Annotated in this window: 88 protein-coding genes, 1 tRNA gene and 1 pseudogene (1 of these 90 cut by a window edge); 39 read left to right on the forward strand and 51 right to left on the reverse strand. The window is 46.0% G+C overall.

Annotation, left to right across the window (positions count from 1 at the left end; translation table 11 throughout):
- Positions 1-18: transfer RNA gene (locus B2U97_RS10970), tRNA-Met, on the reverse strand; it reaches 175 nt to the left of the window's first position.
- 202 nt (positions 19-220) lie between these two features.
- Between B2U97_RS10970 and rlmKL the strand changes: the two genes are divergently transcribed.
- The 5 genes from rlmKL to rmf all read left to right on the forward strand — a co-directional run bounded on the left by rlmKL (position 221) and on the right by rmf (position 6,621).
- On the forward strand, positions 221-2,335 hold the full coding sequence (gene rlmKL / locus B2U97_RS10975) for a bifunctional 23S rRNA (guanine(2069)-N(7))-methyltransferase RlmK/23S rRNA (guanine(2445)-N(2))-methyltransferase RlmL (RefSeq protein WP_114981325.1): 2,115 nt from the start codon (positions 221-223) through the stop codon (positions 2,333-2,335).
- Positions 2,336-2,338: 3 nt separating this feature from the next.
- Complete coding sequence (locus tag B2U97_RS10980; protein WP_011234529.1) at positions 2,339-2,578, forward strand: glutaredoxin family protein; 240 nt, start codon at positions 2,339-2,341, stop codon at positions 2,576-2,578.
- Positions 2,575-4,521 (forward strand): ATP-binding cassette ATPase Uup, encoded by a 1,947-nt coding sequence (locus B2U97_RS10985; RefSeq protein ID WP_286823308.1) that lies wholly within the window; start codon positions 2,575-2,577, stop codon positions 4,519-4,521. Before B2U97_RS10980 ends, B2U97_RS10985 begins: the two co-directional genes overlap by 4 nt.
- Positions 4,522-4,524: 3 nt before the next feature.
- On the forward strand, positions 4,525-6,270 hold the full coding sequence (locus tag B2U97_RS10990; protein ID WP_114981324.1) for a DUF3466 family protein: 1,746 nt from the start codon (positions 4,525-4,527) through the stop codon (positions 6,268-6,270).
- Between the two features lie 174 nt (positions 6,271-6,444).
- Positions 6,445-6,621 carry a ribosome modulation factor gene (gene rmf, locus B2U97_RS10995; RefSeq protein ID WP_011234532.1) on the forward strand — a complete coding sequence of 59 codons (177 nt, stop codon included), beginning with the start codon at positions 6,445-6,447 and terminating at the stop codon, positions 6,619-6,621.
- A 73-nt stretch (positions 6,622-6,694) separates the two neighbouring features.
- Here the strand turns inward: rmf and fabA are convergent, their stop codons facing one another.
- From fabA to B2U97_RS11020, 5 genes are all read right to left on the reverse strand, one after another.
- Complete coding sequence (gene fabA / locus B2U97_RS11000) at positions 6,695-7,207, reverse strand: 3-hydroxyacyl-[acyl-carrier-protein] dehydratase FabA (RefSeq protein ID WP_114981323.1); 513 nt, start codon at positions 7,205-7,207, stop codon at positions 6,695-6,697.
- Between the two features lie 83 nt (positions 7,208-7,290).
- On the reverse strand, positions 7,291-9,207 hold the full coding sequence (locus B2U97_RS11005; protein ID WP_272989483.1) for a Lon protease family protein: 1,917 nt from the start codon (positions 9,205-9,207) through the stop codon (positions 7,291-7,293).
- A gap of 392 nt (positions 9,208-9,599) precedes the next feature.
- Positions 9,600-9,893 (reverse strand): type II toxin-antitoxin system RelE/ParE family toxin, encoded by a 294-nt coding sequence (locus tag B2U97_RS11010; RefSeq protein ID WP_011234535.1) that lies wholly within the window; start codon positions 9,891-9,893, stop codon positions 9,600-9,602.
- Positions 9,881-10,153, reverse strand: coding sequence for a CopG family ribbon-helix-helix protein (locus B2U97_RS11015; RefSeq protein WP_011234536.1), 273 nt, complete (start codon positions 10,151-10,153; stop codon positions 9,881-9,883). Before B2U97_RS11015 ends, B2U97_RS11010 begins: the two co-directional genes overlap by 13 nt.
- Positions 10,154-10,651: 498 nt before the next feature.
- A complete protein-coding gene (locus tag B2U97_RS11020; protein WP_153849110.1) occupies positions 10,652-11,563 on the reverse strand; it encodes a LysR family transcriptional regulator in 912 nt (303 codons plus the stop codon).
- 115 nt (positions 11,564-11,678) lie between these two features.
- Here B2U97_RS11020 and B2U97_RS11025 point away from each other — a divergent pair, with 115 nt between their 5' ends.
- A complete protein-coding gene (locus B2U97_RS11025) occupies positions 11,679-12,239 on the forward strand; it encodes an FMN-dependent NADH-azoreductase (protein WP_286823310.1) in 561 nt (186 codons plus the stop codon).
- A 17-nt stretch (positions 12,240-12,256) separates the two neighbouring features.
- Here B2U97_RS11025 and B2U97_RS11030 read toward each other — a convergent pair whose 3' ends face one another.
- Positions 12,257-12,448, reverse strand: a complete 192-nt coding sequence (locus B2U97_RS11030) for a CPXCG motif-containing cysteine-rich protein (protein ID WP_011234539.1) — start codon at positions 12,446-12,448, stop codon at positions 12,257-12,259.
- A 102-nt stretch (positions 12,449-12,550) separates the two neighbouring features.
- Here B2U97_RS11030 and B2U97_RS11035 point away from each other — a divergent pair, with 102 nt between their 5' ends.
- The 13 genes and pseudogenes from B2U97_RS11035 (at position 12,551) to ttcA (ending at position 27,533) form a co-directional block, all read left to right on the forward strand.
- The gene (locus B2U97_RS11035; protein WP_286823311.1) at positions 12,551-13,630 is read left to right on the forward strand and encodes an efflux RND transporter periplasmic adaptor subunit; all 1,080 of its coding nucleotides are present in this window, start codon (positions 12,551-12,553) and stop codon (positions 13,628-13,630) included.
- Positions 13,623-16,734, forward strand: a pseudogene (locus tag B2U97_RS11040) (efflux RND transporter permease subunit). The gene B2U97_RS11035 and the pseudogene B2U97_RS11040 overlap by 8 nt, the downstream one beginning before the upstream one ends.
- Before the next feature lie 99 nt (positions 16,735-16,833).
- The gene (locus B2U97_RS11045; RefSeq protein ID WP_114981317.1) at positions 16,834-18,474 is read left to right on the forward strand and encodes a methyl-accepting chemotaxis protein; all 1,641 of its coding nucleotides are present in this window, start codon (positions 16,834-16,836) and stop codon (positions 18,472-18,474) included.
- 142 nt (positions 18,475-18,616) lie between these two features.
- Positions 18,617-20,053 carry a cytochrome-c oxidase, cbb3-type subunit I gene (gene ccoN, locus B2U97_RS11050; RefSeq protein WP_011234543.1) on the forward strand — a complete coding sequence of 479 codons (1,437 nt, stop codon included), beginning with the start codon at positions 18,617-18,619 and terminating at the stop codon, positions 20,051-20,053.
- A gap of 11 nt (positions 20,054-20,064) precedes the next feature.
- The gene (ccoO, locus tag B2U97_RS11055; protein ID WP_011234544.1) at positions 20,065-20,685 is read left to right on the forward strand and encodes a cytochrome-c oxidase, cbb3-type subunit II; all 621 of its coding nucleotides are present in this window, start codon (positions 20,065-20,067) and stop codon (positions 20,683-20,685) included.
- Positions 20,685-20,867 (forward strand): cbb3-type cytochrome oxidase subunit 3, encoded by a 183-nt coding sequence (locus tag B2U97_RS11060; protein WP_011234545.1) that lies wholly within the window; start codon positions 20,685-20,687, stop codon positions 20,865-20,867. Before ccoO ends, B2U97_RS11060 begins: the two co-directional genes overlap by 1 nt.
- Positions 20,860-21,813 (forward strand): cytochrome-c oxidase, cbb3-type subunit III, encoded by a 954-nt coding sequence (gene ccoP, locus B2U97_RS11065; RefSeq protein WP_011234546.1) that lies wholly within the window; start codon positions 20,860-20,862, stop codon positions 21,811-21,813. The genes B2U97_RS11060 and ccoP overlap by 8 nt, the downstream gene beginning before the upstream one ends.
- A 53-nt stretch (positions 21,814-21,866) precedes the next feature.
- Positions 21,867-22,364: a FixH family protein gene (locus tag B2U97_RS11070; RefSeq protein WP_011234547.1), complete on the forward strand. Its 498-nt coding sequence runs from the start codon at positions 21,867-21,869 to the stop codon at positions 22,362-22,364.
- Between the two features lie 4 nt (positions 22,365-22,368).
- Positions 22,369-24,747 carry a heavy metal translocating P-type ATPase gene (locus B2U97_RS11075; protein ID WP_286823312.1) on the forward strand — a complete coding sequence of 793 codons (2,379 nt, stop codon included), beginning with the start codon at positions 22,369-22,371 and terminating at the stop codon, positions 24,745-24,747.
- Positions 24,744-24,929 (forward strand): cbb3-type cytochrome oxidase assembly protein CcoS, encoded by a 186-nt coding sequence (gene ccoS, locus B2U97_RS11080; protein ID WP_011234549.1) that lies wholly within the window; start codon positions 24,744-24,746, stop codon positions 24,927-24,929. The genes B2U97_RS11075 and ccoS overlap by 4 nt, the downstream gene beginning before the upstream one ends.
- The gene (locus tag B2U97_RS11085) at positions 24,901-25,569 is read left to right on the forward strand and encodes a sulfite exporter TauE/SafE family protein (protein ID WP_286823313.1); all 669 of its coding nucleotides are present in this window, start codon (positions 24,901-24,903) and stop codon (positions 25,567-25,569) included. The genes ccoS and B2U97_RS11085 overlap by 29 nt, the downstream gene beginning before the upstream one ends.
- A 68-nt stretch (positions 25,570-25,637) precedes the next feature.
- The gene (uspE, locus tag B2U97_RS11090; protein WP_011234551.1) at positions 25,638-26,564 is read left to right on the forward strand and encodes a universal stress protein UspE; all 927 of its coding nucleotides are present in this window, start codon (positions 25,638-25,640) and stop codon (positions 26,562-26,564) included.
- Between the two features lie 66 nt (positions 26,565-26,630).
- Positions 26,631-27,533: a tRNA 2-thiocytidine(32) synthetase TtcA gene (ttcA, locus tag B2U97_RS11095; protein WP_110013130.1), complete on the forward strand. Its 903-nt coding sequence runs from the start codon at positions 26,631-26,633 to the stop codon at positions 27,531-27,533.
- A 69-nt stretch (positions 27,534-27,602) separates the two neighbouring features.
- Here the strand turns inward: ttcA and B2U97_RS11100 are convergent, their stop codons facing one another.
- Positions 27,603-28,448, reverse strand: coding sequence for a glucosaminidase domain-containing protein (locus tag B2U97_RS11100; RefSeq protein WP_272990939.1), 846 nt, complete (start codon positions 28,446-28,448; stop codon positions 27,603-27,605).
- Between the two features lie 7 nt (positions 28,449-28,455).
- Positions 28,456-29,211, reverse strand: a complete 756-nt coding sequence (locus B2U97_RS11105) for a hypothetical protein (protein WP_110013131.1) — start codon at positions 29,209-29,211, stop codon at positions 28,456-28,458.
- Positions 29,212-29,317: 106 nt separating this feature from the next.
- Here B2U97_RS11105 and B2U97_RS11110 point away from each other — a divergent pair, with 106 nt between their 5' ends.
- From B2U97_RS11110 to B2U97_RS11135, 6 genes are all read left to right on the forward strand, one after another.
- The gene (locus B2U97_RS11110; protein ID WP_110013132.1) at positions 29,318-29,893 is read left to right on the forward strand and encodes a pseudouridine synthase; all 576 of its coding nucleotides are present in this window, start codon (positions 29,318-29,320) and stop codon (positions 29,891-29,893) included.
- A gap of 80 nt (positions 29,894-29,973) precedes the next feature.
- Positions 29,974-31,089 carry a tRNA 2-thiouridine(34) synthase MnmA gene (gene mnmA / locus B2U97_RS11115; RefSeq protein WP_110013133.1) on the forward strand — a complete coding sequence of 372 codons (1,116 nt, stop codon included), beginning with the start codon at positions 29,974-29,976 and terminating at the stop codon, positions 31,087-31,089.
- Positions 31,086-31,706: a high frequency lysogenization protein HflD gene (gene hflD, locus B2U97_RS11120; RefSeq protein ID WP_011234557.1), complete on the forward strand. Its 621-nt coding sequence runs from the start codon at positions 31,086-31,088 to the stop codon at positions 31,704-31,706. The genes mnmA and hflD overlap by 4 nt, the downstream gene beginning before the upstream one ends.
- 54 nt (positions 31,707-31,760) lie before the next feature.
- Positions 31,761-33,131 (forward strand): adenylosuccinate lyase, encoded by a 1,371-nt coding sequence (purB, locus tag B2U97_RS11125; RefSeq protein ID WP_286823321.1) that lies wholly within the window; start codon positions 31,761-31,763, stop codon positions 33,129-33,131.
- A complete protein-coding gene (locus B2U97_RS11130; protein WP_286823314.1) occupies positions 33,128-34,270 on the forward strand; it encodes a cupin domain-containing protein in 1,143 nt (380 codons plus the stop codon). Before purB ends, B2U97_RS11130 begins: the two co-directional genes overlap by 4 nt.
- 132 nt (positions 34,271-34,402) lie before the next feature.
- Positions 34,403-35,440: a Glu/Leu/Phe/Val dehydrogenase dimerization domain-containing protein gene (locus tag B2U97_RS11135; RefSeq protein ID WP_011234560.1), complete on the forward strand. Its 1,038-nt coding sequence runs from the start codon at positions 34,403-34,405 to the stop codon at positions 35,438-35,440.
- Between the two features lie 26 nt (positions 35,441-35,466).
- Here the strand turns inward: B2U97_RS11135 and ydiJ are convergent, their stop codons facing one another.
- Entirely contained in the window at positions 35,467-38,496 is a 3,030-nt protein-coding gene (gene ydiJ / locus B2U97_RS11140; protein WP_011234561.1) for a D-2-hydroxyglutarate dehydrogenase YdiJ, read from the reverse strand.
- Between the two features lie 2 nt (positions 38,497-38,498).
- Complete coding sequence (gene ppsA / locus B2U97_RS11145) at positions 38,499-40,865, reverse strand: phosphoenolpyruvate synthase (RefSeq protein WP_110013138.1); 2,367 nt, start codon at positions 40,863-40,865, stop codon at positions 38,499-38,501.
- Positions 40,866-40,972: 107 nt separating this feature from the next.
- Between ppsA and ppsR the strand changes: the two genes are divergently transcribed.
- A complete protein-coding gene (gene ppsR, locus B2U97_RS11150) occupies positions 40,973-41,782 on the forward strand; it encodes a posphoenolpyruvate synthetase regulatory kinase/phosphorylase PpsR (protein WP_011234563.1) in 810 nt (269 codons plus the stop codon).
- A 30-nt stretch (positions 41,783-41,812) separates the two neighbouring features.
- On the opposite strand, the gene B2U97_RS11155 is transcribed toward ppsR, so the two are convergent.
- From B2U97_RS11155 to bioB, 7 genes are all read right to left on the reverse strand, one after another.
- Entirely contained in the window at positions 41,813-42,610 is a 798-nt protein-coding gene (locus B2U97_RS11155) for a DUF1338 domain-containing protein (protein ID WP_286823315.1), read from the reverse strand.
- Positions 42,611-42,650: 40 nt separating this feature from the next.
- Positions 42,651-44,009, reverse strand: a complete 1,359-nt coding sequence (locus B2U97_RS11160; protein ID WP_110013140.1) for a class II 3-deoxy-7-phosphoheptulonate synthase — start codon at positions 44,007-44,009, stop codon at positions 42,651-42,653.
- Positions 44,010-44,081: 72 nt separating this feature from the next.
- A complete protein-coding gene (gene htpX / locus B2U97_RS11165) occupies positions 44,082-44,945 on the reverse strand; it encodes a protease HtpX (RefSeq protein ID WP_034823144.1) in 864 nt (287 codons plus the stop codon).
- A gap of 63 nt (positions 44,946-45,008) precedes the next feature.
- Entirely contained in the window at positions 45,009-45,677 is a 669-nt protein-coding gene (gene bioD, locus B2U97_RS11170) for a dethiobiotin synthase (RefSeq protein WP_286823316.1), read from the reverse strand.
- Between the two features lie 18 nt (positions 45,678-45,695).
- Entirely contained in the window at positions 45,696-46,463 is a 768-nt protein-coding gene (locus tag B2U97_RS11175; protein WP_286823317.1) for a methyltransferase domain-containing protein, read from the reverse strand.
- A gap of 38 nt (positions 46,464-46,501) precedes the next feature.
- The gene (locus tag B2U97_RS11180) at positions 46,502-47,632 is read right to left on the reverse strand and encodes an aminotransferase class I/II-fold pyridoxal phosphate-dependent enzyme (RefSeq protein ID WP_243734856.1); all 1,131 of its coding nucleotides are present in this window, start codon (positions 47,630-47,632) and stop codon (positions 46,502-46,504) included.
- Between the two features lie 24 nt (positions 47,633-47,656).
- The gene (gene bioB / locus B2U97_RS11185) at positions 47,657-48,694 is read right to left on the reverse strand and encodes a biotin synthase BioB (protein WP_011234570.1); all 1,038 of its coding nucleotides are present in this window, start codon (positions 48,692-48,694) and stop codon (positions 47,657-47,659) included.
- 101 nt (positions 48,695-48,795) lie between these two features.
- Between bioB and bioA the strand changes: the two genes are divergently transcribed.
- The gene (gene bioA, locus B2U97_RS11190) at positions 48,796-50,091 is read left to right on the forward strand and encodes an adenosylmethionine--8-amino-7-oxononanoate transaminase (protein WP_011234571.1); all 1,296 of its coding nucleotides are present in this window, start codon (positions 48,796-48,798) and stop codon (positions 50,089-50,091) included.
- Here the strand turns inward: bioA and B2U97_RS11195 are convergent.
- Positions 50,088-50,447: a hypothetical protein gene (locus tag B2U97_RS11195; RefSeq protein WP_011234572.1), complete on the reverse strand. Its 360-nt coding sequence runs from the start codon at positions 50,445-50,447 to the stop codon at positions 50,088-50,090. The two genes, bioA and B2U97_RS11195, sit on opposite strands and share 4 nt — an antisense overlap.
- A 107-nt stretch (positions 50,448-50,554) precedes the next feature.
- Between B2U97_RS11195 and asnS the strand changes: the two genes are divergently transcribed.
- A complete protein-coding gene (gene asnS / locus B2U97_RS11200; RefSeq protein WP_011234573.1) occupies positions 50,555-51,955 on the forward strand; it encodes an asparagine--tRNA ligase in 1,401 nt (466 codons plus the stop codon).
- On the opposite strand, the gene B2U97_RS11205 is transcribed toward asnS, so the two are convergent.
- On the reverse strand, positions 51,952-52,518 hold the full coding sequence (locus B2U97_RS11205) for a nitroreductase family protein (RefSeq protein ID WP_286823318.1): 567 nt from the start codon (positions 52,516-52,518) through the stop codon (positions 51,952-51,954). The genes asnS and B2U97_RS11205 overlap by 4 nt on opposite strands.
- Positions 52,519-52,626: 108 nt before the next feature.
- Here B2U97_RS11205 and sppA point away from each other — a divergent pair, with 108 nt between their 5' ends.
- The 3 genes from sppA to B2U97_RS11220 are packed head-to-tail and all read left to right on the forward strand — an operon-like array spanning position 52,627 to position 56,906.
- Positions 52,627-54,477 (forward strand): signal peptide peptidase SppA, encoded by a 1,851-nt coding sequence (gene sppA / locus B2U97_RS11210; RefSeq protein WP_272988889.1) that lies wholly within the window; start codon positions 52,627-52,629, stop codon positions 54,475-54,477.
- 38 nt (positions 54,478-54,515) lie between these two features.
- Positions 54,516-55,529, forward strand: a complete 1,014-nt coding sequence (gene ansA / locus B2U97_RS11215) for an asparaginase (protein ID WP_153849130.1) — start codon at positions 54,516-54,518, stop codon at positions 55,527-55,529.
- Between the two features lie 33 nt (positions 55,530-55,562).
- Positions 55,563-56,906, forward strand: coding sequence for a sodium-dependent transporter (locus B2U97_RS11220; protein WP_272988891.1), 1,344 nt, complete (start codon positions 55,563-55,565; stop codon positions 56,904-56,906).
- A gap of 54 nt (positions 56,907-56,960) precedes the next feature.
- On the opposite strand, the gene B2U97_RS11225 is transcribed toward B2U97_RS11220, so the two are convergent.
- The 17 genes from B2U97_RS11225 to rluC form a co-directional block, all read right to left on the reverse strand.
- Complete coding sequence (locus B2U97_RS11225) at positions 56,961-58,445, reverse strand: bifunctional 2-methylcitrate dehydratase/aconitate hydratase (protein ID WP_272988893.1); 1,485 nt, start codon at positions 58,443-58,445, stop codon at positions 56,961-56,963.
- A gap of 342 nt (positions 58,446-58,787) precedes the next feature.
- Entirely contained in the window at positions 58,788-59,576 is a 789-nt protein-coding gene (locus B2U97_RS11230; protein WP_272988895.1) for a TatD family hydrolase, read from the reverse strand.
- A 12-nt stretch (positions 59,577-59,588) separates the two neighbouring features.
- Positions 59,589-59,945, reverse strand: a complete 357-nt coding sequence (locus B2U97_RS11235; protein ID WP_114981297.1) for a hypothetical protein — start codon at positions 59,943-59,945, stop codon at positions 59,589-59,591.
- A gap of 23 nt (positions 59,946-59,968) precedes the next feature.
- The gene (locus B2U97_RS11240; RefSeq protein ID WP_272988898.1) at positions 59,969-60,829 is read right to left on the reverse strand and encodes a DNA polymerase III subunit delta'; all 861 of its coding nucleotides are present in this window, start codon (positions 60,827-60,829) and stop codon (positions 59,969-59,971) included.
- Positions 60,829-61,446 (reverse strand): dTMP kinase, encoded by a 618-nt coding sequence (gene tmk, locus B2U97_RS11245; RefSeq protein WP_272988900.1) that lies wholly within the window; start codon positions 61,444-61,446, stop codon positions 60,829-60,831. Before tmk ends, B2U97_RS11240 begins: the two co-directional genes overlap by 1 nt.
- A 2-nt stretch (positions 61,447-61,448) precedes the next feature.
- Complete coding sequence (mltG, locus tag B2U97_RS11250; RefSeq protein WP_272988901.1) at positions 61,449-62,453, reverse strand: endolytic transglycosylase MltG; 1,005 nt, start codon at positions 62,451-62,453, stop codon at positions 61,449-61,451.
- Entirely contained in the window at positions 62,450-63,238 is a 789-nt protein-coding gene (pabC, locus tag B2U97_RS11255) for an aminodeoxychorismate lyase (RefSeq protein WP_081423218.1), read from the reverse strand. The genes mltG and pabC overlap by 4 nt, the downstream gene beginning before the upstream one ends.
- Before the next feature lie 54 nt (positions 63,239-63,292).
- A complete protein-coding gene (acpP, locus tag B2U97_RS11260; protein ID WP_011234585.1) occupies positions 63,293-63,532 on the reverse strand; it encodes an acyl carrier protein in 240 nt (79 codons plus the stop codon).
- A 118-nt stretch (positions 63,533-63,650) separates the two neighbouring features.
- Positions 63,651-64,388: a 3-oxoacyl-ACP reductase FabG gene (gene fabG, locus B2U97_RS11265; RefSeq protein ID WP_011234586.1), complete on the reverse strand. Its 738-nt coding sequence runs from the start codon at positions 64,386-64,388 to the stop codon at positions 63,651-63,653.
- A gap of 16 nt (positions 64,389-64,404) precedes the next feature.
- Positions 64,405-65,325, reverse strand: a complete 921-nt coding sequence (fabD, locus tag B2U97_RS11270; protein WP_114981293.1) for an ACP S-malonyltransferase — start codon at positions 65,323-65,325, stop codon at positions 64,405-64,407.
- Between the two features lie 10 nt (positions 65,326-65,335).
- Positions 65,336-66,298, reverse strand: a complete 963-nt coding sequence (locus B2U97_RS11275; protein WP_114981292.1) for a beta-ketoacyl-ACP synthase III — start codon at positions 66,296-66,298, stop codon at positions 65,336-65,338.
- Between the two features lie 16 nt (positions 66,299-66,314).
- The gene (plsX, locus tag B2U97_RS11280) at positions 66,315-67,340 is read right to left on the reverse strand and encodes a phosphate acyltransferase PlsX (protein WP_011234589.1); all 1,026 of its coding nucleotides are present in this window, start codon (positions 67,338-67,340) and stop codon (positions 66,315-66,317) included.
- 8 nt (positions 67,341-67,348) lie between these two features.
- Entirely contained in the window at positions 67,349-67,519 is a 171-nt protein-coding gene (gene rpmF / locus B2U97_RS11285; protein WP_011234590.1) for a 50S ribosomal protein L32, read from the reverse strand.
- Between the two features lie 16 nt (positions 67,520-67,535).
- Positions 67,536-68,063: a 23S rRNA accumulation protein YceD gene (yceD, locus tag B2U97_RS11290; RefSeq protein ID WP_011234591.1), complete on the reverse strand. Its 528-nt coding sequence runs from the start codon at positions 68,061-68,063 to the stop codon at positions 67,536-67,538.
- 51 nt (positions 68,064-68,114) lie between these two features.
- Positions 68,115-68,711: a Maf family protein gene (locus B2U97_RS11295; protein WP_034823118.1), complete on the reverse strand. Its 597-nt coding sequence runs from the start codon at positions 68,709-68,711 to the stop codon at positions 68,115-68,117.
- Entirely contained in the window at positions 68,708-69,370 is a 663-nt protein-coding gene (locus B2U97_RS11300; RefSeq protein WP_114981291.1) for an HAD-IA family hydrolase, read from the reverse strand. The genes B2U97_RS11295 and B2U97_RS11300 overlap by 4 nt, the downstream gene beginning before the upstream one ends.
- A 15-nt stretch (positions 69,371-69,385) precedes the next feature.
- A complete protein-coding gene (rluC, locus tag B2U97_RS11305; protein ID WP_114981290.1) occupies positions 69,386-70,333 on the reverse strand; it encodes a 23S rRNA pseudouridine(955/2504/2580) synthase RluC in 948 nt (315 codons plus the stop codon).
- 452 nt (positions 70,334-70,785) lie between these two features.
- On the opposite strand from rluC, the gene rne reads away from it, so the two are divergent.
- Positions 70,786-73,743: a ribonuclease E gene (gene rne / locus B2U97_RS11310; RefSeq protein WP_114981289.1), complete on the forward strand. Its 2,958-nt coding sequence runs from the start codon at positions 70,786-70,788 to the stop codon at positions 73,741-73,743.
- A gap of 89 nt (positions 73,744-73,832) precedes the next feature.
- Here the strand turns inward: rne and B2U97_RS11315 are convergent, their stop codons facing one another.
- The 11 genes from B2U97_RS11315 to gyrA form a co-directional block, all read right to left on the reverse strand.
- Entirely contained in the window at positions 73,833-74,153 is a 321-nt protein-coding gene (locus B2U97_RS11315; protein ID WP_034823110.1) for a ComEA family DNA-binding protein, read from the reverse strand.
- Positions 74,154-74,259: 106 nt separating this feature from the next.
- Entirely contained in the window at positions 74,260-74,955 is a 696-nt protein-coding gene (gene pyrF, locus B2U97_RS11320; RefSeq protein WP_034823158.1) for an orotidine-5'-phosphate decarboxylase, read from the reverse strand.
- 4 nt (positions 74,956-74,959) lie between these two features.
- Positions 74,960-76,117: a lipopolysaccharide assembly protein LapB gene (lapB, locus tag B2U97_RS11325; protein WP_286822667.1), complete on the reverse strand. Its 1,158-nt coding sequence runs from the start codon at positions 76,115-76,117 to the stop codon at positions 74,960-74,962.
- Positions 76,118-76,123: 6 nt separating this feature from the next.
- Positions 76,124-76,384: a lipopolysaccharide assembly protein LapA domain-containing protein gene (locus B2U97_RS11330; RefSeq protein ID WP_011234599.1), complete on the reverse strand. Its 261-nt coding sequence runs from the start codon at positions 76,382-76,384 to the stop codon at positions 76,124-76,126.
- 74 nt (positions 76,385-76,458) lie between these two features.
- Positions 76,459-76,740: an integration host factor subunit beta gene (gene ihfB / locus B2U97_RS11335; protein WP_011234600.1), complete on the reverse strand. Its 282-nt coding sequence runs from the start codon at positions 76,738-76,740 to the stop codon at positions 76,459-76,461.
- 38 nt (positions 76,741-76,778) lie between these two features.
- A complete protein-coding gene (gene rpsA / locus B2U97_RS11340) occupies positions 76,779-78,461 on the reverse strand; it encodes a 30S ribosomal protein S1 (protein ID WP_011234601.1) in 1,683 nt (560 codons plus the stop codon).
- A 114-nt stretch (positions 78,462-78,575) separates the two neighbouring features.
- Entirely contained in the window at positions 78,576-79,268 is a 693-nt protein-coding gene (cmk, locus tag B2U97_RS11345; protein ID WP_016341331.1) for a (d)CMP kinase, read from the reverse strand.
- Positions 79,269-79,365: 97 nt separating this feature from the next.
- Positions 79,366-80,655 carry a 3-phosphoshikimate 1-carboxyvinyltransferase gene (gene aroA / locus B2U97_RS11350; protein ID WP_286822665.1) on the reverse strand — a complete coding sequence of 430 codons (1,290 nt, stop codon included), beginning with the start codon at positions 80,653-80,655 and terminating at the stop codon, positions 79,366-79,368.
- The gene (gene hisC, locus B2U97_RS11355; RefSeq protein ID WP_286822664.1) at positions 80,648-81,751 is read right to left on the reverse strand and encodes a histidinol-phosphate transaminase; all 1,104 of its coding nucleotides are present in this window, start codon (positions 81,749-81,751) and stop codon (positions 80,648-80,650) included. Before hisC ends, aroA begins: the two co-directional genes overlap by 8 nt.
- Positions 81,752-81,782: 31 nt before the next feature.
- Positions 81,783-82,868: a 3-phosphoserine/phosphohydroxythreonine transaminase gene (serC, locus tag B2U97_RS11360; RefSeq protein WP_286822663.1), complete on the reverse strand. Its 1,086-nt coding sequence runs from the start codon at positions 82,866-82,868 to the stop codon at positions 81,783-81,785.
- Positions 82,865-85,504: a DNA gyrase subunit A gene (gene gyrA, locus B2U97_RS11365; RefSeq protein WP_286822662.1), complete on the reverse strand. Its 2,640-nt coding sequence runs from the start codon at positions 85,502-85,504 to the stop codon at positions 82,865-82,867. Before gyrA ends, serC begins: the two co-directional genes overlap by 4 nt.
- A gap of 149 nt (positions 85,505-85,653) precedes the next feature.
- On the opposite strand from gyrA, the gene ubiG reads away from it, so the two are divergent.
- The 6 genes from ubiG to B2U97_RS11395 all read left to right on the forward strand — a co-directional run bounded on the left by ubiG (position 85,654) and on the right by B2U97_RS11395 (position 91,457).
- Entirely contained in the window at positions 85,654-86,385 is a 732-nt protein-coding gene (gene ubiG, locus B2U97_RS11370) for a bifunctional 2-polyprenyl-6-hydroxyphenol methylase/3-demethylubiquinol 3-O-methyltransferase UbiG (RefSeq protein ID WP_286822661.1), read from the forward strand.
- Positions 86,386-87,069: an HAD family hydrolase gene (locus tag B2U97_RS11375; RefSeq protein ID WP_011234608.1), complete on the forward strand. Its 684-nt coding sequence runs from the start codon at positions 86,386-86,388 to the stop codon at positions 87,067-87,069. It abuts the gene before it with no gap.
- Between the two features lie 272 nt (positions 87,070-87,341).
- The gene (gene nrdA, locus B2U97_RS11380; protein ID WP_011234609.1) at positions 87,342-89,672 is read left to right on the forward strand and encodes a class 1a ribonucleoside-diphosphate reductase subunit alpha; all 2,331 of its coding nucleotides are present in this window, start codon (positions 87,342-87,344) and stop codon (positions 89,670-89,672) included.
- 18 nt (positions 89,673-89,690) lie between these two features.
- On the forward strand, positions 89,691-90,824 hold the full coding sequence (gene nrdB, locus B2U97_RS11385) for a class Ia ribonucleoside-diphosphate reductase subunit beta (RefSeq protein ID WP_011234610.1): 1,134 nt from the start codon (positions 89,691-89,693) through the stop codon (positions 90,822-90,824).
- A 3-nt stretch (positions 90,825-90,827) separates the two neighbouring features.
- Positions 90,828-91,088 (forward strand): class I ribonucleotide reductase maintenance protein YfaE, encoded by a 261-nt coding sequence (gene yfaE, locus B2U97_RS11390; protein WP_011234611.1) that lies wholly within the window; start codon positions 90,828-90,830, stop codon positions 91,086-91,088.
- Positions 91,089-91,190: 102 nt separating this feature from the next.
- Positions 91,191-91,457 carry a GrxA family glutaredoxin gene (locus tag B2U97_RS11395; RefSeq protein ID WP_011234612.1) on the forward strand — a complete coding sequence of 89 codons (267 nt, stop codon included), beginning with the start codon at positions 91,191-91,193 and terminating at the stop codon, positions 91,455-91,457.
- 36 nt (positions 91,458-91,493) lie between these two features.
- On the opposite strand, the gene hrpA is transcribed toward B2U97_RS11395, so the two are convergent.
- Together hrpA and B2U97_RS11405 are read right to left on the reverse strand one after the other, a co-directional pair.
- Positions 91,494-95,423, reverse strand: coding sequence for an ATP-dependent RNA helicase HrpA (gene hrpA, locus B2U97_RS11400; RefSeq protein ID WP_286822660.1), 3,930 nt, complete (start codon positions 95,421-95,423; stop codon positions 91,494-91,496).
- 11 nt (positions 95,424-95,434) lie between these two features.
- Positions 95,435-96,472 carry an isoaspartyl peptidase/L-asparaginase family protein gene (locus tag B2U97_RS11405; protein WP_286822659.1) on the reverse strand — a complete coding sequence of 346 codons (1,038 nt, stop codon included), beginning with the start codon at positions 96,470-96,472 and terminating at the stop codon, positions 95,435-95,437.
- 89 nt (positions 96,473-96,561) lie between these two features.
- Between B2U97_RS11405 and B2U97_RS11410 the strand changes: the two genes are divergently transcribed.
- Positions 96,562-96,798 carry a hypothetical protein gene (locus B2U97_RS11410; RefSeq protein ID WP_034821012.1) on the forward strand — a complete coding sequence of 79 codons (237 nt, stop codon included), beginning with the start codon at positions 96,562-96,564 and terminating at the stop codon, positions 96,796-96,798.
- A 236-nt stretch (positions 96,799-97,034) separates the two neighbouring features.
- Here the strand turns inward: B2U97_RS11410 and B2U97_RS11415 are convergent, their stop codons facing one another.
- The gene (locus B2U97_RS11415) at positions 97,035-97,745 is read right to left on the reverse strand and encodes a hypothetical protein (RefSeq protein WP_286822658.1); all 711 of its coding nucleotides are present in this window, start codon (positions 97,743-97,745) and stop codon (positions 97,035-97,037) included.
- Positions 97,746-97,874 lie beyond the last annotated feature (129 nt).

The following is a 97,874-nucleotide window of genomic DNA, read 5'->3' on the forward strand; positions in this document are numbered from 1 at the left end:
AGACTGCTCCACCCCGCGTCCGATTGAGAGCGCATAGTATAGTCATAATTCGTGCCGCGCAAGCTTTATTTAAACCAACTGCATAGTATTTATACAAATACGGTTTAACTGCTGTTTTATTAGTCATTCTCTATGTAATTCCCTTATTTCAGCTGGAATTACAGACAGCCACTGAGCTCTCCGTTATAATTGTCCCCTTAATTTTTTAGGCGAAGTTTCTATGTATCGTTTTTTTATTGCGTGCTCCAAAGGCCTTGAAGGGCTTTTGTTTGATGAGTTGCAAGAGTTCAATTTAAGTCACGTTAAGCAAACCCTTGCGGGCTGCTATATCGAGGCTGATTTGCAGCAAGCGTATACCGTGGCTATGTGGTCCAGGTTAGCAAGCCGTATGCTATTACAACTGGGTGAAAAGGAAGTTTCCAGCCTGGATGAGATTAAACTGGCATTGACTCAATTCTCGTGGAGCAAGGTTTTCGATGCGAACAGAACCTTTGTAGTTGATTTCTCTGGCGGTAACGACGACATTCGCCACACTCAGTTTGGCGCACAGTTAGTAAAAGACTGTATTGTCGATAACTTTCGTAATAGCGGATTTGAACGCCCCAGTATCGATAAGCAGGACCCGGACATTCGTATTGCCGTGCGAGTACATAAAGACAAGCTCACCTGGTCTTTAGACTTTACCGGTGACGGCATGCACAAAAGGGGATATCGCCTGCAGCAGGGTGAAGCACCGCTGCGGGAAACCTTAGCTGCCGCTATATTAGTCCGCGCCGGCATCAAAAACGAATTGGAAAAAGACGAGCCCGTTATTTTTGACCCCTTTTGTGGCTCGGGTACCTTAGTCATTGAAGCCGCCATGATGGCAATGGACCACGCACCAGGTTTGAGCCGCGCGCATTGGGGCTTCTTGTTTTGGCATGAACATTCGCCGCAACTGTGGCACGACGTGCTAGAGCAGGCTGAGCAGCGCTTTAAAGAAGGTAAGAAGAACTTTAAAGGCCATTTAAAAGGCTCTGACAACAACCCTCATTTGGTCGCTAAAGCTAAAGATAACGCCAAGCGTGTGCTATTGCATGAAGTGATAGAGTTTGAAGTTGCGGATGCAACAAACTGTGAAGCACCGGCAGAAAGTGGCCTGTTAGTCTGTAATCCTCCCTACGGTGAACGTCTGGGTGAGGCCGTTGAAACCTTACTGTTGTACCGCCGTTTTGGCCGTCAACTAAAAGACACTTTCCAGAATTGGCATATAGCGGTACTGGCAGGAGACGAACAGTTACTTAAACGTCTGAAACTGCGCAGCCATAAGAAATACCCGCTATTAAACGGTGCAATTCCGGTTAATTTGGCTCTTTACGACTTAACTAAAGAGCAACCTGACTTCGCAGAGAGTCAAGCTGACGACCTGGTTAATCGGGTTAAGAAGAACCATGCAAAATTAAGCAAGTGGGCTGACAAGGAAGGACTGGATTGCTGGCGTGTTTATGATGCCGACATTCCTGAGTACAACGCCGCTATCGATATTTATCAGGATTACGTGGTTGTACAGGAATACGCAGCTCCAAAAGACATTCCTGAAGGAGTGGCGAATGACCGCTTGTGGTTCATGCTCGAGTCCTTGAGTTCAGCTCTGCCGGTATCTGAAGATAAAATTATTCTAAAACGCCGCCAGCGCCAAAGCGGTAAGCAGCAATACGAAAAACAATCGCAGGACAGCACGGTGTTAACGGTTAATGAATACGGCGCCAAATTTGAGGTGAATTTAACCGATTACCTTGATACCGGCTTATTTATGGACCATAGACTGGTGCGTAAGGAATTGCTGGATAAGTGCGAAGAATTGGATGTACTGAATTTATTCGCCTATACCTGCACCGCATCTGTACAGGCCGCCAGAGCCGGAGCCGCACGCGTGGTTTCCGTCGATATGTCGAAAACTTACCTGAAGTGGGGCGAGCGTAACTTTGCCTTAAACCGCTTACGAGGCGACTACCAGTTTATTCAGGCTGACTGCTTTAGCTGGATGCGGGAACAACGTGGCAAGCAACTGTTTGACGTTATTTTCCTTGATCCGCCTACCTTTAGTAACTCAAAACGGATGAGCGGAACCTTAGACATACAGCGTGACCACGTCGGTTTGATAAAAACCGCCACGGGAATGTTGAAAGAGGATGGCGTGATTCTATTCTCTAACAATAGAAAGAAATTCCGCATCGACACCGAAGGCCTGGATAAAGCCGGTCTTGAAGTAAATGATCAGACCCAGGCTTCAATACCCGAGGACTTCAAACGCCATAAAGGTATTCATCATTATTATATTATTTCACGGGCTTAATTAATGTCTGCGTTTTATTTGCTTACGAAACCAAACTGTCCGCTTTGTACTCAGGCTATTCAGTTACTGCACTCGCTTGACCTGGAAGAGCCGGTTGAACTTGGAGTAGTCGACATTGCCGAACAGCAGGAGCTGCAAGAAGAGTATGGCTGGTTAGTACCAGTATTTATTCGGGGAAAAGACGACGCAGAGTTGCGTTGGCCTTTCGATGCTAATCAATTGCTGGAGTTTGTAGAGCAATGAGTTTATTACGTGTACAGGATGCGCACCTGGCCTTTGGCGCTGATGCCATTTTAGACGGTGTTGATTTTACCATTGAAGCCGGTGAACGAGTTTGTTTGGTTGGCCGTAACGGCGCCGGTAAATCCACTTTCTTAAAAGCGATAGATAACGAAGTGGTCTTAGATTCAGGGCAAATACAGTGGGTGGGCGATACTAAAGTGACCCGTTTGCCGCAAGACCCGCCTCAGCAATCTGAACAGCGGGTGTTTGACTACGTAGCAGAAGCTCTTGCTGAATCGGGCAAGGCGTTGGCTCGTTATCATGAATTGTCTGCCAGTCTTACCGACTCGCCCAGCAGCGCAACGCTTGATGAAATGGACAAACTGCAGAATCAACTGGATGCCATTAACGGCTGGCAAGTGAATACCCGTATTGAGCAGGTTTTAACTCAGCTGCAATTACCTGCAGATGAAACCATGGCTGCACTTTCCGGCGGTTGGTTACGTCGCGTGGCGCTTGCCCGTGCTCTGGTTGTTGATCCGGACATTTTACTGTTAGACGAACCGACCAACCACTTGGATATTGAAATGGTGCGTTGGCTGGAAGAGCAAATCGTTAACTTTTCCGGCGCCGTGTTATTTATTAGTCACGACAGGGCATTCATCCGCCGTTTGGCCACACGAATTATCGATTTAGACCGCGGACATTTAACCAGTTACCCGGGCAGCTACGATACCTACCTACAGAAAAAGCAGGAAGCACTGGAAGTTGAAGCAAGCCACAACGCTGAGTTTGATAAAAAGCTGGCAGCTGAAGAGACCTGGATACGCCAGGGCGTTAAAGCGCGCCGCACTCGTAACGAAGGGCGGGTACGTGCACTTCAGGACTTACGGAAGCAACGTCAGCAAAGACGCGAGCTTCAGGGTAAGGCAAATCTGGCAGTGAACGAGTCCTCGCGTTCTGGTAAGAAAGTCTTTGAAGGCGAAAATATGGCTTTGCGCTTTGGCGACAAGCCCATTATCAATGACCTCGATCTTTTGTTGATGCGCGGCGACAAAGTAGCCTTTGTCGGGCCTAATGGTTGCGGTAAAAGTACGCTGATTAAAGTAATTTTAGGCATGCAGGAAGTGGACAGCGGTAAGGTTCAGCTGGGAACTAATCTGGAAGTTGCTTACTTTGATCAACACCGGGCGCAGCTTGACCCTGAACAAACCGTTATGGACAACGTTGGTGACGGCAAGCAGGACATAGAGTTTCAGGGCCGCAGCCGACATATTTTAAGTTACCTGCAGGATTTTCTCTTTTCACCGAAACAGTCACGAACCCCTGTTCGGGCGCTTTCCGGTGGAGAAAGGAACCGGGCGTTGTTAGCGAAAATACTGCTGAAACCCAGTAATATTCTAGTACTCGATGAGCCGACTAACGACCTGGATATTGAAACCTTAGAACTGCTCGAGCAAATTGTTGCGAATTATCAGGGTACGGTTCTGCTGGTCAGTCACGACAGGGAATTTGTAGACAACACAGCAACCAGCGTGCTGTATTTTGAAGGTGAGGGCGTTATTACTGAAATTATTGGTGGTTTTACCGAACTAAACCACTATTTAGCGGCAAAAGCTGAAAATTCATTTCATAGCAACGGAACCAAAGCGGCAGCTAAAGAGTCTGACAGCAACAAAAGTTCGCAAAGTAAGGGAAAAACCGCAGACAAAGGTTCAGACAAGCCGCGGAAGAAGTTATCCTATAAATTGCAACGCGAATTAGAGCAGTTACCCAAAGTTATTGCAGAAAAAGAAGCAAAACTTGAAGAATTACAACAGTTAATGAATGAACCGGGGTTCTTCGAACAGCCATTAGAAAAAACCGAACCAGTCATGACTCAAATTGCCGAAATTGAAGGGCAGTTGATGCAGGATCTGGAGCGCTGGGAAGAACTGGAAAACTTATCAGAACAGAGTAGTTAGTTAATGAAATCATTTACGTTGAAGTCACTTACCGTAGCAATTGTTTCAACAGTCTCTTTTGCATCTGCAGCAGACACTTATAATATTGAAACAATTGAAACTTTGAATAATTATCGAAGCAGTATCCCGCAAAGTATTAACGCAAGTGGGCAAATTGTTGGTGTTGCACGTTTTCCCGAAAATGTCGAAATTGATTTTTCTAAAGTTCCTTCGCGACTACTCGCGCAGATAGGTTTTGATCCCGAAGAAGATGAAGAACTGACTATTGCTCAGTATCAGGCAATTGTAGAAAACCTGGGAAACTATGCAAATAGCAGCCTTCAGACTCAGCGTATTGGATTGAACCAGGCTTTTATTTATAACGGGACTAGCAGTGAAGTTAACGCGGTATCAGCAACTGCGGATCAACTCGCTAATAGCGTCGACAGCTTCTTATACTCTATCAATAATGCCAATACAGCGGTTGGTGTTACTAGTGCACCGTTTGAGCTTATTGAACATCAATATACCAATGCCGACGACGAAACTGAGACTGCAGAGTACTTCGTATCAGACTTTCTAAGTCGCGGAATGTGGTACAACAACGGCGAATCCAGTGTCGTTGAACCTCAAGCTCAGGATTACCTGGGGGGCGAAAGTGCCATTTTTGATATCAACGATAGTGGACTTGCTGCCGGTTATGAAAGCATTGGTTTAAGTCCTGCTGCGACGACTCGAATTGAAGAGAGCTGCGAAGACCCTGAAGTTGCCAGTGCATCACAGCCCCTGGAGGTTTGTGTATGGGGCATTTGGAGAGGCTTGCAAAATGCCGATGCGTCGAATATCGCGGCCTTTAATAATAGCCGTTATCGCTATAGTCGTCCGCGTTCAGGTTATAATGCGGGTCGTTCTATCTATGACATTCGCGGAAAGTTATGGCAGTTTGACGCTAGTGGTGAGGTCATTGACGCAGTTGAATTACCAACTCTGGTAGAAAGAAGAAGTGACGATGAAAATGACTTTTCAAGCTACGCTTACGCCGTTAATAACAACGACATCGCAGTAGGGCAAAGCTGGACTTATCATCCTGATCGCGGTGCTATTCGCATGCCGGCAATTTTCCAGAATCAAGAAGCGCTGCCTGTAACTGAAGACCCGGTTTATTTGTGGGGCTCAGCAACAGACATCAATGACTCGAATATTGCTGTAGGCCATTTAACCAAACGTCCCGCAGGAACGTTGCGAAGCTACGGCTTCTATTACGATGTTGATGCGAGTGAATTGACGATTCTTGACAGTTTCTTTAATGGCGCATCGACTGTCATCCGCAGTATCAATGATAACGGCGAAATGGTCGGTACAGCAGAGGTTGACCCTACATTGTCTCAGGTTCGTGCTCGTGCTGGTTTCTACTATGATATGAGTGCAGAAGCCCCACAAATTATCAACCTGAACAATACCATTAGCTGTGACAGTGAATACAATATTGTTGATGCCAATGATATTACCGAAAACGGTGAGATTATTGCTACAGCGCTCAAAACTGAAGAGTATACAGACGAAGAAGGGGAAACCCGGACCCGTGAAATTCTTGTCAATATAAAGCTCGATCCTATTGAAGGCGAACTTAATAACTGTACTGACAATGAAGAACCTGTAGAGCGTCAGGGCGCAGCTGTCGGGCTTGGCTCGCTGCTTGGGTTTGGCGTCTTAGGTTTGCTTATTACCGGAATAAGAAGAAGAACCTTCCTTAAGACCAAAAAATCATAATAGGTCTTAAAATAAAAAGTAGCACAGTTTCAATCCGTTAAAAAAAGTCAATGGATACTGTGCTGCTTTTACAATTGAACTCTCACCAAATAAGTCTATCAATAGTAATGAGGCAGCAAAAAAGTCTCAACTCTCTAAATAATAATCTGTGAATAACAGGCGAGGGATAGATTTATGAAAAGACAAAAGCGCGATCGCTTTGAAAGAGCACATACTCAAGGCTTTAAAGCTGGTTTGCATGGTCGCTCAAAAGACAACTGTCCTTATCAAACCCAGGATGATTTTCGTTCCCACTGGCTGGGAGGTTGGCGAGATGCAATGGAAGCCCGAAATACCGGCTTATTCCGCTGATTGTCAGAGACATTGAAGGTTAGACGAAACGCCGATAGCGAAAGCATCGGCGTTTTTTTAATTCAAAAAGGGGCTAAAAGGTAGAAGTGTCGGTAAACAAGCCAACTTTTAAGTCTTTGGCTGTGTAAATTTCGCGACCATCAACTTCAACACGACCATTACCAACGCCCATAAATAGTTTACGTTTAATAACTCGTGTCATATCAATAAAGTAACTGACTTTTTTGTGTTCCGGCAGAATTTGTCCGGTGAATTTAACTTCACCAACACCTAACGCACGACCGCGCCCAGGGCCACCAGACCATGCCAGGTGAAAGCCAAGCAGCTGCCACATAGCATCAAGACCCAAACAGCCAGGCATTACCGGGTCACCTTTAAAGTGACAGTCAAAGAACCAAAGATCTGGGTTAATATCGAGCTCGGCATGGATAAAACCTTTTCCGGCCGATCCGCCGTCTTCGCTAATTTCAATGATGCGATCCATCATTAACATATTAGGTGCAGGCAACTTACTGTTACCGGGACCAAACATTTCCCCGCGACTGCAGGCGAGAAGTTCTTCGCGAGTAAAGCTCGATTGATTCATAAATACCCTAATTAATTGTTCGAAAAAACTAGGCAGCAGTCTAGCGTACAACTGTACGCTAGACAAATCCGACAAGTGACTTCTCAGCTAAAAAGGCGCCGCCAGAAACCCCGGGGTTGATCATTATCAGAACTATCCAGTGTTCGTTCCCGAACTTTCTGGAAAAGTTCTTTAACCGGCGTGTCTGTCAGTAATTCTAATGCTTCCTCAACATGCTCTACCGTGTACACATGAAATTTACCGGCTTTAACCGCGTCAATGATATCGTCATTGAGGTTAAGCTGATGTCTATTCGACTGAGGAATAATAACGCCTTGCTCGCCATTTAAGCCCCTGTGAGCACAAAGCGCATAATAACCTTCAATTTTTTCATTCACTGCACCAATAGACTGAACGTTACCAAACTGATCTATCGCACCAGTAATAGCCAGTGACTGTTTTAACGGCTGCTCAGCCAGAGCTGAAATCAAGCAGCAAAGCTCGCCAAGTGATGCGCTGTCGCCATCTACCTCATAGTAAGACTGCTCGAATACCACAGTTGCTGATACTGATAGCGGTTCGTGGCGGGCAAATTGGTTGGCCAAATAGGCGCTTAAAATCATAACCCCTTTCGTGTGAATATTGCCGGAGAGGTCTGATTTACGTTCAATATCAATAATATCGCCATCACCATAGTGAATGGTCGCAGTAATTCGGGAAGGCTCACCGAACTCACTGCCGCCCATAGTCACTACCGTCAGACCATTTAACTGGCCAACCGCGGAGCCATGAGTGTCTATTCGAACTTGCTGTTCCAGTATGCTACGGCGGCTCAGTTCAGCCAGATTACCTTCACGATCCCGTTGTTGCTGCAGCGCTAAATCTATTGCGGCTTTATCTATCTTCGCGTGTTGATTCTGCAGCGCACAGTCGTTGGCTTCGCGAAGCAATTGCAGTAACTGTATTGTGTTTAACGTGAGCTCCTGCTGATAATCCGTGTATCGGGCACAAACTCGTAGTAAGGCTGAGTAACCATCTGTACTTAGCGGCAGCACATCGGCTAGTTGCCACACATACTGTAAGTAATTGAAGTAGGGCGCTACCGGCTCATTCTGAGTTGCATAATGACCATGAAAGTCAGCCAAAAACGGGAAGAAGTTATCAAAGTCTTCGTCGTACTCGCGCAGCTGTGCGTATTCGTTACGTGAACCCAGTAAAATAATCTTAATATTAATGGGCACAGACTCGGGTCGGTAAAAGAAAGCTGCACCTGAAGTCGGCGACTGACGCGGCCACTCAAATTCTCCACCTTCGATAACATCTTTCAGGCGCTTCCAGAGCGTGATGTTTTCGAGCAACTGAGCAACCTCAATAGCAAGAATGCCCCCGTTTGCTTTATGCAAAAGGCCGGCCTCAATCAAATGCAGCTCTGAACTGACCGTTCCTTCAACCGATTGCACACCAACGTGACCAAAGAGACGTTCCTCAGTAACACGGTCGCAATAGTAGTAAGGGGCAGGGTGCTGATGTCCCACTAAAACAGAAGCCAGGCTCTCTCCCTGGATGTCCTCAGCCTTCTTGTCCCGTATTTGTTGCATGTAGTCACGCAGCTTGTGCGTGTCGAATTGCTCAATAATTGTATTGTAAGCTTCTTCGCGCTGATCTAGCGGTCGCTGCAGAAAGCCCCATATCGCTTTAATTGCTGCGTCAGCTGTTCCTGACGGCAAATTGACACACAGAGGACGCAGAGGATCGGACGGATTCGCCAGATACAGCCAGTCATACCAATTAGTGAACTCCCAACGACTATCTGTAAAGTAGGCATCCAGGATGTCCCGTTTTAAAAGGCCACCAGGAAATAAAGCATAAATATTAGAGTATGTACCATGCTGACGTAACGCGTTTTTTAAGGCTGTAACAGCACGTTTTTGCCCAACTAAGGCATCTTCTTTAAGTTCCGCAGGCAGCTCTTTGAGCCACTCGCCGGTTTGTGGCTGTAGCGCCAGACAGTCTAATTTCATTAAATTGTTCTTCTCTTAACTAGCAATAACGACATGATAACAGAAATGCTGAATTGAGAGAGTTTTGCTGTGGGAAATAACGACGGCCTGAGGTAGCTTTGCCATTTTGTCACTGGAGAGAAATTTCCGTTTTGCTTCAGTTTCGGTATTTAGTTTCCATCGTTTGAAGCTGAATCTCGGTAATCAGAGGCCTAAAGGGGATGCTGGTGGTAAGGATTTAAATTTAAGCCTGTTTTGAGGGAATGCCGAAATACCGTTCTTTTTCTAACTAAATCAACTGGTAAGTTCAACTAGACTGCACACATTAATCGTTTTGATGATTACATACTGGATATGAACCGGCAAGCTCTGCGCCCGGATTATCGTATTGAGGTACTGAGTAAGCCAAACGATCACGAATAGCCAACTTCCTTTTGGTGTCGCACCGCAAGGATGATCGTTTCAAAGCCATCGTAACGGTAGAGAGCAACATAACCGCTCTGGCCAAAATCAATGAGCCACTCTCTAAATTCAATGGGCATATCATCCAGCGGGCGGCCAATCTCGGGTTGGCCAGCCAAAATAAGGACGTTTTGGCGAATGCTTTTGACGGCCTTACGGGCCACTATCGGGTCTTTATCTCGTAAAAAATCATGCAGACGTTTCACGTCCGCTAAAGCGGCCGGGGACCAAATTACTTGTGACACGTCGGCAGCTCAGCATCGTCACCCGATTCAAGTTTGGCTAACCATTCATCAGCTTCCTCTGCCGTCAAATGCAAACCATTATGCTGATAATCCTCCCAGGCGCGAAGTGCGTCCTGTTTAAACGCTTCCCGTTTTTCTTCACGTTCAACATAATCCTGGATCGCCTGACGCATGATCCAGTGTGAGGAACGGTGCCGGACGTTCGCCAGATTTTGCACGCGTTTTTTCATGTCGTCATTCAGTTTTACGGATGTTGCCATTTCTGACCTCCCGAAGTAATAAGGGGTAATACCTTTTAATACTATATTAAAAATATCGGACTAGCCAGTGATTTTGAGCAGTAACAAATCCATTTGCTTGTGTCACTAAAGTACCGTAGAAATAATGTCAGGAGAATAAAGCGGGCCAGTATCTGGGGCTTTTAAGTTTTTCCGAGAAAGGACGCATCTTGAGCCGTTTTTAGATGGTTGTTTGTATTGTAATACGCCGGAGTATTACCGAAGAACGGCTGAAAGAAGCCCATAAACCAACTGAAGATGAGTTTTGCTCGTCTTCGGGTTTTACGCCTAAATCCTTTGTTTAAAGTCGGAATGTGGCGACCAAGCCCTGAGAATTTGCCAGAATTTTCGGGGCTTTTTTTATGGTCATTTCACAGGTCTGAAAAGCACCTGAAATTCGATACTACTTGATTGCGTATAATGTATATTATGTTAAATCATAACTATATCAGTATAACGCTAGTACGAAGCACTTACTTTTTAAAACTGCTGCTGTGCAAGATGCGGAAGCTTTTCAGCGAGGAAATCGATAAGGACACGCACTGCCGGCAATATTCCGCGTCGGTGCGAGTACGTTATATGCATAATTCCGATGGGTAGATGCCAGTCGGTTAAAACGGGGACGAGTTCCCCGCTATTCACTGCATCGTTACAGAGGTAATTTGGCAAAGCGACAATACCAAGTTTTTTTATTGCAGCTTCTCGTAAGACAATCATGTCGTCGGTGATAAGCCGGGGTTTTATTCTAATATTTTTTTGCTGCCCTGAACTATGGATCAATTCATAACCATATCGTCCGTTGGTGTAATGCATACTCAAATGTTCGAACGTTAATAAGTCCTCAGGCTCAGTTATTGAGTTCTGATTTATTAAATCGGGAGAGATATAAAGGGTTTGAGGAGCCTGACTTATGGGTCTGGCTATTAAACTTGAGTCTTCTATATTTTTTCGTACGCGCAAAGCAATGTCGATGCCCTCTTCTATTAAGTTAACTGGCCGGTTTGTCACAACAAGCTGAATTTCAACTTCCGGATACAAGCTCATAAATTCAGGTAACACCTGTACTAACAAGCTTTGACTTAAAGCATAGGGCGCGCTTATTTCAACTTTCCCCCGGGGTTTATCGAGTAAACGTTGTGTCACTTGCTGAGCCGATTCAGCCGCGCTGACAAGTCGCTCGCAGTGCACCAGAAACTCACGTCCAACGTCGGTTAGTTTAAGTCCTGATCGGCTTCTGTGAAACAGCCGGGTGCCCTGCTCTTGTTCAAGTAAAGCCATTTTTCGGCTTATGGTGGATTTGGGCAAGCCGAGCTCCCGTGAGGCTGCGCTGATACTGCCGCAGGCCATAACCTGAGCGAATAGGTAGTAGTTTGTGACATCAGGAAAGGACATTGAGAAAACCTCTACGGTTCCGAATTTGGAACGATAGTTTCCATTTTAACCACTTATTAGTTTAATTGGAACGAATTATACTCCTTGCATCAATTAAAAAAACGAAGAGGTTTCTATGAAAGTTTTACATTTGGATTCAGGTATCTTTTTAGAACAATCTGTTAGCCGTCAGGTTAGTCAGAACATTGTTAATAAACTTAAAGAAAAACAAGATATTACCCTTGTTCACCGAGACCTGGTTGCCAACCCTGTTCCTCACCTGGCAGCTGATGAGTTATTAGCCGAAGAAAAGCCGCTAATTGATGAATTGGTTAAAGAGCTGCTCGATGCAGATACCATTGTCATTGGTGCGCCAATGTATAACTTTACTATTCCAACCCAGCTAAAAGCCTGGTTTGATCGCGTATTGCAAGCTGGCGTCACCTTTAAATATACAGAGCAAGGCCCTCAGGGCCTGGTAAATGACAAAAAAGTTTATATCGCGTCTGGTCGCGGTGGCATCTATTCTCAAGGTGAAGCCCAGGCTATGGATCATCAGGAAAGCTACTTAAAACAGGTACTTGCTTTTATCGGTATTACCGACGTGACCATCATCCGCGCCGAGGGCATGAACATGGGTGATGAACCACGCCAACAAGGCTTCAAAGAAGCTGAACAGGAAATTGAAACAATATAACTTTTTAAAAGCGCACCTTATTCATCATCACGGTGCGCTTTAATCTGCACATCGTCCCCGAGTTGCAGAATTTCGATCTCTATTGGCTGACAACAGATCTGACAATCGACAATCTGATGTTGGCCAATATCATTTATCCAATCAATTTCAATGTCATTTATTGCCATACAATAAGGACATTCGAATGTTTTCGGATCCGTTAAGCTCATACAAGCCCCTTAATTGTCTCTGTAATCTACAATAGTAATCGAATCTGACTCAATTTGCGTAACATACAGACAACTTCCTTTTAACAAAATAGCTGAGTACGAATGATGGCATCATGGTTCAGGCAGTCTGTTTTTTTAATTCCGTTACTATTAATGCTGGCAGTATTTAGCAACGCGGCCTGGGCCCAGGCTCCCGTTGAGTATGTTAAAGCTAAAAAGCAGCCGATAATTAATAGCGTTGATTTACCGACCACCCTATCCGCTTTGAATAACTCTAAACTCAGTTTTGCTGTCGAAGGAAAGTTATTGAGCCTGAACAAGGATATAGGTGACAGAGTGAGCAAAGGAGATTTGCTTGCACGGTTAGACGCGCGTCAAATTAATTCGACTATAGAATCTTTACAGGCTCAGGTCGACAGCGCTAAAGCCAGTCTTGCCGACGAAAAACAGCAGCTAAGAGAACTGGAAGAGTTAGCTGAGACCGATTTTGTTCCCGCTAGCGATTTAAGGCGCTCACGTACCCGGGTTAAGGTTGCACAGGCACAGCTTGCAGAAACAAAAGCATTGCTAAACGAAACCGAAGTTAACCAAAATTATCATCAACTTACAGCACCTTTCGACGGCATCATTGCTAGTCGCACTGCGGATTTAGGCGAATGGCTAAGTGCCGATCAGATCGTTTTTCAGTTGGTCGGCAGTGACAATCAGCATGCTGATGTGTTTCTTTCGCAGTCTTACTACCCCTCTATAAATTCTGATACTCAAGCTTCGCTTAGCTACAAAGATACAACTATTGATGCTCGTTTAAGTCGCATAGTGCCTTTTGTGGATGGAAATGATCGCTCTTTTCAGGTTCGCCTGACGGGGGATTACCCGGAGAACTGGGTTGTCGGAATACCTCTGAGTGCCTCGTTTGAGATTGATACCGGACGAATTCAGACTTCAGTACCTCAGGATGCGGTTGTTCGCTACAGTGATGGCAGAACCTCTGTCTGGATAGCGGTGAACGAAAATGGTGAATGGCAAGCGAAGGAACTGTCCGTTAAGCTCGGCTTACGCTTTAATGGCTATGTCGAAGTGGAAAGCGTTGTAAGTGAAGGCGAGAGAGTCATAGTACGCGGTAATGAAGCTCTGACTGATGGTCAGGTACTAAAGCTTACGGAGTCTGCTGACTATGATTGAAGCCGTAATAAAGCATAAACATGTCACCATCGTCGCCATTTTAATACTTTGTTTACTGGGTATAACGGCAGCATTGCGTATTCCGGTACAAATGATCCCTGATTTAGAAGTCAGAACGATTTCTGTACAGACTCAATGGCCGGGTGCCACACCGCAGGATATCGAAAAAGAGATACTAATTGAACAGGAAGAGTTTCTTCGCACTGTCCCCAACTTACAACGTATGGAAAGCAGTGCCAGTAATGGCGAAGCAAGCATAGAACTGGACTTTCCTTTTGGAGTTGACGTTACTTAAACATTAATTCTGGTTAACAATGCGTTAAGTCAGGTTCCGGATTACCCTGAGAACGTCGATGAGCCTCGTATTTTCTCCGCTTCTTTTTCCAGTAATGCGTTTATGTACTTTCGGGTAGCACCAATTGAGGATAACCCTAAAAATATCAACATGATCATGATGCGCGATTACATTGAAGACAACGTTCGCCCAAGAATGTCTTCAGTTGCTGGCGTCTCGCAAGTGAATGTTAGTGGCGGAGCGCAAAGGCAAGTTCGTATCCTTATGGATAAAGATGCACTGATTCAATACAACGTATCGGTTGATGATGTCAGAACCGCAATAAGCGGACGTAATCGCGATACCTCGGCCGGAGAACTGGAACAAGGTAAACGTCGGTTCCTGCTGCGCACTGTCGGTCGTTTTGATTCGCTTGAAGAAATAGAAAATACCATTATCCGCAGAACCGGTGACAGTCTGGTTCGGTTAAAAGATGTCGCCGAGATCGACTTTAATCACTTTGAACTGAACAGTGAGTCTTGGTTTAAAGGCCAGCAGGTGCTAAGCCTTCAAGTTCAGCGTGAGCTGGGCTCAAATGTTATCGATATAAAATACGCCGTGCTGGACGAAGTTGAGCGCATTAACGAGGAGTTGCTGCGACCGGCCGGTATGGAAATTACACTAAACTCTGATGATGTTCGTTATGTGGAAAGCTCGGTTCAGAATGTTTTAGTGAATTTACTGTTAGGCGCCCTATTCGCAACTCTGGTTATGTATGGTTTGATGCGTTCCGCTCGCGCCACTTTAATTGCGGTTATCGGTATTCCAATTTGTACTCTGGCCGGCTTTCTGGGGCTGTTGCTGCTGGACAGAACCATCAACGTCATTTCATTAGCTGGTATTGCATTTGCTATTGGCATGACGCTGGACAACACCATTGTGGTGTTAGAAAGTATCGAGCTGGAACGACGTAAAGGACTGAACCCTAAAGAAGCAGCAATTGAAGGTGTGAAACGAGTCTGGACCGCGGTACTTACCTCTACCCTGACTACTGTCATGGTTTTCCTGCCAATTCTCTTTATTGTTCAGGAAGCCGGACAATTGTACTCCGATATTGCTATTGCCATTTCGGCATCCATTATTGCTTCGATGTTTGTTTCTGTGACTTTAGTGCCCTTACTCGCCGCTTATTTTCCTGCGCAGGCAAAAACCAAAGTAACAGACAAACTGACCAACCGAATCGAAGCTATCAGTAGTCGGCTTTTACGTTCTAAAAAATCAAAACTCAGTACTGTTGGAGTGACCTTTGTTGCAGTGGTGGCCATTTGGTGGTTTCTGATGCCCCCTGCGGAATATTTGCCTGAGGGGGAAGAAGCTAAAACTTTTGCCACTATGAGCGCCCCACCCGGCTATAACTTGCAAACTATGTCTGCGATTGGAGACGAAATACGTGACATTTTCGACCCGGCATTAACGACGGAAGATAATGAGGTTACTCGCTCGGGAGTCACTATTCCTGCGCTAAAAACAATGAGCTTAAGCGTCGCTCCGTCGAATATTCGAATTATTGCCGAAACCCGGGATAAAAGCCGAATTGATGAGCTAATGGAAGTCATTACTCAAGTTTACGAGCGCTATCCCGGCATGCGTGCCTTTGCAGCTAAAGGCTCTATTATCAGCAGTAACGATGGTGGCACCCGTAGTATCAATGTCGACGTTGGCGGACAAGAGCTCAACGAAGTTTATGCGGCCGCACGAGCTATATATGATCGCTCGCAAAAGGTTTTCGATGACCCCAGAATTCAATCCACACCGAACTCTCTTACTCTTGCCCAACCTTTATTAGAGGTTCGCCCTGACTGGGAACGGATGAGTGAATTAGGTCTGGACGCAGACAGTTTTGGTTACGCTGTTTCCGCATTAACTGACGGGGCTTTTGTCGGTGAATACTTCCAGGGTGACGACAAAATTGATATGTATCTGTATAGCAACAAAGGTACGGAAGTAACGCCGGAAATGCTAGATGACTTGCCGCTACTTAATGTCAACGGCCGGTCAGTGGCACTAAATGCAATTAGTGAGGTGCGCGAAATTGTCGCGTCGCGTCGACAGCAGGCGCACGGTAACCTTAAATATAATACCTCCAGAGTCAGTTGCGCTTGAGTCCGGTGTTGAGATGGTTCGTTCAGAAGTTTTAAAGCACTTACGGGATCAAGGTGTTATAGCAGCAGATATTTCGACTCAGTTATCCGGTGCCGCTGACCAACTAGCAGAAACCCAGGCCGCACTAAGTGAAAACTATGTTATTTCCATAGCCATTATTTACCTACTGATGGTCGCCATTTTTGCGCACTGGGGGGATCCGCTACTGATAATGGCAACCATACCAATGGGAATAAGTGCGGGTATTGCTGGGTTGGCTCTTATGAACGGTGTTGGCCAGCTTTTACCCGTTGTTGGGTTACAGCCACTGAGTCAGCCTTTTGACATGATTACCATGCTCGGCTTTCTCATTCTTATGGGAACCGTCATTAACAACCCTATTCTGGTCATTGAGCGGGCAATTTATCTTCGCGATAAAGAGAACTACTCACTTAAAGAGGCGGTTCAGGAAGGTTTGCTGTCGCGCGTCCGCCCGATAACCATTACCACCTTAACCACGCTATGCGGTATTGCGCCTCTGGTTTTTATACCCGGAGCCGGCACGGAATTGTACCGGGGCGTTGGTGCTATTGTGATGTTTGGTTTAATCGGCGCAGCATTAGTTACTGTGTTTACCTTGCCAGCTTTATCGGCGTTGGTACTTAAAGGGAGAAAGATCAATTCCTAGAAAAATAAACATTATTAAGCTACTTTTCTGCTGTAAAGATTTTGTAAACTGCCGATAGCCTATTACGAAAGCTTTCCGACGATTGAGTAAGGAATATTAATGAAAATCGTACAGCAGTTAAGTATCACACAGAGACTTATATCATTATTGGGTATCGCCGCTCTGGGGACTGCCCTGATGGTAGCCTTTATGATGTTCTTACTGAATAACCTGTTGGTCAAGGAAGAGAAACGTAAGCTCGATTCCGTTCTTGATACTGCTCACAGTGTGGTCAGTCATTACCACCAGCAATACCTAAACGGTAATTTGACTGAGGAAGAAGCAAAAACTAAAGCTTATACCAGTCTCGACGAGATTAGATACGAAGGCAGCGAATACATTTTCACACTGAATCGTGATGGAATTCTGGTTCAGCATCCTTTTACTAAACAATTAGTTGGTAAGGATGTAATGAGCTATGAGGATCCTGAAGGAACACGTCTTTTCCAGGAAATGGTTCGCAAAGCACGTTCGGCCAACGAAGCTACAGTAGAATACGTTTGGCAAAAAGGCAGTGATGCCAATAACCTCGTCGCGAAAGTCAGCCGGATACGAGTTTTTGAACCATGGAATATTATCCTTGGTACAGGACAGTACAGCGACAACATTACCGCTATTCTATGGCAGGAGTTTTTTAAATTAGCTGGTTTAGCCGTTGTTTTATCCGTGCCCCTGCTTTTGTTATTTGTTGTCATCATACGCAGTATCACCAGCCCTTTAAAAACCATTAATAGTGCTATGTTCGACATCGCCGAAGGCGAAGGCGATTTGACTAGACGACTGAATGAATCGGGTTCTGATGAGCTTGCCCGACTAGCAAAATCATTCAACACCTTTGTTCATAAAATTCAGCAACTTGTTCAAAGTGTGCAGGAAAGTGCCAAAAATGAGAGCGAAGCTGCAAGTCAACTGACTGAGTTATCGGGTACCAGCAGCCGTCAAAGTGATGAACTTAGCTCGCAAACAAGTTCTGTTGCGACAGCCATCACCGAACTGTCGTCCTCCGCTGCAGAAGTTGCTGATCACGCTCGTCAGGCTGCCGACTCGGCTAATACGGCAGACGAAGAAGCTGGGCGCTCAGCTATTATCGTACGAGAATCCGTTAATAATATTGAAGCACTAACCTCTGAGCTGGGTAAAGCAGGCGAAAAAGCCCGCTTACTGCAAGACGGCTCTGACAAAATAGGAAACATACTCGGCGTCATTGTTGCTATAGCAGAACAAACCAACTTACTGGCGTTAAATGCGGCTATTGAGGCTGCTCGCGCTGGCGATGCCGGACGAGGGTTTGCGGTCGTTGCCGATGAAGTTCGAACGCTGGCAACCAGAACTCAGCATTCAACGGATGAAATTTCTTCAATTGTGGAAAGTATCCAGGGTGCGATTAAAGATGTGAGCCAGATCATCAGCGATGTTGAACGTCGCTCGTCCTCTACAAACGAGGAGGCTCTGAAAGCCGAGCAAGCGATAAGTCAGATTCAGGAAGCCGTTGCGAATATATCGAGCATGAATATACAAATTGCTTCTGCGACCGACGAGCAGAGTCGGGTAACTAAAGATCTGAACGAGAATATCACTGGCATTTCCGACCTTTCTCAAGCCAATCAGGACGCTAATACACGCGTTGCTGAAGTCAGTCGGGATTTGAGTAAAAACAGTATTGATTTGAGTCAACTTGTCAGTCGGTTTAAGACAAAATAACCTTAAAAATACAGGGGATACTGGTAATCTCCCCTGTACCTTTCAACTCACAAGACGTAAAATAAATGCACTTTTACATGGATTGTGTCTGTCTGGTAAAAGTCACCTTTTTCCTGATCTTACATCACTGCGGATTTAAAAGATGAGTCAAACAATTCCACAACAACCGATCGAATATAATATGAAAGTCGTCCGGCAGTTTACTGTCATGACGATTATTTGGGGTATCGTCGGTATGTCTGTAGGCGTATTGATAGCTGCCCAGCTTGTCTGGCCAGAGCTTAACTTCAATACTCCCTGGCTAACCTACTCCCGTCTTCGCCCGCTACATACAAACGCTGTTATTTTCGCGTTTGGTACCAGCGCTCTTTTTGCCACTTCTTACTATGTTGTTCAGAAAACGTGTAGAGTGAGCTTGTTCTCAGACAAGTTGGCAGCTTTCACTTTCTGGGGGTGGCAGGCCGTTATAGTGGCAGCAGTTATTACTCTGCCTATGGGTCTTACCAGCACGAAAGAATACGCTGAGCTTGAGTGGCCTATCGACATTTTAATTACTGTCGTTTGGGTGGCTTACTTAATCGTCTTCTTCGGCACACTGGCTATTCGTAAAACATCACACATTTATGTGGCTAACTGGTTCTACGGTGGTTTCATTATCGTTATCGCCATGCTGCATATTGTGAATAGCTTCGCTTTACCAGTGTCGTTTATGAAGTCTTATTCAATCTATTCAGGTGCTGTCGATGCCATGGTTCAATGGTGGTACGGGCATAACGCGGTAGGTTTCCTACTGACCGCTGGCTTCCTGGGTATGATGTATTACTTTGTACCGAAGCAAGCTGAGCGCCCTGTTTACTCTTACCGCTTGTCGGTTGTTCACTTCTGGGCACTTATTTCCTTATACATATGGGCCGGACCTCACCATTTACACTATACCGCGTTACCAGACTGGACTCAGTCGGTCGGTATGGTCATGTCTGTTATCCTGTTCGTGCCTTCATGGGGCGGCATGATTAACGGTATCATGACATTATCTGGTGCATGGCATAAGCTACGAACCGACCCAATTTTGCGTTTCTTAATTGTTTCTCTGTCATTCTACGGCATGTCGACTTTCGAAGGCCCGATGATGGCAATCAAATCAGTGAACGCACTTTCTCACTATACTGACTGGACTGTGGGTCACGTACACTCAGGTGCTTTAGGCTGGGTTGCTATGATCACTATCGGTTCCATGTACTACCTGGTACCTCGCCTGTTTAACCAGAAAGAAATTCACAGCATTAAGCTGGTGAACGTTCATTTCTGGCTGCACACTATTGGCGTTGTTTTCTACATCGTCTCAATGTGGATTTCAGGTGTGATGCAAGGTCTTATGTGGCGTGCGACAAACTCTGACGGAACCTTAACTTACAGTTTCGTAGAGAGTGTTCAGGCATCATACCCATTCTGGACAGGCCGTTTTATCGGTGGTGTTTTCATTGTAATTGGTATGTTGCTGATGGCTTATAACTGTTATCAGACAATTCGTGCCGGCCGTCGTGAGACAGCTGCAGGCAACGTCGTACAAACTGCCTGAGGGAGAGAATAATGAGTCGTTTTAAACACGAATTTGTTGAAAAGAACTTAGGTTGGTTGTCAATTTTAATGATCATTGCGGTTTCAATCGGTGGGTTAGTAGAAATTACTCCCCTACTGTTTCAAAACCAGACCAATGAACCCATAAAAGGTTTGCAGCCATACACCGCGTTAGAGCTTGAAGGTCGCGATATTTATATGCGCGAAGGTTGTAACAACTGCCACAGCCAGATGATTCGTCCTTTCCGTGCAGAAACGGAGCGTTACGGACACTATTCATTAGCTGGTGAGCACGTTTGGGAATTCCCTCACCTTTGGGGTTCTAAGCGCACGGGTCCAGATTTGGCTCGTGTGGGTGACCGTTACAGCGATGAATGGCATCACGTTCATTTAATGAACCCTCGTAATGTGGTTCCTGAATCTAATATGCCAGCGTTCCCTTGGCTTGCAGAAAACAAGCTAACGGGTGAATACACAGCTAAGAAGATGGAAGTTATGCGGACATTGGGCGTTCCTTACGAAGACAAGGACATCGCCGGTGCAAAAGAAGCCGTTCAGGGTAAGACTGAAATGGAGGCGCTTATCGCTTACTTACAATCTCTTGGCACAACGCTACAGCAGGCTGATAAGTAATGGATTACGGAACTTGGCGCGGCGTGTTCAGCCTGATCATACTGGCAATTTTTATTGCCATCGTGGCCTGGGCGTTCAGTCGCCGTACAAAAAAACAATTTGATGATGCGGCTAATTCTATATTTGAGGACGAATCATCAATAGATAACAGCGACAAACCGGAGTCGAAGAAAGATGAGTAGCTTCTGGAGTGCATGGATAATTGTTTTAACGCTGGCCACCTTAGTGGTATTAATTTGGCTACTGCGCTGGAACATGAAAAATTACACTCACATCGAAGAAGGTCAGGAAATGGACCACGAATTCGATGGGATTGTAGAGTTAAACAACCCTCTTCCTAAATGGTGGACCTATTTGTTCTGGGCCTGCTTTGTATGGGGCTTTATATATCTGGCTCTATACCCCGGGCTTGGGAACTTCAACGGCTTGCTAGACTGGAAAAGCTCAAACCAGGATGTTCAATCCTTAGAAGAGTCTCGCCAGGCAATGGAAGAAGCCCATGAAAAAGGGATGATTGTTGAGTATGACCGTGCCGTTCGTGCGGCGGAAGAAAAGTATGGCCCTATTTTTGCCGCATTTGCAGAGCAGCCAATTGAAGAGCTGGCTAAAAATGAAGATGCGCTAGATGTTGGTCAACGTTTGTTCCTGCAAAACTGTGCGCAGTGTCATGGCTCGAACGCGATGGGTGGTCAAGGTTTCCCTAACCTGACTGACGACGACTGGCTATATGGTGGTGAACCAAGCAATATAAAAACCACCTTGCGTGAAGGACGCCAGGGCAATATGCCGGCATTTGGTGAGCAGTTCAGCGATAAAGAAATTAATGAACTAGCAAACTATGTCGCCAGCTTAAGTGGTCGTGAACGTGATGCCGATTTAGTCGAAGCCGGCAAAGCAAACTTCGCAGTTTGTAGTGCGTGTCACGGAGCGGATGGTAAAGGTAACCAGCAGCTTGGCGCGCCAAACTTAACTGACGATGTCTGGCTTTACGGTGGTTCAATTAATAAAATTGAAGAAACTCTGAAGCATGGTCGTAACGGTGTTATGCCCAAGTGGAAAAACATTCTGGGTGAAGATAAAATTCACGTTATTTCAGCTTATGTCTACAGCTTATCTAACGACGAATAAAACCTAGTAAACACAGCCCCGCTACGGCGGGGCTTTTTGTATGAGGTCTCATTATGATTCAACCCTGGTATAAGCAGTTCTGGCCATGGTTTCTTATTTCCCTCCCCGTTACTGTCATGATCGTCTGTGGCGTTATTATTTATCTGTCCGTATCTCAGGGCGGCGTTTCCATGGTGGTTGATGACTACTACAAACGCGGCAAAACCATCAACGCAATTATCGAGCATGTTGAAGAAGCACAACGCCGTAATATCTCTTTTGAGTTTACTGCTGATAAAGGCCTGTTTACTCTTAAATATGCTTCTGGCCAGCCGGAAGAACTGTCTGCTCTACGAGTGTTTTTTATTCACGCTACACAAGATGAAAAAGACTTTACCCGCATGTTGACGGTTGCTTCAGATGGTACCTATCGAGCAGATATTCCTGAAGAGATAGAGGGCAAATGGACCATAACCGTTGAGCCTTTTAATGAAGTCTGGAAAGTAAGCGAAAAATATCAACTACCAAAATCCGAGTTGACTAAACTTCGTCCGTTATTATACGGAGTTTGATTGAATGGAATGTTTTCATTGCCTGCAGCCGGTTCCCAAAGGGGTTAATCTTGCTGTTGAGTACAAAGGTTCTGAGAAACCGGTCTGTTGTGCTGGATGTCAAGCTGTGGCACAAACCATCATTCAGCACAACCTGCACGCTTATTACGAACACAGAGACACATCTCAATTACAGGACTCTCCCGTTCTTCCTGAAGAATTAAATGATTTAAATCTCTACGACAACCCTGACTTACAAAAAGAGTTTGTAAGGCATGAGGGAGCCGACACCGAGCTGGCAACTCTCACCGTAGAGAACATTACCTGTGGCGCCTGTGGCTGGCTAATTGAACGTGAGCTATTGCGCCTTAAAGGTATACAAAAAGCGGTGGTTAATGTTACCAGCCGCCGGGTTCAGGTTAGCTGGTCTCCTGCTCAATTAAAACTAAGCGATATTTTAAGAGTTTTAGCCAATATTGGATACAAGGCTCTGCCATTCCAGCCCAATGAAGCCGAGCAACAATATGCAAGGCAGCGAAAGAGTTATATCCGTCGATTAGGCGTAGCGGGCATTGCTACTATGCAGGTTATGATGATTGCCTTTGGGCTGTATTTCGGCGTTGTCAGCGACTTATCACCTGACTTACAACGCTTTCTCTGGAGCGTCAGTCTGGTTTTCGCGACCCCTGTTATTCTTTATAGCGCACAACCTTTTTATGCAGGTGCCCTAAGAGCTTTACAGGCATCGCGTTTGAACATGGATATTCCCGTCAGTATCGCCTTATTAGGCGCCTACAGTGCCAGTGTGTACGCGACAATAACCAATACGGGTGAGGTTTATTTCGAATCCATATCCATGTTTACTTTCTTCTTGTTGACAGGCCGTTTTTTGGAGTTACTGGCAAAAGAACGAGCATTGAAATTTGCCACTAACCGTCTGACCTTACTGCCTAAGCTGGCTAACCGTGAAACTCCCGAAGGCTATGAATCCGTTGCTATTAAATTGCTGGAAACCGGTGACATTATTCGTGTGAAAGCTGGTGAGACTATTCCTGCAGACGGTGAATTACTGAATAAACAAGCTCAGGTTGATGAAAGCTTGTTGACCGGAGAAAGCCTGCCCAGATCAAAAAAACTTGGAGACGCGGTTATTGCCGGCAGTATTAATCAACACTCTCCAATACGGATAAAAGTAACAGCAACTGCTCAGCAAACAGTTTTGGCCGGCATTATCGCAATGCAGGATTCTGCTTTAGCGGTTAAACCCAAGGCACAGCAAGTTATCGATAAACTGGCGGGCTATTTCATTGCTGCAATTTTAACCGTTGCAGTTATTACCTATTTTAGCTGGTGGTGGATCCAGCCAGATCATGCTTTGTGGGTTACTTTGGCTGTTTTAGTTGCCACCTGCCCTTGCGCTTTGTCTCTCGCGGCACCGACAGCATTAACTGGCATCATTCATCGACTAAACAGAGATGGTATTTTATTAAAAGGCTCGGATGTCCTTGAGTCCGTTAAACAACTGAATAAAGTGTGTCTGGATAAAACCGGTACCCTAACGGAGGGAAAGTTTCGGCTGGTTGAGCGAAATGACTACATAGACTCTAACACCGTTGATGAACTGATTAGCGGACTGGAGCTTTTTTCCGAACACCCTCTTTCGGTTCCTTTAAGCCAGCTGTCGGACACCCCGGCGTCATTTCAGGATGTCACTAACGAGATGGGTTTTGGCCTGCAAGGAGAATTCAACGGTCAGTCATATCGCGCAGGTAGTGAAACTTACATTCAGCAGTGGCATCCGGAGTTTAAATCGACTAACAAGCACCAGGTCGTCATTGCGAGTAAAGAACGCATCCTGGCCGAGTTCAGAGTGGAAGATCAAATAAGAGAAGATGCTGCTAAAACCATTAACTGGTTAAAAGACAACGGTTATCAACCCATTATTCTAAGCGGAGATAGCGAATCAAGAGTTCAGTCTCTGGCTCATGAACTGGGTATACCTGAATATCACAGTGCCTTGAAACCAGCAGAAAAGCTTGCTTTTGTCACAGCTCAACAAGAAGCTGGGCATACGGTCTGGATGGTTGGCGACGGCATTAATGACAGCCCGGTTCTGGCAAAAGCCGACCTTTCAATGACGTTTTCTCAAGCATCTGATTTAGCGCAAACGGCAGCCGATGTTGTGTTGATGTCTGAATCCCTGAATCAAATTAAAGTGGTAATAGAAAGCGCTCTCAAAACACGCCAGATTATGAAACAGAATTTCATTTGGGCATTGGTGTATAATGTTTCTGTATTACCTGTAGCTGCTATCGGTATGATTGCTCCCTGGGCAGCAGCACTTGGTATGTCGCTTAGTTCTCTTCTGGTAATAGGAAACTCTCTAAGGTTGTATCGAAAATGAGTGTAATTTACGCATTAATTCCCATCGCTATAATTTTCGTTATTATCGCTGTTGCGGTCTTTTTCTGGGCGGTACGTTCCGACCAGTTTGAGGACATTGAACGTCAGGGACTCAATATTCTGATGGACGACGAAGATAACACCAATAACGCTGATGATGAATCCGATAAATCCAAGCGCTGATTTAGTTACAGCCTTGCTGATGGGGCTGGCCGGTGCCGGGCATTGCTTAATGATGTGCGGGGGCATTGCCAGTGCCATGGGCATTAATACCCGCCCCTACCATGTCTGGCTGTATAACTTAGGCCGGGTTTGTTCTTACATGCTTATTGGAGCTTTGGTCGGGGGAGCTATTGGCTTGTTTGCTCCGGAAGGTGGTTATACAACAATCATTCTTCGCTGGTTAGCTGTTGCTTTTCTCCTCTTGCTCGGACTGTATTTTACCGGATGGTTTTCAGGATTGGTGTATCTGGAAAAGTCAGCACGTCCAATTTGGCAGAAAATACAGCCTCTGGCCGCAAAACTCAGAAACAAGCCTGGTATTTTTGCCACCTTCTTTGCCGGGACTTTATGGGGCTGGTTACCCTGCGGCATGGTCTATAGTGCCCTCAGCTGGGCAGCTTTAAGTGGCTCAGCTAGCGGTGGAGCGCTAACCATGGCTGCTTTTGGTCTGGGAACCTTGCCGGCGATGATAGCCGCCGGACATTTCAGTCAATTCCTGCACCGCTTTTTACGCGCCCAGGGCGTGCGTACAGCTATGGGTGTTTTGCTAATAATCTATGCTTTATGGAGCATGTTGACCTTAATCAAACCTTTTTTCTAATAAAGCCTGCAAAGCGTTCTGCTTTCGTCTAATCTTAACAATGAACATAGATTAACTACGAGGTCAGTATGGACGCATTCCGTCATATTTTAGTTGTTATAGACGCTGCAGATGAGCAGCACAAAGCATTAAAACGCGCTTTACATATGGCTAGATTGAGCGATGCCAGATTAACGCTGTTTTTGTCTATTTATGACTTTTCTTACGAAATGACAACCATGCTATCCAGTGAGGAACGCGACGTTATGCGTTCAAATCTTATAGCGGACAGAAGAGCCTGGTTAACCGACGTATTGAGCGAATTTGATACCGATTCGGTTCGCATTGATATTGATGTGGTCTGGCATAACCGACCTTTTGAAGCCATTATTAAAGAAGCAATAAAACACAAGCACGACCTTATAATAAAAGGTACTCAGGTCAGTGCCAGCTTCCAGAATTTAATTTTCACACCAACTGACTGGCACTTGTTACGAAAAGCCCCCTGCCCGGTTTTGCTGGTTAAAGAACATGAGTGGCCAAGCCACGGGCAGATCATTGCTGCCGTTCATACCGGTTCTGAAGAAGAACATCACCAACAGTTAAATAAACGTATTATTGAACACGCGCAGTCCATGAGCAAAGTACTGAATGCAAGTGTGCACCTGGTCAATGCTTACCCCAGCGCTCCGGTTAACGTAGCGGTGGAGATTCCTGAATTTGATGTCAGCGAATACAGCGATGCACTCGAGCAGCACCACGTGAACCGTATGGCCGCGCTGGGACGTGATTACGGCATTTCCAGCCACTACCAGCATTTGTCGCAAGGTTTGCCGGAACAGGTTATTCCCGAAGCAGCAAAACAACTCGATGCGGAATTGGTGGTATTAGGCACCATTGGCCGCACGGGGTTAAGCGCCGCCTTATTAGGTAACACAGCTGAACACGTACTGGACCAGTTAAATTGTGACGTGCTGGCAATTAAACCAGAAGACTTTGTCAGTCCCCTCGCTTGAGTTTAATGCCTCAGGTATAATCCGGCTCCTCAGAACTTCCAGATGACACAGGTTGCAGGAGCCACTATGGCCAGTGAAAATAAATACAGTTTCAACAAGCTACAGAAACGTATTCGTCGCGATGCGGGAAAAGCCATACAAGATTTCGGCATGATTGAAGACGGCGATCATATTATGGTGTGTCTGTCAGGCGGCAAAGACAGTTACACTTTGCTGGACACCCTTCTCTATCTGCAAAAAGTTGCTCCTGTTCGCTTTTCTCTGGTTGCGGTCAACCTGGATCAAAAGCAACCCGGGTTTCCGGAGCATGTGCTTCCGGCCTATCTGGATAAGCTTGGTGTTGACTACAAAATTGTTGAAGAAGACACCTACAGCATCGTAAAAGACAAAATTCCCGAAGGAAAAACAACCTGTTCGTTATGTTCCCGTCTTAGACGAGGCATTTTGTATCGCACAGCGAAAGAGTTAAAAGCGACTAAAATAGCTCTTGGCCATCATCGCGATGACATGATTGAAACCCTTTTTCTGAATATGTTTCACGGTGGCAAGTTAAAGTCTATGCCGCCAAAATTGGCCAGTGACAATGGTGAGCATGTAGTTATTCGCCCTTTGGCTTATGCCCGTGAAAAGGATATAGAACAATACTCAGCTGCAATGGAGTTTCCTATTATCCCTTGTAACTTATGCGGCTCTCAGGAAAACCTGCAAAGAAAACAAATAAAGCAAATGCTTAACGGGTGGGACAAACAATTTCCGGGCAGAATTGAAAGCTTATTTACGGCAATGCAAAACGTTGTACCCTCACATTTGGCCGACAGTGCCCTGTTTGATTTTAAGGCCGTTACCGCAGACGGCGTTGCTGATGAAAATGGCGATAAAGCTTTTGATACTGACAGCTTTACTTCAAACTTTGAAACTGAAGAGAGTCCTGTTTTTGCCAGCAATATTCCCATCAAACATTTGGCCTAAACCAGATACAAAAAGAGGCTCTGAATTGAGCCTCTCTTATGTTTATGCCAATATAATTTCGCTTAAACTTTACTCTGGTTGCGGAACTTCCGGCGTATTCAATTCCTCGCTGACTCGTTTCACAATGGGTCGATTGATACGAATCATCGCGCGGAGTTCATCAATATACTCTTCTCCTCGTTCAGAGTAGCTTGATAAGCCGGTAATTAAATCTCTTGCCAGTATGTCCTCGTTATCCAGGCGTTTTTGCTCTCGCAGCAAACGTAAATCGAGATAAGCGCCATGAGTATTAATATTGCGCATATAGCTTTTTACGGAAGCGTTAACAGAATCAAACTGCGCAACTTCATGGCGCCCATCGTCATCTCTTTGGTTAGGAACTAAGCCGCAACCTTTGGAGTAACACCATTGGCCAAATAAGTTCAGACCTTGACGTGAGAATCTGGAAGTTCCCCAGCCTGACTCATTTGCAGCCTGAACCAGCACCATCATTTCTGGAATAATATCAATACGGCGCTTCAACAAACCAAATAAATTTTCATCAATCGCAATATCGTCTTCCAGTCGATAATACTCTATCCAATCTGCTATTCGTTTTTTATCCGCTTCGGTCAGTTCATTGCTTTTAAATCGTTCGTGAATTGCCTTGAGGTATGCTCTGTCATGCAATATTCGTATATTTTCGGCCTCCACCAAAGGCAGTAAAAAGCGAAAGAATTCTTCTTTCTTTTCTGTAACATCGGTCATCGACATAAAATCTGGTAAGTCTCTTTGAACCGGCACTTCAGGAATTGCCGGTAAATGAGCCGTGACTGACTGTTCAGGTGTTTCTACCTCGGTATCTTTAATAAGCCAGGGTAAAAGTAATGCCGCTACGCTCAGTATAATAAATAGTAATATGGTTAATAATCGCATGTAGTCCTCAAGCCGAAATATTCTCAGACGAACTGTCTTTTTTGGGTTTCTCAATAACTGTTACGCCAATGACTTCTCTATAGACCACTCCAATAAGGTTATAAATCATTGGTAACATCCAGATAAGTCCTAGCCCGAAGGGGATAATGGCCAGAAGTAACAAGCCCGCAAGAATCAAAAATAACAAGATAAATTTAGGCAGCTTGAAATGGATAATTTTTATTGAATAGTACAAGGCGTTTAACGGGCCAACTCCTCGCTCAATAACTAATGGCATGGCGAGGGTCAAAATAACCGTAATATAAAGTTGCGCCAAAATAGAAATATTTGGATGAATCAACCCAAATAATTGACTGGCTACAATGCTTAACAAAGTACTTATTAGAGCGACAGCAATTAAAGGGAACATCACATTGAAACCGTTAAAAACATCTGCGCTTTTTGTGCCAATACCGACGCTGTGCTTGATACCCATTAACATCAAGCCACCTAATAAAGGAGCGCTGATTACAGCTTGTATAATGCTGGAAAAGTACTGAAGTTTTATTGATGTTTGCAGGCTCTCAATCGAAAACACGTTCATCAAAATGAGTACCATTACCACATTAATACCCAGTAAAACCAAAAAGCCACCAATTAACGGGGTCAAGTTTGATTTGGTAATGTTAAAAGCCTGTTCAAAAACTTGCCGCAACGACAGCTGATAGTTTCCTTTAAGCGATTCAACTAATGAACCACCAATTATTACTTTGTTATCATCCACAGAAATTCCCACACTTTTTTGATCAGTAAGATAAACTAGCGCCCGATATACTAGAGTATCCTCTGGTACGATCCAATTTAAATCGACAGAACAATCTGAGGCAGTCATGAAATCGCAGACAAAACGACCGGCAAACCCCAAGTTGGTTTTACTAAACAAGCCTTACGGCGTTTTATCTCAGTTTACCGGAGAAGAAGGCGACCAGACTTTAAAGCCGTTCATTCCCCATAACGACGTATACCCCGCCGGACGTCTTGATAAAGACAGCGAAGGGTTGTTGTTGCTAACCAATGACGGCGTTTATCAGGCTCGCCTTGCTAACCCTAAGTACAAAGTCTGGAAAACCTATTGGGTGCAGGTAGAGGGTAACCCAAGCGAAGAGCAGTTAGAGCAATTAAGGAACGGTGTCGAGTTAAACGACGGAATGACCCGCCCAGCTGAAGCCTTCGTTATGCCTGAACCAATGAATTTATGGCCACGAAACCCTCCCGTTCGTGAGCGCAAAAGCGTTCCTGACAGCTGGCTTTGCCTTAAAATTCGCGAAGGCAAAAACCGCCAGGTTCGCCGTATGACAGCGCATGTTGGGTTACCTACCCTTCGCCTGATACGGGCCGCTGTGGGTCCTTTTCAGTTAAAAACAATGCAGCCCGGCGAATGGCGTTCAGAACCACCAGTTTGGTAACTTCCTGAGCTACCCTCGTGCGCGCTAAAATGATAGAATGCGCAGCCAATTCAGGAGCTATAGTCAGTTAGGGTCAACCTATGTCAAATGCCAGTAAAAAAGTCATTGTCGGAATGTCCGGGGGCGTCGACTCCTCGGTTTCAGCTTACCTTCTTATGCAACAGGGCTATCAGGTAGAAGGCCTGTTTATGAAGAACTGGGAAGAAGACGATACTGACGAATACTGCGCTGCTTCCGACGATTTAGCTGACGCTGAAAAAGTGTGTGAAACGCTGGGTATTGAGCTGCACACAATCAATTTCGCTGCAGAATATTGGGACAATGTATTCGAGTATTTTCTGGAAGAATACAAGGCGGGTCGCACGCCTAATCCCGATATTATGTGCAACAAAGAGATTAAATTTAAGGCCTTTCTTGAGTTTGCCGCTGAAGCATTAGATGCCGATTATATTGCGACCGGACATTATGTGCGTCGTCAACAGCGTGATGGCAAATGGGAAATGCTGCGCGGCTTAGACAGTAATAAAGATCAAAGCTACTTTTTGTATACCTTGAGCCACGAGCACATTGCACAAACTCTGTTCCCGGTCGGAGAACTGGAGAAACCAGAAGTTCGTCGAATTGCTGAAGAACAAGGTCTGGTAACGGCCGACAAAAAAGACTCAACCGGCATTTGCTTTATTGGCGAGCGCAAGTTTAAGGACTTTTTGCAGCAGTACCTGCCTGCTAAACCCGGGCCCATTGAGTCGGTTGAAGGTGAAGCCTTAGGCGAACACGAAGGCCTGATGTACCACACGTTGGGTCAGCGTAAAGGTCTGCATATAGGTGGCATGGCCGATAATTCTGGCGAACCCTGGTATGTTGTCGACAAAGATGTCGAACGTAACGTTTTAATTGTAGCGCAGGGGAAGAAACATCCGCGTCTATACTCTCAAGGCCTTATTGCCGGACAACTGCACTGGGTTAGTCGAAGCGCCCCATCGGAGGCCTTCGATTGCACGGTGAAAACGCGCTACCGCCAGCAGGACATTCCCTGCCGGGTTACGCCGCTTAGTAACGGTGACTTTCAGGTTCAATTTAAAGAACCGGTCGCAGCAGTTACTCCGGGACAGTCTGCGGTATTCTACAGCGATGATGTTTGTTTAGGTGGCGGCATTATTGAACAACGCATTACAGACTTTGAGGTCAAGCTATGAACGAATGGCAGCAACGGGTAATTGCCTTAGCTGGCATGTCGTTAAGTGCTATGGCTGTGCAGAAGCTGGCTCGCAGCGGAGAGCTTTACCCGGAATCTATTAGCAATACCTTAGTGCACAGCCTTTTACAGCAAAACCCGGACAATATCGAAGATATTTACGGCGGACTGGACAACATTAAACCCGGTATCCAGGCGTTTATTCGCCAGGCCGGCAGCAATAAAAATAAGGACATTGAGGTTACCCGCTATCTGATAGGCCTCATTCATTTATCCAGAAGGCTCTTAAAGCAACCAGATATACTCAATTTACTGGGCGAGCGTATTACCCAGGTAAAACGTCAAAAAGAAGAGTTTGAGTTTGAAAACTACCGCATTCAGCAAAGTTTGGCTGGAATTTATCGCGAACTGATAAGTCCCCTGGGACAACCCATTCGCATTAATGGTAACCCGGAGTTTTTAAAACGCGACTCAAATCAACACCATATTAGAACCTTGTTGCTAGCTGGCATTCGCAGTGCCGTGCTTTGGCAGCAAGTAGGCGGCAAGCGTCGTCATTTCGTGTTTTCTAGAAAGAAAATGTTAGATACAGCGCAGCAACTGCTGCATGTCGCATAACCAGTAACAAGTAACAATTAACGATTTAATTAACCCTCGGAGAGCCAGTTTATGTTGCCCTTTTCCTCCTTGACGGCGGTGTCACCTGTTGACGGACGATACGCCTCAAAAGCAGAAATGTTACGTCCTATTTTTAGTGAGTACGGACTGATTAAATTTCGAGTGACTGTTGAGGTTCGTTGGTTACAATTATTAGCCGACGTTGACGGTATTAAAGAAGTACCTGCGCTAAGTAAAGAAGCAACACAGATACTGAACTCTATTGTTGAGAATTTCTCGGTCGACGACGCTGAACGCATAAAAACTATTGAACGTACCACCAACCACGACGTGAAAGCGGTTGAGTACTTTCTGAAAGAGAAAGTGGCAGATAACGAAGAGCTGAATAAAGTTTCCGAGTTCATTCACTTTGCCTGTACGTCCGAAGACATCAACAACCTTTCTCACGGTTTAATGTTGAACACGGCTCGCGATGAAGTACTACTGCCTATGATGCAGGAGTTGGTCGACCGGGTTAAAGAACTGGCGAAAGAACACAAAACCGTTCCTATGATGGCCCGTACACACGGGCAACCGGCAACGCCAACCACAATGGGCAAAGAATTTGCAAACGTTGCCGTGCGTTTACAACGTCAGCTGGAACAGCTTAAAGCTGTAGACGTTATGGGTAAAATAAATGGTGCTGTCGGTAACTACAACGCGCACCTGGCGGCCTACCCTAACGTTGACTGGCACTACATTTCAGAGCAATTTGTTACTTCATTAGGGTTGAGCTGGAACGCTTACACAACGCAAATTGAGCCGCATGACTATGTTGCTGAATACTTTGATGCATTAGCTCGTTTTAATACCGTACTCATTGATTTTGATCGTGACGTATGGGGCTATATTGCATTGAACCACTTCAAACAGCGTACTGTTGAAGGCGAAGTTGGCTCATCAACCATGCCTCATAAAGTAAACCCTATCGACTTTGAAAACTCCGAAGGTAACCTGGGTATTGCAAACGCTGTTATGCAGCATTTAGCTCAGAAATTGCCTATTTCACGCTGGCAGCGCGACCTGACTGACTCAACCGTTTTACGTAATTTAGGCGTGGGTGTTGCCCATACTGTTATCGCATTCCAGGCTACCTTAAAAGGTTTGAGTAAACTGGAAGTGAACGAAGCCCGTTTAGCGGCTGAGCTGGATGAAAATTGGGAATTAATGGCAGAGCCGGTGCAAACCGTTATGCGCCGCTACGGTGTTGAAAAGCCATACGAGAAGCTAAAGACCCTAACTCGTGGTAAGCGCATTACCAGCGATGATCTGGCGAAATTTATTGACTCTTTAGACGTACCTAACGCAGCTAAAGACGAAATGAAAGCACTGACTCCGGCTAATTATATTGGCCGTGCTACTCAATTTGTTGATGATCTTGTATGAAATTAGCTTTTGATAAAGACGACTTCTTAGCAAATTACTGGCAGAAAAAGCCTTGTCTTATCCGACAGGGCTTTGCTGATTTTACCGACCCTGTCAGCCCTGAAATTCTGGCTGGACTGGCGATGGAAGAAGGCGCTGACTCGCGGGTTATTGAATCTCGGGCGGACACTGAGTCGGGTTGGTTAGTGACTCACGGTCCATTTGAGGACTACGAAAAGTTCGGAGAAACCGACTGGACTTTATTGGTGCAGTCAGTAAACGAGTGGCTACCGGACGTAGGTGAATTGATAACACCTTTCCGCTTTCTGCCCGACTGGCGCATTGATGACGTTATGGTCAGTTTTTCCTGTGAAAACGGCGGTGTCGGCCCTCATCTGGATCAGTACGATGTTTTTATTGTTCAGGGCGCAGGCTCCCGGCATTGGCGGGTTGGCGACCGACAAGCAATGCAGGAACATCAGCCTGCGGAAGATCTCTGTCAGATAAAAGGTGAATTCGAAGCGGTTATCGATGAGCATCTGACTGCCGGCGACGTTTTATATATTCCTGCTGGGTGTCCTCATGACGGAGTTTCGCTGGAGCCATCTTTAAACTACTCTGTTGGCTTTCGTGCTCCATCGAAAGCCGAGCTACTGTTGCAGTTAGGTGATATTGCGATGCAACAGGAGTTAATGCAGGAGCGTTATCAGGACCCAACTCTTAGCAGCAAAGACGTTTCATGGATTATTGAGGAAAAACAGCTAAGTGCATTAAAGCAGTTTCTAAAAGATGCTTTGGCAAGCGAAGGCACTGATGCATTACTAGCAAAAATCATTTCCCAGTCTAAACGCCCTCTTCCCGAACCAGAGTTGCCGACCACCGCTGAGCAAATTCCGACTCTGCTCGCGCAACAAAATGCGTTTATTGAAAAAGCTTCGGGTGCCCGTTTCTTAAAACTTAGCGATACGCAGTTTTACGGCAATGGTGAAGCTTTTCACGTTTCACAAGAAGCTTTAACTACAGCGGAATGGCTGGCGCAATTGCAAGGCTCTGAAACTCTTGAAGAACTAGCTAAGCTGGCGAAATCACCAGCCGAGTATGAGCTCATTGCCGAAACAATTAACCAGGGAATCATCTACTTATACATTGATGAATCTTAAGTGATTCTGTGTAAACAAGAGTTGATAAACGCCCGTTTAAATACCTAAATTTATTCACATCTTAAAGTAGCGCGAGCCTTATCTAAATGGTAATGTTCGCGCAATTTTTGAAGCAATGAGGAAGTGAAACTCATGTCTCTATACGAGCATCCCGAATTTGATCACCACGAGCAAGTGGTGTTTTGTCATGATCAGGAATCAGGCTTAAAAGCCATTATTGCCATCCACGATACAACCTTAGGTCCAAGCCTTGGTGGTACTCGTTTATGGAATTACGCTTCTTCTGCCGAAGCGGTCACCGATGTACTGCGTTTGTCTCGTGGTATGACTTATAAAAGTGCAATGGCAGGTCTGCCTTTAGGTGGCGGTAAAGCGGTTATCATCGGCGACGCGAAAAAAATCAAAAGCGAAGAACTCTTCCGCGCTTATGGTCGCTTCATCGAGTCTTTAAGTGGTCGTTACATTACCGCTGAAGACGTCAACATTCGTACTGAAGACATCGGTATGGTCGCAAAAGAGACCAGCTACGTTGCAGGCACGGCCGATAAAGCCGGCGACCCTTCACCTCATACAGCACTGGGTACTTACCTTGGTCTTAAAGCGGCAGCAAAACACAAATTAGGTAGCGAAGATCTTAAAGGTGTTAAAATTGCCATTCAGGGTCTGGGTGCTGTTGGCTACGATTTCGCCAAGTACTGCGCAGAAGACGGTGCTGAACTTATTGTTACCGATATTAACGAAGAAGCCATCGAGCGTGCCGTTAAAGAACTGGGCGCGAAAGCTGTTGGTCTGGATGAAATTTATGGCGTAGACGCTGACGTGTACGCACCATGCGCTTTAGGTGCCACCATCAATGATGAGACTTTGAAGCAACTTAAAGTCAAAATTATCGCCGGCAGCGCGAATAACCAGTTAGCTAACCCTAAACATGATAAAGCCGTTAAAGATATGGGTATTTTATACGCTCCGGACTACGTGATTAATGCCGGTGGCGTTATTCATATCTGTTCAGAAGCCGCCAACTTTACTGTGGAAGAAACAGAAAAACGTGTGCGCGGTATATACGATACCTTAGATCAGCTTTTTGCCCGGGCACAGGACGAAGACCGCCCTACCGGAACAGTCGCTGATGAAATGGCTCGCGAAATTATCGCCAAAGGTAAGCAGTAAACGTCACTGCAAATAAAAAGCCTGAGTTAACTCAGGCTTTGTAAGATTATCTCAAGCGGGTGTCTCACCCGCTTTTTTTCTATCCGTTTTATTTGTGAGCGACACGAGAATCCAGTAACCAGTACTCCACTGCTTCCATACTCCTGAACCGCTTGTTGCCAGCCCATTTGATAAAGTCCCCGGCTGTCTTCCTGGTTCTGTTTCTCATGACCAAATGTACCGGCCATGCCGCAACAGCCCACATTAACAATATTCAGCTTCAGCCCCAGATTTTGAAATAAGGCTTGCCACTGTTTAGCTGACTCAGGTACGAAACTCTGTTCGGTACAGTGCAGCATTAGACCGTAGCGGCTGGTACTGAATGAACTGATATCATCAAAGTTCAAGGTATTAAGCCATTCTACAATCGTCATTACGTTAACTTCTGGTAGTTGACCATCGCTCGCCTTGCGATACTCGTCCCGGAATATCAATGCTGTAGAGCTGTCGGGCCCAATTAATGGAATACCAGCATCAGAAATAGGTTTTAACTGCTCGGTCACCTTTTCGGCTGTTTTCTCAAAGTCGCTGATAAAGCCTTTTACGTGCTGCGCTTTACCATGTCCTAAGAACGGCAGTAAAATCGGTGTGTAACCTAACTTTTTGATAAGCAGACCCAGTTTTAGAACCAAATCGGCCTCGTAGAAGGTTGTGAACGGGTCCTGCGCAATAACCACCGAGTTTGACTTCTCATCCTCGGTCAAACTCATTATCTGCTCTGTGGTTAACTCAATAAACCCGTTTCGACGCCAGGCGGTTCTTAAGTTGGGCGTTGAGAATAACGGCGTATCGACATAGCCAATACCATATTTGAGCACAAACCGGCTTAACGGATTATTAATCAGTAAATTGCTCAACCGGGGAAACTTACTCGCTATCGGCGCGGTCTTTTCAATACCTTTGACCAGATAGTCCTTTAACGGACGAGCGTATTTACTGTAGTAATGATCATAAAAACGAGCACGGAACGTCGGCACATCGACACTGACTGGGCATTGGTTGGTACACGCCTTACAAGCCAGGCATTTGTCCATGGACTCTTTCACTTCGTGGCTGAAGTCATTTTTTCCGGTAAACCGGTTAAGCTGGCGTTTGGCAAAGCCCAATGATTCTGGCTTTTCAGCCGCGTTATAGCCGGCGTTGTGAGTTAACCGCAACCATTCACGCAAAAGCCCTGCCCGCCCTTTAGGAGAATAACGACGGTCCCGCGTTATCTTATAAGAGGGGCACATAGCGGACTTAGGATCGTAATTAAAGCACAAGCCATTACCGTTACAGTCCATCGCATTTTTATAGCTGTCGCGTGTAGCCACCGGTATTTGACGATCAAAGAAGCCGCGCTTAACGGCATCGACAGAAATAAGCTCGGCATTGGTGTTAAACGGCGTACAGATTTTCCCCGGGTTTAGCTGGTTAAAGGGGTCAAAGCTGGCCTTAATTTTTTGCAATTCGGTATAGAGATGCTCACCAAAAAATGCCGGTACGTACTCTGAGCGATACCCTTTACCGTGTTCGCCCCACATGAGTCCACCGTACTTTTGTGTCAGCTCGGCAACTTTATCACTGATTTGTCTGAGCATGACTTCATCTTCAGGCTCACACAAATCCAGTGCCGGGCGCACATGCAAAACTCCGGCATCTGCGTGCCCAAACATGCCGTAATGCAGGCCGTTAGCGTCTAAAAGAGCACGAAACTCGTTAATAAAATCAGCCAGTTTCTCCGGCGGTACAGCGGTGTCTTCAGCAAAAGCTACGGGTTTACGGCGTCCTTTAGTTGCGCCCAGCAAGCCTACCGATTTTTTCCGCATCGCATAAATAAGCTGGATACTGGGTAAATCATCACAGACTTGATAGCCAATCACACCTTTGCTGTCTTTGCTTTTAATCAGCTTGTCCAGGCGTTGGGTTAAAGAGTTAACTTTGCTGTCTATTTCTTCCTGATTTAACCCCGTGAACTCAACCATGTTGATGCCATCCATTCGCTGACCTTCAACATCAGACAATAGTGGTTCAACTGACTTCCAGATTATATCCTGACGTGCAAGATTCAGTACGGTACTGTCAACTGTCTCTACTGAGGTTGCTTTGGCATCAACTAAAAAAGGCGAGTTCTCTAAAGCAGCCTGGAAATTTGAATACTTTACGTTCACTAACACCCGGTGTTTGGGAATAGGAGTAATATTCAGCCGGGCTTCACTGACAAACCCTAAGGTTCCTTCTGAGCCCGCAATTATTCGCGAAACATCTATCTTTTGCTGCTCGGCGTTATAGGCATGTTTCAAGTCATAACCGGTTAAAAACCGATTCAGCGGCGGAAATTTATCACGAATACTCTCAGCTTCACCGACACAGGTATCAATAATCTGTCTGTAAATTCGGGCAATGCGATTATCCTGCTGTGCAACAGTTTCGGCCTGTTCAAGCGAAACCGGTCCGCTATCAAGTACAGAACCGTCAAGCAGCACAGTCTTTAAACCAAGAATATGATCGCTGGTTTTACCATAAACTAAGGAGCCCTGACCGGATGCGTCGGTATTGATCATCCCGCCAAGAGTCGCACGGTTGCTGGTCGATAAGTCAGGTGAAAAGAAATAGCCATGAGGGCGCAAAATATCGTTTAGCTGATCTTTTACCACCCCGGCCTGCACTCGCACCCAGCCCTCTTTAGGGTTAACTTCCAGCACTTTATTCATGTGGCGACTTAAGTCCACCACAATACCAGAAGTTAAAGACTGGCCATTGGTACCGGTGCCACCTCCACGGGGAGAGAACTGCACACTGCTATTGTTTTCCTGACCTGCCAGCTTCATCAGCAATACAAGGTCGGTTTGATTAAGAGGATACAAAACGGCCTGAGGCAGGTTTTGGTAAACGCTGTTATCCGTGGCCGCGATTAAACGGCCCGAATAACTCACGTCAATTTCACCTGCAAACTCTGAGCTTCTTACCTGCTCAATAAAGTGCCGGTAGTCATCTGGTAACGCATTCTCAGCAGCAATCTCAGGTAATACAGTCATACTTATAGGTTTTCCGCCAGGTACATCCAGGTTTCAATAACGGTGTCCGGGTTCAGCGATACCGAATCAATGCCCTGATCAACCAACCAGGCTGCAAAATCAGGATGATCCGACGGGCCCTGACCACAAATACCAACGTACTTACCGCGTTTCTTCGCCGTTTGAATGGCCATTGCCAGCAGTTTCTTCACAGCTTCGTCACGCTCATCAAATAAGTGCGCGATAACACCGGAATCACGATCCAAACCTAAAGTTAACTGGGTTAAATCATTAGAGCCAATAGAGAAACCGTCGAAGATATCGAGGAATTCATCGGCCAGCAGAGCATTAGAAGGCAGTTCACACATCATAATAACGCGCAGGCCATTTTCGCCCTGAACCAGCCCCTGCTCGGCCAGAAGTTCAATTACTTTACGCCCTTCTTCAAGAGTTCTGACAAACGGGATCATGATTTCGATATTGGTCAGACCCATATCGTTACGAACGCGTTTAATTGCTTCACACTCTAATGCAAAGCAGTCCCGGAACTCTTCTGAGATATAACGCGACGCGCCCCGGAAGCCCAGCATAGGGTTCTCTTCACCCGGCTCATACTGTTTTCCGCCAATAAGATTCGCGTATTCGTTCGACTTAAAGTCAGACATGCGCACAATGACGCGTTCTGGAGAGAATGCGGCTCCCAAGGTAGAAATTCCTTCGGCTAAACGCGCTACGTAATATTCGCGAGGGCTGCTGTAGCCGGCCATCATGCTATCAATCGTCTGCTTCAATTCGTCGCTTTGCTGGTCGTAATTAAGCAAGGCTTTAGGGTGAACCCCTATCATCCGGTTGATAATAAACTCCAGACGAGCCAGACCAATACCGGCATGAGGTAAGCTGGCGAAATCGAAGGCTCGGTCCGGGTTACCCACGTTCATCATAATTTTTAACGGTAGATCCGGCATGGCATCAATTTGTGATTCGGTAATATCAAAGTCCAGTTCACCCTGGTAGATATAACCGGTGTCGCCTTCGGCACAAGAAACCGTAACGGCCTGACCATTACTGATATGGTCAGTTGCGTCACCGCAACCAACAACCGCCGGAATGCCCAGTTCGCGTGCAATAATCGCTGCGTGGCAAGTACGACCACCGCGGTTAGTAACAATGGCCGCCGCACGTTTCATAATTGGTTCCCAGTCAGGGTCGGTCATGTCGGTAACTAATACATCGCCCGGCTGCACTTTATCCATTTCGCTAATGTCATTCAGAACACGAGCAACACCACGACCAATACGCTGGCCAATAGCGCGCCCTGTGCAGACAACGTCGCTTTTAGTTTTTAACGCAAAACGCTCAATGGCTTGCCCTTTTTGGTTTGACTGAACCGTTTCAGGACGTGCCTGGACAATATACAGCTTGCCGTCGACGCCATCTTTTGCCCACTCAATGTCCATTGGACGACCATAATGCTCTTCAATGATAAGAGCTTGCTTAGCCAGTGTTTCGACTTCTTCGTCAGTTACCGAGAAGGTCAGGCTCTTCGACTTTTCTATGTCTTCTATTAATGTCTGTTTTCCATGTTCTCTGTCGTCAGAGAAAATCATTTGAATTTTCTTGCTGCCCAGAGTTCTGCGCAATACTGAAGGGCGCCCTGCTTTTAAGGTTGGTTTATGTACGTAGAATTCATCTGGGTTAACCGCCCCCTGCACGACCATCTCACCAAGACCGTAAGATGAGGTAATGAAAACCACGTCATCAAAACCTGACTCTGTATCAATGCTGAACATAACCCCGGAAGAGGCAATGTCACTACGTACCATACGTTGTATACCAGCCGACAACGCAACACCGCGGTGGTCGTAGCCCTGGTGAACGCGATAGGAAATAGCGCGGTCGTTAAATAATGAAGCAAACACGTGTTTAATGGCTTCCATTACACTACTTAAGCCACGTACATTCAGGAAGGTTTCCTGCTGGCCGGCAAATGAAGCATCCGGCATATCTTCTGCCGTCGCTGAACTGCGTACCGCAAAGCTAAATTCGTCGTTGTTTTCACTTAACTCAGCAAAAGCGTCTTTAATAGCTGCTTCAAATTCTGGTTGAAAAGGCGTATCAATAATCCATTGGCGGATTTTTTTGCCAGCCTGAGCCAAGGCCTGTACGTCGTCAACATCAAGCGTGTCGAGCAAATCGTGAATACGATCGTTTAAACCACTTTGCTCCAGAAACTGGTTATAGGCATCAGCCGTTGTTGCAAAACCACCGGGCACTTCAACTCCTGCTCCGGCTAAGTTACTGATCATCTCACCCAGCGAGGCATTTTTGCCACCCACTCGGTTTACGTCCTGCATTCCCAGATGTTGGTACCAAACTACGTATTCTTGCACGTCACAATCCTTAATTGATTTTTCGGCATGGAAGTGGCATCTATTTTACACGCTGTGGCCCAACAAGTTAATATCGAACCTACAATCGGTTAAAAAGAGATTTGCCAGTGCGCTATGCATTTTACATTTCAGATGGTACAGCATTAACCGCCGAGGCCTTTGGCCACGCGCTTTTGTCCATGTTCCCGGTCAATTTTGAGCACAAAACATTACCTTTTATCGATAATCAGGAAAAAGCAAATGAGGTGTGTAAAACAATAAAAAAAGCCGTTTCCGACAGTGGTGAGCCGCCTTTAATCTTCCATACTTTCGTTAACGAGAAGCTAAAAGCAAAAATTACCGACTGTGGAGGCATTTGTTACGACTTTTTAGACCACTTTATTGCTCCGGTGGAAAAAGAGCTGGGTGTTAAGGCGGAACCGAAAACACACCGTACTCATGGTGTACATAAAAACTACAACTTTCGAATAGATGCGATTAATTATGCTCTGGATAACGATGACGGGAAGCGCCTGAATCAACTGGATAAAGCTGACCTGATTTTAATTGGAGTGTCGCGTACAGGGAAAACGCCGACCAGCTTATACCTGGCCATGCAATACGGAATTAAAGTTGCCAACTACCCTCTGACCGACGATGACGACTTTGAACGATTGCAATTGCCTAAAGAACTTAAGCAATATCGTCATAAGCTATTTGGATTGACCTTGTCGTCACAGCGTTTACATGAAATTAGAAGTCAAAGACGGGAAGGCAGCCAATACGCTTCTATGGCGCAGTGTCGGTTTGAGCTAGCGGAAGTTGAAAGGCTCTATAGCCGGGAGGCAGTACCTTTTATCAACTCAACCCATTATTCAGTAGAAGAAATAGCCGCAAAAATTTTGGCTAAAACAAACTTAGAGCGGCACCGTTATTAATGCCGCCCTAATATTCTGAGAAGCTACACTTTACTTCGCGTTGGTGCTTTCAAAAATTTTGTCCGCCGACGCTGCAACAAAGCCAGTATACAGTTTGCCGTCTTCAATTTCGTAGCGCTTAGCAAACTCATAGAAGCAACTGGGGATCTCAACAGTCTTATCAGAAAACTCAACTGGGTGACGGTCAGCCATAGTTGATGATTGTTCCAGATAAACGTCCGGAGACCCTTTGATTTCGCCGCCAGACGTATTCAGTTTGAAACCATTGTCTTTTAACTTCTGGTTTACCTGCTCAAGCGTTTTATAGCCCGGTAACTGGTTAACGCTGACCGTAAAGTGGTTAGCGCAATAGCCAAATGCAGCCATCCACGCAGCGTACTCACTTTCTTCGAGCAATGACTGGTAATCGGCATAACTGACTTTCCAGTGCGTACCCGAATAAAGAAAGTCCGGCTTTTTAGTGTCTTCAGCCGAAATCTGAGCCACCATCTCTTTGACTTTGCTCTGCAGTTCATCAGAAAATTCAGCCGTCATTAATTCGCTGATAAATACTTTTGGCAATTCAGGGTCTTCATGCTCAAAATGTTTTGCACGCAGTTTTTTCGCTTCAAAGTGGTAGTCACCACCCTCTTTGTAACCTAAGTCCAGAAAATGTTGTGCCAGTACTTCCAGACCAACAGGACTGATATCAAAAGTCCGAAAAGCAACATGATCATTAACGATCGGATGCCCTTCGCCTAAAATTTGATGCACCTTTTTTGCTGAAGGTGTACGCGATAAATAATCTTGCCACAAGTTTTCAAATAACACTTCTACCTGTTGCGACATATAAAAAATTACCTCTTAAATATTCGGTTAAAGGGGATGATCAACCCGCGCCGTTGCGAGCTGCTTTTAATGATTCTGCGACTAAAAACGCTAATTCTAGCACTTGATCGGCATTCAGTCGTGGATCGCATTGAGTCCGGTAACGACTGGACAAATCTGCTTCACTTATACGGTAGGCACCGCCGGTACATTCTGTAACATCTTCACCTGTCATTTCCAGATGGATGCCCCCAGGGTAAGTGCCTTCAGCTTGATGGATCGCAAAGAAATGTCTTAATTCTTTATGTATGGCGTCAAAATTCCGGGTTTTCAAGCCATTATCAGCCTTAATCGTATTGCCATGCATGGGGTCACTTGACCAGACCACGTTGCGACCTTCCTGTTTTACACGGCGCACTAACTCGGGCAATTTATTAGCCAGATTATCGGCGCCCATACGAGTAATTAATGTTAAACGTCCGGGTTCGTTGTCAGGGTTCAATGCGTCAATTAACTGAATGAGCTCATCCCCTGGCATGGTTGGGCCCACTTTTACTCCAACTGGGTTATGAATGCCGCGCATAAACTCGACATGAGCTTGATCTAACTTACGAGTACGTTCACCAATCCAGACCATATGCGCTGAGCAGTCATACGGCAAACCGGTTAATGTGTCAGTGCGGGTTAAAGCTTGTTCATAAGGCAATAACAATGCCTCATGCGAGGTGAATAGCGAAGTCTCGTGAATGGCCGCGTTATTCTCTGAGTTAATGCCCAATACTTCCATAAAGCGCAGCGCCGACTGAATTTCTTCAGCTATTTTCTGGTAACGCTCTTTTAACGGATTAGAGGCAATAAAACTTAAGTTCCATTTATGCACCTTGTGCAAGTTGGCCAGACCGCCCTGCGCAAATGCTCGCAACAAGTTCATGGTCGCTGCGGAGTGATGATAAGCTTTAATCATGCGTTCAGGGTCAGGTTGACGAGCCATTTCCTCAAACTCTGAGCCATTAATGATGTCGCCACGGTAACTGGGCAGACTGAGGTCGCCAATGGTTTCAAAGTCACTAGAGCGCGGCTTCGCATACTGCCCGGCCATGCGTGCAACTTTTGTCACCGGACAGGAGCCTGCAAACGTCATGACAATGGCCATCTGCAGAATGACCTTAAAAGTGTCACGAATTTTCGGTGCGTTGAAGTCACTAAACGACTCTGCACAATCGCCGCCCTGCAGCAGGAAACCCTCTCCTACGCAGACATTCTTTAACTGGTTTCTTAACGCTCGTATCTCTTCTGCGAACACCAGTGGCGGGAACTGACTCAGTTGCTGTTCTACTGCCTGCAACTGCGACGGATCGGAATACTTCGGTTGTTGTTCTATTGGCTTATCGCGCCAACTGCGCGCACTCCATTGGGCCATAACAAAAATTTATCCGCTTTATCGGTGAGTAAGAGTTAAGAATGTACCTCTGTATCCCTTGAAAAGCAACGACTAACGCCGTTGCTCAAGAGCATGAATTCGTTCTTCTAAAGGCGGGTGACTCATAAACAATTTCGACATAGTTGAGCGTTTTCCTTTAATACCAAACGCCAGCATAGTGCCATCGAGTTCCGACTCTTTGCCTTGCTGTAAGCGACGTAAAGCAGCAATCATTTTTTGTTTACCAACTAAATCTGCGGACCCGGCATCTGCTCTGAACTCACGCTGACGAGAGAACCACATGACAATGGTACTGGCTAAGACGCCAAATACGATTTCCAGCAACATCACGACACCATAATAGGCGAACCCACCGCCCCGCTGGTTATCACCGCCCCGCATTATCGCGCTGGCAATGATCCGCGCAAAAAACATGACAAACGTATTTATCACGCCCTGGATTAAGGTCAGCGTCACCATATCGCCATTAGCAATATGACTCATTTCATGTGCAAGAACCGCCTCAACTTCGTCAGCATTCATGCTTTGTAATAGTCCGGTACTGACCGCAACCAATGAAGCATTTTTACTGCGCCCGGTAGCAAAAGCGTTAGGCTCCGGCGATTGATAAACCGCGACCTGAGGCATAGGAACCCCTGCTTTTTGCGCCTGTTGCTGAACGGTACGGAACAACCATTCTTCAGACTGGTTCTGTGGTTTTTCTATGACTCTGGCTCCGGTTGAACGAATTGCCATCCAGCGTGATATCCAGAGCGATACAAACGCACCACCAAAACCAAACAGCGCACAGAACACCAGTAAACCCACTGACCCTTGTGCATCAATGCCGGTTACCGCCATCACAATATTAAAGACCACGCTAACAACCAGCAGAATGGCCATGTTAGTCGCTAAAAACAGCAAAATTCTCTTCATTGCTCGTACTCCGGGGAACTTAGTCTGCTAAGTTATGTGGGGGTATTTAGTCGTATTTCAATCTTACTTATGGAAATAAATGCTCAAATCTTCCTCTGTCCAGCCTGGCAAATAAGGAATACTAGCGAGCTCTTTTTCGCCCATCAACTCACGTAGCGACTCCAGATTCTCGGCCTGTCGCGGCATCGGCTCCGGCCCCGTTTGCACGGCAATCCAACCTGCAACATCGCAACCTTCCTGCTTTATTGATTGCAGGCTAAGCAACGCATGGTTCAGGCAACCCAGTTTTAACCCGACCACCAGCACAACTTTCGCATTAACCTCCTTTACCACTTGCGGCATACGCAGTCCGGAAGCCAGAGGTAACTGCCAGCCACCGGCACCTTCAATCACTAAACTGTCTATTGGCCGCTCATGAAACCAGTCTACCGCTTTCAACAGGCGTTCTTTGTCTATGACCACGCCACTGTCTGCTGCCGCAATATGAGGCGCAATTGCGGCTTCAAAGGTATAAGGATTAACTCTATCGTAATCAAAGGAAGTATTAGACTGACGCATTAAATTCAGTGCATCTTCATTCACCAACTGCCCGTTTTGCCAATGACAACCGGATGCAACTGGCTTCATTACCGCAACTTGTTGCGACTGCTTTACTAAGTATTGAACAAAAGCACATGCTGCAACGGTTTTTCCTGCATCAGTGTCCGTTCCGGTAATAAAATAAGTGTTCATATCAACTTAAACTCAATGCTACTTAACTAATTTAATATTAAGAATTGACCATTCAAGTGGCAATCCCTGCAAAGTTCTATGATTTTCGAAGGCATTTTCCAACTGCTGTAAGCGGTTGCGCGTCATCAGTCCGGCGTTATCAGTTCGCCTCACATAGTTGGCACCAACTCCCTTAATACTGCCTATAAGTTCACGGACACTGGCAAAATACTGGGTGTATTCTTCTGTCACGAATTCTGAATGACGCCAGTTAACTGAGTCGACTTCATTCTGCACCCTCTCTGCAGATTTAAAGCGGTGCGTATGTTGCAAATCGTCCACTGCATTCCAGCTTTTTGTGAAAGAGTTGAAAGTGCCCTCAATAACGGTATTAACGGTTACAACCCCACCCGGCTTTAAAACTCGATAAGCTTCACTCATCGCATTTTGCAAATTATCGACCCATTGCATAGACAAATTAGCGAAAAGCCAGTCGACTGAATTATCAGCTACTGGCAAAGCTTCCCACTCGCCATTAAGCCAACTCAGTTCCGGATAATCAGCGGCAGCTTTAGACAACATAGCCGGAGCAATATCAACACCAAGATAATGATTTGCCCGGAGTAAGAGGTCTGCTGTCGTTGACGCGGGACCACAGCCAACGTCAAGCACCTGATTCACATTAGCCGGCCCGAGGCTTAATAGCCGGCTGGCTGTTAAGCGCTGAATACTCGCGTGCTGGTGGTAGTATTTCGCCGCCTTATTGAACTGCCGCGCAACAGCCTGTTGAAAATTCATTATTTTCATAACGGAGGTTTCATAACTTAGATTTCATAACGGAGACTTCATAACTGGCTAAGAATCCTATCTACCCGACTCCAAAATTGAGCAAGTTCGGGCGTCGACATTTCTGACGTTAAACTAAAACGGATACGGGAGCTTCCCGCAGGTACTGTTGGCGGACGAATAACGCTGCATAAATACCCCTGAGCCTGTAGTTCTGTTGCCATGTTTAGCGCGTCATCATCGGAGTTAAATAACCATGTTTGTATGGCCGAGTTTGATTCTATCGTTTTTAAACCGCGCTGTTTCAGCTGTTCCCGAAAATACTGAATGCGCTCAGCAAGTCTTCCGCGGCGGTCATCGCCTTCTGCGCTGCGTACAATTTCTACAGAGGCTTTTATTGCAGCGGCCTGAGCCGGCGGCATCGCAGTGGAATAAATATAATCACGGCAAAACTGAATTAAACTTTCAATTTCATCATCATCGGCACAAACAAAGGCTCCACCGACGCCCAACGCTTTACCAAAGGTGCCGGTTATCACATCGGCAACAGCGGAGTCCGCAACTAATGAGCCTTTCCCCTCAGCGCCATACGCGGCTATTCCATGCGCATCGTCAAGCATAATTTTCAGATCATACTTGCGCTTTAAATAAGCCAACAGGTTTAAATCACAGGCGTCTCCGTCCATGCTAAAAACACCTTCGGTCACCAGCCAGTCGCACGGACTGGCTTTGCTAACAACTGGTTCAGGTTGGTTATGTGGAAACCGCTTAAAACGCCCTTCACCGTGCTGCATACCGTCAATAATTGAGGCATGAACCAATTTGTCGGCGAACAGCTTTTGTTGTTTATCGATCAGGGTTGTCAGCACACCGTGGTTTGCTGCGAAACCTGAATTAAACAGCAAAGCCCTGGGTTTATTCATCCACTCGGCCAGCAACTCTTCCAGTTCCTGATGAACTTTACTGTAACCGCTGAGTAACGGTGAGCCAGTACTGCCAACACCCCAGATATCAATAGCTTGCTTAAATGCACGCTTTATATCCGGATGCTGGCTTAAGCCGAGGTAATCATTGGTACTGAAATCCAATTGCCAATGAGCGTCGGAGCTACGTACCTTTCGCGAGCGAAACAGCGAAGAGTCTTTACGCTCATTAAGCCGCTGCTCATACCCCAACACGATTTTCTCCACTCTCTATTCTCTGCCTATTCTCTACTAAGACGCGTCGTAGTATCGAACAGGGTTTTGCTGTTCTTTAATCGCATCTTCAATAACCGCGGTGTGAACTTCATCATCATAGCCGTCGCGCTGTTCAGGCTTAATGCCCAGACGCTCGAATAAACGTAAATCGGCATCTGCTTCAGGGTTCGCTGTGGTCAGCAGTTTTTCACCATAGAAGATTGAGTTAGCACCGGCGAGAAAGCACAACGCCTGCATTTCATCGTTCATGTCTTCACGGCCGGCGGACAAACGTACATGCGAAGCTGGCATTAAAATACGGGCTACGGCAACGGTACGCACAAATTCAAAGTTATCTAAGTCTTCCAGTTTGGCAAAAGGCGTGCCTTCTACTTTAACCAGCATATTAATCGGTACGCTTTCCGGGTGCTTAGGCAAATTCGCCAACTGCACTAATAAAGAGGCTCGGTCGGTGACGCTCTCGCCCATACCAACAATGCCTCCGGCACAGACTTTCATACCTGCGTCTCGCACATTATTCAGCGTATTAAGGCGATCCTGATAAGTTCGGGTGGTAATGATGTCACCATAGAACTCCGGAGAGGTATCGAGGTTGTGGTTGTAATAATCAAGACCGGCCTGCTGCAGCATTTTTGCCTGTTCATTACTTAACATGCCAAGTGTCATACAGCTTTCCAAACCCAATGCTTTCACGCCTTTGATCATTTCAATGACGTAAGGCATATCGCGGTCTTTCGGATTACGCCAGGCGGCGCCCATGCAAAAACGGCTCGCGCCCTTCTCTTTCGCTGCCTGTGCTTCAGCCAGCACACTTTCAACTGCCATCAGGCGCTCGCGATCCAACCCGGTGTGATAATGGGCGCTCTGCGGGCAATACTTACAGTCTTCGGGGCAGGCACCGGTTTTAATCGACAACAAGGTACTGACCTGAACTTCGTTCGGGTTAAAGTGCTGGCGATGCACTGTTTGTGCTTCGAAAACTAAATCGTTCAACGGCATCTGCAAAAGATTCTGAACTTCTTCAATGGTCCAGTCGTTACGAATTTGTGGCATGGTAAATCTCGTGTGCTTGGCAAATTATGGTCGACTAGAATAATCCAGCTCGATACACTGTCAATATACTTTCAGTTTAATACTTTACAATAGTTTAATTTATGAGCAAAAGCGATATTGAGTTTGATCGACAGCACATTTGGCACCCATATACCTCTATGCTGAACCCATTACCTGCTTATAAAGTTGAGTCAGCAAAAGGTTGCAGATTAACTCTGGATACCGGCCATGAGGTGGTTGATGGCATGTCTTCCTGGTGGGCTGTTATTCACGGATACCGCAATCCACGCTTAGATGCCGTTGCTCACCGTCAGATAGATAAAATGAGCCACGTTATGTTTGGCGGTATCACGCATCAACCCGCGATTGATCTTGCTCGACGTCTTATTGAACTGACTCCTGAGCCTCTACAACGAGTATTTATTGCCGATTCAGGCTCTGTCAGCGTTGAAGTTGCCATAAAAATGGCCTTGCAGTTCTGGCTGGCGCAAGAACGTCCGGAGAAGCACCGACTACTAACCATAAAAGGCGGCTACCACGGCGATACGTTTAAAGCGATGTCGGTTTGCGACCCGGTCAACGGCATGCACCATCTTTTTAACAGAGCTATTAACTCCCAGCTTTTTGCTGAAGCCCCCAGGCTAACCCCTGACGATGACTGGGCAGAGACTGCTGGTGACGAACTCAGACACTGGTTCGAGCAACACCACCATGAGTTGGCGGCGGTTATTCTTGAACCTGTTGTTCAGGGAGCCGGTGGTATGCGTTTTTATCACCCTGAATACCTAAGGCTAATACGCCAGCTTTGCGACGATTTTGACGTATTACTGATAGCGGATGAAATTGCAACAGGGTTTGGTCGTACCGGCAAGTTATTCGCCTGTGAACACGCTGGAATTACGCCTGATGTTCTCTGCGTTGGTAAAGCTCTGACCGGTGGTTACATGACGCTGGCAGCCACGCTAACCACGAAACAGGTAGCAGAAACCATTGGTCACGGCCCCGGCGGAGGCGCATTAATGCACGGCCCTACTTTTATGGGGAATCCTTTAGCCTGCGCGGTTGCAGCTGAGTCACTGGCGATTATTGCTGAGGGTAAGTGGCAGCAACAGGTTGCTGAAATTGAAGCTCAGTTAAAGCAGCAACTTCTTCCCCTGGCTGAATGTGATGCAGTAAAAGACGCACGAGTTTTTGGGGCTATTGGCGTATTAGAAATGCACCACCCCATTGATGTTGCCATTGCGCAGAAGCGTTTTGTTGAATTAGGGGTATGGATACGCCCGTTCGGACGCTTACTTTATATTATGCCGCCTTATGTTATTTCTACGAACGAGCTCAGCCGTTTAACCGTTGCCATGAAAGACTACGTTGAAACTCAGAGCTCTATTAAGGCTTAATAACCAAAGAAATAAACCGACAAGCCACCCAAACAACTCATGATCAGTATCAGGATATTGATCCACAAATGCTGTTTGTCCTTGCGGAAAAGAACATAATTAAGAACAAAGCTGAGCAGACTCACACAAAGGCCAATAACTAAAAGAATAACGAATAAGTCACCTAATGTGATGAGCCAGTCTTCGCGAACAGGAATACCAAAAATTTCAGTCAAAATGGTATCGCGCTCAGGTTTTGCATAATTGAAAACGATAGCGGCAACGACAAAGATAAACCAGCCGAAAATAGACAGCCATCCCAGAACACGGGACCAAAATGGTACCTGCTTTAAATCCGCTAAGGATCCCCTTTTCATAATTTTTCTCTCGGTTATCAGGGGTTATACTTGAGTCTGCGCCAAAGCGCGGTAACATAGCAACCTTTCTATAGCAAAATAGTGTAAATTTCGGAGAAAACCAACTCATGTCGTATGCTTCTGTAGTGGATGTTCTGACGGGAAAAGTCGCTGTCGATGAGACCGTCACAGTCCGGGGCTGGGTACGCACCCGCCGTGACTCGAAAGCCGGTATTTCATTTATTAACTTGCACGATGGCTCATGCTTTGATGCCATTCAGGCCGTGGTTCCGGCAGAACTTCCCAATTACAGTAATGAAGTGCAGAAACTGACGACCGGTTGTTCTGTAGCTATTACCGGTGTTGTTGTCCCTTCTCAGGGCAAAGGTCAGTCATTTGAACTGCAGGCAACCAAAGTTCATGTATATGGCTGGGTGGAAGATCCCGATACCTACCCTATGGCTCCTAAACGTCATAGCATGGAATACTTACGTGAATACGCGCATTTGCGTCCGCGTACCAACATTACCGGTGCGGTCATGCGTGTTCGTAATGCGTTATCTCAGGCTATTCATCGCTTCTTCCATGAGGAAGGTTATTTGTGGGTGAGTACACCAATCATCACGACTTCCGATTGTGAAGGTGCCGGTGAGATGTTCCGTGTTTCAACACTGGACATGCTGAATATCCCGAAAACAGATAAAGGCGAAGTCGACTACTCTGAAGACTTTTTCGGCAAAGAAGCGTTTTTAACGGTGTCGGGTCAGCTGAACGTAGAGTCTTACGCTTGCTCTTTATCTAAAGTTTACACATTCGGCCCAACCTTCCGTGCTGAAAACTCGAACACCAGCCGTCACTTGTCTGAATTCTGGATGGTAGAACCCGAGCTGGCGTTTGCCACTTTAGATGATGTTGCCGGCTTAGCCGAAGCCATGCTTAAGTATGTGTTTAAAGCCGTTCTGGAAGAGCGCCCGGACGACATGGCGTTCTTTGCCGAACGCATTAACTCTGACGCTATCAGCCGTTTAGAAGCCATTGTAAATAATGACTTTGTGCACATGGATTACACCGACGCCATTGAGATACTGAAGAACTGCGATAGAAAATTCGAATACGCGGTTGAATGGGGTGTGGATTTACAATCAGAGCACGAGCGTTATTTAGCTGAAGAACATGTCGGCGCACCAATTATTCTGAAAAACTATCCGCGCGATATTAAAGCCTTTTACATGCGCCAGAACGAAGATGGCAAAACCGTTGCCGCTATGGACGTTTTAGCGCCGGGTATTGGGGAAATTATCGGTGGTTCCGCCCGTGAAGAACGTTTAGACATTCTTGACCAGCGAATTGACGAAATGAACCTGCCAAAAGAAGAATACGGCTTCTACCGCGATTTGCGTCGTTACGGTACCGTTCCTCACGCCGGTTTTGGCCTGGGTTTTGAGCGCTTAGTGGCTTATGTCACCGGCGTACAAAATATTCGTGACGTTATACCTTTCCCACGGGCTCCGAAAAGTGCCGAATTTTAATCCAGCACTAAGTCATTACCGTTCATAAAAAACGGTGATGAATCTTTCTGAGGCTTTATTGGCGTAGGGACTGCAGGTGTCCCTACGTACAGAAAGCCGACAATGGCGTCGTCCACAGACAATCCCAACTGCTCCTTGATAAAGTCGTCCTCGGCCATCCATCCGGTACGCCAAATAGCACCTATACCTTGTGCAAAGGCCGCTTGCTGCATGCCGTGAGTGGCACAGGCAACCGTACACAGTTGCTCATCACGGGGGACTTTCGGGTGCTCCTGAAAACGCAGACAAGAAACAATGATCATTGGGGCCCGAAATGGCAGCTGCCCAGCCTGCTCTATGACCGTTTCTGAAAAGTCGTTAAGACGCGCAGCCTGCTGGTAGATATCCGCCAGAACCTGCCTCTCTTTTCCCTGAAACTGAATAAACTGATATGGCGTTAGTCCCATATGATCAGGCGCACGAACAGCTGCGGCCTTAATTAACTCCAGTTGCTCTATAGTAGGACCGGGTTCACTCAAACGCGGCATGGAGGAACGGCTGGTTAATAACTCTTCGGCATTCATACTTCACCTTATTCAATGTGTAATGGTTAGTTACATTCTCTGACTGGTCTGTTACTCGCACATTCGATATGCTAAGGCCTGTTTTTATTAGCTAATGAGAATTTAACTATGCGCTCAATCTTCAGTTATTTATGGAAAATAATCAACGGTACGCGCAAGGTCATTTTGAACCTTGTATTCTTTTTAATCCTCGCGGTTTTTCTCGTTAGTCTATTTAGCGGAGAGGATCCTATCGAAGTACCGGAGAATGGCATTCTGGTTCTTAACCCTAATGGCATGCTGGTTGAAGAGAAGACTTGGGTTGATCCTTTTAGTCAATTCCTGAATGAAGCTATGGGAAGCAGTGATGATATCCCCGAAGTTCTGTTATCTGATGTGGTCGACTCAATTGAGAAAGCCAAAACAGACGAACGTATAGGCGCACTGTATTTAAACTTACAAAACTTGTACCCAAGCGGACTCAATAAGTTACAGGCAGTTGCCGAGGCTCTTGACGATTTCCGTACCTCTGGTAAACCCATTATCAGTAATGCTGATTACTATGATCAGCATCAGTATTATCTTGCAGCGCATGCAGATCAGCTTTACCTAAACCCAATGGGCGGAGTTGTATTTGAAGGGCTTGATTACACTCAACTTTACTTTAAGGACTTACTCGACAAGCTTAAAGTTCAGCCTCAAGTCTTTAAGGTCGGTAAATTTAAAGCGGCTGTTGAACCTTTTATTCGTAACGACATGTCTGATGAAGCACGTGAAGCCAATGAGTTTCTTTATTCAGCTTTGTGGGATAGCTTCCGCACCGATGTGACAGCGGCCCGTAACATTAATCCGTTGGTTACCAGTGGTAAAGTTGATGATTACATGTCGGCCTTTAACAGTGCCAATGGCGATATGGCCAAAATGGCGCTAGAAACAAACATGGTTGATGCGCTGCGTACACGTACCGAAGTTCGTAACGAGCTCATCAATTTAGCCGGGTACGACAAAGAAGAAGATACCTTCCGTCATATTACCTACGACAACTATCTGGCGACTGAAATGGAAGTCCCGGAAAGTCTGCAACCGACAGATCGTAGCCAGATCGCGGTTGTTGTTGCTCGTGGGCAAATCGTTAACGGTTCGCAAAAAGCCGGTATGATTGGTGGTGACAGCACCGCAAAACTGATTCGTGAAGCACGCAATAACAAGCAGACGAAAGCGATTGTGCTGCGCATAGACAGCCCCGGCGGAAGTGCCTTTGCCTCTGAAATTATCCGTCAGGAAATCCTCCAGGCAAAAGAAGCCGGTATTCCGGTTGTGGCATCAATGAGCACCGTGGCAGCATCTGGTGGTTATTGGATAGCAGCAGATGCCGATAAAATTGTGGCAGCACCAACTACCATTACCGGTTCAATTGGTGTCTTTGGCCTGTTAATGACTTTAGAAGACAGTTTGGCGGCTATTGGCGTTCATAGCGATACTGTCAGTACGACTGAGATACAAGGTTTAAATCCACTGGAAGAAATGACTGAGTACCAAAAGAAATTGGTGCAAAGCTCGGTTGAAGCCACCTATGAAGACTTTTTGACTATTGTCAGCAAGGCTCGCAACATGTCCCGCGACGACGTGCATGAAGTTGCTCAGGGCCGCATCTGGACGGGTAAACAAGCAATGGAGCGTGGATTAGTTGACCAACTTGGAGACTTTGACGACTCAGTAGCTGCGGCCGCTGAGCTGGCTGCCATTGATGATTACGATGTAAAAATTGTTCAACAAGAGTTGTCATCGAAAGAGCAATTTTTTGCCAACATGTTTAACAGCTCTTCAGAGTACCTCCCTGTTCCAACTGTTGGTGGTGAGGCTCAACACTGGTTAATGGGTACACTTAATAAAGTGAAATCTGAAACTGCGGTTTTACAAAACTTTAATGATCCTAAAAATGTTTACTCTTACTGTGCACTCTGCCTTCAACCGCGATAGAATTATCGCGGTTATTTCGCAGAGCACAGGAGTGAACTTTGCCTCGTAAAAAGATTTATGTCGCATACACTGGCGGCACCATAGGTATGAAAAAATCAGCTCAGGGTTATGTTCCGGTTGCGGGACACCTGAGCCGGTGCGTTGAAAACATGCCGGAGTTTTTCCGGGAAGAAATGCCCGAATTTACCATTAATGAATATTCACCATTAATGGACTCATCAAATATGGCGCCGTCTGACTGGGTGACCATTGCTCGTGATATAGAAAGGAACTACGACGATTACGATGGTTTCGTCATTTTGCACGGTACCGATACCATGGCTTATACGGCGTCGGCTTTGTCCTTTATGCTACAAAATTTGAGTAAACCCGTTATTGTAACTGGTTCACAGATACCTTTAGCCGCCCTGCGTTCTGATGGCCAGACCAACCTGCTCAATTCGCTCTATGTGGCTGCGAACTACCCTATTCCTGAAGTTGGTTTGTTCTTTAATAATACGCTTTACCGGGGAAATCGCTCGACCAAAGCAGACGCCAACGGATTTAATGCTTTTGCCTCCCCTAACTACCCTTCCTTACTTGAAGCAGGAATCCAGATTCAGTTAAACGCAGGAGAGCTCTCAGAGCCCTCAAACCAGCCATTAAAAGTCATTGAAATGACCCCTCAGCCAATCGGTGTGGTCATGCTTTATCCGGGAATATCCGCTGAAATTATAAAAAACCAACTGCAACAACCGGTAAAAGCCATGATTCTACAAAGCTACGGTGTCGGCAATGCACCACAAGACGATGCACTGCTGACTAGCCTGAAAGAAGGAATTAACCAGGGGATTACCATTCTAAACTGTACTCAATGCTTTCGCGGCCGGGTTAATATGGACGGCTATGCGACCGGCAATGCTCTGGCTGAAATAGGTATCGTGTCCGGGGCAGATATGACCATTGAGGCGGCACTGACTAAATTGCATTATCTGCTGTCACAAGATTTGAGCCTGAGTAAAATGCAGAAATTGTTACAGAAGAATTTACGTGGCGAATTAACTCCGCCATAATTTGACGCAGCTTAAATAATAATAAGAAAAATTATGGCAAATTCATCACCTGCGTTCGCAACACGATTAGGGTTTATATTAGCTGCCGCTGGCTCAGCGGTTGGCGTTGGTAATATTTGGGGCTTCCCTACCCAGGCCGCCAGTAATGGCGGCGGTGCTTTTCTATTGGTCTATCTGATTATGATTGTTTTACTGGCATATCCTATGCTGGTAGCCGAAATAACCATTGGCCGTATACGACGTCAGAACCCAATAGAAGCATTACGTAACTTATCCAGTAGACCCTTTTTAAGAGGCTCAGGTGCTATCGCCGGGGTCATCGGCCTTATTGTCTTAAGCTTAATATTGAGTTTTTACGCCATTGTATCGGGGTGGCTTGTTTCTTATATGCTGGCACCACTGATGGTTTTAATCGGTCAGCCTGAAACTGCTCTATGGTTTACAGAGTTTTCGGTTTCCCGAAATATAACTACCATGATATTTTTTATGCTGTTAACCGTTTACGTTGTACGTTCTGGTGTAAACAACGGCATAGAACGCTGGTCCAGACGATTAATGCCATTATTGTTCATATTGTTGATTGGCATGTCCGCTTACATTTTAACGCAGGACGGTGCGATACAGGGCCTGAAAATGTATCTGCTTCCCGACTTCTCAACAATTACCGATCCGAACCTGATTATTCGGGCCATGGGGCAGGCATTCTTCTCTTTGTCGCTCGGTGTTTGTGTCATGATGACGTACGGTGCGTACCTTTCAAACTCCGAGAACATACCCAAAACAGCAGCCTGGGTAGCAGGCATTGATACCAGCGTTGCGTTTTTAGCTGGCCTGCTCATTCTACCAGCGATGTTCGTAGCACAATCTAATGGCGTCACCATTTATGCAGACGATGGTACTCTGCTTTCGGCGGATACTTTAGTTTTCACCGTATTACCTGCGATGTTTGATGCACTAGGTTACGCTGGACTATTTATGTCTTTTGGCTTTTTCCTGCTAATGGTTATTGCCGCTATTACCTCATCTATTTCTATGCTGGAAGCACCGGTCAATGCATTACGCGAAGAAGCAAACTGCGACCGTAGTAGTGGCGTCTGGATCATTGCGCTTATCGTAACCGCTATTTCCACGACGATAATCTATAATTTTGAGTTACTTTTTGGCGCCGTTATTACCTTTAGCACGGTTTATATGCAGCCAATAATGGCTTTAGTGTTCGGTGTTATGCTGACCTGGGTATTACGTCAAAATTATTTATTAAAAGCGTTAAAACAAGGCTCACCAGACATTGATAAAAGCTTATTCTGGAAGATATGGCCGTGGTACGTAAAGTTCATTTGTCCGATACTGATTCTGCTAGTTATCTGGCGCGGTTAATAACCGTTGCAAAGGCTCTTCAATAAGTTGAAGAGCCTTTTTTCTATAAGCCAATTAGATAACAAACATATCCATAAATTCGTTAACCGCAATATTTTCAAAAGATTGCTGCTGACTGCATTGGTCAAAAATCGATTTAACCCGGGGCTCAGGGAAACGAGTCGCTAAATTCGCTTTAAACTTGCTTTCTAGCACAGGAAAGCCCTCTTCCCGACGCCGTCTGTGGCCTATCGGATATTCCACCACAACTTTTTCAGTATGAGTTCCATCTTTGAAGAATACCTGTAACGCATTGGCTATAGAACGCTTTTCCGGGTCGTGATAATCCTGGCTAAATTGCTTATCTTCAAGCACTTCAATTTTTTCACGTATGCTATCAATAACCGGGTTATTTTCATGAAAACTATTCTCGTAGTGATCAGCTGTTAACTCGCCGAAAATTAGCGGTACCGCAGTCATGTATTGCAAACAATGATCTCTGTCCGCCGGATTAGCCAGCTTCCCCTGTTTTGAAATGATTCTAATAGCCGACTCATGAGTCGTTATCTCAACTTTCTCAATATCATCAATTCTGCCTTTAACTTCTGACTGCAATGTCACCGCAGCTTCACAGGCAGTCTGAGCATGAAACTCCGCCGGGAAAGACAATTTAAATAAAATATTTTCCATTACGTAACTGCCGTAGTCACGCTGAAACTTAAATTTCCAATCCTCTTTCGGTTTCAACTGCTGGTCTTTATTGGTCTTATTAAACAGCACATCGTAAAAGCCCCACTGCGGAGCCGTTAATGCCCCTGGAATTCCCATTTCACCGCGCATGGTTATGTCAGCCAAACGTACAGCTCTTGATGTGGCATCGCCGGCAGCCCAGGATTTACGCGAACCGGCATTAGGTGCGTGCCGATAGGTTCTCAACGACTGACCATCAACCCAGCCTTGCGAGACAGCGGCCATAATCTGCTCTCTCGAGCCGTCCATTAACCAGGTAACCACAGCTGTAGAAGCCACCTTCACCAACACAACATGGTCCAGACCAACCCGGTTAAAACTGTTTTCTATGGCTAAATTACCCTGAATTTCATGAGCTTTAATCATCGCTTCTAAAACGGTTTTCATGGTTAAAGGCTTCTCACCTTTAGACACTCGTTTTTGCGAAATATAGTCAGCGGTTGCCAGTATGCCGCCTAAATTATCAGAAGGATGCCCCCACTCGGCTGCCAGCCAGGTGTCGTTAAAGTCCAGCCAACGAATAATACAACCTATATCCCAGGCTGCTTTAGCAGGGTCCATACGGAACTGGGTACCCGGTACCCGAGCGCCGTTTGGAACCGTGGTTCCTTCAACCAGAGGACCTAAATGTTTACTGCATTCAGGAAAACGCAGCGCTAGTAAGCCACACCCCAGGGTATCCATCAAGCAGTTACGAGCCGTATTCCACGCTTCCTCACTGTCTACTTTGTAATCGATAACATAGTCTGCAATGGTTTGAATGACTTCGTCGTAGTCGGGACGTTCATTACTTTCAACGGTTGTACTCATCACTGACTCCTTAGTTAATTTTATTATCAGAACGTGCTACTCGTTTGTCTATATGTACCCTGAAAAGTGCCTTTTTGATCGCCATGAACTGTTAAGAAACAGGAAGAAAAGGATAAAAAAAACCCGGAACCAATCCAGATTGTTCCGGGTATAGGGGAATGGCTCAAAGGTTGAGCCGTGCGCTAACTCATGACAAAAACACTGCATTAAGTCGCATAAAATTCGTTCAGTAAACTTCAGTGTAGACAATATCAAAGGGATGTCTAATATTTTTAAGAAATTTTTTATCTTACTGTTTTTGAAAAACTTTAACTAAAAAGAACACAGGTTATACACAGCTAATTAAGAGTTAGCGAACAGTTTATAATAGTTAGCTGTCGTGGTCTTAGCCACCTCTTCTAAGGTAATGCCTTTTACGTCAGCTACGCATTTTGCAACGTCGACTACGTAGGCTGGCTGGTTCTCTTTACCACGATGAGGAACCGGCGCTAACCAGGGACTGTCGGTCTCAATCAGGAGTTTCTCCAGTGGCAATGCTTTGATTGTGTCACGCAGCTCCTGAGCGTTCCGGAACGACGCGATACCAGAAATAGAAATAAAGAAATCGAGATCATCAATGGCTTTTTTTGCCATCTCAAGAGACTCGGTAAAACAATGCAAGACACCACCAGGCTTTTCAGCATGGCCATTTCTTAATAATGACAAGGTGTCCTGCTGAGCATCGCGCGTATGAATAATCAGTGGTTTGTTAACGTCGTTGGCTATTTCAATATGTTGCTCGAAATTCTCCTGCTGTAATACTTTTGATTCAGGATGGTAAAAGTAATCGAGCCCGGTCTCTCCTACCGCAACAACGCTATTCAGTGCTGTTAGCTCACGCAATTTAGCACCTAACTCAGCTATTGGAGTCTTACTGTCTTTCACATACAAAGGATGCACACCGCACGAAACCGAAACATCATCGAATTCGGCGACAGCGGCCTGCATGGCCGGAAAGTCTTCGAGGGTAACGCAAACACACAGCATGTGTTCAACCTTATTCGCACGTGCCGCTGCAACAATTTCTTTTAAATCGGCACCCGCTTTTTCAGGGTTGATTTTATCCAAATGACAGTGTGAGTCGACGAACATAGATAGCTCCACTTAGCGTTGATTTGAGTGACAAAAGTCGTTAACCAGTTGGTGGAAGAGTTTACCATATTCGTTTGTATGATGGCGGCAAAGGTAACGAAGATGATGAATCAAGGCTTGCTGTGAAGGCAGAACAGCGACAGCCAACCAGTTCTTTAGTTCTCCAGCCTCAAAACGAAAAACCACGCTCACCTCTAAACATAGAGGTTTACCTTCTATGTCCGGGCATTGGAACTCTAATCTGGCTCTGTCATCTACCGCAATATCGGTTGTTTCGCTGTTGATCAGCAAAGTAAGGGACTGAAATTCAGGAACAACATGAGCAGCAAGCTCTGTTGCGGATTGTGGGCTTAATTTTAGCGTCAGCATGACAACTCCGTTTTACGGAGTCGCTACGCTGAAAGAGTATTTGACCAGCGACTCCAGGCAAAACTTAATAATAACGGCAAATTGATCCCCGTTGAGCCCTGATATCGCTGACGTAGCTGTCGGCATTCGGATACCCATTCACTCAGCTGCGCGACATTGACCCACTCATAGTTGCTGATGTGTTGTAATTCGTCCGCCAATTGCTGATAACGCAAACGCGTAGCCGCAGCTCGTTGGCTAATCAACAACCAATCCATTAATAAGTTCTCGGAAACATCCAGCCAGCTTAATGCGCCATCTTTATCTTTTAACAGGGGTAATTCCTGCTGTCCCCGTAGTCCGGCCAGCAGCTGCTTTGCAAAAGTCACCTGCTCGTCGCTTTGTGCGGTTGTCGGATAGGCAATGCTCAACCACTGCATACGGCTTCTTAAGGTGGGCAGTAAGCGCTCGGCATCTTTAGTTGAAACCAGCCAATGTGTATCGGCCGGAGGTTCTTCCAGAACTTTCAGCAGTGCGTTGCCAGCCTGTTCTGTCATTTTTTCCGCTTCGAGTATGACAGCGACTTTTAATCCGTTCTGGTTCGCTGTCTGCGTTACGTTTTGTTGCAATTCGCGTACCGTATCAACACCTATTCGATTAACTTGTGCACCATCAATAGTCCAGGTATCCGGATGATTACCCGATAGGTAAAGTAAACAGGATTTACATTTCCCGCAGGCACTTTTGCCTGGTTGCTTACACAACAGAAATTGATTCAGGCGCTGAATAAACTCGGTCGAACCGCCATCAACATTATGCTGTAAGTAGTAAGCATGAGCCAGACGTCCGGCTTCAGCACTCGCTACTAATCTTAACCAGGGTTCTCGCAGCCAGGGAAAAGCCATTAAAACAGATACTCCTCAATTGCTCTCAATATTGACTGATGTACATCCAGCATCGACTGGTTCGCATCAATGACAATAATGCTCGGATCTTTAGCTGCAATATTTAAATAGCGTTGCCGGGTACGTTGAAAAAAGGCTAAATCTTCTTCTTCAATACGATCCAGCTCACCTCGCTCACGCGCTCGCTCAAGACCTTTCTTTTCTTCAATATCAAGTAGTAGTGTTAAATCGGGGGTGAAATTCCCTAAAGTGATTTTCCGGATCTTTTGCAACAATTCATCACCGAGTTCGCGCCCTCCCCCTTGGTAGGCTCTGGAAGATAAATCATGGCGATCACCAATAACCCAACGGTTTTTGGATAACGCGGGTTTTATAATATTATCCACCAGCTGAACCCGGCTGGCATACATAAGTAAAAGCTCTGTCGTGGGGCTGACTTTTTCTTCCCACTTCTTTTTTACCAGATCCCGCAGCGATTCCGCTAACGGTGTACCGCCTGGTTCACGAACTGTTTCAACCTGAATTCCTTTCGCCTGAAGATGCGTGACAACACTTGCGATAGCCGAACTTTTACCGGCTCCTTCGAGTCCTTCAATAACAATAAACTTTCCTGACATAATCACTCTTGATTCAGTTGATATCGGCGTACAGCCTGTTGATGTTCTTCCAGTGTTTCCGAGAAAACATGGCCACCTGATTTATCCGCAACAAAATAATAGTACGGAGAACGTGCCGGATTTGCTGCTGCTTTAATTGAGGCTTTGCCGGGCATCGCAATTGGTGTTGGCGGTAATCCGTTAATTCGATAAGTATTGTATTCTGTTTTCTCGCGCAAATGAGTACGAGTCAGATTGCCGTCAAAATTTTCAATACCATAGATTGTCGTCGGATCAGACTGCAACCGCATGCCGACAGCTAAACGATTGGCAAATACGCTTGCAACCAGCGGACGTTCATCGGCCAAACCGGTTTCTTTCTCAATAATAGAAGCCAGTATCAGCAATTCGTAAGGTGAGTTTACAGGGCATCTGTCTGAACGCTCTTGCCAGGCATTTTCCAGCACCTGCTGCATAGATTGGTACGCTTGCTTCAGAATAGCAATATCCGTTGTGTAAGCTCTGTAACTGTAGGTTTCAGGTAATAAAACACCTTCAATAGAGGTTTCTGTAACGCCCAGCTTTTGCCTGAGTTCCGCCGGATCCAATTCAGAAGACTCATCTTTTAGGTAAGGTAGCTGTTTTAGTTGAGCTCTCCACTGCTCGAGAGTCAATCCTTCAACCAGAGTCACAGTAAAGGTTTTTTCCCGCCCTTGACTCAACATACTCCAGACATCAAACCAGCTTTGTCGTCCGTTAATTTCATAAAGGCCAGCTTGCAAATGGTCGACATCGTCAAAAACCTGGCTCAGGCGATAAATTAATGCAGAGTTCCCCTTCTCAAAGTGCTCTGTTACTTGAATGGTTACGCTACGGGCAGTTGCTCCTCCTCTAAAATCTAAAAATAGAGGCGTACTAGCGTCACTTTGTATTGGCTGAGATAAATACCAGCGACCGGATACAAAGACAGCCACGACCGAAACCACAAAAGCTGCAACAAGCAGCGCTAAAATAAGACGTTTTTTCATAATATAAGCTGCTCTAACACCGCCGGCAATTTGCTCTTATCCAATACTTTACCATTAAACTGAGTGACCGTAACAGCGCCTCTGACACTGTTGCTGAGGATAATCTGCTCAACGTCAGCTAACTCATTCAATGAAAAATGACCGATACGCAAAGGCGCAAGCATGTCTTCATCAATAATCAACTGGCGAATAATTCCTTGTACACCGGAAAAACTCAGATCGGGGGTGTACCATTGCCCTTGTTTGTACCAAAAAACATTTCCTTGTATGGCTTCGACAACATTACCTTCCGAGTCGCAGACCAGTAAATCGTCATATTCAGAAACGCTGCGCTCCTGAGTCAACAGAACCTGCTCCAGCCTATTTAATGTTTTTAAACCGGCCAGCTTAGGTTGTCTGGCTAAGTTCAATTCAGCAACACCAAGACTAACCGATTTAAGGTTACCCGGAGCATCACTTACCTGAATATATTCATTCGCCACTGCGCCGTCTGAAAAGCCATACCCTCGGCCACCATAACCTCTAGTGACAATAACTTTACACACACCGTTTTCAATGCCATCACAAGCGTTAAGGATACGCTGATGCAAAAAGTTAAAGTTTGGATGGTTTATAAATAAACGGGTATTAGCTTCAGACAGTCGGTTCAAATGTCGCTCTATATGCAAAGGCACACCTTGAACAACTCGTATGGTTGTAAAGTGCCCGTCACCGAACTGCAGCCCTCTGTCTATTTCAGAACAATGGAAAGGCGTATTATTAAGTAGTATTTTTCTTATTGTCATAACAAAAAAGGCGGAACCAATGGCTCCGCCTTTTATATCACGTTCTACGACAAATTAGTCGTTAGAATGATTATTTACGTAATCGATAGCTGATTGAACTGTTTTAATTTTTTCAGCTTCTTCGTCTGGAATTTCAGTTTCAAATTCTTCTTCCAAAGCCATTACCAGTTCAACTGTGTCTAAAGAATCAGCACCCAGGTCATTTTCAAATGACGCTTCAGGCTTAACTTCTTCTTCTTTAACACCTAATTGTTCAACAATGATTTTTTTAACGCGTTCTTCAATAGTACTCATGATTATAAAATCCCTCAATAGTCATCGCGAGAGTGAAAATTGGCTGTAGTGTAGTGAAACCAGCCTCATTAATAAAGTAAAAAATAGCATAAAGTTAAGAGGTCGTACCGCTAACCTCTTAAACCATCGCCATACCACCATTAACGTGAATGGTTTCACCAGTGATATAAGCTGCACCTTCTGATGCTAAAAATGCTACCGCAGCAGCAATTTCCTTTGGCTCGCCTAAACGTGCTGCCGGAATATTATCAAAAATAGCCTGTTTTTGCTCATCATTCAGAGCTTTTGTCATATCTGTATCAATAAAGCCAGGCGCAACACAGTTCACGGTAATGCCGCGCGCTGCAACTTCTTTAGCCATTGCCTTACTGAAACCAACCAGTCCGGCTTTCGCCGCACAATAGTTAACCTGCCCCGGGTTTCCTGTTGTGCCAACAACTGAACTGATATTAATAATACGGCCATTACGGCGCTTCATCATGCCGCGTACAACCGCCTTACAAACTTTAAATACGGCTGACAAGTTCGTGTTTAAGACAGCATCCCATTCGTCGTCTTTCATTCGCATCATCAGGTTATCGCGGGTAATGCCGGCGTTATTCACCAGAATATCAATAGAACCGTACTCTGATTCAATCTCTTTAATAACCTGCTGCAGACTATCAGAATCGGTTACATCCAACGCCAGGCCCTTGCCTTTTGAACCAAGATATTCGGAGATTGCAGCTGCACCTTTATCAGAGGTCGCTGTACCAATAACTTTCGCTCCCTGACTAGCAAGCAGTTCAGCTATTGCTTTTCCTATTCCCCGGCTTGCGCCTGTAACTAATGCGACTTTATTTTCAAAGTTTTGCACGTAAATAACCTTTTTATTAAAGTGAGTTCAAAGAGTCTAGCGTATTCAACGCACTACAACCAAAAGCCTTAGTAATACGCTTGTTTAATCCAGTCAGTACTTTTCCCGGACCAACTTCATAGGCTGTTTCGACATCCAATTTCGCAATCTGTTCAATCGTTTCAGTCCAGCGAACAGGGCGATAGAGCTGACGCACCAAGGCATCTTTAATGGCATCTTCGCTATCAGCTATTGCAACGTCCACATTATTAATGACCGGGGTGTGTGGCTGTTTCAACTTTATCGACTTTAACGCGTCGGCCAATTGACTGGCTGCTGGCTGCATCAAAGCACAGTGTGACGGCACGCTAACAGGTAATGGCAAAACCCGTTTAGCTCCGGCTTCCTTTAAAGCTTCTGCAGCGCGAGCTACGGCGTCTGCATGTCCTGCTATAACCACCTGCCCCGGCGAATTATAATTAACCGGAGTTACTATTTGTTCTCCTGCCTGCTCTAAACAAATTTTTTCAATTTCGGCATCTTCCAGGCCAATAACCGCGGCCATAGCGCCTTCACCTTCGGCTACGGCTTGCTGCATAAACTCGCCGCGCAGGGCTACAAGTTTAACCGCGTCAGTAAATTCTAATGCTCCGGCACATACTAGCGCTGAATACTCACCCAGACTATGCCCGGCCATAACGGTAACGTCGGCCAACCCTTTCTCTTTAGCTACACGGTATAGTGCAACGCTGGCAGTTAATAACGCAGGCTGTGTCCGTTGCGTTTCATTCAACTGCTGCTCAGGTCCCTGTTGTACCAACTGCCAAAGGTCATAATCCAAAACACTGCTGGCCTCTGCGAATGTTTCTTTCACTAATGCAAAATCATTCGACAATTCACTTAACATGCCAACGCTTTGAGAGCCTTGCCCCGGAAATAACAATGCCGTTTTAGTCATAATCATCCTCTTAATATTGAACGAGCGCCGAACCCCATGCAAAACCGCCGCCAAAAGCCTCTAGCAAGAGTTTCTGACCACGCTTAATACGTCCGTCCTTAACCGCCCAATCAAGTGCAATTGGTACCGATGCCGCAGAAGTATTCCCTGTTGCGTCCAGAGTAATTACCACGCGCTCCATCGGCATCTGTAATTTTTTCGCTGTTGCATTAATAATACGTAAATTTGCCTGATGCGGAATCAACCAGTCTAAATCATGCGCCTGTAATTGATTTTCCGCTAAAGTTTCGGTCACTAAACTACTGAGTTTTGAAACCGCAACTTTAAAAACTTCGTTACCTTTCATGTACATCCAGGCGTTCTCTGTACCGCGGTCTGACGCTCTGGAGGCTTGTTTGGCCCCTAATAAGTGACTGTATTCGCCTGCACTAAATAGATGAGTGGAGATAATTCCGGGAGTGTCACTTTGTTCCAGGACAACGGCTCCGCCACCATCACCAAAAAGCACCACGGTATTGCGATCATTAGGGTCACATAAACGCGCCAATACATCAGTACCAATAACCAGAATACGTTGATGTTGTCCGCTTTTAATAAACTGGTCAGCGACAGAAAGCGCATAAATAAAGCCAGAGCATGCTGCTCCAACGTCGAAAGCCGGAATAGATGTGACGCCCAGCATTCGTTGAATTTCACAGGCCGCACTAGGAAAAGCGTGCTCGGCCGATGTGGTCGCCACCACAATCATATCGATATCGCGGGGGCTTAAACCGGCGGCAGCCAGTGCTTCTTTTGCCGCTTCATAACCTACAGTCGCTGCGGTTTCATTAGGTGCCGCAATGCGCCGTTCTTTAATACCGGTTCTTTCTGTTATCCATTCGTCAGACGTGTCAACCCGCTGGGAGAGTTCTTCATTAGTAAGCCGTTGCTCGGGCAGATAGTGCCCGGTACCAACAATTTTTGCATAAGTCATAGCGCTACTTAACTGATTACAGCTGTTCTGATAAGACTGCTTCGACACGATGTTTAATTCGCTCAGGAAGCTGTTCATGCGCTTCTGCGACGGCTTGTTGAATTGCACTATAAAAAGCGCCGGCGCTAGCGCTACCGTGACTTTTTATCACGACATGGCGCAATCCTATCAGACTCGCACCATTGTAGTGGTCGGGCTTCAGCCTATCCCAGGACTTGTGCGTCCGTTTTTGTAAAAAACGAAAGAAAAAACGATAAAGCCAGTGCGAATTTAGTGTGTCCCGCATTTGATCGATAATGAATGTTGCCAGACCTTCGCAGCTTTTAAGTGCTACATTACCGACAAAACCATCACAAACCACAACATCAGCTCTGCCACTAAATAAATGATTACCTTCAATAAAACCAATGTAGTTTAGCTGCTCACATTGAGCGAGTCTGGCCGCTGCATTGCGCACAACATCATTACCTTTGATGTCTTCTTCACCCATATTTAACAGGCTAATTTTAGGAGCTGGTACACCCGATAAATATTCAGCGGCCACAGCACCCATAACACCAAACTGAAACAAGGTTTCTGAATCACAGCTGGCATTAGCACCTAAATCAAGCAAATAAGATTTTCCGCCGGTTTGATTCGGCAAAGCCGTCATCAACGCCGGGCGCAACACGCCAGGAAGCGTTTTAAGTGTAAAGTAAGCATTAGTCATCAACGCGCCAGTATTGCCACCGCTTACCATTGCCTGACAATTACCGTCGGTTAGGCTTTGCAGCGCAACGCGCATGGAGGACTCAGGTTTACTACGCAGAGACTGGCCCGGTTTATCATCCATTTCGATAACTTGTTCTGCATGAACAAGATTTATGGAAGGATGCGAGCTTAAATTGAATTTATCGAGTAACGGGGTGAGTTGTTGCTCATGCCCGACAACGGTGAATTTAACATCGGGATACCGATGAACCGCTTTTTCCAGGGCTTCTATAACAATAGAGGGGCCGTTATCGCCCCCCATTGCATCAATCGCTATGTTCAGTTCAGGCATGGCCTGTCTTACTTGTTAACGACCTTACGACCCTTGTAATAACCGTCGGCTGTTACGTGGTGACGACGATGCGTCTCACCCGTAGTTGAGTCAACCGACAGTGTTGGGCCGTCTATTGCATCGTGTGAACGACGCATGTCGCGTCTTGAACGACTTTTCTTACTTTTTTGAACAGCCATTTACGCTATCTCCTGATTATTTACGCTTCAATTCTTGCAATACGGCAAACGGGTTCTCAGACTCTTCAGCAGCTGATTCGTCAATTTCGCCCCACGTCATCGCATCACGATCCACCTGACATGCCTTAGCGTCGTGCTTAGGAACTATTGGCATAGCCAGAATTAATTCGTCTTCAACAAGCCCATGCAGGTTAACTTCTCCAAAGTCGTTTACCTCAATAGCTTCGTAGCTATCGGGAAAGTCATCTGCCACCTGTCGCTTAGTGACAGGAGCATACGCAAATTGCGCGAGAATATCAACATCCAGGGGCGTATTACAGCGTTCACAAAGTACTTTTACAGCAACTTTTGCTTTCCCTGTAAAATAACTAATGCCCTGCTCATCAATTCCAAACTCAACACTGGCCTCAGGATCGGGGCAAGGTTCTACCAAACTTTCCTGAAGTCTTGTTAATGTTTTTCCAGGCACAACCCCATCATATGCCACTTTCTTGTTGGCACTTTTGACTGGGTCTACTGTTACGGGAATACGAACTTTTTGCATAGCGCGCGAATGTTAACGAAGTTCCGCTTTACTGACAAGGGAAATCTGTCGTTAATCCTTATTTAGAGGGTTAATTCCGTGAGTTCTCAACATATCCAGTAAAGCGATAGCTGGTAACCCGATGAGTGTATTGGGGTCGTTGCCTTTTAAACCACTAAACAAACTGATTCCCAGCCCTTCGCTTTTGAAGCTGCCGGCACAATCAAAGGGATTTTCAAGTTCAACGTAACGTTCTATTTCTTCGGCAGTCAATTGACGAAACTCAACTTCAAACGGCTCTACTCTTACTTCGCATTGTTGAGCCTCTGTATTAAAAACAGCCAGCCCAGTATAAAAGGTTACCGTTTTGCCAATAAAGCTGGACAATTGTCGCACCGCATTTTCATGGTTGCCGGGTTTACCTAGAATATTGCCATCACAAACAGCAACCTGGTCGGAACCAATAATAATAGCGTTATCGTAAGTCATTCTCTTTTCAACTGCCCGGGCTTTTGCTTCTGCTAAACGCCCCACTAACTGTTGTGGGCTTTCTGAGCTAATCGCACTCTCATCTATGTCCGGCTTCACAACATCGTAGTTCAAGTGCAGTCTATCTAAAATTTCGCGACGGTACTTAGAACCTGATCCCAGAATTAATGGCAACGTCATAATGTCTCCCTGACAAGTTTATTGCTGAGTTCTGAAAGCGAATCGACCACTATTGTAGCACCGGCTTCGCGTAAACGTTCAGCGTCATGCACGCCAAAGCTTACACCAATTGCCTGTACACCAGCGGCAACCGCCATTTTCATATCGTGAACAGAGTCTCCAACCATTAGGGTGTGTTCAGGCTGAGTTTTAAGTTCATTCATAATTTCATAAAGCATCTGGGGGTCAGGCTTACCTTTAGTTTCACTGGCGCACCGCGAAGTATCAAAGTAATGTTCGGTTTCACTTTCCGCCCAGACTCGTTGTAATCCACGCCGAGCCTTGCCCGTCGCAACGGCCAAACGATAACCGGCATGGGATAACTGAGAAAGCACCGCTTTTGCATCGTGAAATAATGGCGACGGCGTTGTATTCAAGTCGACATATTCATCACGATACTGAGTCAAAAAACTATTCAGTTGTGCCGCGTTAAGCACGCCAAACAGTTTCTCTATTGCGGGTTCAAGGCTTAAACCAATAATATCTCTGACTGAAATCTCGGTCGGAACGGGTAACCCCGTATGCTGCGCTGTATTTTGCATAGATGACACAATTCGGCCAATGGAGTCCATTAAAGTGCCGTCCCAGTCAAACACCACAAGTCGCTTATCGTACATCATTATAAGCTGTCCTTATTATTGTGCCGTCAGCTGCTTTAACGTTTGCCGTAAGTTGTCATCCAGAGGGGCTTCAAAAGCCACTTCTTTTCCTGTAACAGGATGCAGAAAACGCAGCTGCCAAGCGTGCAAAAACAGTCGGTTTAACCCAAGCCCGGACATTGCGTTGTCGAAATCTGTATCACCGTACTTAGGATCTTTCGCTATAGGATGACCCGCATGTAACGCGTGAACACGAATTTGATGGGTGCGGCCGGTAACTGGCGACGCTTCAACTAATGTCCCTTCCTTATACCTTTGCTGAATTCTGAAACGCGTCAAAGAGGCTTTGCCTTCTGCATCAACGCGTACAATTCTCTCGCCGGATTTTAAGGTGTTCTTTTTTAACGGCGCCTCAACACTGCGAACCCGTTTTTGCCATTGACCGCGAACCAACGCCAGATATTGCTTATTCATTTCTTTGTTACGCAACTGTTCATGCAAACTTCTCAGCACTGAACGTTTTTTAGCAACCAGCAACAAGCCACTGGTGTCGCGGTCTATTCGGTGAACCAGCTCTAAGCTTTTCTCTTTTGGCCGCAGCGCTCTTAAGCCTTCAATAAGACCGAACTGCAACCCAGAGCCGCCATGTACGGCGACTCCTGATGGTTTATTAATTAACATCAAAGCGTCATCTTCATAGAGGATCGCGTGCTCCAGAGCTGCAACCTGCTCTAAATTAGCAGACGGAAGGTCAGGCCTTTCGCTCACTTTTACCGGAGGAATGCGAATGAGGTCACCTTCCTTTAACTTATAGTCCGGTTTTATCCGCTTTTTATTCGCCCGCACTTCACCTTTACGAACAATTCGGTACACCAAAGACTTAGGTACACCGCGTAATTGCGCAATGAGAAAGTTATCTATTCGCTGCCCTGACTCTTCTGCAGAGACAGTATGCCAGCGTACTTCTTGTTGAATTGTTTTCATGCCGCTATTTTACCATCATCTACAAGATTCAACAGCGAAATTGTTGCTTGTATTTTCAGTGGTTTTCATGGAATAATTAAGTGTCAAAGTCCATCGAAGATGGCAGACGAAGAATATATTTCGCGCAATCGAAATAGCAGAGCGACGCATTATCCACATCAGCGTACGGTTTTAAAGTCTAATGAAGTGACTAGCCGAGATGTTGATGGCACGGAGAAGAACACAGCACATTGAATACGCTTTGTTTCATAATCGATTGCAGACGTAAAATTTAGCGACAATATGACACCGAACAGTTGGTGTTATCGGCACAGTCAAACTCATTTTAGTTACACGTTGTAGATGACGGGTAACGCAGGTCCCAAAGGGCTTGCAGCGACAGACGAATTCGATAATTGCACGATCGCCATTGGGGCGTGTCATATTGTGGCCCAAAGAATTGAGTCACAGTAATGAAAAGAATGCTAATTAATGCCACGCAATTAGAAGAGTTGCGTGTTGCGCTGGTTGACGGCCAGCGCCTTTACGATTTAGATATTGAAAGCCCTGGTCACGAACAGAAAAAAGCAAACATATATAAAGGCAAAATCACACGCATAGAGCCAAGTCTCGAAGCTGCCTTTGTCGATTATGGCGCAGAACGCCACGGCTTCCTTCCTCTTAAAGAAATAGCTAAAACCTATTTTCCACAAGGTTATACCTTCCAGGGTCGCCCCAACATCAAAGATGTGGTTAAAGAAGGCCAGGAAGTTATTGTTCAAATAGACAAAGAAGAGCGAGGCCAAAAAGGCGCCGCTTTGACTACCTTTGTTTCCCTGGCTGGCAGCTATTTGGTGCTCATGCCGAACAACCCCCGAGCCGGTGGTATATCTCGCCGTATTGAGGGCGATGAACGTTCAGCACTAAAAGAGGCGCTATCTGACCTCAATGTTCCGAAAGAAATGGGACTGATCGTCCGTACCGCCGGTGTAGGCAAGTCAAAAGAAGAGCTCGAGTGGGACTTGAATGTTCTGCTTAACCATTGGGAAGCCATTAGCAAAGCTGCAGACGAGCGCCCTGCTCCTTTCCTTATTCATCAGGAAAGCAACGTTATTTTCCGCGCCTTACGCGATTACCTGCGCCGAGACATCGGTGAAGTTCTCATCGATAGCCCGAAAGTTTACGAGCAAGTCCGTAGTCATATACAGCTTATTCGTCCGGATTTTTTACAACGCGTAAAACAATACGAAGGCGATGTTCCGCTTTTCAGTCACTACCAGATTGAAAGCCAAATTGAATCTGCATTCCAGCGCGAAGTCCGCCTTCCGTCAGGTGGTTCAATTGTTATCGACCCAACCGAAGCACTGACATCCATCGATATTAACTCGTCACGTGCAACTAAAGGTGGCGATATCGAAGAAACGGCATTGCAGACCAACCTTGAAGCAGCCGAAGAAATAGCACGTCAGTTGCGTTTACGCGACGTTGGCGGCTTAGTGGTTATCGACTTTATTGATATGACCCCTGCCCGCCATCAACGTGATGTTGAAAATCGTTTACGCGATAGCTTATCTCAGGACAGAGCGCGTATTCAGGTAGCCCGCATTTCGCGCTTTGGCTTGATGGAAATGTCTCGTCAGCGTTTACGTCCTTCGCTGGGCGAATCAGCAAACAATGTTTGCCCTCGTTGTAATGGTCAGGGAACTATACGTTCGAGCGATTCTTTAGCTCTGTCGATCTTGCGCTTGATTGAAGAAGAAGCCATAAAAGACAACACCATTCAGGTGCATGCTCAGGTTCCGGTCGATGTCGCAACTTATTTGCTCAATGAAAAGCGTCAATCCGTAAATCATATTGAAAAGCGTCATAACGTGAAAATCGTTATTATCCCGAATCACCATATGGAAACACCTCACTTTGAAGTGTTACGTATTCGTGATGACGAAGTTCCGGAATCGGCCAGTTTTGAGTTGGTGCAAAAACCGGAGCAAACTGAATCTACGGTTTCTATTACTTTGACTCAGGATAAAGCTAAATTTGAAGAGCCTGCATTAAAAGGCCTTCAGGCACCGAGTGCAGCTCCTACGCCAGCACCGGCTCCTAAAGTTGAAGAGAAAAAAGCAGCTCAACCATCCTTGTTGAGTCGTTTAGCGACTTGGTTCTCTGGCTTATTTGGTTCAGATGAAGCACAGAAACAGGCTGAAGCTGAGAAAGAAAAAGAACGCAATGCTCAGAACCAGCGGAATCAGCAACGTCGTGGCCGTAATCGCCGCTCAGGAAACCGCCAGCAGCGAGGCCGCAACCAGTCAGCGGGTAAGGACAAGGAAGCCAGTAAAGAAAACCCCTCTGCAGCTACAGAAGATAAATCAACGGAATCTCGCGATGACGCAGGTAACCGTAATAGTCGCAACCGTAACGATCGCAGACGTCGTGGCCGCAGCAATAAAAATCAGCAGCAGCCAAAACCAGAAGCGGCTAAGAACGAGCAAGTTGATAGCCCGGCTGAAGCAGAAAAGCCAAAAGAGGCTAAAGCTGTTCAGGATAAACCTCGTCGTCAACGTAAGCCGATTGAAAAATCCGTTCGCGTTTCATCGACTGGCGATTCAGTAGAAGCTAAAGAACCAACGCAGCCAGCTCAAAAGTCTGCTGATGCGTCGACTGATGGTGCAGATACTCAAAAGCCAACCCAGGCTAAAGAGAAACCTGCAAAGCAATCGGGTTCTGACAAGAGCGAGAATAAAGCAATTTCTGATAAGGTGCTGGATCCGCGTATGCAGGCAGCTGCTGAGTTGGTACAAAATCAGACTCAATCTGCAACTCCGGCAGAACAGAGCGAAGAGAAGAGCGTAGAGAAGAGTGTTGATGAGAGTAGCGAAGAGAAAGCACCTCAAGCGGACACTCAAGCAACTCAACAAACTGAAACCAGTACAGACGAAACAGTGCAAACGCCGGACACAACTAAACCTGAAGCTCAGCCAGAAGTGGCATCTGATGACAAAGCAGAAACATCAGTTGAGCAAGCCAGTGAAGCCGTGCCAGAACCAGCTAAAGAAGAGCAAAGTAATAGCTCTGAAACCGCTGAAGAGCCTGCAAAGCCAACTGAGACAGAAGACACTGTTGAAGAAAAGCCAGAGCCTAAGGCTGAAGAGAAGAAAAGCAGAGATCGCTCTCGCCGCTCTCCTCGTCATCAACGGGCTGCGGGGCAAAAACGCAAGCAAATGAAAACCGAAGCGGTTATACCTAACCGTTCATTAAGTGGTTCATCATTTTCTGCAATGACAAAGGCAACAGCTGAAGAACGCAAAGAAGCCTTTAAGGCTCTGCCTGTAGCTTCATCAGATAATCGCCCTCAGTTTGTTAAAGACAGTCGTATCGCCAGTATTTCTCAGGCGCGTTCGACTTCTTATGCCGAAATGGCAAAGTGTGACTAAATTGAGCTAAACGAAAGTTTAGTAAGGAAATAGGAAGGCCGGTAGCAACAAACTACCGGCCTTTTTTTATCTCTGGAGTTTACTTGCCGTCACGGCTTAATAGTAATAAAGGCTCGGTTTTTCTCTAAGGTTTTAGCACCAATACCTTTTACATCAAGTAACTGCTCTACTTCGGTAAAACCACCCAGTTGCTCTCTTAACTCGATGATCTGCTCAGCCCGTTTCTCACCGACACCAACCAGAACAGCCGATATCTCTTGTGCTGAACCCGTATTGATATTGACGGTTTTAACCTCTTCAGCCTGTGCTACTGGAGATAAGTTTGGTAAGGCGGATAATGGAGTGGCTTGCGCCCCTGCTGCTAAAAACAGCGATGAGGCAACAAGTATGGAAATTAATTTTAGCTTCATAGTGTCATTCCCTATTGAAAAATCACTGCGTCACTGCAGTAAAGACACTATAGCCGAAGTTTTTAGCCCTATTAGAAGATTACGACATTGCGAAGGCGTAAGTGAGTTATTCTCCTATAGAGGTTAATATCTCCGCAACGCTGGCGGTTGGGTCAGTTGCCTGCGTAATGGGTCGCCCAATAACCATGTAATCGACTCCAGCCTCTATTGCGGCTTCTGGTGTCATAACCCGCTTTTGGTCACCAGTGGCGCTGTTGGCAGGTCGGATACCCGGCGTTACAAGCTTAAATGACGTACCCAAATCACGTTTCAGCATACGAGCTTCCTGAGCAGAACAAACCACGCCGTTCAAGCCAGCCTGCTGCGCTAGTTTTGCCAGTTTAAGTACTTGCTGTTCCGCAGTTGCCTGAATTCCTATTTCGTTTAGGTCAGAATCACTCATGCTGGTGAGTACAGTCACGGCTATTAATAAAGGTGGTTTATCAAATTGCTTTAATGCATCCCTTGCCGCGCTCATCATTTCGGTACCGCCGCTGGCGTGCACGTTCACTATATCAACACCCATTTTAGCTGCTGAGGTTACCGCCTTAGCCACTGTATTTGGAATATCATGAAACTTTAAGTCTAAAAATACTGAAAAACCTTGCTCAACCTGCTTTTTCACCCAGTCGGGTCCAATAGCAGTAAACAATTCCTTACCCACTTTAAGACCAACTTTTCCAGCTGGTAATTGACTCACTAAATTGTCAGCGGCTTCCTGTGTCTGGCAATCTAATGCAACATAAATTTTCGGTAACGCCATGTTGTTATTCACCATCTAATCCAAAAATAGGTTTTGTTGTTGCCCAGCTCTTACACGATGGACAACGCCAATATAAAGTATGTCCGGAGAAACCACAGTGACGGCACTTATAATTGGGGCGCTGCACTATATGCTCGTGAACCATCTTACGCAGCCTCCGAAGGCTGTCACGTGCATTGCCCACATCAGCGGCTCGAATGTGTAACCCCATTAAATGATGGAATCCGCGCATAGTCGGGTGCTGCTCTAAAACATGGGTCATAAAGTGTTCTGCGTCTTCAATACTTTGTGATTCACAGATTTTTTCTGACAATGTAATAGCGGCTGTTATACCCGCATTGTGCTCAACGCAACTGTGTAGAAATTCGACAAAAGTATGAGTATCCGATGTTTTCTCGTAAGCTTCCTCTAGCAAAGGAATGGTTTCGCAAACAAAGGATTTGTCCTGCTCGAACACCCGGGTTAAGTAACTAATAGACTCCCCATACTCCCCTTCTTTCATATGGATTTTTCCCAGGGAGAGAACCGCTCTAACGCAATTACTATCGTGTTTAAGCGCTTTGCTGTAATGCTTTATTTTACTCGGAATATTGTCGTCTAGTTCGGCAAGCTCACAATATAACTGAGCAAGAACGACTCGCGCGTGGCTGCTTTGCTTCGCCAGACGCAAAGCTATTTTAATGGCTTTGTCCCATTCGTGCGTGGACTCATAAAGCTCAAGAAGGTGCTTTTGGCTTTTTTCCCGGAATAACTTGTAACTCTGTAAGCCTGCAAACATTTGTTCAGCGCGGTCATAGATTCCGGCAGAAAGGTAGTCTTTACCCAACTCGTACATAGCCGTTAAGCGATCGTGCTCAGACAGATTGGGAAGTGACGTCAGGTTTTTATGAATTTTTATTGCGCGGTCAACTTCGCCTCTGCGGCGAAATAACTTGCCTAAGGTCCAGTGAGTTTCAATGGTTTCGCTGTCGACATCCAACAGCTCAACAAATAGATCAACCGCCTTGTCGGGTTGATCTGAAAGCAACAGATTTATACCAGTCGCATACTGTTTGGAGAAACGTTTCTGCTCTTTTCGCTCTTCGGTGCGAACACTATTACGCCCCATGAACCAGCCATAGGCAGCAGCAATTGGTAGAAGCAGAAAGAGAAGCTCCAACATGAGCCGTTAACTCTCCTTGTCCAGTTTATTTAAACGCTTAACTAAACGGTTATACCGATAGCGCCAGGATAAACTCGATAAGCAAAGTAATAAAATACCAACCAGAAAACCGCTACCAAAAAAGATAGCAAGCAGCGACGCAACAGCCATCTCTGTTTGCAGCACCAGTAGATTAACAACCACGGTTTGCGGGTTCTGCGCACCAAAAGCCATTGCTAAAAGAAATATGATTAATACAGGAATGAGAATAAGCAGCTTTTTAAGCATAATTGCTTACCTGTTAGTTATAAAAAAACGGCATGCCAGTATAGCATGCCGTTTTTATCAATCGAGCGTAAAAACTAACTTAATGTATCGACCCTCTCGCGAAGCTCTTTGCCCGCTTTAAAATGCGGTACATATTTTCCGTCTAATTCAACAGGATCACCTGTTTTAGGATTACGGCCAACACGAGGAGCCCGATAATGCAGAGAGAAGCTTCCAAAGCCCCGAATTTCAACGCGCTTACCTTGCGATAAGGATTGCACCATCTGTTCGAGTATCTCTTTTACCGAAGCTTCAACCTGCTTAGGAGGTAACTCGTGCTTCAAAGTTAACCTTTCAATCAGCTCTGATTTAGTCATCATTACCTCCTTCAAATTAACTGCAACAGTGCAGTAAATTATTCGTCGTCAGTTTTTGCAGCTTTAAAGGCTTCTGCCATTGCGCTGTTAAGACCAGAACCACTGTCCTGTTGCTTATTAACGCTTTCAACCGCTTCTTTCTCTTCAACTTCGTCTTTCGCACGGATAGACAAGCTCAGAGTACGGTTTTTACGGTCAACGCCCATGAAGCGAGCTTCAATAGAATCACCAACGCTCAGTTCAGTGCTTGCATCTTCAACGCGGTCGCGTGAAATGTCTGCAGCACGAACATAACCTTCAACGCTTTCAGCTAATTCAACTTTAGCGCCTTTAGCGTCTACTTCAGTAACTGTACCTGTAACAATAGCACCTTTTTTATTGGCCGCCAGGTAGTTATTGAATGGGTCTTCTTCAAGCTGTTTGATACCCAGTGAAATACGCTCACGTTCAGCATCAACCTGCATGACTACAGCGGTAACTTCTTCACCTTTTTTGTAATCACGAACAGCTTCTTCGCCAGTAGCGTTCCAGCTAATATCTGACAAGTGAACCAAACCATCAATACCGCCGTCAAGACCGATGAAGATACCAAAGTCAGTGATTGACTTGATCTTACCAGTAACTTGCTCGCCTTTATTATGGTTCTTCGCAAACTCTTCCCATGGGTTAGGCTTGCACTGTTTAAGGCCTAGTGAAATGCGACGACGTTCTTCGTCAATTTCCAGAACCATAACTTCAACAGTGTCGTCCAGGTTAACCACTTTAGAAGGATGAACGTTTTTGTTAGTCCAGTCCATTTCTGATACGTGAACAAGACCTTCAACACCCTCTTCGATTTCGACGAAGCAACCGTAATCAGTCAAGTTCGTAACACGACCAGTTAAACGATGCCCTTCTGGGTAGCGGTTTGCGATATCAGCCCATGGATCTTCGCCTAACTGCTTAAGGCCAAGAGATACACGAGTGCGTTCACGGTCAAACTTCAATACTTTAACAGTGATTTCATCGCCAACGTTTACGATTTCACTTGGGTGCTTAACGCGTTTCCAAGCCATATCGGTAATGTGCAATAAGCCATCTACGCCGCCTAAGTCAACGAACGCGCCGTAGTCAGTCAGGTTCTTAACGATACCCTGAACTTCCTGGCCTTCTTGCAAGTTTTCAAGCAGCTCTTCACGCTCTGCACTGTTTTCTTTCTCGATAACAGCACGGCGAGAAACAACAACGTTGTTACGTTTTTGATCAAGCTTGATAACTTTGAATTCTAAATCTTTGTTTTCCAGGTGCGTTGTTTCACGTACTGGACGTACATCAACCAGTGAACCAGGCAAGAACGCGCGAACGCCGCCTAAGTCTACTGTAAAGCCACCCTTAACCTTACCAGAGATAATACCGATAACGGTTGCATTGTCTTCGTGTGCTTTTTCCAGTTGCAGCCATGCTTCATAACGCTTCGCTTTTTCGCGAGACAGAATGGTTTCGCCAAAGCCGTCTTCAACTGCATCAAGGGCTACGTCAACTACGTCGCCGACGCTGACTTCTAATTCACCTTCTGCATTACGGAATTGTTCTGCTGGAATCGCGCTTTCTGATTTAAGGCCGGCATCAACCAGGATCAAATCTTTTTCGATAGCAACGATAGTACCTTTAACAATGGAGCCCGGGCGTGTTTCAACTTCCTTTAGGCTTTCTTCAAATAATTCTGCAAAATTTTCTGACATAGTAATTAACTTCGCTTATAAATAAGACGTCCACTGAACTTCCGTATACAGCGGGGTTATTAAAATAGTCTGTTCGCTTCCTTACAACAGACGCCTAATTAAGGTCACCTGACCCTAGCTAGTCTTTGAGAGTTTGCTGTGCGCAAACGTCAATACTTGTTCCAACACGTCCTCTATGGACGTATCAGTGGAATCCAGATACAACGCATCCTCAGCTGGCTTAAGAGGTGCCACCGAGCGATTCGTATCACGATCATCTCTTTCTTTAATTTCGTTCACTAATTGATCAATATTAGCATCAAAACCTTTTTCCTTCAATTGCCCAAAGCGTCGTCTTGCGCGCTCTTCGGCAGAAGCCGTTAAAAAGATTTTGGCATCGGCATCAGTGAAAACAACAGTTCCCATATCACGGCCGTCGGCCACCAGACCCGGAAGCTCTTTAAACCCACGCTGGCGGCGCAGTAGAGCTTCTCTGACTCGTGGTAAAGCCGCTATTTTTGACGCCATATTACCCACTTGCTCGGTACGGATGGTCATGGTCACATCCTCGCCTTCAAGAATAATATGTGTCAATGAGCGTTCCTCTTCTGCTTCAAACTTCACATCCAGGTGCGCCGCCAAAGCCACCAGGCTTTCTTCATCTTCCGGCGTAAAATCATGGTGCAAAGCCGCTAATGCCAGTACGCGATAAATTGCGCCACTGTCCAGCAAGTGCCATCCTAGCTTTTCAGCCAATAATCGACTGATAGTTCCTTTTCCTGCCCCACTCGGCCCGTCAATCGTAATGACTGGAATATGAGTTGTCATAAAATCCTCTAATTGCTCTGCATTACGCAGCATTTAGCCGCGCAATTATACGCATTTGTAAAAAAATTGCATTAATCAAAGTCAGCGAGTCTAAGAGTTAACTGTGACAGAGCCGTGAAAACTCGGAAAAATAGTCGGGATAGGTCTTTGCACAACAACCGGGATCATTGATTGTCACTCCAGCGGAGGAAAATGCTACTAACGAAAAGCACATTGCCATGCGGTGATCGTCATAAGTATCAATTGCAATATGTCGCCAGTGTTTCAGCGGTTCAATGCGGAGAAAGTCCTCGCCCTCATCGACTGTGGCACCGAGCTTTCGCAGCTCAGTTGCCATAGCATGAAGGCGGTCGGTTTCTTTAACCCGCCAGTTTGCGACATTACGAATTGTCGTCGGCTTATTTGCGAATAAAGCCAGTGGCGCGACTGTCATTGCCGCATCGGGAATATCATTAAAGTCCTGGTCAATGCCCTGTACACTTCCTGTGCCGGATACGGTCATGCTGTTTTTATGGTAGCTCACTGACGCGCCCATGGCTTCAATGACTTCGGCGAAGCGTTTGTCGCCCTGAATCGAGTTTTTACCAACACCGATAATCTCAACCGGACCTTTACCTAACAGCGCGGCAGCCATCCAATAAGACGCAGCACTGGCATCGCCTTCGACCCAGTATTCGCCTGGCGACTGGTAGCATTGCCCGCCAGTAATAGCGTAGCACTGAGGAGCGTCTTCTTTTATCGAAATGCCAAAGTCGGACAGCATTTGCAGCGTCAGTTCAATGTAAGGTCGTGAAACCACATTCCCTTTTAATGTCAGGGTTGAGTCACCGGGCAGTAACGGCAGTGCCATCAGTAAGGCCGAGATAAACTGGCTGGATACCGAACCATCAATTTCAAAGTGACCCGGCTTTAAACCAGAAGTCATTTCTAACGGAGGGAACCCTGTCTCCCCCAGATAATTAACTCCTGCCCCACGAGGCTGTATAGCATCAATTAAGTGCTTTACAGGTCGCTCATGCATTCGGGCATCACCTTTTAACACTACCGCTTGGTGTTCGCTTTTTAATGTTGCCGCTAACACAGCTATGAGCGGCCGCATTGCCGTGCCGGCGTTTCCCAGATAGAGCTCAGAAGCCGGTTTATTCCAATGCCCTCCTAACCCATGCACCCGGGTAGTGAGTTTGTCATCTTCAAAGCTCACTCCCAGTGCATTAAGAGCTTCACGCATGCGGCTGGTGTCATCGCTAACCAGTAAATTATGTAAGATGACGGGAGTCTGGCATAAAGCAGCCATAAGCAATGCCCGGTTAGCAATGCTTTTTGAACCGGGTAAGGTGACAGTACCGCGACAATGCTGTCGCGGCTCTAAATGAATAGAATTAACCACGCAGCTTTTTCATTGCCTTAATAAAGGCCTGGTTTTCTTCAGGCAGGCCAATGCTGACACGTAAATGATTAGGCAACTCATAGCCGCCAACAGGACGTACAATAACGCCCTCATGCAGAAGTTCGTCATAAAGCTTCTCAGCACCGAGCCCAACTTCTATGGTTAAAAAGTTACCGTAAGATGGAATGTAGTTAAGTCCGGACTCTTCACAAAACTCAGTTAATAGCTGCATACCCTGAGCGTTTAGTTCAACGGCTTTTTGCAAATAAGCGTGATCATCTAATACGACTTCAGCAGCTTTCAGCGATAACGAATTCATGTTGAATGGCTGGCGAATGCGGTTAAGCACATCGGCAACGCTCTCATGACTTACCGCATAACCTGCGCGCAAACCCGCTAAGCCATAAGCTTTAGAAAACGTCCGGCTAACCACAAGATTAGGATATTCTTTTATCCACTCTACCGATGGCGCACACTGGTCTTCCGGCACATACTCGTAATAGGCTTCATCCAGAACCACAATAATATGCTGCGGTATTTTGTCCAGAAAGCTTTTCAGTGCTGAGGTTGATAAAAATGTGCCCGTTGGATTATTGGGGTTAGCAATAAAAATCATCTTGGTTTTATCGGTAACGGCTTTAGCCATACCATCAAGATCATGGCCATAATCTACCGCAGGAACGGCAACGGGTTTTGCGCCAATAGCCTGAGTAACCAGCGGATACACCACAAACGCATGCTGAGAGAAAATAACTTCGTCTTTATCTGACACAAAGGTACGAGCTAAAATCTCTAAAACATCGTTAGAGCCGTTACCCAGAGTAATTTGTTGCGTACCGACCTCGTTGAGTTCTGCCAGACGACTTTTAAGGTAGTAACCGTTAGCATCGGGGTAACGCACTAAATCGGTTAACTCAGCTTCCAGCGCGGTTTTTACTTTTTCACTCAAACCCAGAGGGTTCTCATTTGAAGCCAGCTTAACCACGTGCTGCAGACCTAACTCACGCTGTAATTCAGACGTAGGCTTACCTGCCTGATACGGACGTAATTGCTTTACTCCGGGATTAACCAGTTCTAATGCATTAAATTCTGCCATAGCGATTCACTACCTTTTTTATTCTATTTATTTAGCCAAGCTTGCGCTCGAAATCAGCCATATAACTTAACAATGCTTCTACGCCTTCCACTGGCATTGCGTTATAAATACTGGCTCTCATGCCACCAACAAAGCGATGCCCTTTTAGCCCCAATAAACCTTGGTTTTTAGCGCCTTGCAAAAATTCTGCATCAAGCTTGTCGTCGGCCAATTGGAAAGGAATGTTCATAATTGAACGGTAAGCCGGATTAATATCATTTCTGTAAAAATCGGACTTATCGACAAAATCATATAAAAGCTGTGCTTTATGCCGGTTGCGTTCGCCCATAGCGGTTAATCCGCCCTGAGCTTTTAGCCACTTGAATACCAACCCGGCCAGGTACCAGGCAAAAGTGTTGGGCGTGTTGTACATAGACCCGTCTTTAGCCTGAAGCTGGTAATCCATAATAGATGACACCTGCTTCTGCGGATGACCTAATAGAGACTTTTTAACAATCGCAATGGCAAAACCGGAAGGGCCAATATTCTTTTGAGCTCCAGCGTATATGACGCCAAACTTTGAGACATCCAGTGGTTCAGAAAGAATATTCGATGACATATCAGCAACAATTGGCGCTTTTACGTCAGGAATCTCATGCAGCGCAATACCATCGACGGTTTCATTAGGACAATAATGAAAATAGGCGGCATTCTCAGACAACTTCCAGTTTTCTGGAGACTGAATTTCTTTGCCTTTAGCGCCTTCCTGAACTTGCCCGGCAACATTCACTTTAGAAACAAACTTTTCGGCTTCCCTGATAGCAAAACCAGACCAAATTCCTGTATCCAGATAATCTACAGAGGCATCCGGTGACGCTATATTTTGCGGAACCGCAGAAAACTGGCCTCGCCCTCCGCCTTGTAAAAAGAGTACTTCGTAATCGTCCGGCACATTTAACAGGTCGCGCAGGTCTTGCTCAGCTTCACGTGCCATGTGGACATAAACAGGGTCGCGGTGAGAAATTTCCATCACCGATACGCCCTGTCCATTCCAGTTCAGTAACTCTTCCTGAGCTTGTTTCAAAACGTCGACCGGCAACATTGCCGGTCCAGCAGAAAAGTTAAACAACTGACTCATGACTCGTCGGAACCTTCTTGATTTTCAGTATTGTCTTCAGCTGCGGTTTCACCTTCTTCAGCAACAACCTCGCCGTCAATTAACACTTCATCTTCATCAATTTCGTCAATACGCTGCAAGCCAACCACTTTTTCATCATCAGCGGTGCGAATTAAGCGCACGCCCTGAGTGTTACGACCAACAGTAGAAACCTCGTTGACGCGAGTTCTTACCAGAGTGCCTTTATTGCTGATAAGCATGATCTCATTGCCATCAATAACTTCCATGGCGCCGACAACGGAACCATTGCGCTCGCTGACCTTAATAGAGACCACACCTTTGGTAGCGCGGCTCTTAGCTGGGTATTCACTTAGCGGCGTACGTTTGCCGTAACCGTTTTCAGTCACGGTTAATACATTCGCTTCTTCCTCTTCGTATTCACGAGGAACAATCAGTGATACAACACGCTGCCCTTCTTCTAAGCGAATACCACGAACACCGGTTGCGGTACGACCCATTGAGCGCACTTGCTCTTCAGCGAAGCGCACCACTTTGCCTGCGTCAGAGAACAGCATAATTTCGCCGGTCCCGTCAGTGATATCAACACCAATCAGCTCGTCGTCATCAACCAGGTTCAGTGCAATGATGCCGCCGTTACGAGGACGTGAGTACTCTGGTAATGGCGTTTTCTTGATGGTTCCTTTGCGTGTTGCCATAACAACGAACTTATCTTCCGGATAGTCCCGTGTTGGCAAAATAGCGGTAATACGCTCATCAGCTTCAAGCGGCAACAAGTTCACTATTGGTTTACCACGAGACGCACGGCTAGCCAGCGGCAACTGGTAAACTTTCATCCAGTAAATACGGCCACGGGTTGAGAAGCACAAAATGGTGTCATGCGTGTTCGCTACCCACAGTCTTTCTATAAAGTCTTCGTCTTTCATCTTAGTAGCGGCTTTACCTTTACCACCACGACGTTGTGCTTCGTATTCAGTCAATGGCTGATACTTCACATAGCCTTCGTGAGAAAGGGTCAGAACCACGTCTTCTTCGTTGATTAAATCTTCCATGCTGATGTCGTGAGCAGCAGCAGTAATATCCGTTTTACGCTCATCGCCGAAGTTGTTACGTATTTCTACTAGTTCTTCACGAATCACTTCCATCAGGCGCTCTGAACTGTTCAGAATATGCAGCAGTTCAGCAATCTGTTCTAACAGGCCTTTATATTCATCCAGAATTTTTTCGTGTTCTAAACCGGTCAGTTTGTGCAGGCGTAAATCGAGAATAGCCTGAGCTTGTTCTTCGGTCAGGTGATAGTTGCCATCGCGAATGCCGTATTCTTCTGGCAGATGATCAGGACGCGCAGCATCAACGCCGGCAGTTTCCAGCATTGCAGCAACATCGCCCAGCTGCCATGCGCGGGCAATTAGACCAGCTTTAGCTTCAGCAGGCGTTGGCGAGCGACGGATAAGCTCAATAATTTCGTCAATATTGGCCAGCGATATCGCCAGGCCTTCCAAAATATGGGCACGTTCACGAGCTTTACGTAATTCGTAGACTGAGCGGCGCGTGACCACTTCACGACGATGACGGACAAAACAATCCAGCATATCGCGCAGGTTAAACAAACGCGGCTGGCCTTTATCCAGAGCAACCATGTTGATACCAAACACAACCTGTAACTGGGTATTAGCGTACAAATGGTTAAGAACAACTTCGCCAACATCGCCACGACGGATCTCAATAACGATACGCATACCGTCTTTATCAGACTCATCGCGCAAGGCACTTATACCTTCAACGCGTTTTTCTTTAACCAACTCAGCAATTTTTTCAATTAAGCGAGCTTTATTCACCTGATACGGAATTTCCGTAACAATGATGGTTTCTTTACCCGTTTTCTCGTCAACTTCAATTTCTGCCTGAGCGCGCAAATGAATACGGCCACGACCGGTTTTATAAGCTTCGACAATACCGCTACGCCCAGAAATTGTTGCCGCTGTCGGGAAGTCCGGCCCCGGGATGTATTCCATTAGCCCTTCAACATCAATGTCCGGGTTATCAATCATGGCGAGTGCACCATCGACAACTTCGGTCAGATTATGAGGAGGGATGTTCGTTGCCATACCAACGGCAATACCAGAAGAACCATTAACTAACAGGTTAGGTACACGGGTAGGCAGAACGTCAGGAATACGCTCGGTACCATCATAGTTGTCTACAAAATCAACCGTTTCTTTATCTAAATCGGCAAGTAACTGATGCGCAATTTTCGCCATGCGAATTTCGGTATAACGCATCGCGGCGGCAGAGTCGCCGTCAACCGAACCAAAGTTACCCTGGCCGTCGACCAGCATATAACGCAAGGAGAAGTTCTGTGCCATACGTACAATAGTGTCGTAAACAGCACTATCACCGTGCGGGTGATATTTACCAATAACGTCACCAACGACACGAGCTGACTTTTTATAAGGTTTATTAAAGTCGTTGCGCAATTCGTTCATTGCGAACAAGACTCGTCTGTGTACTGGCTTCAGGCCGTCACGAACATCTGGTAAAGCACGCCCAACAATGACGCTCATAGCATAATCGAGGTACGAGCTCTTTAGTTCGTCTTCGATATTTACCGGTGACACTTCTCTGCCTAGATCGCTCATAGTTTATTCCCTAAATATAGATCCGCATATTCATTGTTATTTTGATCCAATCATTGTACCCATCCCAAACGCGTCTCGCACCCTCTTTTTCTTATTCTTTGCCTGAGGTAGACTAGCCGCGTTATCCATCTCTTAAAGACGCATAATCTATGACCACCAGTCGCTCTAAAAGTGAACAAAAAAACGTCGATCCGGAAGAGATCGCAAAATTTTCAGCCCTGGCCTCGCGCTGGTGGGATCCCGATGGAGAATTCAAACCCTTACATAAAATAAACCCTGTTCGACTGGGTTTTATTGAAAACCATGCTGAAGGCCTGTTCGGTAAAAAGGTACTGGATGTTGGTTGCGGCGGTGGATTACTCAGTGAAGCTATGGCTGAACGAGGCGCTCAGGTTACAGGGGTTGATTTAGCCGAACAGTCGTTAAAAGTGGCGCGTTTGCACGCCTTAGAAAGCGGCCGTCAAATCGACTACCAATGCATTGCTATTGAAACTCTGGCGGATCAGCAGCCAGCAAGCTTTGATGTGGTGACTTGTCTGGAGATGCTGGAGCATGTACCTGACCCTGAGGCTATTGTAAAAGCCTGTGCTAAAGCACTAAAACCTGGCGGGAAGATCTTTTTTTCCACGCTAAACCGGAATGTAAAGTCTTGGCTATTAGGTATTGTTGCCGCTGAGCATGTTTTAGGCTGGGTTCCCAAAGGAACTCATCAGCATCAACGTTTTATCAAACCATCAGAGCTACTGCGTATGACAGATGCCGCCGCGTTAGAAGATATCGCCATTAATGGTCTTATCTTTAATCCACTGAAAGGCTTTGTTCTTTCAGAAAAAGATGTTGATGTGAATTACATTATCGCTTTAAAGAAGCCGGAGTCATAAATGGCCTCATCAGACAGGAATTCTCCTGTAAAGGCGGTATTGTTCGATTTAGACGGCACGCTGCTTGATACAGCCCCAGATCTGGGTGCTGCACTGAACGCTGTATGCGAACAATACGAACGCCCTGCTATTACGGCTGAGGTGTTTACGCCAGTCGCGTCGCATGGCTCCAGAGGTATGCTGCAGCTAGCTTTTGCCAATGAGTACAGCGACATGGAAGCCGAACTCAGGCACGCTTTTCTCAGTGCTTATAAACAAAATATAGCCACTCATACGCAACCCTACCCTGGGGTTTTGGAGCTACTTGCCGTGCTGCAGCGTGAATCTATTCAAGTTGCTATAGTCACCAATAAGCCAGAGCGCCTAACCCAACAATTATTGCCTCACTTCCCGGAGTTTGAAGCTATTCGTGTGGTCGTAAGCGGTGATACCTTAAGCGTAGCAAAGCCTTCGCCGGAACCTTTATTCTATGCGGCTGAAAAGCTGGGAATAGAACCTGCCGACTGTCTTTATGTCGGAGATGCGGAACGGGATATCGAAGCTGGTCGCAATGCCGGCATGGTTACTGTGCTTGCTGAATATGGTTATATTAGCAATGAGGATCAGCCGCAACGCTGGCAAGCCGACTATCATATCGCCTCACCACTGGAGTTACTGAAGTTACTAGCTATTGATAATTCTTGATCTATAAACATCTTTTAAAAGATCAAAAAAATATATAGCAAGATTACCAGCGCAAACTCACGCCAAACAAAGGCTGACAAAAAATCAAGATTTCTAAATCAAAATTATTCCTGTTTTTGCCCGTAAATTTACTTGATCGAAGTGGCAGTTAGACCTAGCATACTCTTCATTCCCAAGACACTAGATATTGTGTAAATATCGCCCTGTACAACTAATAAGCACAATATCTTGTGGCTACAAACATATAACAAAAAGCTAAGAGTCGGCGCAAAATGAACGAGCAACTTTATGTCACTAAACGCAGCGGCGAACGCGAACCGCTAAACCTCGATAAAATTCACCGGGTTATCATGTGGGCCGCTGAAGGTCTTAACAATGTTTCAGCTTCTCAGGTCGAAATCAAGTCTCACATTCAGTTTTACGACGGTATTAAAACCGAAGATATCCACGAGACCATCATCAAAGCTGCAGCTGATTTAATTTCAGAAGAAGCGCCCGACTATCAATATATGGCTGCGCGTCTGGCTATTTTTCACTTGCGCAAACGGGCCTACGGTAAGTTTGAGCCACCGCGTCTTTACGACCAGGTCAAAAAGATGGTTGCAGAGCATCGCTACGATGAGCACCTGCTGGAAGACTATACTGAAGCAGAATTTGACCAGATGGACGAAATTCTGGATCACTGGCGTGACATGAACTTCTCGTACGCGGCCGTTAAACAGCTAGAGAACAAATATCTGGTTCAAAACCGGGTTACCGGCGACATCTATGAAAGCGCTCAGTTCTTATACATTCTGGTAGCGGCTTGTTTGTTTGCCAACTACCCGAAAAGCACTCGTATGGACTACGTTAAACGTTTCTACGACGCCGCTTCTGAATTCAAAATCTCGCTACCAACACCTATTATGTCGGGTGTGCGCACGCCTACGCGTCAGTTCAGCTCCTGCGTTCTGATTGAAGCCGGCGATAGTCTCGATTCTATTAATGCCACTTCAAGCGCCATCGTAAAATACGTATCGCAGCGTGCCGGTATTGGCATTAACGCAGGGCGTATTCGCGCTCTGGGCAGCCCGATCCGTAACGGTGAAGCCTTCCACACAGGTTGTATTCCGTTCTATAAATATTTCCAGACAGCGGTAAAAAGCTGTTCGCAAGGTGGTGTTCGTGGTGGCGCCGCTACCCTGTTCTACCCGCTTTGGCATCTGGAAGTTGAAAGCTTATTGGTACTGAAAAACAACCGCGGTGTTGAAGAAAACCGGGTTCGCCATCTGGATTACGGTGTGCAGTTTAACCGCACCATGTACCAGCGTCTGATTAAAGACGATTACATTACCTTGTTCAGCCCGTCGGATGTGCCAGGCCTTTACGACGCATTCTTTGAAGATCAGGACGAATTTGAGCGTTTGTACCTTCAGTACGAGCAGGATGAAAGCATCCGCAAAAAACGTATTAAAGCCATTGAGTTGTTTGGTTTGTTTATGCAGGAACGCGCCAGTACTGGCCGTATCTACGTACAAAACGTTGACCACTGCAACACGCACAGCCCGTTCGATTCTAAAGTTGCTCCTATTCGTCAGAGCAACCTGTGTCTTGAAATTGCGTTACCAACTAAGCCTCTAAGTCATGTGAACGACGAAGAAGGTGAAATTGCCCTTTGTACGCTGTCGGCCTTTAACTTAGGCAAAATTGAAAACCTGGGCGAGTTTGAAAACTTAGCCGACTTAGCCGTTCGCGCACTGGATAGCCTGCTGGACTATCAGGAATACCCTGTTCCGGCCGCTTATAATGCAACAATGAACCGTCGTACTCTGGGCATTGGTGTGATTAACTTTGCTTACTACTTAGCTAAGCACGGCGTTAAATATTCAGACGGTTCTGCAAATGGCCTGGTTCACCAGACCTTTGAGGCAATACAGTATTATCTGATGCAGGCGTCAATGAATCTGGCTAAAGAAAGAGGTGCGTGCCCTAAATTTAATGAGACCACCTACTCTCAGGGCATTATGCCAACCGATACCTACAAGAAAGACCTGGATAAGGTTTGCGATGAACCTCTGCATCTGGACTGGGACAAGCTTCGTGCCGACATCAAACAACACGGCATGCGTAACTCCACGTTATCAGCGTTAATGCCTTCTGAGACATCGTCGCAGATTTCTAACGCGACTAACGGTATTGAACCGCCTCGTGGTTTTGTCAGCATTAAGTCGTCAAAAGACGGTGTCACCAAACAGGTAGTTCCTGATTACGAAAACTTAAAAGACAAGTACGAGCTGTTATGGCAAATCCCGAACAACAAGGGATACCTTGAGCTGGTTGGTATTATGCAAAAGTTTGTCGACCAGACAATTTCTGCGAACACCAATTACGACCCAAGTAAATTCCAAGCCGGTAAAGTACCAATGAAGCAGCTTCTGCAGGACTTATTAACGGCCTATAAGCTTGGTGTTAAGACGCTTTACTATCACAACACCCGTGACGGTGCTGCGGATAATCAATCCGACATTGCTGCACGTAAAGGTGCTGCTGCGTCTCAAGCTCAGCCGACAGAAGTGATCATTGAAGAAGATGATGACTGTGCCGGCGGCGCCTGCAAAATTTAATAAGAAGGATTTTAGCGAATGTCGTACTCAACCTTTAATCAAGAGCAGAATAACCCGTTAACGGAGCCTATGTTTTTAGGCAACTCCGTTAACGTTGCTCGCTACGACCAGCAAAAACACAGCATTTTTGAAAAGCTGATTGAAAAACAAATCAGCTTTTTCTGGCGACCTGAAGAAATCGATGTCAGCCGCGACCGCATCGACTTTAACAAGCTAACAGCCAGTGAAAAGCATGTGTTTATTTCTAACCTGAAGTATCAAACACTGTTAGATTCAATTCAGGGGCGTTCGCCGAATATCGCGTTACTGCCTATTGTTTCTCTTCCGGAACTGGAAACCTGGATTGAAACCTGGTCATTCTTTGAGACCATACATTCGCGCTCGTACACACATATTCTGCGTAACCTGTTTAGTGACCCCAGCGAAGTCTTTGAAGATATCGTCATTAATGAGCAAATTAAAATTCGCGCGAATGACATCTCCAAATACTACGATGATCTTATTTTCTATACTCAGCTGTTGCAGACGCACGGTGAAGGCGATGTCGTTGTTGAAGGCAAAACCCACACCGTGACCCAGCGGGAAATTAAGAAGAAACTATTCTTATGCATTAACTCGGTTAACGCGCTGGAAGCTATTCGTTTCTATGTCAGTTTCGCCTGCACGTTCGCTTTTGCAGAACGTGAGTTAATGGAAGGCAACGCAAAAATTATTAAATTGATTGCCCGCGACGAAAACGTTCACCTGACATCGACACAGCACATTCTTAATTTGTGGCAATACGGCGAAGACGACCCGGAAATGAAAGAAATTGCCGAAGAACTGCGTGACGATGCCTATGAAATTTTCATGACTGCTGTGAAGCAGGAAAAACAGTGGGCGCACTACTTGTTTAAAGACGGCTCAATGATTGGCCTGAACGAGAGCATGCTCTGTCAGTACGTCGAATATATTGCGAACTTACGTATGCAGGCCATTGGCTTTGACGCACCGTTTGAGAACCAGCGTTCTAATCCACTACCGTGGATGAACAAATACCTGGTTTCAGACAACGTTCAGGTAGCGCCGCAGGAATCAGAAATTACCTCTTACCTTGTTGGTCAGATAGACAGCGAAGTTAATGCTTCCGACCTTGGGGACTTTGATCTCTAAGCTATGGCTAACACCTTTAAAGTCACTGTCAACGGTGGGCCCGAACTTGCCGTTGACGCGACTGAAGGCACCTTACTCGAGGCCTTAGAAAAGCATCAGTTAGAAATGCACTACCACTGCCGCAGTGGTTTTTGTGGTGCCTGCCGTAGCACCCTAAAGTCCGGTAAAGTCCGTTATACAACAGAACCTCTGGCTTATGTCAGAAAAGGCGACATTCTGCCCTGCTGTTGTGTCCCGGAGTCAGATCTGGACATTGACCACTAAGTATTATTCATTAAATCGATTGTGCCCATCGTGCAGAACAATTGTTAACCAGCAATAAAATCTGGATAATGGCACCATAAATTTTTGTGAGAGAGGTATTTCATGTTTACAGTCATTTTTGGACGTCCGGGTTGTCCTTTTTGTGTTCGTGCCGTAGAAGTTGCGGATAAATTAAAAGCCGATATGGAAGATTTTGATTATCGCTATGTCGACATTCACGCTGAAGGCATCAGCAAAGCTGACCTGGAAAAAACGGTAGGCAAACCGGTACAAACGGTTCCTCAAATTTTTGTCGACGAACAACACGTTGGCGGCTTCACAGAATTTGAAGCCTACGCAAAAGAAAACTTAGGGCTTTACACTGCATAACTTTGTGTAAGTAATGTAACCCTATCGTAGAGGCGGCTATTTAGCCGCCTCTATTGCTTGTTTAACCCGCTTTTCTGACACCGGATACTTCGTTCCCAGCGTCTGCGCGAAGAATGACACTCGCAGCTCCTCAATCATCCAGCGAATTTCAGCAACGTCATCCGGAACCACCGAGCCTTTATTTTCATACGCTTTCACCGCTGCTTTATACTGCTCTTCCAGATTTGTCAGAGTCAGTGTCATTAACCTGTCTTTATTCGGGTCAACCGGCAGTTTTTCTAGCCGACGTTGAATAGCTTTTAAATAACGCACAATGTCACTCAAACGCTCCCCACCAAAAGCAGAGACAAATCCGGCGAACACTAAGTTATCCAGTTGGTCCTGAATATCGCCCCGGGACTGGATTTGATCCAGTGGAATTTTACCTTTAAGAGACTTTCTAACCTGTTGTGACAATAGCAGGCACTGTTCAACTTCCAGTGCTATTTGTTCAACACGATCATTCAAATTAGCACGAACAATATCTTTTAATTGCTCAAAGCCCTTTTGTTCACGGAGCTCATTGCCCTGCTCAATCTGTTCCTGAATGAGGCCGTCTACCGCCGCTGCTATACAGTCGGCTATTAACGCATCCACTTTACCCCAGGGGTTAAAGTACATAGTCAACTTGGCTTTATTCGACAGTGACTTCTGTAAATGCTTAATAGGTGACGGTATGTGCTGCAATAACAATTCCCGTACACCGGCTTTATGATGCTTCTTAGCCTGCTCCGGGTTATCGAATAACTGCAGCGCAACCTGTCCTTTGCCTTTATTAATTAAGCCCGGATACGCCTTAAGCTCAAAACCTTGCTGACGTTCGGTGATCACTTCAGGTAAATCATCGAAGTCCCAGCTATCGACGCGCTCACGACTAATATCGTCACCGGCGGTTTTCTCCAGCCGCTGCTGCACTTTACCCGACAATTGCTGTTGAAGGCTTTGCAGATCGCGCCCCTGGCTAACCAACTTTTTGCCGTCAAGAATCTTAAAGTTCATGCGTAAATGAGCCGGTAGCGAGGACTCATCCCAGTTTTCCTCCGGAACTGTCACGCCGGTCATACGCCGCAACTTAGTCGCCATAGCCTCGGTTAAGCGCCCTTGCAGAGGTTCAATATCGGCTATAATCGCGCCAGCGAAGTTAGGCGCCGGTACAAAATTACGGCGTAAGGTTTTTGGCAGCGACTTAATTAAGTGAGCAATACGTTCCTCGCGTAATGCAGGAATATGCCAGTCGAAACCTTCGGGCTTCACCTGATTCAGAATACCCAGCTGAATATTCACACTGACACCGTCGTCTTCAGCGTTAGGCTCAAAATGGTAACTTAACGGCAATCGCAAGTTGTCTTGTCGCCAAAACTCCGGGTACTCATTTTCGGTAATGTGTTCGGTTTCGCCAGCAATAAGATCGTCGCGCTCAAAAAACAGCAGTTTAGGCTCTTTTTTGGCCGCCTTATGCCACCAGCCTGCCAGCAACTTTTCGTTATAGATGCCTTCGGGTATGGCGCGGTCATAAGCCTCGAACAGCACCTCTTCATCCACCAGAATATCGCGCCGCCGTGACTTCGCCTCCAGCGCCTGAACATCTTCTATCAACTTTAAGTTGTGTTGAATAAACGGCAGCTTGCGCGTTAGCTGTGAATTAACCAGCCCTTCGCGAATGAATATTTCACGGGCTTTAACCGGTGCCACCGGACCAAACTGGACACGTCTTCTGGGTACCAGAATAAGTCCCAGTAACGTGACCTGCTCATCGGCAATAACACTGCCTTGCTTCTTCTCAAAATGAGGCTCAAGGTATTGTTTTTTAACTAAGTGTGGCGCGGCTTCTTCTATCCACAGCGGGTCAATATCGGCATTAATACGCGCATACAATTTTGAAGTTTCCGCCAGTTCAGCAGTAACAACCCACTTGGGCGGTTTACCAAACAAACCTGAGCCAGGGAAAATATGAAAACGCGTTTGCCGTGTTCCCTGATATTCGTGTCGGTCTTCTTTAAAGCCCACCTGAGACAATAAGCCAGTAATTAAAGCCCGGTGTACTTGCTCGAAAGTGGCAGGTTCTTCATTAATGGATAACCCCATTTCCCGAACCGTTTGTCGGCTCTGCGTGTAAATATCCTGCCACTCACGCAAGCGCATAAAATGAATAAACTCACGACCCATTTGCTTACGGAACTGATTCCCTGACAAGGCCTTCTGCTGCTCTTTGACGTAGTTCCATAAATTGAGAAACGCCATAAAGTCAGAGCTTTTGTCACGAAAACGCTGGTGCCATTCATCGGCTTTTTGCTGCGCATCGTGTGGCCGTTCACGCGGGTCCTGAATACTCAGAGCCGCGGTAATTATCAGCATTTCACGGACACAACCATATTGCTGCCCGGCTATGACCATTCTGGCCAGTCGCGGATCCAGCGGCAGCCGTGACAGCTGCCGTCCTGTATCTGTTAATTTCGGTTGTTCATTTTTACGCCCGGGTTTAATGGCATGCAGCTCTTCCAATAAGTTCAAACCGTCTTTAACAAAGCGTTCGTCGGGCTTTTGTACGAAAGGAAACTGACGAATATCACCCAGACGCAACGACGACATTTGCAGTATCACCGCCGCCAAATTGGTACGGAGAATTTCCGGGTCGGTATATTCCGGACGCTGCAAAAAGTCCTCTTCACTGTATAAGCGAATACAAATACCCGGACCAATACGGCCACAACGCCCCTTACGCTGGTTGGCGCTGGCCTGTGAAATTGGCTCAATAGGTAAGCGCTGCACTTTAGTGCGGTAACTGTAACGGCTCATGCGCACTGTGCCCGGGTCAATTACAAAGCGTATGCCCGGCACGGTTAATGAGGTTTCTGCTACGTTGGTGGCAATAACCACCCGCCGTTGACTGTGCGACTGAAACACACGGTTCTGCTCGTGCGACGACAAACGCGCATAAAGCGGCAAAACTTCGGTATTGCGCAGCTGCAGCTCACCGATAGCATCTGCGTAATCGCGGATTTCGCGCTCACCGCTGGCAAAAATAAGAATATCGCCTTCACTTTCACGTTGCAGCTCTTCCACCGCCTCACAAACCCCCTGAAGAACATCGGCATCAGCAGCTTTGCCATCTTCTTTAGGCGGACGATACCGGACTTCAACCGGATAGGTTCGCCCGGTTACCGTCAATACCGGTGCATCGTGAAAGTGTTTGGAGAAACGTTCGGTTTCAATAGTCGCTGAGGTAATAACAACTTTAAGATCACGGCGTTTGGGCAGCAGCGTATGCAGAACACCCAGCAAGAAGTCGATGTTCAGACTGCGCTCATGCGCTTCATCAATAATAATGGCGTCGTATTGCAGTAGCAGAGGGTCTTGCTGCAGTTCGGATAACAGCATACCGTCGGTCATTAGTTTTATTGCCGTAGTCGGTGCGGTTTCATCCTGAAAGCGGATTTTATAACCCACCTGCTTTTTCGCGTGATCCTGCAGCTCGTCACCAATACGGGCGGCAACACTGCGAGCTGCCAGACGTCGTGGTTGAGTATGACCAATGGTACCCTTGCGACCGTAACCCAGTTCCAGCAACATTTTCGGTAGCTGAGTGGTTTTACCCGAACCGGTCTCACCGGCAATGACCACCACCTGATTCTGCTCAATGGCTTTTTTAATGTCATCACGCTGCTGGGCAACCGGCAATTCTTCGGGATAACTAATATGAAACTTTTGCTGCTGACGCTCTAAATATGCCAACTCGGCAATTTCAATGTCCGCAGCTATCCGCTCCAGCACCTGCTGCTGTCGTTGCTCGTTTTTAATTTTACTCAGACCACGCAAACGACCGCGCAAAAGCGCGGCCTGTTGTGTTGTACATTGCTCTAATTGTGTCTGAAATTTATCAACAAAAGGCTGACTTTGTGATTTATCCTGCGATTTTTGACGACTCATAGACTCCGAACTTATTCATCCTCGTTATAAATAGCAATATGGGCATCACCTTCGCCCTTAATATAGCCACGATACATACCTTCGGTATTAAACGGCATAGCAATATTGCCTTCTGCGTCAATAATAATAACGCCTCCGGTACCACCCGCTTGTTCCAGCACCCCGTGAATGACTTCATCGCCGGCCTCACTGACCGAAAGCCCTTTATACTTAACCCGCGAGCAGATATCAGCCGCCACATGGAAGCGAATAAAATATTCCCCGTGTCCAGTAGCAGACACTGCACAGCTGTCGTTATCCGCCCAGGTGCCGGCACCAATAATGGGGGAATCCCCTATTCTACCATAACGTTTGGCTGTCATGCCGCCGGTTGATGTGCCTGCACTTAATAGCCCGTTTTTATCAACAGCCACAGCACCTACTGTGCCGTATTTGTAATCTAAATCCAGATACTCCCAGGCTTGCTGCTCTGGCTGTTCACTTTTCTTAATGGTTTCCTTGGCGTTTTGTAGCTGCTGATAACGGTGCTCAGTATTAAAGTAGCTGTTCTCGACCTGCTCCAGCCCTTGTTGCCGGGAAAACAGCTCTGCGCCTTCACCACTTAGCATTACGTGTACCGACTCTTCCATTACTTCACGCGCCAGTTCTATTGGGCTTTTTACTGTCTTCACACCGGCAACGGCTCCGGCATTGCCATTCAGGCCTTCCATTAACGAAGCATCCAGCTCATGTTCTTCGTCCCAGGTATAAACCGCGCCTTTACCAGAGTTAAACAGCGGCGACGCCTCCATTACCTGAATAGCCGCGATAACAGCGGTGGTGCTGTCACCGCCTTCTTTCAATATCTTACGCCCAGCCTCTAAAGCTTCCGTCAGTTTATCTTTGTAGGCTTGTTCTTGTTCGGCAGTTAAATTCGCGCGGGTAATAGTACCGGCTCCGCCATGAATGGCCATAGCGTATTCAACATCATGGTCATCCGCCTGTACGGCTGGTAATAGCGATCCAAACGCAGCGGTGGCAAGTAATGCAGATAAGTAGAGCTTTTTCATTCTGACCTCGATTTTATTGTTATAGGCTAGATTGTTAGTCACAACATAGTCGCAGGAAAGCAACGAACTGACAACGAGGAGATATTCAGATGCCGACTTATCGCGTTGAGTACACACACTTAGGCGACAGACAACAAATTACGCTGGAAGTAGATAATGAAGCACTAGATAACGAACAAAAGTTCAGAGACTCCGTTGCACAACGTTTAGCTGAACGCATTCTGCCTCACGCTGAACTTGCTTTTCGCCACGAAGATGACCGCACATTAGAGCAAAAACTGGATAAAGCTTACGACGTGCAAGTGAACAAGATTGAAAGAGAGTGAGTGACCAGCTCCCTGACGATGTCGACCTATCCGATGCCGAATTCCGGATACGAAGCATATTTACGCGTTGGTTAAAAACAAAACCAGCCTAGTCATTTTTCGAGTAAAAGAGGACGCTCTAGGGAAGTTGCTATGGACCGATTCTTACAGCGAAAACAGTGCGACTACCACTACTGACAGAGAATGGGCTCAGTATGAGGTGGCTGGCCCGTTGTTATGCACGGGGGCTTTGTAGTTTAACTATGCGTCGTATATAAGCCCTCTGTATAATATTGCATGGTTTTATTGATATCACTGCGAAGGCAATTCATAGATTCTGCGTACTCTATATAGTCTTCGTGGGACGTTAAGCCATATGCGTCAATAACTTCTCGTACGTACTCAAATTCCGATTGTACTGCATCAGTGATATCCAGGTGGAAATAGACATCGCCACCTGCATTAATATAGCGAATCAACATGTCAGCTAAGTGACGACTTTTTAAAAAGTACGGGGAGAGCAAAGTCAGTACATCTAAAGAATTGTCCTCACGCGCTATTTCATCTAAATTTTTATCAAATTTTGTCGCAAACTCACCAATCACGTCGTCTTGGCGCCCCCGTTTCAAGTCAACAATTATAGTGAATTCATCGTAGCAATTGGACTGAAGCTGGCGAGCCTTAGGAATAGTTCGTTCCAAACGTTCTTGAAGAAACAGCTGCTGTCGTCTCGTTTCAGCTCCCAGCTGAATCTGAGTCGCTTGTCGCATCTCACGGCGGGTTTTATCGAATTCATCTCTCTGAATAACAATTGATCGGAAAAATATTAGAGCGGAGCAAAATGCGATCACTGGCGTAGCGATACCGGAGTAAAAGCTACCAAACGCAGCCCAGTCTGTGGGACCACCTGGCGGTAAATTATTAAACTCTTCATAGAAAAAAAGCGCTGGGGCAATAAGCCCAACCAACGCTATCGAGATAACCCAGAATACTTTTTCTTCCTGTAGTGGTCAACAAAACCCGGACACCTTTTTAGCTAATTTCTCTGCTTTTGCCGGTGGTAGACCATCATTACATTAAATTGATGCGGTCGCTCC

This window comes from Idiomarina sp. UBA3176 (genome assembly GCF_002364295.1).
Taxonomy (GTDB): Bacteria; Pseudomonadota; Gammaproteobacteria; order Enterobacterales; family Alteromonadaceae; genus Idiomarina; species Idiomarina loihiensis.

Coding starts and splice junctions, on each gene's coding strand:
- B2U97_RS11035 (WP_286823311.1), top strand. CDS start 12,551: ATGATGGCATCATGGTTCAGGCAGTCTGTTTTTTTAATTCCGTTACTA.
- fabA (WP_114981323.1), bottom strand. CDS start 7,207: ATGAATCAATCGAGCTTTACTCGCGAAGAACTTCTCGCCTGCAGTCGC.
- B2U97_RS11155 (WP_286823315.1), bottom strand. CDS start 42,610: ATGTCGCAACAGGTAGAAGTGTTATTTGAAAACTTGTGGCAAGATTAT.
- B2U97_RS11195 (WP_011234572.1), bottom strand. CDS start 50,447: ATGAAAAGGGGATCCTTAGCGGATTTAAAGCAGGTACCATTTTGGTCC.
- pyrF (WP_034823158.1), bottom strand. CDS start 74,955: ATGGCGTTACCGAAAATTTATGTTGCATTAGATTGCCAGACACAGGAA.
- B2U97_RS11070 (WP_011234547.1), top strand. CDS start 21,867: ATGATTCAACCCTGGTATAAGCAGTTCTGGCCATGGTTTCTTATTTCC.
- B2U97_RS11100 (WP_272990939.1), bottom strand. CDS start 28,448: ATGCGATTATTAACCATATTACTATTTATTATACTGAGCGTAGCGGCA.
- B2U97_RS11135 (WP_011234560.1), top strand. CDS start 34,403: ATGTCTCTATACGAGCATCCCGAATTTGATCACCACGAGCAAGTGGTG.
- B2U97_RS11085 (WP_286823313.1), top strand. CDS start 24,901: ATGATGAATCCGATAAATCCAAGCGCTGATTTAGTTACAGCCTTGCTG.
- B2U97_RS10985 (WP_286823308.1), top strand. CDS start 2,575: ATGAGTTTATTACGTGTACAGGATGCGCACCTGGCCTTTGGCGCTGAT.
- B2U97_RS11330 (WP_011234599.1), bottom strand. CDS start 76,384: ATGCTTAAAAAGCTGCTTATTCTCATTCCTGTATTAATCATATTTCTT.
- ccoO (WP_011234544.1), top strand. CDS start 20,065: ATGAGTCGTTTTAAACACGAATTTGTTGAAAAGAACTTAGGTTGGTTG.
- B2U97_RS11015 (WP_011234536.1), bottom strand. CDS start 10,153: ATGGCAACATCCGTAAAACTGAATGACGACATGAAAAAACGCGTGCAA.
- hisC (WP_286822664.1), bottom strand. CDS start 81,751: ATGGCAGAATTTAATGCATTAGAACTGGTTAATCCCGGAGTAAAGCAA.
- yceD (WP_011234591.1), bottom strand. CDS start 68,063: ATGCAAAAAGTTCGTATTCCCGTAACAGTAGACCCAGTCAAAAGTGCC.
- cmk (WP_016341331.1), bottom strand. CDS start 79,268: ATGACAACTCATATTCCAGTCATTACGATTGACGGGCCGAGTGGGGCA.
- hflD (WP_011234557.1), top strand. CDS start 31,086: ATGAACGAATGGCAGCAACGGGTAATTGCCTTAGCTGGCATGTCGTTA.
- B2U97_RS11225 (WP_272988893.1), bottom strand. CDS start 58,445: ATGAGTACAACCGTTGAAAGTAATGAACGTCCCGACTACGACGAAGTC.
- hrpA (WP_286822660.1), bottom strand. CDS start 95,423: ATGAGTCGTCAAAAATCGCAGGATAAATCACAAAGTCAGCCTTTTGTT.
- B2U97_RS11300 (WP_114981291.1), bottom strand. CDS start 69,370: ATGATGTACGATAAGCGACTTGTGGTGTTTGACTGGGACGGCACTTTA.
- ydiJ (WP_011234561.1), bottom strand. CDS start 38,496: ATGACTGTATTACCTGAGATTGCTGCTGAGAATGCGTTACCAGATGAC.
- B2U97_RS11205 (WP_286823318.1), bottom strand. CDS start 52,518: ATGAATGCCGAAGAGTTATTAACCAGCCGTTCCTCCATGCCGCGTTTG.
- B2U97_RS11030 (WP_011234539.1), bottom strand. CDS start 12,448: ATGAGCTTAACGGATCCGAAAACATTCGAATGTCCTTATTGTATGGCA.
- B2U97_RS11315 (WP_034823110.1), bottom strand. CDS start 74,153: ATGAAGCTAAAATTAATTTCCATACTTGTTGCCTCATCGCTGTTTTTA.
- B2U97_RS11220 (WP_272988891.1), top strand. CDS start 55,563: ATGGCAAATTCATCACCTGCGTTCGCAACACGATTAGGGTTTATATTA.
- B2U97_RS11230 (WP_272988895.1), bottom strand. CDS start 59,576: ATGTTCGTCGACTCACACTGTCATTTGGATAAAATCAACCCTGAAAAA.
- B2U97_RS11005 (WP_272989483.1), bottom strand. CDS start 9,207: ATGAAATTAGACTGTCTGGCGCTACAGCCACAAACCGGCGAGTGGCTC.
- B2U97_RS11075 (WP_286823312.1), top strand. CDS start 22,369: ATGGAATGTTTTCATTGCCTGCAGCCGGTTCCCAAAGGGGTTAATCTT.
- bioD (WP_286823316.1), bottom strand. CDS start 45,677: ATGAACACTTATTTTATTACCGGAACGGACACTGATGCAGGAAAAACC.
- ccoN (WP_011234543.1), top strand. CDS start 18,617: ATGAGTCAAACAATTCCACAACAACCGATCGAATATAATATGAAAGTC.
- uspE (WP_011234551.1), top strand. CDS start 25,638: ATGGACGCATTCCGTCATATTTTAGTTGTTATAGACGCTGCAGATGAG.
- B2U97_RS11375 (WP_011234608.1), top strand. CDS start 86,386: ATGGCCTCATCAGACAGGAATTCTCCTGTAAAGGCGGTATTGTTCGAT.
- serC (WP_286822663.1), bottom strand. CDS start 82,868: ATGAGTCAGTTGTTTAACTTTTCTGCTGGACCGGCAATGTTGCCGGTC.
- B2U97_RS11175 (WP_286823317.1), bottom strand. CDS start 46,463: ATGAAAATAATGAATTTTCAACAGGCTGTTGCGCGGCAGTTCAATAAG.
- rpsA (WP_011234601.1), bottom strand. CDS start 78,461: ATGTCAGAAAATTTTGCAGAATTATTTGAAGAAAGCCTAAAGGAAGTT.
- yfaE (WP_011234611.1), top strand. CDS start 90,828: ATGGCTAACACCTTTAAAGTCACTGTCAACGGTGGGCCCGAACTTGCC.
- fabD (WP_114981293.1), bottom strand. CDS start 65,325: ATGACTAAAACGGCATTGTTATTTCCGGGGCAAGGCTCTCAAAGCGTT.
- mnmA (WP_110013133.1), top strand. CDS start 29,974: ATGTCAAATGCCAGTAAAAAAGTCATTGTCGGAATGTCCGGGGGCGTC.
- B2U97_RS10980 (WP_011234529.1), top strand. CDS start 2,339: ATGTCTGCGTTTTATTTGCTTACGAAACCAAACTGTCCGCTTTGTACT.
- rpmF (WP_011234590.1), bottom strand. CDS start 67,519: ATGGCTGTTCAAAAAAGTAAGAAAAGTCGTTCAAGACGCGACATGCGT.
- sppA (WP_272988889.1), top strand. CDS start 52,627: ATGCGCTCAATCTTCAGTTATTTATGGAAAATAATCAACGGTACGCGC.
- B2U97_RS10990 (WP_114981324.1), top strand. CDS start 4,525: ATGAAATCATTTACGTTGAAGTCACTTACCGTAGCAATTGTTTCAACA.
- B2U97_RS11410 (WP_034821012.1), top strand. CDS start 96,562: ATGCCGACTTATCGCGTTGAGTACACACACTTAGGCGACAGACAACAA.
- rne (WP_114981289.1), top strand. CDS start 70,786: ATGAAAAGAATGCTAATTAATGCCACGCAATTAGAAGAGTTGCGTGTT.
- B2U97_RS11060 (WP_011234545.1), top strand. CDS start 20,685: ATGGATTACGGAACTTGGCGCGGCGTGTTCAGCCTGATCATACTGGCA.
- lapB (WP_286822667.1), bottom strand. CDS start 76,117: ATGTTGGAGCTTCTCTTTCTGCTTCTACCAATTGCTGCTGCCTATGGC.
- bioA (WP_011234571.1), top strand. CDS start 48,796: ATGAGCAAAAGCGATATTGAGTTTGATCGACAGCACATTTGGCACCCA.
- nrdA (WP_011234609.1), top strand. CDS start 87,342: ATGAACGAGCAACTTTATGTCACTAAACGCAGCGGCGAACGCGAACCG.
- acpP (WP_011234585.1), bottom strand. CDS start 63,532: ATGAGTACTATTGAAGAACGCGTTAAAAAAATCATTGTTGAACAATTA.
- mltG (WP_272988901.1), bottom strand. CDS start 62,453: ATGAAAAAACGTCTTATTTTAGCGCTGCTTGTTGCAGCTTTTGTGGTT.
- plsX (WP_011234589.1), bottom strand. CDS start 67,340: ATGCCTGAACTGAACATAGCGATTGATGCAATGGGGGGCGATAACGGC.
- gyrA (WP_286822662.1), bottom strand. CDS start 85,504: ATGAGCGATCTAGGCAGAGAAGTGTCACCGGTAAATATCGAAGACGAA.
- B2U97_RS11405 (WP_286822659.1), bottom strand. CDS start 96,472: ATGAAAAAGCTCTACTTATCTGCATTACTTGCCACCGCTGCGTTTGGA.
- ccoS (WP_011234549.1), top strand. CDS start 24,744: ATGAGTGTAATTTACGCATTAATTCCCATCGCTATAATTTTCGTTATT.
- B2U97_RS11240 (WP_272988898.1), bottom strand. CDS start 60,829: ATGGCTTTTCCCTGGCTGCGAGAACCCTGGTTAAGATTAGTAGCGAGT.
- B2U97_RS11025 (WP_286823310.1), top strand. CDS start 11,679: ATGAAAGTTTTACATTTGGATTCAGGTATCTTTTTAGAACAATCTGTT.
- B2U97_RS11395 (WP_011234612.1), top strand. CDS start 91,191: ATGTTTACAGTCATTTTTGGACGTCCGGGTTGTCCTTTTTGTGTTCGT.
- B2U97_RS11045 (WP_114981317.1), top strand. CDS start 16,834: ATGAAAATCGTACAGCAGTTAAGTATCACACAGAGACTTATATCATTA.
- rmf (WP_011234532.1), top strand. CDS start 6,445: ATGAAAAGACAAAAGCGCGATCGCTTTGAAAGAGCACATACTCAAGGC.
- tmk (WP_272988900.1), bottom strand. CDS start 61,446: ATGTCAGGAAAGTTTATTGTTATTGAAGGACTCGAAGGAGCCGGTAAA.
- asnS (WP_011234573.1), top strand. CDS start 50,555: ATGTCGTATGCTTCTGTAGTGGATGTTCTGACGGGAAAAGTCGCTGTC.
- nrdB (WP_011234610.1), top strand. CDS start 89,691: ATGTCGTACTCAACCTTTAATCAAGAGCAGAATAACCCGTTAACGGAG.
- B2U97_RS11235 (WP_114981297.1), bottom strand. CDS start 59,945: ATGCTGACGCTAAAATTAAGCCCACAATCCGCAACAGAGCTTGCTGCT.
- rlmKL (WP_114981325.1), top strand. CDS start 221: ATGTATCGTTTTTTTATTGCGTGCTCCAAAGGCCTTGAAGGGCTTTTG.
- htpX (WP_034823144.1), bottom strand. CDS start 44,945: ATGAAGAGAATTTTGCTGTTTTTAGCGACTAACATGGCCATTCTGCTG.
- ihfB (WP_011234600.1), bottom strand. CDS start 76,740: ATGACTAAATCAGAGCTGATTGAAAGGTTAACTTTGAAGCACGAGTTA.
- B2U97_RS11130 (WP_286823314.1), top strand. CDS start 33,128: ATGAAATTAGCTTTTGATAAAGACGACTTCTTAGCAAATTACTGGCAG.
- rluC (WP_114981290.1), bottom strand. CDS start 70,333: ATGAAAACAATTCAACAAGAAGTACGCTGGCATACTGTCTCTGCAGAA.
- B2U97_RS11110 (WP_110013132.1), top strand. CDS start 29,318: ATGAAATCGCAGACAAAACGACCGGCAAACCCCAAGTTGGTTTTACTA.
- B2U97_RS11020 (WP_153849110.1), bottom strand. CDS start 11,563: ATGTCCTTTCCTGATGTCACAAACTACTACCTATTCGCTCAGGTTATG.
- ccoP (WP_011234546.1), top strand. CDS start 20,860: ATGAGTAGCTTCTGGAGTGCATGGATAATTGTTTTAACGCTGGCCACC.
- ttcA (WP_110013130.1), top strand. CDS start 26,631: ATGGCCAGTGAAAATAAATACAGTTTCAACAAGCTACAGAAACGTATT.
- bioB (WP_011234570.1), bottom strand. CDS start 48,694: ATGCCACAAATTCGTAACGACTGGACCATTGAAGAAGTTCAGAATCTT.
- B2U97_RS11295 (WP_034823118.1), bottom strand. CDS start 68,711: ATGACGTTGCCATTAATTCTGGGATCAGGTTCTAAGTACCGTCGCGAA.
- ubiG (WP_286822661.1), top strand. CDS start 85,654: ATGACCACCAGTCGCTCTAAAAGTGAACAAAAAAACGTCGATCCGGAA.
- B2U97_RS11160 (WP_110013140.1), bottom strand. CDS start 44,009: ATGGCCCAATGGAGTGCGCGCAGTTGGCGCGATAAGCCAATAGAACAA.
- B2U97_RS11275 (WP_114981292.1), bottom strand. CDS start 66,298: ATGACTTATGCAAAAATTGTTGGTACCGGGCACTATCTGCCCGAGCAA.
- pabC (WP_081423218.1), bottom strand. CDS start 63,238: ATGACAATAAGAAAAATACTACTTAATAATACGCCTTTCCATTGTTCT.